At 40.7% G+C, this 115343-nt stretch carries 102 protein-coding genes and 2 tRNA genes (2 of these 104 running past the window's edge); 45 read left to right on the forward strand and 59 right to left on the reverse strand.

From position 1 onward, the window contains the following. Positions 1-1257, reverse strand: the 5' portion of a protein-coding gene (locus G3O08_RS00460; protein ID WP_204336725.1) for a DUF92 domain-containing protein. The gene continues 156 nt to the left of window position 1, outside the view; only the first 1257 of its 1413 coding nucleotides appear in the window; the start codon lies at positions 1255-1257; its stop codon lies beyond the left edge, outside the window. Between the two features lie 516 nt (positions 1258-1773). Here G3O08_RS00460 and G3O08_RS00465 point away from each other — a divergent pair. From G3O08_RS00465 to G3O08_RS00475, 3 genes are all read left to right on the forward strand, one after another. Next, positions 1774-1992: a hypothetical protein gene (locus G3O08_RS00465; RefSeq protein ID WP_163282697.1), complete on the forward strand. Its 219-nt coding sequence runs from the start codon at positions 1774-1776 to the stop codon at positions 1990-1992. Between the two features lie 81 nt (positions 1993-2073). Further along, a complete protein-coding gene (locus tag G3O08_RS00470; protein WP_163282698.1) occupies positions 2074-2835 on the forward strand; it encodes a hypothetical protein in 762 nt (253 codons plus the stop codon). Positions 2836-2906: 71 nt separating this feature from the next. Further along, entirely contained in the window at positions 2907-3062 is a 156-nt protein-coding gene (locus tag G3O08_RS00475) for a hypothetical protein (protein ID WP_163282699.1), read from the forward strand. 596 nt (positions 3063-3658) lie between these two features. Here G3O08_RS00475 and G3O08_RS00480 read toward each other — a convergent pair. Beyond that, positions 3659-3982: a hypothetical protein gene (locus G3O08_RS00480; protein ID WP_163282700.1), complete on the reverse strand. Its 324-nt coding sequence runs from the start codon at positions 3980-3982 to the stop codon at positions 3659-3661. A gap of 154 nt (positions 3983-4136) precedes the next feature. Beyond that, the gene (locus tag G3O08_RS00485) at positions 4137-4382 is read right to left on the reverse strand and encodes a hypothetical protein (RefSeq protein ID WP_163282701.1); all 246 of its coding nucleotides are present in this window, start codon (positions 4380-4382) and stop codon (positions 4137-4139) included. 254 nt (positions 4383-4636) lie between these two features. Here G3O08_RS00485 and G3O08_RS21395 point away from each other — a divergent pair, with 254 nt between their 5' ends. Beyond that, complete coding sequence (locus G3O08_RS21395) at positions 4637-4762, forward strand: hypothetical protein (RefSeq protein ID WP_262888920.1); 126 nt, start codon at positions 4637-4639, stop codon at positions 4760-4762. Between the two features lie 10 nt (positions 4763-4772). Here the strand turns inward: G3O08_RS21395 and G3O08_RS00495 are convergent, their stop codons facing one another. Both G3O08_RS00495 and G3O08_RS00500 read right to left on the reverse strand, forming a co-directional pair. Then, positions 4773-5507, reverse strand: a complete 735-nt coding sequence (locus tag G3O08_RS00495) for a hypothetical protein (RefSeq protein WP_163282702.1) — start codon at positions 5505-5507, stop codon at positions 4773-4775. Between the two features lie 14 nt (positions 5508-5521). Next, positions 5522-6682, reverse strand: coding sequence for a hypothetical protein (locus G3O08_RS00500; RefSeq protein ID WP_163282703.1), 1161 nt, complete (start codon positions 6680-6682; stop codon positions 5522-5524). Between the two features lie 174 nt (positions 6683-6856). Here G3O08_RS00500 and G3O08_RS00505 point away from each other — a divergent pair, with 174 nt between their 5' ends. Continuing rightward, positions 6857-7741 carry a homogentisate phytyltransferase gene (locus G3O08_RS00505; RefSeq protein WP_163282704.1) on the forward strand — a complete coding sequence of 295 codons (885 nt, stop codon included), beginning with the start codon at positions 6857-6859 and terminating at the stop codon, positions 7739-7741. Here the strand turns inward: G3O08_RS00505 and G3O08_RS00510 are convergent. From G3O08_RS00510 to G3O08_RS00520, 3 genes are all read right to left on the reverse strand, one after another. Next, a tRNA-Arg gene (locus G3O08_RS00510) sits at positions 7742-7813 on the reverse strand. A 1272-nt stretch (positions 7814-9085) separates the two neighbouring features. Next, on the reverse strand, positions 9086-9568 hold the full coding sequence (locus tag G3O08_RS00515; protein ID WP_163282705.1) for an Lrp/AsnC ligand binding domain-containing protein: 483 nt from the start codon (positions 9566-9568) through the stop codon (positions 9086-9088). A 508-nt stretch (positions 9569-10076) separates the two neighbouring features. Further along, positions 10077-11807, reverse strand: a complete 1731-nt coding sequence (locus G3O08_RS00520; RefSeq protein ID WP_163282706.1) for a hypothetical protein — start codon at positions 11805-11807, stop codon at positions 10077-10079. Positions 11808-12001: 194 nt separating this feature from the next. Between G3O08_RS00520 and recJ the strand changes: the two genes are divergently transcribed. Beyond that, complete coding sequence (gene recJ, locus G3O08_RS00525; protein WP_163282707.1) at positions 12002-13732, forward strand: single-stranded-DNA-specific exonuclease RecJ; 1731 nt, start codon at positions 12002-12004, stop codon at positions 13730-13732. A gap of 82 nt (positions 13733-13814) precedes the next feature. Here recJ and G3O08_RS00530 read toward each other — a convergent pair whose 3' ends face one another. The 3 genes from G3O08_RS00530 to G3O08_RS00540 are packed head-to-tail and all read right to left on the reverse strand — an operon-like array spanning position 13815 to position 16779. Continuing rightward, entirely contained in the window at positions 13815-14693 is an 879-nt protein-coding gene (locus G3O08_RS00530; protein WP_163282708.1) for an NAD kinase, read from the reverse strand. Continuing rightward, entirely contained in the window at positions 14693-16111 is a 1419-nt protein-coding gene (locus G3O08_RS00535) for a POTRA domain-containing protein (protein ID WP_163282709.1), read from the reverse strand. Before G3O08_RS00535 ends, G3O08_RS00530 begins: the two co-directional genes overlap by 1 nt. 5 nt (positions 16112-16116) lie before the next feature. Beyond that, complete coding sequence (locus tag G3O08_RS00540) at positions 16117-16779, reverse strand: CBS domain-containing protein (RefSeq protein ID WP_163282710.1); 663 nt, start codon at positions 16777-16779, stop codon at positions 16117-16119. A gap of 86 nt (positions 16780-16865) precedes the next feature. Here G3O08_RS00540 and G3O08_RS00545 point away from each other — a divergent pair, with 86 nt between their 5' ends. The 4 genes from G3O08_RS00545 (at position 16866) to G3O08_RS00560 (ending at position 20698) form a co-directional block, all read left to right on the forward strand. After that, positions 16866-17579 (forward strand): pyridoxine 5'-phosphate synthase, encoded by a 714-nt coding sequence (locus G3O08_RS00545; protein WP_163282711.1) that lies wholly within the window; start codon positions 16866-16868, stop codon positions 17577-17579. Beyond that, positions 17576-18349, forward strand: a complete 774-nt coding sequence (locus tag G3O08_RS00550; RefSeq protein WP_163282712.1) for an alpha/beta fold hydrolase — start codon at positions 17576-17578, stop codon at positions 18347-18349. The genes G3O08_RS00545 and G3O08_RS00550 overlap by 4 nt, the downstream gene beginning before the upstream one ends. A gap of 244 nt (positions 18350-18593) precedes the next feature. Beyond that, positions 18594-18836 (forward strand): DUF433 domain-containing protein, encoded by a 243-nt coding sequence (locus G3O08_RS00555; RefSeq protein WP_163282713.1) that lies wholly within the window; start codon positions 18594-18596, stop codon positions 18834-18836. Positions 18837-19663: 827 nt separating this feature from the next. Beyond that, positions 19664-20698: a bifunctional methionine sulfoxide reductase B/A protein gene (locus G3O08_RS00560; RefSeq protein WP_163282862.1), complete on the forward strand. Its 1035-nt coding sequence runs from the start codon at positions 19664-19666 to the stop codon at positions 20696-20698. 623 nt (positions 20699-21321) lie between these two features. Here G3O08_RS00560 and G3O08_RS00565 read toward each other — a convergent pair. Next, positions 21322-26679: a gliding motility-associated C-terminal domain-containing protein gene (locus G3O08_RS00565; protein WP_163282714.1), complete on the reverse strand. Its 5358-nt coding sequence runs from the start codon at positions 26677-26679 to the stop codon at positions 21322-21324. 224 nt (positions 26680-26903) lie between these two features. Between G3O08_RS00565 and G3O08_RS00570 the strand changes: the two genes are divergently transcribed. The 4 genes from G3O08_RS00570 (at position 26904) to G3O08_RS00585 (ending at position 33323) form a co-directional block, all read left to right on the forward strand. Continuing rightward, entirely contained in the window at positions 26904-27806 is a 903-nt protein-coding gene (locus tag G3O08_RS00570) for a T9SS type A sorting domain-containing protein (protein ID WP_163282715.1), read from the forward strand. Between the two features lie 67 nt (positions 27807-27873). Continuing rightward, the gene (locus G3O08_RS00575) at positions 27874-31047 is read left to right on the forward strand and encodes a TonB-dependent receptor plug domain-containing protein (RefSeq protein ID WP_163282716.1); all 3174 of its coding nucleotides are present in this window, start codon (positions 27874-27876) and stop codon (positions 31045-31047) included. Positions 31048-31121: 74 nt separating this feature from the next. Further along, positions 31122-32468, forward strand: coding sequence for a phospholipase D-like domain-containing protein (locus G3O08_RS00580; protein WP_163282717.1), 1347 nt, complete (start codon positions 31122-31124; stop codon positions 32466-32468). Positions 32469-32510: 42 nt separating this feature from the next. Further along, positions 32511-33323, forward strand: coding sequence for a T9SS type A sorting domain-containing protein (locus G3O08_RS00585; RefSeq protein ID WP_163282718.1), 813 nt, complete (start codon positions 32511-32513; stop codon positions 33321-33323). A 597-nt stretch (positions 33324-33920) separates the two neighbouring features. Here G3O08_RS00585 and G3O08_RS00590 read toward each other — a convergent pair. After that, positions 33921-34547 carry a uridine kinase family protein gene (locus tag G3O08_RS00590; protein WP_163282719.1) on the reverse strand — a complete coding sequence of 209 codons (627 nt, stop codon included), beginning with the start codon at positions 34545-34547 and terminating at the stop codon, positions 33921-33923. Between G3O08_RS00590 and G3O08_RS00595 the strand changes: the two genes are divergently transcribed. Continuing rightward, positions 34523-35854: a tetratricopeptide repeat protein gene (locus G3O08_RS00595; RefSeq protein ID WP_163282720.1), complete on the forward strand. Its 1332-nt coding sequence runs from the start codon at positions 34523-34525 to the stop codon at positions 35852-35854. The two genes, G3O08_RS00590 and G3O08_RS00595, sit on opposite strands and share 25 nt — an antisense overlap. A 655-nt stretch (positions 35855-36509) precedes the next feature. Here G3O08_RS00595 and purQ read toward each other — a convergent pair. Then, positions 36510-37205 (reverse strand): phosphoribosylformylglycinamidine synthase subunit PurQ, encoded by a 696-nt coding sequence (purQ, locus tag G3O08_RS00600; protein WP_163282721.1) that lies wholly within the window; start codon positions 37203-37205, stop codon positions 36510-36512. A gap of 52 nt (positions 37206-37257) precedes the next feature. Continuing rightward, the gene (locus G3O08_RS00605; protein ID WP_163282722.1) at positions 37258-38250 is read right to left on the reverse strand and encodes a DUF6427 family protein; all 993 of its coding nucleotides are present in this window, start codon (positions 38248-38250) and stop codon (positions 37258-37260) included. Positions 38251-38318: 68 nt separating this feature from the next. Here G3O08_RS00605 and G3O08_RS00610 point away from each other — a divergent pair, with 68 nt between their 5' ends. Further along, positions 38319-38516, forward strand: coding sequence for a hypothetical protein (locus G3O08_RS00610; RefSeq protein ID WP_163282723.1), 198 nt, complete (start codon positions 38319-38321; stop codon positions 38514-38516). A gap of 128 nt (positions 38517-38644) precedes the next feature. Here the strand turns inward: G3O08_RS00610 and purD are convergent, their stop codons facing one another. The 4 genes from purD to G3O08_RS00630 all read right to left on the reverse strand — a co-directional run bounded on the left by purD (position 38645) and on the right by G3O08_RS00630 (position 41741). Then, positions 38645-39922, reverse strand: a complete 1278-nt coding sequence (gene purD, locus G3O08_RS00615; RefSeq protein WP_163282724.1) for a phosphoribosylamine--glycine ligase — start codon at positions 39920-39922, stop codon at positions 38645-38647. A gap of 200 nt (positions 39923-40122) precedes the next feature. Beyond that, on the reverse strand, positions 40123-40809 hold the full coding sequence (locus tag G3O08_RS00620) for a redoxin family protein (protein WP_163282725.1): 687 nt from the start codon (positions 40807-40809) through the stop codon (positions 40123-40125). After that, on the reverse strand, positions 40793-41206 hold the full coding sequence (locus G3O08_RS00625; protein WP_163282726.1) for a BrxA/BrxB family bacilliredoxin: 414 nt from the start codon (positions 41204-41206) through the stop codon (positions 40793-40795). Before G3O08_RS00625 ends, G3O08_RS00620 begins: the two co-directional genes overlap by 17 nt. 79 nt (positions 41207-41285) lie before the next feature. After that, a complete protein-coding gene (locus tag G3O08_RS00630; RefSeq protein WP_163282727.1) occupies positions 41286-41741 on the reverse strand; it encodes a nucleoside deaminase in 456 nt (151 codons plus the stop codon). Positions 41742-41868: 127 nt separating this feature from the next. Between G3O08_RS00630 and G3O08_RS00635 the strand changes: the two genes are divergently transcribed. Then, positions 41869-42633: an Eco47II family restriction endonuclease gene (locus G3O08_RS00635; RefSeq protein ID WP_163282728.1), complete on the forward strand. Its 765-nt coding sequence runs from the start codon at positions 41869-41871 to the stop codon at positions 42631-42633. On the opposite strand, the gene dcm is transcribed toward G3O08_RS00635, so the two are convergent. Then, positions 42609-43847 (reverse strand): DNA (cytosine-5-)-methyltransferase, encoded by a 1239-nt coding sequence (gene dcm, locus G3O08_RS00640; RefSeq protein WP_163282729.1) that lies wholly within the window; start codon positions 43845-43847, stop codon positions 42609-42611. The two genes, G3O08_RS00635 and dcm, sit on opposite strands and share 25 nt — an antisense overlap. A 207-nt stretch (positions 43848-44054) precedes the next feature. On the opposite strand from dcm, the gene aspS reads away from it, so the two are divergent. Then, entirely contained in the window at positions 44055-45809 is a 1755-nt protein-coding gene (aspS, locus tag G3O08_RS00645; RefSeq protein WP_163282730.1) for an aspartate--tRNA ligase, read from the forward strand. A 57-nt stretch (positions 45810-45866) separates the two neighbouring features. Here aspS and G3O08_RS00650 read toward each other — a convergent pair whose 3' ends face one another. The 3 genes from G3O08_RS00650 to G3O08_RS00660 form a co-directional block, all read right to left on the reverse strand. Beyond that, positions 45867-46115, reverse strand: coding sequence for a DUF2442 domain-containing protein (locus tag G3O08_RS00650; RefSeq protein ID WP_163282731.1), 249 nt, complete (start codon positions 46113-46115; stop codon positions 45867-45869). A gap of 7 nt (positions 46116-46122) precedes the next feature. Continuing rightward, entirely contained in the window at positions 46123-46383 is a 261-nt protein-coding gene (locus tag G3O08_RS00655) for a DUF4160 domain-containing protein (protein WP_163282732.1), read from the reverse strand. A 248-nt stretch (positions 46384-46631) separates the two neighbouring features. After that, positions 46632-47150, reverse strand: a complete 519-nt coding sequence (locus G3O08_RS00660) for a TMEM14 family protein (RefSeq protein WP_163282733.1) — start codon at positions 47148-47150, stop codon at positions 46632-46634. Positions 47151-47433: 283 nt separating this feature from the next. Here G3O08_RS00660 and G3O08_RS00665 point away from each other — a divergent pair, with 283 nt between their 5' ends. From G3O08_RS00665 to tssD (G3O08_RS00680), 4 genes are all read left to right on the forward strand, one after another. Then, complete coding sequence (locus G3O08_RS00665) at positions 47434-47751, forward strand: helix-turn-helix domain-containing protein (protein WP_239540800.1); 318 nt, start codon at positions 47434-47436, stop codon at positions 47749-47751. Next, positions 47745-49055 (forward strand): type II toxin-antitoxin system HipA family toxin, encoded by a 1311-nt coding sequence (locus G3O08_RS00670; protein ID WP_163282734.1) that lies wholly within the window; start codon positions 47745-47747, stop codon positions 49053-49055. The genes G3O08_RS00665 and G3O08_RS00670 overlap by 7 nt, the downstream gene beginning before the upstream one ends. A gap of 911 nt (positions 49056-49966) precedes the next feature. Beyond that, positions 49967-50401 (forward strand): type VI secretion system tube protein TssD, encoded by a 435-nt coding sequence (gene tssD, locus G3O08_RS00675; protein WP_163282735.1) that lies wholly within the window; start codon positions 49967-49969, stop codon positions 50399-50401. Positions 50402-51003: 602 nt separating this feature from the next. After that, a complete protein-coding gene (tssD, locus tag G3O08_RS00680) occupies positions 51004-51393 on the forward strand; it encodes a type VI secretion system tube protein TssD (protein ID WP_163282736.1) in 390 nt (129 codons plus the stop codon). A 53-nt stretch (positions 51394-51446) separates the two neighbouring features. Here tssD (G3O08_RS00680) and G3O08_RS00685 read toward each other — a convergent pair whose 3' ends face one another. Beyond that, positions 51447-52802, reverse strand: coding sequence for an NAD-dependent succinate-semialdehyde dehydrogenase (locus G3O08_RS00685; protein ID WP_163282737.1), 1356 nt, complete (start codon positions 52800-52802; stop codon positions 51447-51449). 230 nt (positions 52803-53032) lie between these two features. After that, on the reverse strand, positions 53033-54550 hold the full coding sequence (locus tag G3O08_RS00690) for a hypothetical protein (RefSeq protein WP_163282738.1): 1518 nt from the start codon (positions 54548-54550) through the stop codon (positions 53033-53035). 221 nt (positions 54551-54771) lie between these two features. Here G3O08_RS00690 and G3O08_RS00695 point away from each other — a divergent pair, with 221 nt between their 5' ends. Both G3O08_RS00695 and G3O08_RS00700 read left to right on the forward strand, forming a co-directional pair. Beyond that, a complete protein-coding gene (locus tag G3O08_RS00695) occupies positions 54772-55515 on the forward strand; it encodes a glycosyltransferase family 2 protein (RefSeq protein ID WP_163282739.1) in 744 nt (247 codons plus the stop codon). Next, positions 55512-56657: a hypothetical protein gene (locus G3O08_RS00700; protein WP_163282740.1), complete on the forward strand. Its 1146-nt coding sequence runs from the start codon at positions 55512-55514 to the stop codon at positions 56655-56657. Before G3O08_RS00695 ends, G3O08_RS00700 begins: the two co-directional genes overlap by 4 nt. A 53-nt stretch (positions 56658-56710) precedes the next feature. On the opposite strand, the gene G3O08_RS00705 is transcribed toward G3O08_RS00700, so the two are convergent. After that, positions 56711-57412 carry a hypothetical protein gene (locus tag G3O08_RS00705; RefSeq protein ID WP_163282741.1) on the reverse strand — a complete coding sequence of 234 codons (702 nt, stop codon included), beginning with the start codon at positions 57410-57412 and terminating at the stop codon, positions 56711-56713. A gap of 493 nt (positions 57413-57905) precedes the next feature. Between G3O08_RS00705 and tssD (G3O08_RS00710) the strand changes: the two genes are divergently transcribed. Together tssD (G3O08_RS00710) and G3O08_RS00715 are read left to right on the forward strand one after the other, a co-directional pair. After that, a complete protein-coding gene (gene tssD, locus G3O08_RS00710; protein WP_163282742.1) occupies positions 57906-58295 on the forward strand; it encodes a type VI secretion system tube protein TssD in 390 nt (129 codons plus the stop codon). A gap of 74 nt (positions 58296-58369) precedes the next feature. Beyond that, a complete protein-coding gene (locus tag G3O08_RS00715; protein WP_163282743.1) occupies positions 58370-59011 on the forward strand; it encodes a hypothetical protein in 642 nt (213 codons plus the stop codon). 844 nt (positions 59012-59855) lie between these two features. Here G3O08_RS00715 and G3O08_RS00720 read toward each other — a convergent pair. The 5 genes from G3O08_RS00720 to G3O08_RS00740 all read right to left on the reverse strand — a co-directional run bounded on the left by G3O08_RS00720 (position 59856) and on the right by G3O08_RS00740 (position 65742). Next, entirely contained in the window at positions 59856-63200 is a 3345-nt protein-coding gene (locus G3O08_RS00720) for a T9SS type A sorting domain-containing protein (RefSeq protein ID WP_163282744.1), read from the reverse strand. Between the two features lie 69 nt (positions 63201-63269). After that, on the reverse strand, positions 63270-63833 hold the full coding sequence (gene pth / locus G3O08_RS00725) for an aminoacyl-tRNA hydrolase (protein ID WP_163282745.1): 564 nt from the start codon (positions 63831-63833) through the stop codon (positions 63270-63272). A gap of 20 nt (positions 63834-63853) precedes the next feature. Continuing rightward, the gene (locus G3O08_RS00730; RefSeq protein WP_163282746.1) at positions 63854-64501 is read right to left on the reverse strand and encodes a 50S ribosomal protein L25/general stress protein Ctc; all 648 of its coding nucleotides are present in this window, start codon (positions 64499-64501) and stop codon (positions 63854-63856) included. 16 nt (positions 64502-64517) lie between these two features. Beyond that, complete coding sequence (locus G3O08_RS00735; protein WP_163282747.1) at positions 64518-65453, reverse strand: ribose-phosphate pyrophosphokinase; 936 nt, start codon at positions 65451-65453, stop codon at positions 64518-64520. Positions 65454-65660: 207 nt separating this feature from the next. After that, positions 65661-65742 (reverse strand) — tRNA-Leu (locus G3O08_RS00740). Between the two features lie 286 nt (positions 65743-66028). Here G3O08_RS00740 and G3O08_RS00745 point away from each other — a divergent pair. After that, positions 66029-66484 carry a deoxycytidylate deaminase gene (locus G3O08_RS00745; RefSeq protein ID WP_239540801.1) on the forward strand — a complete coding sequence of 152 codons (456 nt, stop codon included), beginning with the start codon at positions 66029-66031 and terminating at the stop codon, positions 66482-66484. Continuing rightward, positions 66484-68109 (forward strand): S41 family peptidase, encoded by a 1626-nt coding sequence (locus G3O08_RS00750; RefSeq protein ID WP_163282748.1) that lies wholly within the window; start codon positions 66484-66486, stop codon positions 68107-68109. The genes G3O08_RS00745 and G3O08_RS00750 overlap by 1 nt, the downstream gene beginning before the upstream one ends. On the opposite strand, the gene cysQ is transcribed toward G3O08_RS00750, so the two are convergent. Beyond that, the gene (gene cysQ, locus G3O08_RS00755) at positions 68110-68922 is read right to left on the reverse strand and encodes a 3'(2'),5'-bisphosphate nucleotidase CysQ (RefSeq protein WP_163282749.1); all 813 of its coding nucleotides are present in this window, start codon (positions 68920-68922) and stop codon (positions 68110-68112) included. Positions 68923-68999: 77 nt separating this feature from the next. Here cysQ and cysC point away from each other — a divergent pair, with 77 nt between their 5' ends. The 3 genes from cysC to cysN are packed head-to-tail and all read left to right on the forward strand — an operon-like array spanning position 69000 to position 71788. Next, entirely contained in the window at positions 69000-69608 is a 609-nt protein-coding gene (gene cysC, locus G3O08_RS00760) for an adenylyl-sulfate kinase (RefSeq protein WP_163282750.1), read from the forward strand. Further along, on the forward strand, positions 69608-70513 hold the full coding sequence (cysD, locus tag G3O08_RS00765) for a sulfate adenylyltransferase subunit CysD (protein ID WP_163282751.1): 906 nt from the start codon (positions 69608-69610) through the stop codon (positions 70511-70513). Before cysC ends, cysD begins: the two co-directional genes overlap by 1 nt. A gap of 3 nt (positions 70514-70516) precedes the next feature. Continuing rightward, positions 70517-71788, forward strand: a complete 1272-nt coding sequence (gene cysN, locus G3O08_RS00770; RefSeq protein WP_163282752.1) for a sulfate adenylyltransferase subunit CysN — start codon at positions 70517-70519, stop codon at positions 71786-71788. A 99-nt stretch (positions 71789-71887) separates the two neighbouring features. Here cysN and G3O08_RS00775 read toward each other — a convergent pair whose 3' ends face one another. From G3O08_RS00775 to G3O08_RS00790, 4 genes are all read right to left on the reverse strand, one after another. Then, a complete protein-coding gene (locus G3O08_RS00775; protein ID WP_163282753.1) occupies positions 71888-72124 on the reverse strand; it encodes a hypothetical protein in 237 nt (78 codons plus the stop codon). Positions 72125-72200: 76 nt separating this feature from the next. After that, positions 72201-74045: a glutamine--fructose-6-phosphate transaminase (isomerizing) gene (gene glmS / locus G3O08_RS00780; RefSeq protein ID WP_163282754.1), complete on the reverse strand. Its 1845-nt coding sequence runs from the start codon at positions 74043-74045 to the stop codon at positions 72201-72203. Between the two features lie 7 nt (positions 74046-74052). Then, positions 74053-75441, reverse strand: coding sequence for a DUF4270 family protein (locus tag G3O08_RS00785; protein WP_163282755.1), 1389 nt, complete (start codon positions 75439-75441; stop codon positions 74053-74055). 13 nt (positions 75442-75454) lie between these two features. Then, positions 75455-76282: a glycogen/starch synthase gene (locus tag G3O08_RS00790; protein ID WP_163282756.1), complete on the reverse strand. Its 828-nt coding sequence runs from the start codon at positions 76280-76282 to the stop codon at positions 75455-75457. A gap of 103 nt (positions 76283-76385) precedes the next feature. On the opposite strand from G3O08_RS00790, the gene panC reads away from it, so the two are divergent. From panC to radA, 4 genes are all read left to right on the forward strand, one after another. Then, positions 76386-77249, forward strand: a complete 864-nt coding sequence (panC, locus tag G3O08_RS00795) for a pantoate--beta-alanine ligase (protein ID WP_163282757.1) — start codon at positions 76386-76388, stop codon at positions 77247-77249. A gap of 148 nt (positions 77250-77397) precedes the next feature. Continuing rightward, positions 77398-78402 carry a lysylphosphatidylglycerol synthase transmembrane domain-containing protein gene (locus tag G3O08_RS00800; protein ID WP_163282758.1) on the forward strand — a complete coding sequence of 335 codons (1005 nt, stop codon included), beginning with the start codon at positions 77398-77400 and terminating at the stop codon, positions 78400-78402. Further along, positions 78389-78913 carry an adenylyltransferase/cytidyltransferase family protein gene (locus G3O08_RS00805; RefSeq protein ID WP_163282759.1) on the forward strand — a complete coding sequence of 175 codons (525 nt, stop codon included), beginning with the start codon at positions 78389-78391 and terminating at the stop codon, positions 78911-78913. Before G3O08_RS00800 ends, G3O08_RS00805 begins: the two co-directional genes overlap by 14 nt. Then, a complete protein-coding gene (gene radA, locus G3O08_RS00810) occupies positions 78900-80258 on the forward strand; it encodes a DNA repair protein RadA (protein WP_163282760.1) in 1359 nt (452 codons plus the stop codon). Before G3O08_RS00805 ends, radA begins: the two co-directional genes overlap by 14 nt. A 15-nt stretch (positions 80259-80273) precedes the next feature. Here radA and G3O08_RS00815 read toward each other — a convergent pair whose 3' ends face one another. Next, positions 80274-81275 carry an OmpA/MotB family protein gene (locus G3O08_RS00815; protein ID WP_163282761.1) on the reverse strand — a complete coding sequence of 334 codons (1002 nt, stop codon included), beginning with the start codon at positions 81273-81275 and terminating at the stop codon, positions 80274-80276. A 103-nt stretch (positions 81276-81378) separates the two neighbouring features. Here G3O08_RS00815 and G3O08_RS00820 point away from each other — a divergent pair, with 103 nt between their 5' ends. Next, positions 81379-82086: a hypothetical protein gene (locus tag G3O08_RS00820; RefSeq protein WP_163282762.1), complete on the forward strand. Its 708-nt coding sequence runs from the start codon at positions 81379-81381 to the stop codon at positions 82084-82086. On the opposite strand, the gene G3O08_RS00825 is transcribed toward G3O08_RS00820, so the two are convergent. Next, entirely contained in the window at positions 82067-83824 is a 1758-nt protein-coding gene (locus G3O08_RS00825) for an ABC transporter substrate-binding protein (protein ID WP_163282763.1), read from the reverse strand. The genes G3O08_RS00820 and G3O08_RS00825 overlap by 20 nt on opposite strands. A gap of 1 nt (position 83825) precedes the next feature. After that, positions 83826-84596 carry an exodeoxyribonuclease III gene (locus G3O08_RS00830; protein ID WP_163282764.1) on the reverse strand — a complete coding sequence of 257 codons (771 nt, stop codon included), beginning with the start codon at positions 84594-84596 and terminating at the stop codon, positions 83826-83828. Between the two features lie 121 nt (positions 84597-84717). Here G3O08_RS00830 and G3O08_RS00835 point away from each other — a divergent pair, with 121 nt between their 5' ends. Continuing rightward, positions 84718-88209 carry a DUF2460 domain-containing protein gene (locus G3O08_RS00835; protein ID WP_163282765.1) on the forward strand — a complete coding sequence of 1164 codons (3492 nt, stop codon included), beginning with the start codon at positions 84718-84720 and terminating at the stop codon, positions 88207-88209. 1 nt (position 88210) lies between these two features. Here G3O08_RS00835 and G3O08_RS00840 read toward each other — a convergent pair whose 3' ends face one another. Continuing rightward, the gene (locus G3O08_RS00840; protein ID WP_163282766.1) at positions 88211-89137 is read right to left on the reverse strand and encodes a coiled-coil domain-containing protein; all 927 of its coding nucleotides are present in this window, start codon (positions 89135-89137) and stop codon (positions 88211-88213) included. A 66-nt stretch (positions 89138-89203) separates the two neighbouring features. Here G3O08_RS00840 and G3O08_RS00845 point away from each other — a divergent pair, with 66 nt between their 5' ends. The 3 genes from G3O08_RS00845 to G3O08_RS00855 are packed head-to-tail and all read left to right on the forward strand — an operon-like array spanning position 89204 to position 92023. Beyond that, complete coding sequence (locus tag G3O08_RS00845) at positions 89204-89911, forward strand: ComF family protein (protein WP_163282767.1); 708 nt, start codon at positions 89204-89206, stop codon at positions 89909-89911. Positions 89912-89930: 19 nt separating this feature from the next. Beyond that, entirely contained in the window at positions 89931-90392 is a 462-nt protein-coding gene (locus G3O08_RS00850) for a GAF domain-containing protein (protein ID WP_163282768.1), read from the forward strand. Positions 90393-90421: 29 nt separating this feature from the next. Continuing rightward, positions 90422-92023 carry an Ig-like domain-containing domain gene (locus tag G3O08_RS00855; protein WP_239540805.1) on the forward strand — a complete coding sequence of 534 codons (1602 nt, stop codon included), beginning with the start codon at positions 90422-90424 and terminating at the stop codon, positions 92021-92023. Here the strand turns inward: G3O08_RS00855 and G3O08_RS00860 are convergent. From G3O08_RS00860 to G3O08_RS00870, 3 genes are read right to left on the reverse strand one after another with little or no spacing between them, the layout of a single operon-like run. Continuing rightward, entirely contained in the window at positions 92020-92799 is a 780-nt protein-coding gene (locus tag G3O08_RS00860; protein ID WP_163282770.1) for an amidohydrolase, read from the reverse strand. The genes G3O08_RS00855 and G3O08_RS00860 overlap by 4 nt on opposite strands. Beyond that, entirely contained in the window at positions 92796-93953 is a 1158-nt protein-coding gene (locus tag G3O08_RS00865) for a methionine aminotransferase (protein ID WP_163282771.1), read from the reverse strand. The genes G3O08_RS00860 and G3O08_RS00865 overlap by 4 nt, the downstream gene beginning before the upstream one ends. Positions 93954-94006: 53 nt before the next feature. Further along, entirely contained in the window at positions 94007-97393 is a 3387-nt protein-coding gene (locus G3O08_RS00870) for a lamin tail domain-containing protein (RefSeq protein WP_163282772.1), read from the reverse strand. 68 nt (positions 97394-97461) lie between these two features. Between G3O08_RS00870 and G3O08_RS00875 the strand changes: the two genes are divergently transcribed. After that, positions 97462-98442, forward strand: a complete 981-nt coding sequence (locus G3O08_RS00875; RefSeq protein ID WP_163282773.1) for an aspartate-semialdehyde dehydrogenase — start codon at positions 97462-97464, stop codon at positions 98440-98442. A 57-nt stretch (positions 98443-98499) separates the two neighbouring features. On the opposite strand, the gene G3O08_RS00880 is transcribed toward G3O08_RS00875, so the two are convergent. From G3O08_RS00880 to G3O08_RS00890, 3 genes are all read right to left on the reverse strand, one after another. Then, on the reverse strand, positions 98500-98859 hold the full coding sequence (locus G3O08_RS00880; RefSeq protein ID WP_163282774.1) for a nucleotidyltransferase family protein: 360 nt from the start codon (positions 98857-98859) through the stop codon (positions 98500-98502). Then, entirely contained in the window at positions 98843-99253 is a 411-nt protein-coding gene (locus G3O08_RS00885; RefSeq protein WP_204336727.1) for a nucleotidyltransferase substrate binding protein, read from the reverse strand. The genes G3O08_RS00880 and G3O08_RS00885 overlap by 17 nt, the downstream gene beginning before the upstream one ends. A 168-nt stretch (positions 99254-99421) precedes the next feature. After that, on the reverse strand, positions 99422-99583 hold the full coding sequence (locus G3O08_RS00890; protein ID WP_163282775.1) for a hypothetical protein: 162 nt from the start codon (positions 99581-99583) through the stop codon (positions 99422-99424). A 30-nt stretch (positions 99584-99613) separates the two neighbouring features. Here G3O08_RS00890 and G3O08_RS00895 point away from each other — a divergent pair, with 30 nt between their 5' ends. Together G3O08_RS00895 and G3O08_RS00900 are read left to right on the forward strand one after the other, a co-directional pair. Next, the gene (locus G3O08_RS00895; protein WP_163282776.1) at positions 99614-100102 is read left to right on the forward strand and encodes a hypothetical protein; all 489 of its coding nucleotides are present in this window, start codon (positions 99614-99616) and stop codon (positions 100100-100102) included. Positions 100103-100291: 189 nt separating this feature from the next. After that, positions 100292-100510, forward strand: coding sequence for a UPF0175 family protein (locus tag G3O08_RS00900; RefSeq protein WP_163282777.1), 219 nt, complete (start codon positions 100292-100294; stop codon positions 100508-100510). Between the two features lie 173 nt (positions 100511-100683). Here the strand turns inward: G3O08_RS00900 and G3O08_RS00905 are convergent, their stop codons facing one another. The 4 genes from G3O08_RS00905 to G3O08_RS00920 form a co-directional block, all read right to left on the reverse strand. Then, entirely contained in the window at positions 100684-101394 is a 711-nt protein-coding gene (locus tag G3O08_RS00905) for a lipoprotein signal peptidase (protein WP_239540807.1), read from the reverse strand. Continuing rightward, positions 101363-101749, reverse strand: a complete 387-nt coding sequence (locus G3O08_RS00910) for a TraR/DksA family transcriptional regulator (RefSeq protein ID WP_163282778.1) — start codon at positions 101747-101749, stop codon at positions 101363-101365. The genes G3O08_RS00905 and G3O08_RS00910 overlap by 32 nt, the downstream gene beginning before the upstream one ends. 13 nt (positions 101750-101762) lie before the next feature. After that, positions 101763-105182 (reverse strand): isoleucine--tRNA ligase, encoded by a 3420-nt coding sequence (gene ileS, locus G3O08_RS00915; protein WP_163282779.1) that lies wholly within the window; start codon positions 105180-105182, stop codon positions 101763-101765. A 104-nt stretch (positions 105183-105286) separates the two neighbouring features. Next, positions 105287-106009 (reverse strand): hypothetical protein, encoded by a 723-nt coding sequence (locus tag G3O08_RS00920; protein WP_163282780.1) that lies wholly within the window; start codon positions 106007-106009, stop codon positions 105287-105289. A 121-nt stretch (positions 106010-106130) separates the two neighbouring features. Here G3O08_RS00920 and G3O08_RS00925 point away from each other — a divergent pair, with 121 nt between their 5' ends. Further along, positions 106131-106523 (forward strand): glyoxalase, encoded by a 393-nt coding sequence (locus G3O08_RS00925; protein ID WP_163282781.1) that lies wholly within the window; start codon positions 106131-106133, stop codon positions 106521-106523. A gap of 268 nt (positions 106524-106791) precedes the next feature. On the opposite strand, the gene G3O08_RS00930 is transcribed toward G3O08_RS00925, so the two are convergent. The 8 genes from G3O08_RS00930 to G3O08_RS00965 all read right to left on the reverse strand — a co-directional run bounded on the left by G3O08_RS00930 (position 106792) and on the right by G3O08_RS00965 (position 113497). Next, a complete protein-coding gene (locus G3O08_RS00930) occupies positions 106792-108330 on the reverse strand; it encodes a cryptochrome/photolyase family protein (protein WP_163282782.1) in 1539 nt (512 codons plus the stop codon). Positions 108331-108691: 361 nt separating this feature from the next. Then, complete coding sequence (locus G3O08_RS00935) at positions 108692-110032, reverse strand: ABC1 kinase family protein (RefSeq protein WP_239540808.1); 1341 nt, start codon at positions 110030-110032, stop codon at positions 108692-108694. Continuing rightward, entirely contained in the window at positions 110017-110682 is a 666-nt protein-coding gene (locus G3O08_RS00940) for a TetR family transcriptional regulator C-terminal domain-containing protein (RefSeq protein ID WP_163282783.1), read from the reverse strand. The genes G3O08_RS00935 and G3O08_RS00940 overlap by 16 nt, the downstream gene beginning before the upstream one ends. After that, the gene (locus G3O08_RS00945) at positions 110666-111502 is read right to left on the reverse strand and encodes an alpha/beta fold hydrolase (RefSeq protein WP_163282784.1); all 837 of its coding nucleotides are present in this window, start codon (positions 111500-111502) and stop codon (positions 110666-110668) included. The genes G3O08_RS00940 and G3O08_RS00945 overlap by 17 nt, the downstream gene beginning before the upstream one ends. Next, the gene (locus tag G3O08_RS00950; protein ID WP_163282785.1) at positions 111499-111792 is read right to left on the reverse strand and encodes a TIGR03643 family protein; all 294 of its coding nucleotides are present in this window, start codon (positions 111790-111792) and stop codon (positions 111499-111501) included. The genes G3O08_RS00945 and G3O08_RS00950 overlap by 4 nt, the downstream gene beginning before the upstream one ends. A gap of 12 nt (positions 111793-111804) precedes the next feature. Beyond that, positions 111805-112515, reverse strand: a complete 711-nt coding sequence (locus tag G3O08_RS00955) for a lycopene cyclase domain-containing protein (protein WP_163282786.1) — start codon at positions 112513-112515, stop codon at positions 111805-111807. A 26-nt stretch (positions 112516-112541) separates the two neighbouring features. Continuing rightward, on the reverse strand, positions 112542-113003 hold the full coding sequence (locus G3O08_RS00960; RefSeq protein ID WP_163282787.1) for a sterol desaturase family protein: 462 nt from the start codon (positions 113001-113003) through the stop codon (positions 112542-112544). After that, positions 113003-113497 (reverse strand): peroxiredoxin-like family protein, encoded by a 495-nt coding sequence (locus G3O08_RS00965; RefSeq protein WP_163282788.1) that lies wholly within the window; start codon positions 113495-113497, stop codon positions 113003-113005. The genes G3O08_RS00960 and G3O08_RS00965 overlap by 1 nt, the downstream gene beginning before the upstream one ends. Before the next feature lie 35 nt (positions 113498-113532). Here G3O08_RS00965 and G3O08_RS00970 point away from each other — a divergent pair, with 35 nt between their 5' ends. Further along, a complete protein-coding gene (locus tag G3O08_RS00970) occupies positions 113533-114108 on the forward strand; it encodes a hypothetical protein (protein ID WP_163282789.1) in 576 nt (191 codons plus the stop codon). On the opposite strand, the gene G3O08_RS00975 is transcribed toward G3O08_RS00970, so the two are convergent. Then, positions 114109-115343, reverse strand: the 3' portion of a protein-coding gene (locus G3O08_RS00975; RefSeq protein WP_163282790.1) for a DASH family cryptochrome. It continues 172 nt past the right edge of the window; the window shows 1235 of its 1407 coding nt (coding positions 173-1407); its start codon lies off the right edge, out of view — the gene reads right to left on this strand; it ends in the stop codon at positions 114109-114111. It abuts the gene before it with no gap.

Genomic DNA, 115343 nt, shown 5'->3' on the forward strand with positions numbered 1-115343 from the left:
TTTTACTTGCAAGAGAGCACCCAGCAAGCTATCCATAATATTTCCGGCCATGCCTGAAATAAGTAGAATTAGAAAAAGCTTCCAGCTAGAACTATCCATAAGCCCAATAGAAATAAGGCTAAATAGTGCTGTAAATACAAAACCTGCACCCATCCCAACGAGTGAAACGCCACCACTTAGACCAGAGATTACTTTTTTGCCGGTGAGAATATTATAGGTTTTACGACCATATCGGCTTCCTATTTCAGAAGAAGAAGTATCGCTCATAGCCGCAGATAGTGCCGACAAACCACCGATCAGAAACATGAATTGGTTAGTCAGAAAATAAACGCTAATAAACACAGTGGCTATCCCTCCATTGTAAAACACCTGATTAGCCGTTCGCCCACCTAGCGATTCTTCCTTATTTGATTTTGGAAGGAATGAGATTAAACTCCCTGCAACGAAGAAAAAAAGTGCCGGAATAATCCATTTTGGTTCTGGTGAAATGAGCAATAAACAACCCAGTAAAAAAGTGGCAACCGCTCCTGCCGATGTTAGCCAGCGCTTTTTGTAAGTAAAAAATACGATTGCAGTGATTACAACGATCAGTGCCAGTGAAAATAGATTTATAAACGTAGTGTCCAACAATATCCAATACGCAACAGCCAGTGGAACCCAGATATTATCTCGACCTTTTATTGACAATGCTTCTAAAAGTGTGAGAAACACAGAAACAATAATCAGGGCCGAGAATGAATCAAAGGGTGACCTGATAAAAGGCAAAAACTTCGGGATAATTTCAAAACTTAAAATCGTAAAAAAGAGAAAAGCAGTAGAGCCTTCCCATGACTTTGTTTCTTCACCAAACGAAAAAGTCCGCTTTCCGAATAGATTTCCAACTATTGTAGCAAACCCATCAGCCAAAGCCAGCACCAGCATCGGAAAAAACACCAGCTCGTTATTCTTGGGGAAAAGCAATAATAGAGTCAGTAAAACGGCGGCAAAATAAACAATGCCCCAGCTTTTTCGGCCTTGGTCAGCATCGATAAAGAAACCGTATTTAACCAGGAAAAAAAGTACTGGAACCGCCACCCCAACAACAATAACGAGAATGTGATGTGGAATAAAATAAGGCGATACTGCGCTTATAGAAATAGCTACAATATGCAGAATTTTTCTCGCAATGGTTTCGCTCACTATACCGCGGCTATAGAGCACACGCGATAAGAAAACAAAAAAGAGTATGATGCATAAAAATAGACCTGCAACTTCCAAATAGAAATGGTTTTACGGGCTAAAATATGATTTAATCTCTTTGCCTGTAGCCATAGGTTTGTAAAATTTATTGGATTTTCGGTTTAGGTCTAAATAAAGCAACCAGATCATTCCAAAACCTAAATATCATAAAATCTTCAGTTCTTTTCTTTCGAGCTATCCTTTTTTCTTTGCCATCATACTAATCTCTAAACACATTGGGTGTGTGTGAAAAGTGACTGCGGAAAGCTCGGTCTTCTAAATCTCTTCTAATCAACGCCTTCTCGCACCCCATCCCTAAACTAATCTCTATAGACAGCGTAGTTGATAATTATATTCGTAAATTTAAAACCAATTATAAAGCTGTATATCAACACCTTCCCGCACCCCATCCCTAAAGGGAGTCCACCGCACGAATTATTGTTTCAAAAGCTAATTTGAATTCTCAAAACAAAAGCCCTCTTGCAGGTTGAAGCTTCAGGCTAACGGCTAAGAAACTCTCTGCCGCACCCGTTCGAGAAGGAGATTGCTCTTGGCATGATACAAATGACACTTGACATCAATGCGAAATATTTCCAACCTCATTTTCCGGATCCCAAACCAGAACAGGTCTTTGTAGCAAACTGCGTAATGTGCCACAGGGGATCAGTCAATCCTGAAAAGTATTTATCCAAAATGGGGACCATGTACAAAACATACGATCCGGATAGAGACAATAGAAAAGAGAAGATTCTTGAGGAAATGGATAAGAAATAGGATCTTGGTAACCCCATTACTCGTCAAGTGATATAATTTAATCTCCTGTAAACAATCACCGGGAAGATTACTTTTATAACCATGCAAAATAATATTGCAAAAAAAAGAAGTCTATCATTGGAATTGGAAGATCAATCGTGGTTTCCAACAAGCTTGCGCGCATATCAGACCGATTTTTTGGGCGCCATTGCCAAACTACTGGGCATTTATAAACCCGCTAAGGCATTCCTTAAACAAAGAATTAATACCAATGACCAGTTGGTCGATTTGGCATCGGGCAGTGGAATACCTGCATTAATCACTGCACCTAACACGGATGTTTCGTTAACCCTTTGTGATAAATTTCCCAATCCGAAAAATATTGGTTTTGTCAATAGCGAATCTAAGGGAACCTATTTATCGAAATCGGTTGACATCATAAATGACCAACTCCCAAAAGCCGATATTTACCTCATGTTTAATGGTTTGCATCATTTTGATCAGACCGAAATTATCTCAATTCTCAAAAAAATTAAGTCGACTCATTCGCGGGCTTATTTCTTTGAACCAATTACGCCCCATTTTTTCACATTCCTAAAAGTTGGCATTGCCACGCTCCTCCTTCCATTTTGTACTGCTCCTTTTACAAAGCCTTTTAGGTGGGATCGGTTACTATTCACTTACTTAATTCCGGTTGGTGTGCTCGCTACTTTTTGGGATGGGATGGTATCTGTACAAAAATCTTATTCGGTTGAAAAGCTGGAAGGTTTAAAGGAAGCTTGCGCGGAAAATGGATTGGATATTTCTGTTGGAATTCTTCGTGGTCGGTTTACTTCTGTTACTTATCTTGAATATTTATCATGAAAGTAGCATTCTTAAAGTGGTCGATTCTTTCCTAAAAGAAGCGCAACTAAATTCTACTCAATTTGTGAAATATGAAGGCTAAAAAAGAAAAATCCTTTGACACCGTGAAGTTTTTCCGTCAAGTGAAAACGTTATTAGCTGAAAAAATGGAAGGTATGAATTTGGCAGAACAAAAGGAATTTATACGGAAAGTCAGGGAAGGAGAAATTAAACTGTCAGTAAGGTAAAGTATAAACCATAGTAGCATTTGAGTAGTAGCCAATTAGCTCCGCAATACCCTTCTCCGCGATAAATGAAGAATCCGCTCCGCAGCATTCCCCTTATCGCGGAAAACCGATTGATTTCTATAGGTGACGTCTGTTGGCTTCGCTGCATTTATTCCCTTCGGTCATGAGATCGTTGCACTAAGTTGCAATGCTGCGGTTTAATTCGACCAAGTTCTCAATTCTATCCCTTGCTCGAAAGGCTAAACAATACATGGATTTTCCGAAAGACGAGCAGGACGATATTGTTCATCCGATAATTAAAGATTAATGCGTTGTGAAGATGTAAATATACTTTGTTCTAAATCATTACAACTTAGCAACGCGATCTCATGATTGAAATGACTCCGTACGGACGCAGCGAAGCAGGTAAATGCTAAAATCAATTTCGATATTGAAAGAAGGGATTCGGACTTATATTAATCGCGATAAAGTTTAGAGACGTGATTTCGCAGCATCTCAGATGCTGCGGATCGGGAAAATTGCCTTTGCAAAGAACCCTCTCTTCTTGCGTTTAGCAGGAGATGATTGCGGGCCAGACTGCAAGTTCTAAAACCGCCTTAGCCTCTCAGCTGTATTTTAGAAGGATGCATTTCCGTTGCGAAGAAGTCGGTTACATAAACCGTTTTCTTTGACTCATCAACAAAATAAATAATTTTTACCGTCCTTCTTCTTGTAATGGCGTAAACCAAAAAGCGGTGACGTTTATTCAAGTAACTTAAATTATCTTCTAACCTTCCCCTATTCGGTTTACTTGATAAAGACAGGGCTTTTTCCAGAATCTCAACGAACTTTTTATTTGCGCTCTTTTCGCTGTGACTTTCATACAAAATATACATTAAGTCTAAGTAGAGTCTGTCAATACACTCAAGTGGCTGAATCATAAAGTTCAATAGCAAGGCGCATGCAGAATTGAAAATCAAGGAGTTGACATTTGTCAATAACTGTTTTCAATTCAAGTGCAACGCCGATAGTGGACTTTATGGACAGGCACTAAGTAGTACTGTTCTGCTTCAGGAGTAATCTCTACTTGGTTTGCTATTTTACTTTCCAATTTGCTATTTCTTCTTTAAAAGAACCCAAAGATCTCGTTTTTCCTTTCTCAACTGATTGTAAAGATGCTTCTGCTCTTTTCTTTAAATCGGCTGTTGTAGTTGAAAAAAACATGGTTCTTGTTTTGGCTTTTCGGTAAGCCAGCAAACGTTTAAAAGCTTCTATCAAATCAGGATCTTCTACAAAATCTAACTCTGATTTTATCCATTGAATATCGGTCTTTAAACTCATATCGTCGCTTCTATACAAAGTCAAGCCTTTAAAATGGCAATTCATTGTTTTCGTGGCGGTATCGGCTCTGATCGGATTTACTATAAGTTATATTTCCATCTGTGATTCTTTAAACAAGTAAAATGACTAAGCATTTAGCTCACACTACGGACCTGTTCAAGCCTTAGTGCCTCAATATTGCACATGCAGGGTAAAAACTGGCTGCAGTACTGGATACCACAGTAGGCTATCTGCTCGGCGAAACGGCCGACCAAGTGCTCAAAGATCCGTCTATGCTCAAAAGGCTAAACGATATTATGGCTTTCCCGAAGGATGAGCAAGACCATATTATTTATACGATTGATGCGATGATTAAAGCGGCGAAGATTAATGCGTTGTGAGGGCTGTAAATTAAAACCCTATAAAACTCGCCCTTGGTGAATTTGTATTAGCTAAAGTGTCATAATCAACAATTATCCTTCCCAAATATTCATCTTTAGAAAAGATGAGCTTCCCAAAATAAGTACTTGCTTCACTTCCACCGTAGAAATACAAATAGTAATATTCCCCGTTTATTGATTCGTATAACTCGATAGGTCGCTCAAATTCATTTTCAGGTATTGATCTAACTAAGTTATATAAATTCGAATAAGCATGGAAAGGGATTGAAATAATTGCACTATCAATGTTAACACATAATGTATCTACTTGAAAACTTGGCAAGATGTATTCCGCGCCATAGGGGAACATTCCATCAATTAAACTACAGCAATATCCATTTTTGGTTAACGTTATTTCATGCTTAACGGAATCAAATTTCGCAAAATCCATTTGTAGGTAAATATCTTCACCTTTCGAAGTAGTATCCCGAAACTCTATCTTTAAATTATTGTAAACTCCTTTTAACTTTCTTAAAAGCCTTCTATCTGCGATAAATTTATACTGCCCGGGATATTCAAGATTATTAGCAATTACAGTTTGTGCCAATGCGAGATTGGCATTAGTAGTATGATATCTCTCTTCATTACCGAGCAATGGATACCAAGTCTTATCAATTGACTTTAAATGAGTTTTATATTCACTTTGGTTCTGTCCAAAAAGAAAAAGTGTCTGAAATATAAATAATATAATAAATAATAGCTTCATGGGAACAATTTCTTTTAATTAGTTCGAACATTTCGATTTTCTTGACTTCTTTCAATTGATTTTCCCTTTATTGGCTCAATTTTATTCAATCCTTTTGTTCTTGCCGTAGACTCTGTCTTTAATAAGAATTTCTTTCCACTTAGTAAGTCACCATTTTCACCACCATTAGCGTTCACATACATATCTCTAATTTTATTCAAGGCTGTGCCAGTATCATTAAAATATAAATCTATGTATGTTTCGTCTTCATCAGAATTGTCAACTGACCATGGTTCAGTTTCGCTACAAGCAATACATCCAATATTGCGAATTGGATAATTCGTAGGGTGGATAAATATATTATCTCCTTGAGTTCCATCATTTCTCGTGTAAGTGTACTCTACATGAATTGCTTGATTCTTCCATTCTCCTTCGTGTCTGCTCATTTCTCTATCATAGGATAAGGGTATAGTTATACCTTTTGGGAGTGAAACCCTATCATCACGACTTCCCATGTACATTGTTTGATCCATGCTGTATTCTACATTGTTGCGTATTACAGAAAATGTGACTAAAAATGTTTCTATGTTATTCTTAGTATACAAGAATTTCCGATGTACCATTAAGGTGTCAAGTCCGTCGCTATCAGTAAACCAAATTGGGTTGTTCGCGAAAGCGGCGTAAGAACTCTCGTGATGTTTTACAACGGGATCAATGTTCCATCTTCGCATTAAACGTGAATCGTATCCAAAGTCACCAAAAGAATAATGATTCCCAACCCCCTTGACTTCATCGTCTTTCTCCATTCCATTAAAGCCGTATCTCGTTGCGCTACTGTTGAATGAGCGCCCTGGCATGATAGACCCGCCGGGATAATAATTATTCCCTGCAACCATATCAGGCTCAAAATCAACGGGCACAGTTGCTGTGAGCGTAGCGTATTTTTCGTCTGATACCACCGCCCTTACATTGCCCAAATGGTCGGCAAGCTCATATACCTTATCATTTAAGATACGGGTGTACACATTCGGTTCGGGGTCACCGGGTGGGGGCGATATTATTATCTTTTGCATGGGCATGTAATACTTTAAGCCATAAGATGTGCTTGGAAATACGGTTTTATTGCTAAAGGTATAATTTCCATCTGGATTATTTATTACCCGCAAGTAAGGAGCAGTATAGCCGACGATATACATATTGATTCACTATACCCATATCAATATCGTGGTAAAATAAAGCCCCATTTTCGTCGCTTCGGGAACAAAATAAACATAAAAACTATGAATACGTTAATCTCAAAAAGCGTTTAGTGATATCTACAGGAATTCTTGGCGGCCGGTTTACAAATCTCACTTATATTGCCCATTGAAATGAATAGCATTATCAGTCTTTGGAAATTTGCCCGCCCACACACCATTATTGGGACTATCACCAGCGTATCAGCACTTTTTATTATTGCCACATCGCAATACGTGTCGTGGCCGCGTGCTTTCTGGATATCGCTTATCAGCGCAGTTACCTGCAATGTTTTTATTACCGGCTACAATCAGTTGGTAGATGTGAAATTAGATGAAATCAACAAACCCTATTTACCCTTGGCGTCGGGCGAGATGACCATTCTTACCGGTAAAAAAATCGTTTGGTCCGCTCTGATTATTTCTCTATCCACAGCCTATTTTTTGTCTACGTTTTTCTTCGCGCTCGTTTTGCTTATTGCAGCTATTGGATTTCTCTATTCCTGGAAAGCTGTTTATCTAAAAAGGCAGCACCGGTTGGCTGCCATTGCTATCACCCTTGTTCGTGGGTTTTTAATCAATGCCGGGTTTTATCTCTACTATTCAGGGCACAATGCTGATATTGGCGCCATCACAAACCCGCTTTGGCTGCTCATTATTTTTGTTGCCCTTTTTAGTTTGGGCATTTCATGGTTTAAAGATATTCCCGATGTAGTTGGCGATAAAACAGAAAAAGTGGCCAGCCTGGCGATCACTATTGGCAGCAAACGCGCCTTTAACTACGGTGTATTGGTGGTGGCTCTTGGGTATACACTCGCCGCTTTTGCTCCAATTTTTGTGAATATGAATGGCTTAAACCTCGGTATATTGACTATTGGAAATGCAATCGCCGGATTTATTTTTCTGGGAATGGCTTCTCGTGTTAAACCTGAAAATCAAGAATCGATCAAAAGATTCTACCTTACTTTTTGGGGACTTTTTGTGGTAGAGTATCTCATTTTTGCCATTGCGGCAATTTAGTGACCCCGCCAGGAATCGAACCTGGATCAAAAGTTTAGGAAACTTCTATTCTATCCATTGAACTACGGGGCCGAAAACTTGTCGGCGAAATTAAATATTTTTAGGGGATGATATTTTTCTTTCTAGAATCACGTGATTGGTTTTTTAAGTAACGGGGTTAACGGTTTGCACTTATTCTGCCTTATTGTAGATCATTCTACATGATGTGTGCGGTTGTGCCCTTTCGACTTAGCTAATCTGTATAAACAAATCTGATTGTTCCTTCAATTACATGTTCTAAACCCTCAGAAGATATCACCATAATTAGACAATATATCTGGGCTCCAAGTAGAGAAATGAATCCATCTTGTTGATTTTCAAGGCTCGTGCGCGCCCCTCCCCTAAAGGGTGCCACCGCACAGGTTATTCATGCGAGCGATACTATTTATTTATTTGCTGTTCTTTAACATAATTAAATTAAGCTTCTACAGGAACGATATGTGTGCGGCGGACGCTCCCCTTTAGTGGCCTAATCTCTTTACACATTTCGACGCCGCTCAATGCATCGCATCTATTGAGAAAATTCAGATGATTGCAGTTACCTTCATTAAGTATCCCCATGTAATGCCCTCACGCGCCCAGTACCCGGAAGGTTCAGCCGCACAGATCATATAAGCCAATAATCTTAATCATTATTATGCCACCTCACTGAATACTGAAGTTTCACAAAATGAAATTCCTAACGAAACAATAATGCGTGCGGTAGACTATCTTTAGGGGTGGGGCGCGCGAAGGAATTGATTTACAATTCTCTGGCTAACGATTTCTACAGCATTTCAGAAAATAATAAATTTGTGTAAAGAGATTAGTTTAGTGGCTGGGGGCGAGAGATTACATTGATAGACAGTAAGTTGTATTGATCTGCAAATAGATTTATTGACATGATGAGTATAACAATTATATCTATTCGCTGTTACCCTATACGAAGTAAGTTAGATCACAAAAAATGTGTAAAGAGATTAGGGCCCTAAAAAGAGACCACCGCACACAACATTCTAAGGACAAATATTTATCATTAAAATTCTATAGCATAGCTACCATGAGATTCACCAAACCATGCCTTCTCCCGGAACGATAAGATGTGCGGAGGGCTCGCCCCTTTAGGGGTTGGGGGCGCGCGAGGGCATTGATATGCATTCAATTAAATTGATTTCTTTTAAAACCATAATTGGCATGTCGAAAAAAGAAAAATATCATTTTCAATCGTAAAAATGATGTCTGTAGAGATTAGTTTGGCCAAAGGGAATCCGTATGGACAGGACTTTTTTAGTTGGAGCGCAGCTTAGGGAAAATGATATAGTAATTTTACCTCCCAATCTCCAAAGCCGAAAGCGGCATTTTCCGACGAATACTCTGCTCAAGCGAAATCATAGTCTCCGTCCGTTGAATCCCGGCAACCGCCTGAATCTTTTCATTGAGCACAGTGCGCAGATGATTTGTATTTGAACAAACAATCTTAGCAAAAATGCTGTAGCCACCTGTTGTATAGTAGGCTTCCATTATCTCCTCAATCTTTTCCAGTTCGGGAATGACTTCTTTGTAATTCACACTTTTCTCAAGATAAATCCCAATGAAGGCTGTAAGATCATAGCCAAGTTTTGCCGGATCGATTACCAGTTCAGTGCCGATTACGATTCCCATTTTTTCGAGCTTTCGCATGCGCACATGTATTGTACCGGGCGACACAATGAGTTTTTGGGCTATTTCTGTATAAGGCGTTCGGGCATTTTCAAGCAGTATTTGCATGATCTGCCGGTCTATATTGTCAATCTGATAATCTGAATCCATAAAAAAAGTCTTAAAATACTGATTAAACAATGAAAGCGCATTTCAAATATCAATAATACAAAAATATTGGCAAATATTTATATTATTATGAATTTATGATTGTCTGCTTTATCTTTGACATAGTTCATTACACAAAAAAGGTAAAACAGTTAACTGGCAACGGCCAAATTAATTTTGTACATACACTCGAGTGTCTCGGTCAGAAAGTCTGAGAACAAGGCACGCGCTGTTTAGAAAACCAAGGAGTTTACAATTGTAAATGACTGTTTTCTAAACAAGCGTAACGCAGTTATCGGGCTTTATGGACAGACACTTATTATACTGTGGGGTGATGAAACAGGCAGACATGCCCCCCTGTCTCGGGGGTGGAGAAAATGGGATAAATCACTGCTATGAAATGGCACACCGGCTAACCTCTCCTTGAAGGTTCGAATCCTTCCCCTACAGCTCAAAAAAAAACCCTGATCACAAATGTGATCAGGGCTTATTGATTTCAATTCTTTTCTGATTAATAATAAGAATACTGTATGGCAAACTTGATGTTCTCATAGTCGCCTTCGAGCATAGTTCCATCCAGTTTTTTAGAGTGTAACGAACCCGCATCGATATTTCCTATGGTATAGTATTGTGATGCTTGTGGCAAACCATAAAGGTAATCGATGGTAAGGGTTGAACTCTCTGTTATGAGCGGGAACATCGGATCAAGAGGTGCCTCGTAGGAAGTCATACATATATTTAGCAAGTTTGGTGAATCAACCAGTTTCTCTTTATAAACTACGAAAGGTAGTTTTGTAATTGGAAGAGGTTCACAAATACCAAATGAAGGGTTACCGAGATCAGCAATACTGTCTGTGCCGTTGATTAAATTTTCGGGGAAGCGCTGATAAATCACAACCGTTCTCACGTATAAACCATTTGAGGCGGTCATGAATCCCTGATTGGCCGTAATTTTGAGATACGGGTCGCCAAGCCCAAAATTCTGAACTTTTTCAGCTTTTAATCCTGGGTATTGGTTGTGGTCGAGTTCCAATGTATCTGTATTGCCACCTTGAGCCAACAGACGATTGTAAGTATATTGATCCATAAAATTACTTGGACTCGCAGTTCCGATAAGGTCGATAATTACATACTGATTACATGGCTCACAATTCGGACCACCACAATCAATATCCAACTCGTAAAGAAGGTCTTCAATAGGATTTTGAATTCCGTCATGGCAGGAAGGACAAATGGCACATGCTTCAAATCCGGCGATTGGGTAATCCAAACAATCCACGTCAAATTCAGGACCGTTTTTAATTAAATCATCGCAAGCTGCACATGGCGGACAAGCTGTTGCGTCATCGCCGTCGCAGTCAATACCCGTTTCATCACCATCCATAATACCATTGTTGCAGTTTGGCTCCGGATCGCAAAGCGTTCCGCACGAACCACCACAGTCGATACCAGTCTCACCTCCGTTTTGAACTCCGTCAAAACAAGTAGGAATCGGACAATCAGGACAAGAAGTCATAGCTTGAGTATCGCAATCAATACCCGTTTCTACTACCACCGTATATCCTGCAGGAAGCTCTGAATTAAGTTCAATATGTGTATTTTGAATTCCATCATCGCAGGTAGGATCCGGACACGGCCCACAATTAGAAGGCTCAATCATATCTCCACAATCAATACCTGTTTCAGTACCATTTTGAATACCGTCGTTACAATTGGGAGAAGGACAAGGAGTATCGGTAGAGCCACCGCAATCAACACCTTCTTCATCGCCGTTCATAATTCCATCGTCATTCGTTTGAGGCGCAACACAAACCAGCGGACACGGAAAACCGCAGTCAATATTAGTTTCCATAATAAGGCTGTATAAAACTCCGGTGCTTGACTGTGCAACATCTTGGCTGCCAAGATCAGCATCGGTGAGGTTTGGGTTTATTACCCAATGAGCGTTCTGAATTCCATCTTCACAAGAAGAACAGGGTTCACAATTAGCTCCACCACAGTCAATACCAAGCACTTTTCCATTTGGTACCGGACTCTGCTCATCCTGGTTTGCTATAAAGTCATCGCAGGCAGGTTGACATTCGGGGCAGTTAGGTCCGCCACAATCTGTGCGCAACTCACCTTGGTTTTTCACCTCGTCAAAACAGGTGGGTTGAATTTCATTATCTGGATTTCTACACGCTGAAAATGCGAGCAATGCAAGAAAGAATATACCGAGATTTCGTAATTGGGATGACTTCATTTCTAAAACGATTATTGCAACAGCTATCTGTTTCCGCAGACTGTTAGATTGTGTTAATTAAGATCAATACAAAGACGATCAAAAATACACAAAGTTGTTTTTAATGCAAGTTAAGCCTGTTAAATGCTAAATTTAGGCTGAATTTAAGTAGATCTTAGAGCGGAATTATTCCCGCTTTAATAAGTATAAACAAAATGAGTAACTTGATAGCCAGCAAATTGAAATGGGTTGTAGCCCCAAAGCCTGAGCAGAATACCATTAATAAATTAATTGAAGAAATAGAAAATCTTCATCCGGTTGTTGCCCAATTGCTCGTGCAGCGGGGGCTCAATTCCTTCAATATTGTGCGCGATTTCTTCAAATCTGACCTCAAAACGATCAATTCTTTTGGTGAATTAAAAGATTGTGAAAAAGGTGCAGACAGACTTCATAATGCAATTAAATCAGATCAGAAAATTCTGATTTATGGTGACTATGATGTTGATGGCTCAACATCTGTAAGCATGATGGTGCTGTTCTTAAAATCTATTGGAGCTGATGTTTCCTACTACATACCAGATAGATACGCCGAGGGTTATGGCGTGAGCAGTCAGGGAATCGATTATGCCCTTTCGGGGAATTACGATTTAATGATAACGGTAGATTGCGGAATTAATGCCGTAACCCATCTGGAAAGAGCGACAGCAGGCGGGATTGATGTTATCATCTGCGACCACCACATTCCCGGAAGGGCAATGCCCAAAGTGTTTGCCATTGTAAATCCCCAACAAAGCGACTGCACTTTCCAGGGCAAGGAACTTTGCGGTTGTGGTGTAGCGCTCATGTTGTTGCGTTCGCTTTCGCGGAAGCTGAATAAACCCGATGAATGGAAAAAATATCTTGATCTTGCCGCCATTGCTACCTGTTGCGATATTGTGCCACTTACCGGAATTAACCGACTGATAGTGAGCGCGGGAGTGATACAAATAAACAACAATAGGTCTCTTGGCATTAGGGCACTCTTAAAAACCGCCGGTTATGAAGGCGATCTAAATGTTGGCGATGTGGTTTTTAAAATCGGGCCGCGGATTAATGCTGCGGGAAGGTTAGATCATGCCAAGCTCGCGGTAGAATTGCTTACCGCAACAGAGCTGGATCGCGCCCTCGAACTGGCTTCGGAAATTGAATCTCTGAATTTGAAGCGGCGAAAACTGGACACCGAAATTACAGAATCGGCTTTGGCCCAAATGCATGAAGCAGACCCTGACCTGGAGCGAAAAGCAACTATTGTACACAGCCGCGATTGGCACAAGGGGGTTATTGGCATTGTGGCATCAAGGCTTATTGAGCAATGCTACAGACCTACAATTGTACTTACCAATGTGGAAGGAATGCTTACCGGAAGTGCGCGAAGCATTGAAGGAATTCACCTCTACGATGCCCTGGCAACGTGCAAAGAGCATCTCGAAAAGTTTGGAGGACATTCAGCCGCTGCCGGGCTTACGCTAAAAGCAGAATCACTCGAAGCTTTTGCAGAAGCTTTTGAAAATGCAATTGCCATTCATGTGCCGGGCGAAAGAAGCGAACCCCAGCTGAATATTGATTGTGAGTTCGATTTTTCAGATTGGTATAATGATAAGTTCACCGGATTCTTTACACAGCTAAACCGCTGCCGCCCATATGGCCCATTCAATATGCCGCCCATATTTGCTACCGGCCAATGTAAAGCCCGCTTTCCAAAAATTGTGGGCAAGGAACATTTAAAATTTGAGGTGTATCAAGAACATGATCCCGAGCGGAAAATTCCAGTAATAGCCTTTAGAATGGCGAGACTTTTTGACGATCTGGCTTCCGGGAAAACCTTTAAACTGGCATACAATATTGAAGAGCAAGTTTGGAAAGGCCGCCACTCTATTCAGCTTGTGGCGAAAGATTTAATTATTTGAGGAATCAAAGAGTGAAATTGGCTCAAATAAACTGAATTTCAGGCAAGGTCACTCCAAACACCAAGAACCAAGAACCAAAAAACTAATTCCTCTTATCCAACCCCCATGCAAGTTTATTCCGCATAGCACTAATAAAACCATGCCCCACCGGCTGAATAAGCCTAAAATAAAACGGCGCCCGAGAAACATAAATTTCTTCGTCGGGATAAATCACGTCAGATCGGCTATCGAGGGTAATCAAAAAATTATCGCCCCGGCCACTAACCCGCAATCTCAATTTTGAATGATTGGACACTACTACCGGACGCACCGTAAGATTGTGCGGGGCAATGGGTGTAACCACCACATTTTCTGATCCGGGAACAATTATGGGGCCGCCACAGCTTAAATTATAAGCGGTACTTCCCGTAGGGGTGCTGATAATCAATCCATCTGCCCAATACGTATTCAGAATCTCCTCATCGAGAAAAGCCTCGATCTTTATCATCGATGAAGTATCTTTTTTGTGGATCGTAAGCTCATTGAGTGCAAAATTGGTGTCGCCAAAAATATTTCTCGCAGTTTCTACCTGTAGCAGAGACCGGTTATCGCATTCAAAATTTCCGGTTTTCAGCGTTTCTAAAACATCTTCAAATTCATCTATAGAAATACTGGAAATAAAACCCAGCCTTCCGGCATTGATACCAATTACCGGAACACCCGAATCGTCGATTATAGTAACCGTATCGAGCAGTGTTCCGTCGCCGCCAATACTCACCAGGCAGGTATAATCCTGAATATTTACATCGCTGCGACTAAAGGTGGCATATTCGCCACTTAAAATATTTTTCTCTCTTAGAAATTCAGAGTAGCGTTCGTAAATCGCCATTTTAAAACCCGCCTTTTCGATGAGCTCAACGATGTGAGGCACGCTTTCGTTTAGACGATTTTTATAAGGCTTTCCGTAAATGGCTATCTTCATCAAAATGATTGTTTAAAAGCTACATAAACTCCGTATTGTCCTTCGCCGTTGAGGGAGCCTTCCACACGCATTACTTTGTCGTAATAGGTTACCAGATCCAGCCCGAGACCAAAGCTGTAAATATACTGATTTACAAGAGAATTATTCTGTTCAAATTCTTTTCCATAGACGTAACCTGAGTCAAAAAATGCATTCGCGTAAAGCGCCACAAATGTTTTATTAAACTTTTCGTTGGGTATAAAAGGAATGGTAATAGACTTGGGTTTTAAGATTTCAAATTTCAAATTGGTCTGCAAAAGCCCCCAGCGGGTACCATCAATGATGTAAAATTCATAACCCCTTACCAAATCGCCGTAGCCCAAGCCCTGGGTGAGATAATAGGGAGGCGTGCTCCAATTCACTTTTCCCGAAAGGGCGTGTGCAAAATAAAACCTGTCGGAGAGTTTGTGGTGATGATTATAGCCTACCTGGGTTGTAAAAAGGTTTAGGCCCTCTCTGTTAACAAGCCCAAGCCCATTTTGCTGAAAAGTGCCGTAAACCAAAACGCCGTTTAGCGGGTATCGCTTATAATCTCTTGTATCATAGTCTATTACGTATGTCGCTCGCAAAAATTTCGTATGCGTTAAGCCGCCAGAAAAATAATCAGGTTGAAGAATCAATACGCTGTCGCGAACGGTTGCATCAAAATATGACAGCTCGGCATAATGCTTTACAAAAATATTCTCACGGTAGCCCAGCCCCACCTTAAACTGATAGTACTTGCGGGCCTTATCTTCTGAATTGTCGAAAAACAGCCGCTCATTGCTGAAAGTATTGTAAGTTATCTCTTCGTTTTCTAAATATCCGGCACTCGTGTACAGGCTTAGCGTTTGCTTCTGATTGAGATTTGGGATGCTGTAGCTTGCGCTGAATTTTTTGGTATATCCAAACCGGGCAGTAAATTTTATCTTTTCATTTCGACCCCTAAAATTCTGGTGTGAAACGTAAACACCGTAATTGAGCCAGCGCAGCTCCTTGGTTTCCCACCAGGTATTAAAGTTCGTTTGGGCAATTTCAAGAATGGGAACGGGATAAATGTACCACCGCTCCTGCAGCGAAATCAATAATATAATATGCTCATTATCTGTTTGAACGGGCTCGATTTTCACAAAGTTGAAAAGCCCGAGATTCATCACATTATTCTGCGATTGCTCAATTCCGGCCTTTAGATTTCCCCAGTAAAGCGAGTCGCCCAAATTGAGCGTAACCTCCCGAAGAATAATGCGCGGCTTGGTGAGTTTATTTCCTTCAATAAGAATATCGGTAATCACTTTTTTTCCGAGGGTATCTAGCTGCACGGCACTTACACTCTGACCGTGCAAAAGCACAGCACAACACACCCAAACCGCGGTGAGGAACGTAAGAAAAAAGTGTTTCAAATAGATTAGATTTTAAGGTATCGCATCAATTCATCATACCGGTCGTGGAGAGTATCATCCATCTTTGACTGGTGAAAAGAGGCGCTGATGGTGTAGTCGTAACGCGAAAAAGTCTGAAGTATACCGTCCATATTTGTACGGTTTACTTTTAGCGTCACTTCCATCTTTGTTGAATTGGGAATAGAGGTAACATTTGCACTCAAAACAAGCGCATCATTGCTTTCTACAATCTGGGCTATTTCGCTAAGCGAATAATCGTGCTGATTCATTTCCAGCACAATAATCCCGCCCGGTTCTTTCATTGCAGCTACTTTTGAAAGCTCGCGAATGAGGTTATAAATGCTCACCACCCCGTCAAAATTCTGATCGATATCGAGAATGGGAATGGCGCTCAACTGAAATTCAGCGGCAAGGTTTACCACATCATATACATGCTGATCGTTTTGGATATACACTTTTTGAAGCAGGTCTACGCTTTCGAGAAGGGGCGCTTCGTAATTTATTATTTCCAAAACAGATGAATCTGAAAGCAATCCCAGAAAGCGCTTGCCCTCTACCACTGCCAGGTGCTTCATTTTGTATTCATCGAGCAACTGCATGGCAAACAATGCATTATCATCGCCATTTAGGGTGGGTATTTCATCGCTTATTAAATCTCCTGCGCGCATTTATTCACTTAGTTTTATTCTATTTCTTGTCTTTTTTTAAACACTTAACTTTGCCGTGCCTTTGGGGCGAAATATACAACGATCAGATGACAAAGCTAAGCGTGAATATCAACAAGTTTGCCACACTGCGAAATGCCCGTGGCGGCAACAATCCCGATTTACTAAAAATAGCCCGCGATTGTCAGCGTTTCGGAGCTGAGGGAATAACCATTCATCCGCGTCCAGACGAGCGACATATCACCACGCTTGATGTTTACAATCTCAAGCCACTTATCACTACCGAATACAATATTGAGGGCTATCCCGACGAGCGATTTATCAAGCTGGTGGCCGATACCAAGCCCGAGCAGGCTACCCTGGTGCCCGACGGGCCTGACGTGCTAACGAGCAATGCCGGCTGGGACACAAAAAAGTATAAATCACTTTTGCAGGATGTAATAGGTAAGCTAAAAGAAACCGGTACCCGCGTCAGCATTTTTGTCAATCCCGATGAAGAGTTGGCTGCCGCTGCTGCGGATACAGGTGCAGATAGAATTGAGCTCTACACCGAAAACTATGCGGTAGAATTCAAAAATAATCAGGAAGAAGCTATTGCTCCATACATAAGAGCTACGAATGCCGCACTTCAGAGAGGCCTGGAGATAAATGCTGGCCACGATCTCGATCTTGAAAACCTGCGGTACTTCCACCTCAACATTCCCCAACTCGCCGAGGTATCTATTGGCCACGCCCTGGTTTGCGATGCCCTCTACATGGGATTGGAAAACACAATAAGACTTTATTTAAAAGAATTGAGATGAAATTAGCATTTAAAAAAATGGGCGAAGGCGAACCTTTGGTCATCCTTCACGGACTTTTTGGATCATCGGATAATTGGCAAACTCTCGGGCGTCAATTTGCCGAAGATTTTACGGTTTATCTGGTCGATCAGCGTAACCACGGACACTCGCCGCATAGCGAAGCCTTTTCTTATGAAATAATGGCCAACGACCTTAAAGAATTTTTTGTTGACCATGAAATTTCACAAGCCACCGTAATAGGCCATTCAATGGGCGGAAAAACAGCCATGCGCTTTGCCCAGCTCCATCCCGAAAAAGTGGAAAAGCTGATTGTGGTTGATATGGGAATAAAAACATACACATCAGATCATGAAGATGTTTTAGCAGCTTTCCACGCCCTCGATCTACCAAACTTAGAATCGCGAAAAGATGCTGAAGTAGAGATGGAGGCAATTATTCCCAATTTTACAGTGCGTCAGTTTTTGCTCAAGAACCTCTATCGAAAAACAAAAACCGAATTTGCCTGGCGGGTTAACTTTCCGGTTTTGGAAGAAAAGATGGATGAGATTCTGGCCGCCCTTCCGGGAAATGTCGTTGAGAAACCATCCTTGTTTATCTACGGCGAAAAGTCGAACTATATAAAAGAGGAAGATTTTGATGCCCTCCGAAAGATTTTTCCAAAGGCAAAATTCGCAGCTCTTCCCACCGGCCACTGGGTTCACGCCGAAGACGCCGAAGGATTTTACAAAATTGTAATGGAAAGTGTAACTCCCGGAAAGCAACCTGCGTAAACATCCATGGATTTCATTAATAAGGTTAAATTGGTGATTAAGAGAAGAGGTCGGCGCAAGCCGACCTTTTTCTGTATGTAGCCTCGCGATTCATCACGAGGTGTACCGCGTCCATAGCTACTTCGGAACATTATTTACTTTGAAAGACACAAACCAACACTGTTCAATTTAGGAATTGTTTCATTGATCAAAATATCTTATCTTTATTAAGTTACAAATTTCAATCTACCAAAATTATAAGCAATTGGTAAGCAGTGACTTATTATCAAGAATCACCATTGACCCAAATATTTGTCATGGAAAACCATGCATCAGAGGGTTAAGGTATCCGGTACAAAACATTTTGGAATTTTTGGCATCAGGAATGTCTCATATTGAAGTTCTTGCAGATTATGAAGATTTAGAAGAAGAAGAAGATCTTTTAGCAAGTTTACAATACGCTGTTGAGCTATCGAAAGTAAAGCGTATTAGCAAATTAGTGGCATGAAATTCCTAAGTGATACACCGCCAAAAAGAATTAAAATTGGCAACAAAACGATCATCGAAACTTTAACCCACTTTGCCTTACCTTCATACTTCTCTTTTAACTTTGAATAGTCTTGAGTGAAATATGCAAAGTAGTTGAAAGTCAAAATACACAAACTAAATATCGAAAAAAACCAAATTGAATATTTTAAAGAAATACGAATGATTAAATTATCATTCCCAAAGACTGTTTTGATGAAAAGTATTCCCAGCATGAACTTCAAAATATACATATATAGGATTGTATTGAATATTGGCAAATCCCTCTTTTTACTGTAGGCAGTTTACATTTTGTGGTACAGAAAATTAAATATATTCACATGTTTTATTTTGAAATTTCACTTCGCTCCGCCGCATCATGCCTTAGGCTTGAGCCGAGATTTGCAATGCTGCGGGTTCTTGTTTGCAATTTAAATCAAATCCGTCAACTTTCAGTTAAGCCATCGGGAAATAATAGAATTTCCTCCAATTCCCTTAGGTACAAGGCAACTTAATCCTCTTTCGCATTCCTGATCTGTAACAAATTTTCCAATCAGCACACTTTAAAAGGCTCAGGGCAACGCATCAGCACATCAGCACATCAGACAATCAACAAATCCTCCAAAACCATTCCCCACAAAAATTGTTATACCTCAACAATCCCATGAGGGAAAACCCACAAAAATCTGTTTAGTCATAGAAACAGTATTTAATTCAACAGGCGAATAAATACATTCCCTATACAGAAAAAACAAAATCATGAAATTTTCAATATTTAAGAAAACCTTATTAAACACCGGCTTTTTAATCATGCTGGGCATTTTGAGTTTCAGCTGCACCAATGCACAGGAAAAAGCAGACTCTAAAACCACCGAATTTCCAGAGGCAAAACCAAAGGACGAATGGAAAAGCATGTTAACTGCTGAGCAGTATAATGTGATGGTAGAAAAAGGCACTGAAAGACCCTTTCAAAATGCCTATTACGACAATCACGAAAAAGGAATTTACGTAAGCGCCGCCACCGGAAAACCGCTTTTTAGCTCCGAGACAAAGTTCGATTCGGGAACGGGATGGCCAAGTTTTACTGCTCCGCTCAATGAAGAAGATGTGTATGTGGTAACCGATAATAGTCACGGTATGGTACGCGACGAAGTGGTAGAAAAAGCAACAGGACTTCACCTTGGTCACCTTTTTAAAGACGGCCCAGCTCCTACCAACAATAGATATTGCCTGAATTCGGCAGCATTAAAATTTATTCCCGCAAGCGAAGTTTCATCAATGGACTTAAATGTTTCCGGAGACAGTGATAAAATGGCTAGGGCCTACTTTGCCAGCGGATGTTTTTGGTGTGTCGAAGCGGTTTATGAAAGTCTAAAAGGAGTAAGTGAGGTAGTAAACGGCTATGCAGGCGGCCACACAAAAAACCCGACTTACGAATCAAGCAATACCGGAAAAACCGGTCATGCCGAGGCGGTAGAAGTGATTTACGACCCGTCGGTAATTGACTTTGCAACTTTGATAGATGTTTATTTTGGATCGCAAGACCCAACTCAGGTAAATGGTCAGGGTCCCGACAGAGGATCGCAGTATCGTTCGATTCTTTTCTATCAAAACGATGCCGAGAAAAAGATTATTGACCAAAAGAAAGAAGCGCTTTCTGCAAAATTAAGCGAGCCCGTTGCAGCAGAGGTTATGCCTTTTGAAAAATTCTGGGAAGCAGAAGATTACCACCAGAATTACGAGAAGAACAATCCGGATAGTCGATATATCCAATCCGTTTCTATTCCGCGATTGAACAGGTTTAAAGAGAAATTTCCAGAGCTTTTAAAGAAAGATGCGCATTAAAAGGGTCGGCCGGAGCAACATTAAATGATCGGTATAACAAGTCTCATCTTTTTTTGGACGAAAAGCCTTATACTATTCATGCATTGCGTTGTAAATAATGACCCTGGAGGGGTCAAATGTTTGTAGAATCCTAAAGGTGAATGTCCAACGCGACCCTGTAAGGCGTCGCACTGTTCGCACCATGAGATTTTAAATATTGATGCAAAGATATTGTTCGACGCCTTACAGGGTCGGTATCTCACACTCATCACTGTCAATACTACAAACATGCGACACCTTACAGGGTCGCATGTTCAAAATGAATTGTTTCGAATTTTTTAAGCTGAGACAATTATTTTGTATTACTCAAAATCATAAGCCACTAAACAGTCGAACTTAGTGAAATTTTAATTTTCTAATTATTCTAAATAGTTTGATTGAATATCTGACTATTTATTAATTGACATTCCATACTTAACCCGTCAATACGGACGCCTTCCGGTTGTAGAGGTCAAATTTATGAAGAAATAACAAAATAAGCTTAAAGCACGACTCTGTAAGGTGTCGCACTATGAGATTTTAAATATGGGTGCAAAATATTGTACGACGCCTTAAAACCAGAGAAAAACGAAGATTAGTATCGGTTACCGCAACAACATTACATGCCCCGTAAAGTATTTGGTCTCCACATTGTACTCCGGCTTGGCGATAACATGCCAATTGTAAATCTTGTTTTCACCAAAATATTCGGAACCGTTTGAGCTGCCATCCCACTTACCGTTTATATCGGTGGTAGAAAAAACAACCCTTCCGCGGGGATCAGTAATCCAGAATTTATATTCAGTAACGCCGATATTGGAAAGTACGGGATAGAATAAATCGTTAATTCCGTCGCCATCTGGCGTAAAAGCGGTGGGAACGTAAATCTCAAAATCGTTTTTCAGCTTTATGATTTCGCAATAATCTGCCGTGCATGCATTGGTATCGGTCACTTTCAGGCATACGGTATAGCTTCCGCCAATAAGTTCGGGGAAAGTGTAGCTTGCATTTCTGGTTTCGCTAAAAACGAGGGAATCAATCGTCCATTCAGAGCTAACTTCATTGGGCGATAGATTTAAAAAGAAGACTTCAGGATTGGTTATATTCGGCTTTTCGGGTGTGTATTTAAAAGCTGCCGATGTTGAAAATACCTGAATGGTTTGTGGCCATTGTTCCATTTTGGAGCATCCATTAGGTGAAGTCACTGTTAGCGAAACGGTATAAGTTCCGGCTTCGGCCAATGTGGGTATTACTGAAGCATTATTGGGAATGTTATTGATCCCTGGAAGATTCCAGGCATAGCTATTTTCGTTATTTTCCGAAAGGGCAACCAGCTCCAGATCAAGCGGAGCACAACCACTCATTTCCGAAACTCCAAAAATTGCAGAAGGCGTTTCAAGAACTCCCAATTCGGCGAATATCTGAGCCTCGCAGCCTGCTTCTGTTATTGCAGTGAGTTCAATTTCGGTATTGGCGGAAGCCGAAAACTTCGTCGCCAATGCAAATGGATTGGCAAAATACTGGGCTGGACTCCATTCGTAACTCGCGCCACCATAACCAATTAACATAATAGAATCGCCGCTACAAACAGTGGTTGGGCCTACAATTTGCGGTATAGGAAGCGGAAAAACCGTAATTACTGCAGAATCTGTCTCAAAACATCCATTTAGTTCTGCCAAAACCACCACCTGCGATGTTTGCGGAAAAGGAGAATTGCTCTGGGCTGCAAACTCCACCTGCGCCAAATTTGTGGCGAGGAGAAAGGTGTTTGGCTGCCAGGAATACTGCTGGCCGGGAATGGAATTGTCACCAATTAAAATGGTATCTCCATTGCAAACATCCAAATTCTCGCCCGCCGAGACAACAGGTAAAGGATTGACTATGAGAAAAGTGTTAACGGTATCAAAAGATGAACAATTTTGGTCGGAGAATTCTAGAACAGAAAAATTACCGCCAGTTGTGGTGAGATAATTCAGTGAATCAGCCGTTGTATTGATAGATTGAATCACAGCACCATCCTGAAGAATATTTCCCGAAAAGGGAGCTTCACCATCAAAAGCTACTTCTATTAATGCTGTATCGCCCGCACAAAAAATCGGTGGCCCCGAAATACTCGCTTCCGGAATCCTGAAATAAGACAGAGATACCGCTCCATTTACTTCGCCGGTGCAGAATTGCGAATTGGTAGAAATCAGGTTTACTGCGCCGGAATCGACAATCGCAATCGAGAAATCGGACGAATCGGCAAAAACCGAATAGATTTGACCAGCCACTGAATACGTGATTTCCTGGGGCATAGCACCGCCGAGATCTACCGGAATAAAAACAGTATCGTAAGGGCAAGCATTAAAACTACCCGAAATTTCGCCGTAAGGCAAGGCATAAAATTCCACAGGCGTGCCGGCTGATACTGACAATAAAGGGTCGTTTAAATCTACTTCCCCGTCAAGCTCATTTCCGGCCACAGCCGAAATAAAATAGGTTTCATTGAAATCTAAAACCGCAGAAAAGAGAAACTCAGGGCTATTGTTCCAATCGTAAACTGTGCCGAGCGCATTTGCCGACCCATCGTGAAAAGCGTAAAGGAGGGTGTCGTTTCCATCAAGCACAGAACCCAAAGTCGGCAAGGCTTCCACAAGTTCATTTCCGCAAAGCCGCATGGTATCGGGATCCATCAATCCGGCATTGGTAAGAATGGGGCAAAATAGTGTACCGGTAAGTGTGTCGCCTCCACAATATCCAAAATCTTCGAGAATAACAGCAATGGGCGTATCGGAAGCGAGAGGATTTGAAGTAAAGTGAAAATTGGTAAGCGTGCCCGGAAGCCCCTGCACTTCGTAATTGGCAGTATCGCCAAGCGAAACATCGAAGTCGAGCACAAATTCAGCATCGGTACCGGTGCATTCCCATTGCGGATTAAGAATTTCTGGCGTGCTAATAAATTGAATTTCAACGGTATCGCTATCGGCACAAATACCATTGGTTTCGGTAAGCGAAATGGAATAGTTGCCATACCAATCGGCGGCAAGGAGGGAATTCTGGCTTAGGGGATTTGTAAAAGTAAGTCCGGGTTGATCTTCCCACAACAGAACCCCTGCCGAGGAAGTGGCATCGAGTGTAGTTGACAATCCGCAAATCATTAAGTTTTCGCCGGCATTGCTTACAGGCTGATTATAGAAAGTAACCGCAACATCAGAGGTATCAAGACAAAATCCACCATTTTCGGCTACCCATTGAAAAATATAATCGCCTTGAACATTGGCTGTAACCAGCGAGTTGGGATTTGCCAGATCTGAAATTGTAGCATTATTTGGCGGAAGCCAATACGCTGTTTCGGCTATAGTTTCGGCGTTAAATACATACTCCAAACCGCATACTGTATCGGCAAGAACCGCCTGTAGCGCAGGCTGAACCACAAAATTAAGATTGAGGGTATCGCTATGGATGCATCCGTAACCATTATCGGCGTGGAGAATGGCCTGATGGATTCCATAGTCGCCGCTCAATTCTTGGGGAACAGCAACGGAAGCAATGGCAGTGAGGTTTGGCGAAAGCTCCCAATTCAAATCTCCGATGGGAAGGGTGAAATTGACGAGTGTAAGGCTATCGCAAACGTTTTGGTCACCGCCGAGTGCTACAACCGGAATTTCTGTAAAGATTACGGTGGCAGTATCGGAATCAGAACAAAAAAGCTGATTTACAAGTGTGCGTATAATGTCGAAACTGCCGTAAGAGCCGCCTGTAATTGTGATAGAAAGATCTGTGAGATCTTGGGTTGATGATATTCCTGCGGGCAATGACCATTCGCCATTTCCAATAGCATCAATCCCTGATATTTCGGCTTCATTTCCGCAGACTTCCACATCTGTGCCGGCATAGGCAACGGGTTGTTCTATAAACAAAATCTCGGCCGTATCTGCCGTAAGGCAAAGCCCGTTTTCAACCTGTATGTAAAGCGTTGAAATTCCATAAGAGTCGGCCTGTATTTCGGTATTTTGCAAAAGTGGATCATCAATATTAATCCCCGACGTAGCCGACCATTGCGGCGCGCCATTTGAAATAACAGCATCGATGCCTACTTGCAACCCACAGACCGAATCGGCATTGAGAATTTGGGCAGAAGGTTGGGCATAGAAAGTTACTTCTACGGTATCAGATTCAAAACAGCCAACCCCCGCATCTTCATTCCATACAAAGGCATAAGTCCCTTCAGTAGTAACGGTTACAGAAGTGTTTTCATCGGCGTTATTAATAAAACTCGCTCCGGAAATATTGCTCCATGATGGAATACCATAACTGGGAATAGCTGCCAGATTTGCCGAAAGGCCACAGATCTCAAAATCGATTCCGGCATCGGTGATGGGCGGAGAAAGCTGTATTAGATTAAAGGTGTCGATTCTACTGCAGCTGTTGGCATTATCGAAAATAAGCACATAATATGTTCCTGCAACGAGGTCGTTTCGCAGTAGCGGCCCATCGCCGATATCGTCCCAAATTACATCGTAATCTCCAGATCCGGTGAGCACATTTATTTCAATAATCCCATCGTTTCCGGTGCACGTTTCGTCAAAAACGGTAGCGTCAATTCTCAGCGGAATATCGATCAAAATGGTATCGCGATTGGCGCAATTGCTATTGGCATATTGCCCTTCTACTACGTAATAGGTAGAAGTGTCGGGAGAGACCGAAGCCTGCTGACAGGGATTGCATGAAATAGCGTCGGGTGCAGAGATCAGTTCTCCCGAAAGGGAATACCAGGTATAACTCGTATCGTTTATAGCAGAGATTTGCACAGACTCGCCGAGGCAAATAGTCGTATCGCTGAAGGCCTGAATGGGTTGCCGGAAGGCAAAATCGATGGTGTAAAAATTCTGCCCGTACACGGGGCAAGCGTCGTCAATGGCGGTAATGATAAACGAACCTCCGTTAAAATCGGGTGGAAGGGTTCCACAAAATTGAATCGTTGCCGGATTTGTTCCTGTAACCGTTTCGGTCGCTCCGGGAATGAGCAAACCTATGTTAGAATTTAGATCGACATTGATGGAGGGATCAATAGATGTAAAATCAATTTCGAAACAGAAATCATCTTCGGGACAAATGCTCACCGTATTTTCATCGATTGGATATCCGCCTCCGCTCACATTTGCAAAGGTGGTTAGGTCTGGCTCCGGTGGCGGAATGGCGCAAACATTAACCAGAAAGAGAAAGTCGTAATGTACAATGCCAATAAGGTTGCCGTTTCGATATTCGCGCACTTCTACTACAGCGTTAAACTTCCCCAGCTGAGTTGGAGTGACTACAATCTGCCCGGTAATTGGATCAATGGTCATCCCTGTAATGGGCTCTGCACCAGAGTAGCTTCCGGTGTAATCCATTTCTACGGGAAGATTTGGGGTTGGTGAGGAGAGCGCAGGCACAAGCGAATAGGCGAGGCTGTCACCATCGGCATCTATAAATCCAAGATTGTAAAAAAGCGGAGTACCTACACATATATAGGGTAGGTTTAGCAGAGACAACTCGGGCGATGAGTTACATATATTTGAAGAATTATTGAGAAAAGCCTCGGCATGCACACTGAAGAGCTCGGGGTCAACAAGGTTTACAATTGCACCATCGCGATTTTGTTCAGATACTATAATTCGCCAATCGATACAAGGCTCGAGCTCCACTATTGCTTGATAAACACCCATTTGCACTCCCGGTTGAAATCCGCCATTGCAGGTACTGTTGGGCAGTTCTGCCGCACAGAGCTGAGATACTTCTATCAAATCTATTTGCGGAAACGCTTGATAGCCAATATTTAAACAGGTGGAGCCAATATAAACATTGAGATTTGCCGGCAGGTTGTTTAAATCCTGACAATCTCTAAAAAGATTTACAGTAATAAGATAATCATCGTCACCCAGACATTCATAGCTGATATTCACTCCGGAAATATGACTCGCAGAAATGCTTAAACTCAAAGACAGCGCGATGAATAGAAGAAAAATTGGGCGCAAAATATTTGAATAGGGCATTGAAATTAAAACCTGATTCGGAGATTAAAAAGTACACAAAGATAAGAAAGTTGCACCGGCCATATTTGACTTTCTCATTTGTAATATTAACTTTAGGTGAAATTTACAAACAGGTGGTCTTTTGCACTACCTTAAATATTACTTTTGCATCACAAACAAATCTAAATAGCATGAAAAAACTTTTACTTTCAATTTCGGCAATGGCAGTGGTTGTTGCTACATCTGCCCAGTGTACAGAGCTATTCATATCGGAATATGTGGTAGGAACGGGAAACAATAAGGCTTACGAGCTTTACAACCCAACTGCAAATGATATAAACCTGAATGGTTATGAGTTGCAGCGTTGGTCAAATGGAGACACCAACCCGGTAAACGGTGGGGTAACTATTCTGGCGGGTATCATTCCAGCCTATGGCACTTGGGTTGTAGCTAATGGTCAGACAGAGGATATTGATTTGGGAGGTTTCATTTCTCCAAAATGCGATCCTGAATTGCAGGCATTGGCAGACCAGTTAGACAATCCGTACCCTGCTCCAACTTTCATGAATGGAAATGACGCGCTTATGCTATTGAACAGCGGAAGTTTGATTGACATTTTTGGAAAACCGGGAGAAGATCCTGGTCAAGCCTGGACTGCCCCTGATGGAACATACATAACTGATAGCCAAACGATGGTGAGAAAACCATCTATAACCAGCGGAATAACTCAACCCCCCGTTACTTTTATGCCTCTGTTACAATACGACACACTTGGTGTAAATAATTGGTCTAACCTCGGTATCCACGCCTGTGCATGCGATCCGACTCTTAGTATCGCTGACAGAAATCCACTTGACGTATCGGTTTACCCGACACTTGTAGGACAAGAGGGTTTTGTAACAATCAAAACGAGCGAAGTTATTCGCAATGTGGAAGTATATGACATTACAGGAAAAATAGTTAAAACTTCTTTGAGCCTGTCAAATAAAAACTCAGGTATGGTAAATGTATCGGCCCTTTCAAGAGGTGCGTATATTTTAAATATTTACATGGAGAATAACGTTACGTATTCAACGCGTTTCATCAAAGAATAGAACTCATTTTTGTTTAATAAAAGCCCATCGCGCTTCGATGGGCTTTTTAGTTTTTAAAAATACTTTCATGTTGAAAAATATAGCCGGATTATTCATTGTACTATTTGGTAGCATGAATGTCCTTTTTGCTCAGGAGGGGACCCTGAGTGGGACTGTAAAAGACCAGGGAACGGGAGAAACATTAATTGGAGCCACATTGGTTTACGAACCTGGTAAAGGTGTAGCCACCAATATTGATGGTAAGTACAGCCTTGTATTGCCTTATGGCGAATACGAAATTGAGGTATCTTATGTTGGTTATACGGGAGTTACAGAAAAAATAACCATCAATTCAACATTCAAAAATTTAGACTTTTCACTACAATCGGCTACCCTCAGAGAAGTAGAAGTTGTGGCCGATCTCGCTATTTCGAGAGAAACACCTGTAGCGTTTTCCAATATTACTCCACTGCAGATTAAAGAAGAGCTGGGTGCTTCAGATTTACCTCTTCTGCTCAATACCACGCCCGGTGTGTACGTATCGCCCACAGGTGGCGATGACGGTGGTGCACGAGTTTCCATACGTGGGTTTCAGGATAGAAACGTTACTGTAATGATTGATGGAATACCTATCAATAATATGGACGATGGAAATGTATTTTGGGCAAGTACCTTTGGTATTGACGCAGTACTGGCAAATATGCAGGTGCAACGGGGAATGACCTCTTCGCGGCTCGCCATTCCCGCTATTGGAGGAACCATTAACTTCATCACAAAAAGTATTGAAAATAAGCCCAGCCTGAGTATTAAGCAGGATTACGGTTCATTTAATACGCTTCGAACTTCGTTGGGATACAATTCAGGAAGGCTTAAAAACGGATGGGGCTACTCTGTAGCCGGATCTTACAGAACTTCTGACGGATATTCTGATCAGCAGTACAAAAAAGAATATTTCTACTACGGTAAAGTTCAGAAAGAAATCGGAAATCATATTGTGTCTGTTTCAGCAATGGGTTCACCGGTAGAATACGGCCTGCGAAGAACCAAACAAAAAATTGCAACTTACAGCAAAGATCTGGCGCTGGAGCAATTTAACGGCAATGACGAGTTATACAATGATTTATCGCGCTATAATGTGGCAATAAATAATATGCGTTTTAATAATCCGAATAGCACCATTTATCAGGAGTCTTTGCAAATAAAGAATGGGATTGCTCAAGCAAACGGATGGGGAACTTATGATGGTGAAAATTTTGTGATAGATGATTCCTACTTCAAATCGGTATCGTCAGAAAATGACTTTATAGATACCGCCGGCGTAATCACGAAAGGCCCGCGATATAACAATCACTGGGGTTATTTGAATGGAGAAAAGAAAAACGAATCTATTCGAAAGTATAATAAACCAATTTTTTCATTGCGTGATTTCTGGGCTATTTCAGATAAAGTTTATCTCTCAAATGTTTTCTACTATTCATACGGAAAAGGCGGTTCCTCATCACGGGTTCCGAGACTGGGCTTCGGCGATTATGATGAGAACTTACAGGTAAATTTTGACGGTGTATACCTTAACAATACCGAAGGAACACTCTTCCCGCCCATTGATGTGAGAATAGATTCAACTGCGAAGAAAAGTACAGTAGTTCTCAATAAGAGTTTTGACAATCATTACTGGTTTGGGTGGCTCTCAACGGTTGATTATGAAATCAATGAAAACTTCAAATTTGCTGGTGGACTGGATTTTAGAACCTATCAATCTGAACAGTATCAGGAAGTACATGACTTAATAGGTGGCGATTATTTTGTGCCTCCAACTTTTGACCTTCCTGAAACAATTTCTTCAAATGCTCCATTCAACGCTTACCGCGAAGGTGATAAGTACAATTATTACAATGATAACCTTATGAGATGGGGTGCTTTTTTTAGTGAACTTAAATATTCTAAAGAAAATTGGAGAGCTTTCGTGAATGTCTCGGGAGTAATAACCGGATACAAGCGAAAAGATTATTTTAAGAACAGAGATTTCGTGGTAGATGGAACCGGCGAAAGATTCCAAAATGCGATAGGCTACGGAGACGTTTTATTTTATAATGGAACAGATCTCCTTGTGGCGGCAAGTAAGCCAAATGGAACAAGAGAAGGAATTCAACCAACGATTACTCAATCAGGTGATACCACTTTCGTGAACAATCCGTCAAACACATTAAATCCATATGCACCCGCCGGTAATTCGTACATAGTTGGAGCCAGAAGGGTTGGATTTGATGATGGAGAATCTAAAACTTCGGAAACGCCATGGAAAAATATTCCCGGCTATACCGTAAAGGGTGGAGCAAGCTATCTGATAAATGAGTTTAATACGGTTTTCATGAATATCGGTTATATAAGCAGAACTCCTCGTTTTAGAAACGTTGTAGGATTTGGGACTTTTAATGAGTTTACACGAGATGTCGAAAATGAAAACATCTCTTCAGTAGAATTAGGATATTCATATTCTTCCGGTCGTGTGGCAGGTACTTTCAATGCCTATTATACGTATTGGCAAAACCGCCCTACCGATAATCCACCTTCGGTATTTCTACCGGACAGAGGTATTTCAGTACAGGCCAACCTTAATGCAATGAATGCTATCCACAAAGGTATAGAGGCCAGCGTGAGTTATTTGATAAACAAAAAACTTACTTTCGAAGCTTTCTTATCATTGGGAGACTGGGAATGGGACAGCGCAAAGCGTGTGAACTTTTACGATGACCAAGGGAATCTTATATACAACTACGATTCAAATCTTCAGCCTACCGATTCGCTAGTCACTATTGATTTTGATGCGAAAGGAGTTGCAGTAGGTGATGCTCCTCAAACTCAAATAGGAGGGTCACTCAACTACGCGATTTTGAAAAATGCCTATATCAAAGCGCGTTACACATACTTCGACCGTCACTATTCCAGCTTCGACCCCTTATCCTTGTCAGGTGAAAATGAAGGCCGTCAATCTTGGGAACTTCCAAGTTTTGGTCTGACCAGCTTTTATGTGGGTTATAGATTTGATTTTGATAAAGTTAAGCTCGGTCTAAATTTTATTGTAGACAATGCTTTTAATGTACTCTATATTGCTGATGGCCAAAACAACGGGGGTAGCTCTCTGGTAACTGTAGATTATGTAAGTGGTCAGCCTGAAGCAACTCAATCTTTTGATGCAAATTCAGCATCTGTTTATATCGGACTTCCCAGAACGTTTTCAATCTCGGCTGTAATAACGCTTTAGAATTTAAAACTGGAGTTGTACGATCTAAAAAAGGTCGTAAAACTTCATTCATTTCACTTTAGAATTCAATAAAAATGAAATTTCCAATAGTAGCCCTTCTCCTATTATTTAGTCCGGTACTTCTCCATGCTCAAGACAATATTGCCGACGCCAAGGCAAATTACGGAGTAGATGACGAAGTAACCGTTTCCGGAATAATTACAAATGGTGCAGAACTCGGCAGTATACGCTACCTGCAAGACGAAACCGGTGGAATAGCTTTATATCCAGGAACAAACTGGAATAATCTTGATTTTACACCGCAACCTGGCGACGAGGTTTCCATTACAGGTACTCTGAGTATGTTTGCCAACCTGCTTGAAGTGGGCCCTGTAATTGAAGGAATAACCCTACTAAGCAGTTCAAATCCTCTCCCTGAGCCGGTGGTGCTTACGCCAAATGAGTTGAACGAATCTTTTGAAGGCCAGATTATTCAGATTAATGGTGTTAACTTTTCTGATGGCGGCAACGTTTTTGGAAGCTCTACCTATGCATTTACCGACATAAACGGCGAGGAAGGATTAATTTATGCAAACGCTAATTCAGATTTAATCGGTGAGCTAGTGCCTTTGGGAACTATAGACGTAGTTGGAATACTTTCCCAATTCAGCTTTGCCAATCCGTTTGACGGCTACCAGCTATTGCCTCGCTCGATGGCTGATTTTATTTCTGAATTTCCAATCAATTTTGCTTCTGTAATTACTCAAACAAACCTTTCTACTTCAAGCATTACACTTGACTGGAATACCGACGTAGCCTCTTCTACCGGAATTTTTTACGGAATTATGCCCAGTTTAGGAGCAGAAGCGTATCTGGATGAGAGTACAGCCAATCATGAAATTACAATTACAGCACTTCAATCAGGAATGCCATACTATTGCCAGGTATATTCTGTAGCCGGCGCTGATACCGCTTTTAGCAATATTGGTGTTTATTCAACCGTTTCAGAATCGTCAGGCAAAATAAGTGTGTACTTTAATCGAGATGTCGACAATGGCTTTTCGACCGGCGTGGATGCAATTAGCCTGTTTCAAGCTACAGACGATACCATTGTTGCGCAAATAAATCGCTCACAAACAACCCTTGATATAGCGGCTTACAATAATAATAACGGACCTATAGTGATGGCCATAAACGATGCCTTCGACCGCGGAGTTACAGTGCGCTACATCGCCGAAGGGCAAAATGCAAATACTGGTTTGAGTAGCCTCAATGCCGCCATTCCGGTGCTTTATCGTCAGAATGCCACTTCGAGTGGAATGCACAACAAATTTATAATTGTGGATGCTGAGAATGTAGATAGCGCAATTGTTCTTACCGGCTCTACAAATTTCACTTCAAACAATCTCTTTTCAGATCCCAACAATATGGTTATCATATAAGATCAAGCTCTTGCAAGGGCTTATACGCTTGAGTTTAACGAAATGTGGGGAAGCGACCTGCCCGAACCCAATTTCACAGAATCGCGTTTTGGCGAATTGAAAATCAATAATACCCCCGAAAAATTCTTAATCGGAGGAAAATCTGTTGAGCTTTATTTTTCTCCATCAGATAATACTACAGCCGCAATTGCAAAAGCCATTGAAACTGCGGAATACGATCTTGATTTTGCCTTGCTCACCATTACCAATAATACTTTGGCCAATGCTGTGGCCGACAGAGTTAGCATATTTTTGACTCCGCGAGGAATAGTAGAAACACCCGGAGGATCGGGCAGTGATTTCGACTTTTTAATAGATGAAGGTGTTCTAATGCTTTCGCACCAAGGCATTCCCGGTCAATTGCATCATAAGTACGCCACAATAGATCATTCAGAGCCTCTTTCAGATCCCATGGTTGTAACCGGATCGCACAATTGGAGCGGTGCAGCAGAATCTGAAAATGATGAAAACACTTTAATCATTCACGATGCCACCATCGCCAATCTTTTTTATCAAGAGTTTATGGCGCTTTACGGAGTAGTATCGGGAGTAGAAGAGCTAACAGTAGATCACGTTTCCTTATATCCAAATCCGGCAAGCGAAGTTTTTACTTTGGTTTTTGATTCTCAAACTTCCGTTGATGGCGTTTTACGCATATCCAATATTCAGGGAAAAACAGTTTTTGAAAAGAATTTTAACTCTTATAGCGGTCAGAATAAAATGGACATCTATATTGGAAGTTTGAACAAGGGAGTTTACCTGGTTACCCTTTCGGGAAAATGGGGAAGCTTGACGCAGAAACTTGTGAAAATGTAGATGCAATTGGCAATTGGCAATTGGCAATTGGCAAAAATAACGATCACGAAATTCAATTAGCAAGCTAGACCTTAAGGGTTGGGGAACTTAGCTAAGCGAACACACGAAACGAAGATTGAATTCGGAATAGAAGCAAAAAAGAAAGTAAGAAAGAAAGAAAGAAAATGTGGGGTAGCAAGTCGGGCATTTAACTTGATAGATACAAATCATTTTTACCTTCAGAAACCTGGCAAGTTGCCGATAGGACCTTCGCCCCTAACATCATTTTTTATGGGCAAGGCAAGTTGTCGCGCTAAGGAGCGTGGTAAACTGTTCGCCTGCCAACGACTGCCAACGAAGCAATAGCAAGATCGCCTAGATCAAAACACAAAAAGGTCGGCTTACGCCGACCTTTTCTCTTAATCACCAATTTTAACCTTATTAATGAAATCCATGGATATTTACGGTAGTTGATGAGTGAAGGTTACAAATTAAATTAAGCCTTTGATTTTTAGATGGTTTGGGGGCTTAAACTGAAGTAGATTGGCCCCGCGAGCCCCCGATAGCACCGCAAAAGCCCCGCGATGAATCGCGGAGAAACAATTGCGGAAATCCGTTTTAAACGAGGGTCTTTAAATGATTCACCAATACATTGAGGCCTTTGATGTAATGCACGTTGTTTGTTAACACCACATCGCAATGATCTCGGTAAGGTCTAAGATAACTTTTGTAACAGGGCTTCACGTGATTTTCCCAACGGTAACGCACATCGCTTTCGGAGTAACCGCGCTCAAGAGCATCGCGCTTTAGTCGACGCAAAAGCTTTACATCGTCACGCGCATCGATATATACGCGAAGATCCAGGCGTTGCGCCAATTCACTGAAGTGAAAAACAAAAAGTCCTTCTACAATCAATATTTTTGCAGGCTTTACCTCAACATATTCGGGAATTACCTTGGGGTTATTAAATGTATATTCCTTGCGGATTACAGTTTCACCCTTTAGCAATGCTTCCACATCATTTACCAGCGCCTCGCGATCAATAGCAGTTGGCAAATCAAAGTTCACCTCTCCCTTTTCATCCACAGCTTGTTTTAAACGATCAAGATAATAGTTATCTTGCGTCACAAAAGAAATGTCTTCAGGGTGAAAATGGTTTAGAAGTTCTTTAAGAATCGAGCTTTTGCCCGATGCACTTCCGCCAGCTATACCTACAAGATATGTCGAATTTGATTTTTTCGGCATTTGGAGCGCAAAATTATGTATTTTCAAGCCATAATACGACTAAAATGCAAAGTGGATTAAAATATTTTTTGATAGTCTTTTTAATTATCGTCCTACAACCCACGGTAAAAGGTCAAAACATATACACTCAAAGCAGGGAGCAGGCTATGCAATACATGCAGACAGCCGAGCTGAACAAGCGCCGTGGGATGCTTAATGAAGCATTTCTGGATTATACCAACGCTATCGCCATTGATCCAAATTATGCCGAAGCCTACATGAAGCGAGCCCTTCTCTTACAGCAAATGGGACGCTACACAGAGAGCATGAAGGATCATAACAAGGCCATAGACCTGAACCCATATAGCGAAGTGTATTATGACAAACGCGCGAGATTAAAAATTTATCAAACTGATTATCAAGAAGCCATAAGCGATCTTAACAAAGCCTTAGAGCTTAGTCCATATGATCAATATCTGGTAGACATACGATCTATTGCCCTCATGGAAGATAACCAGTATGAAAAAGTTTTGGATGACCTGAATTTTCTTCTCGAACTCAATCCTTTAGATACTATTTCACTGCTAAAGCGAGCTATCATTTACAGCAAGCAAAATGCTTATGATTTGGCTAAAGCCGATCTTGATTCAGCGCTTGTTCTGGCGCCAAATTCTGAACTGGTTTATGACGTACAAGGGCTTTTCTACCTCACCATCAACGAGGTAGAAAATGCGATTGCATCTTTCGAAAGAGCGATCGATCTAAACCCTGCATTTCCCATGGCCTACTACAATCTAAGCGTGGCGCAGAAAAAACTTGGAAGAATAGATGAATCACTTAGCAATCTGAATATCGCGATTTCATTAAATCAGGATTTTCCGAATGCTTATTTTAACCGTGCAGTTACGCACAAAATGTTTGGAAACGAAGAAAGTGCACTTGCAGACTACAATAAAGCAATCGCCATAAAAAGTGATTTTACAGAGGCACTTCTCAACCGCGGTTTTACAAAGAGTATGCTGGGCCGATACGCCGAGAGCATCACAGATTATGATCGTGCGGTGGAGTCAAATCCGGATAATCCAAACGTTTACAATCTTCGTGGAAATGTGAATGCCTTCTTCGGCAAATATCAGGACGCTCTGGAAGATTATAATAAGGCGCTTGAGCTAAATCCCAACTTTGCTGAAGCTCTTTATAACCGTGGTATAACTAAAATATTGGGCTACCAGGGAATTGACGGTTGCAAGGATTTGGAAAAGAGCCTGTCTATGGGTAATGAGCGCGCGCGTGAAAAGATTCTCTATTTCTGCAGTGGAGCTAAATAAGTTAAGCGCTTTTTTACGGTCTCTACTATTGAACAGAACTGAAATCTGAATTCATCTTTAAAATTTTTTCAAGCTTTCTGAAAAGTCATCTGCGCAAAATAAAATTGTTTATTGGTGAAAACGGATGCCAATGTTTAGGCTTGAGGACTTATTGATCCGGCGTTCCGTCAGGTTTATTCGAAGTTGTGTTCATTAACTGCACTAAACTTAATTTCGCAGGTCTTAGATACCGCTTTGCGGTGGTGGATACCACTTACGCACTCCCGTTGGTCTACGGGGCGTCTAAGAAGTTTTGGTTCCATTCCACCAAAATCATCATAAAAAAAGCCTTCCCGACGAATCGAGAAGGCCTTAAGTATTATTTCCGCTGGTTATTGGATTGCGTCCAACCCTTCGGAAAGGGCTTCGTTTCAGAAGCAGCCTCTTGTGGAGACTGGTGAAACATAAGACTCAATAACCAGGATGGATTTATCAGACATTACACACCTCCTTTAAATTAGTTAAACATTACACCGAAATGTAGTCAAGCAAATTATGACCCTTGCTTCGTTGCAACCGACTACCTGTCGGATTTGACATTACCAAGTAACGAATAATATCTTGTTAAACGAAAATAAAATCAGAATGTTTTACCAACAGGTTTGTGCTGATAAAATTACGCTACCATCATTGAATTTAATATTGATTCGAATATCAATCGACCATCGGTATTACCCAAAGCAATGTCTGAAGCACGCTCGGGATGTGGCATCATTCCAAATACATTCTTGGACGCATTACACACGCCGGCGATGTTTTCGAGAGATCCGTTTGGATTGGCATCCGAATTAAATAGTCCGTCTTTATCGCAATATCTAAAGACTACCTGCTGATTTTCATTTAGCTTTTTGAGCTCTTGTGTACTTGCATAATAGCGCCCTTCGCCATGCGCAATAGGTATTTTAAGCACTTTGTCGGGCTCAAGACCAGATGAAAGAATGGTAGAGCTGGTTGCTGCTTTCATAAAAACATTCTTGCAAACAAACTTCTGCGAATCATTGTGTAAAAGTGCTCCTGGAAGCAATCCGGCTTCGCATAAAATTTGAAATCCATTACAGATTCCCAATGCAAAACCACCTTTATTGCAGTGGTCAATAACACTTGTCATAATAGGAGAAAAACGAGCAATGGCACCCGATCTTAAATAATCGCCATACGAAAAGCCGCCAGGAATAAGGATAAACTCTGCCCCTTGAAGGTCAGTATCTTTATGCCAAAGTCTTGCGACCTCTTGCCCAAGAATGGATTCGAAGGTATATATCAGATCTTCATCACAATTGGATCCCGGGAATACCACTACGCCAAATTTCATTTTAAAGCCTTTAAAATTGAGGAGCAAAGATAGCAAATATGCCGAAAGTCAGCTATATCAGTGTAGCTAAAATGGGGTAGAAAAACAATAGAAGTACCCATACATAAAACAAGAAGATAACCAACTTCTTGCGGCGGGTACGCGAAAAATAAACCGATGCAAATACCGAAACCGGTATGGCAAGGGTTGCAAACATTCCTGCCTGCACACTTGTGAGTGAAAGCCCATAAATACATACCGCAAGCATTAGGATGCTCACGGTGACAAAAACCTTTTTGGTATTCTTTTTATGGACAGTAGATGTGCTCATATCCTTTAAAAAAGTTATTAATCCGATAAAAAGGATAAGAAGCGAGAGAATCAAAATAGGCAGATACCAAAATCCGTGATCGGCAAAAATCTCGCCCAGGGGCAGCCCATTAAAAGCCATATATTCTGAAACATCTAGCGTATAGTCCTGCCACCAAAAAAATACAAGGGTAAATACTACTGGGGTAAGAAGACCGATTATTGGTACAATCCACTCACGGAAATTGAATGTACGCAGCTGAATCAGACCAATCCATAAAAGTGGAAACACGAAAATCAATAAGGGAAAAAAGAGAGCTCCAAGGGCAAGGAAAAAGCTCGCGTCGTAAATCATTGAAGTGATTTCCTGAACTCTGTACATCCGTAAAATTCGCCGTAAGGCAAGCAATACAAATACATTTCCGATTAAAACAGGGTTTAAATATATCCAGGAAAGCTGTAAAGAGGCCAGTAAAAAATAGAAAAAAGCCGGAAAATAATTTTCTCGCACCGAATAATCGTGCGTATTGTAGAGAAGATTGACCAAAAAAGCACCGATTAAATTTACAATCAAACCGAGAATAACCGATAAATACGGAAGGCGAACAAAAGTGATAAGTAGATCAAACAGTGGCCCACCAAGCACATGCACAGGCATTTGCGCGTGGTTAAGCGCTAAAACACCATAAATGATAGCCGGTATCAGTAAAACACCAAACACCATAGGCCGATTAGAACCGAAAGCAGAATGAATCATGAGCGACGAATATATGCTTTTACCCTGTGAATTTTATACTTACTTTTGACCTGCCAAATTATAAAAACATGCAATACATAACAGGACCCATAGCTTTTATTATCAAATGGACATTTGACCACATTCTTATACCAATTGGCGAATTGCCAACTATTATTAATCCAAACTATATTTTCCTATTTATTGGCTTTATCGGTTTATTCTTCTGGTTAAACCTGCAGCACAAATACAATAAGAAAGCTGATCGCGAAGGTACTCTTCAATAAGAATATTTAATTCATTGTACGATCTAAATAACTGACTATTAGCTGGTTATTTTAATTTTATTGACTATCACTCTCATAAATTGGTTTACAATTTTCAAGGCATTCCTAAAATAAAGGACTGCCTTTTTTTATTGCATCAAATCTTTTCCGATATCCTTTCTGTAGGTTTTGCCGTCAAAACCAATTTGGTCGACCATCGCATACGCATTCCTCAATGCTTCATTTAGGGTTTTCGCCATGCCAGTGGCGGCCAGTACACGCCCACCATTTGTTAGAATTTGCCCCTCAGCTTCTCGAGTTCCAGCGTGAAATAGTGTGTTTTCTACAATTTTCTCCAGGCCCAATATCGGTTTTCCCTTTTCGTAGTTTTCAGGATAGCCTTTTGAAACCATCATTACAGTAGCCGCAAAATCAGACGACATTTCCAGCGATTTGCCAGCCAGCTTCTTTTCTCCGGCAGCTTTGAGCAATTGCAGGAAGTCGGATTTTATTCGCGGCATTACAACTTCTGTTTCTGGATCGCCCATGCGGACATTGTACTCAATTACAAAGGGCTCGTCGCCCACTTTTATTAATCCGATAAATACAAAGCCGACATAATCCATTTTCTCGCTGTGTAAACCATTGATCGTTGGCTTTACCACGCGCTCTTCAACTTTTTTCATAAATGCCTTATCGGCAAATGGGACAGGACTTACAGCTCCCATTCCACCAGTATTTAGGCCGGTATCGCCTTCGCCAATGCGTTTATAATCTTTCGCGCTAGGTAGCATCACGTAGTCCTTTCCATCGGTAAGCACAAATACCGAAAGTTCGATTCCATCCAGAAAGTTTTCTATAACCACGCGCGCCGATGCCTCGCCAAACTTGGCATTGCCCAGCATCTCATCAAGTTCTTTTTTAGCTTCCGCCAATTCGTTTAAAATAACAACACCTTTTCCGGCAGCGAGCCCATCGGCTTTCAAAACATAAGGTGGATTAATGGTTTCGAGATAGGCTTTTGCTTCAGAGAGTGTGTCCTTGGTAAAAGTAGCGTAGGCCGCAGTAGGAATATTGTATTTCGCCATGAAAGTCTTTGCAAAATCCTTACTTCCTTCCAGTTTTGCGCCTTCCTTGCCTGGGCCGATCAGGAGAACTTGGCTCAAATCTTTGTAGCTTTTAAAATAATCGCTTATCCCTTTTACCAGCGGAGCTTCGGGGCCAACTACCACCAGATTGATTTGAAGTTCGAGAACCTTTACAGCCACCGCATCAAAATCTTCTGGATTGAGATCAATATTCTCTCCAACCAGCGCTGTGCCGGGATTTCCGGGAGCGGTGTAGAGTTTTTCGCAATCTTTACTTTGCGCAATCTTCCATGCCAGGGCATGTTCTCTTCCGCCAGATCCAAGGATTAGAACTTTCATAAGGGTACTTTTTTGCAAAGGTAAGTTTGCTAAAAGAATACACGTTGCAAAATTGGAGTTTTTAGGAAATGTTTTAGATACTGTCTGGTTATTAGAGCGCTTTGAGTTTTCGGCTCTCCAGAGGTTGTGATTGGTAATGTCAGAAAACAAAAAAGGGAGCAAATTGCTCCCCTTAGAATTCTACAATATTTAAAAAGTCACTAAACTTTTACCCGTTTAATGCTGCATCCTAGCTGGCGTGTACTATTCGGTTCAATTTCATTTCCCGAAAGGTGAGCCTGAATGGCATTTTTAAGATATGCCTCTTTTACATCTTTGGTGCTATCAACTGAATCGTCTATTGCACCGCGGTAAATCAATTTCATATTTTCATCAAATAAAAATACGTGTGGTGTGGTCAATGCGCCAAAGGCATCGGCCAGAACGTGGTTGTCATCAAGGGCATAATAACCCTTAAATCCTCGCTTTTCATAGCCGGCCTTCATATCGTCCATGCTCTCGCCTTTTTCTCGATGCGCCTCATTTGAATTTACCAATACCATACCGATATCAGATTGCGAAGCTAAATCGTAAAGTTCTGGATAGCGACCATCCCAACCTTCAGATTTTGAGCCGTTGCCAACAACAAAAGGGCAATTATTCGAATTAAAAATAACGAGCAAGCCCTTCTTTTTAGCCACTGTATTCAGAGACACCTTGCTTCCCGAAACATCAGTCATTTTAAGACTTTGCTCTGGGGCGATAGTACCGATATTGAGAATTTCGTTAGAAGCTTTTTCTGAATATGAGAAAGCCAAAACGCTCAAAAACGCCGCAACTGAAAGCACTCCTGCCAGGAGTACTTTATTTATATTCTCAAAAGAAAGATTCTTAACAGTATTCTTCATATGCCATTTTTAAATTTTCAGCAATCATCTCTGCCGGGCGCCCTTCTATATGATGACGCTCAATAAAGTGCACCAACTTACCATCTTTAAACAAGCCGATGGCTGGTGATGATGGAGGGTAAGGCAAAAAGTACTGACGCGCACGCTCAGTTGCCGGACCATCTACACCTGCAAAAACAGTAGTAAGATTGTCTGGTTTTTTATTTCCCGAAAGGGACATTTTAATTCCCGGACGCGCCGCTCCTGCTGCACAACCGCATACAGAGTTGACCACTACGAGGGTGGTTCCTTCTTTTTTAGAAAGCATTTGATCTACATCGTCTGGTGTATGTAATTCGGTAAATCCAACTTCTGTCAGATCTTCCTTCATAGGTGCTACTAATTCTGGTGGATACATAGTTTTATAATTTTATACAAAGGTATGAAAGGCTAACGATGTAAAAGCCTAAAAAGTGTAAAGACCAGATAGGTTTTGTCTATTTATCTTTTCGCTTTTCAGCAAAAAAACGCTGTAGCAATTCTGCCGACTCATTGCCCATCAGGCCGCCCTCCCAGATTGTTTTGGGATGTAAAATGGGTTGCTCAATTAGAGAAAACCCTTTTTTCTTATCATATGCGCCAAAAACAATTTTGCTTATTTGCGACCAGGCCAGTGCTCCGGCGCACATCACACAAGGTTCAAGGGTAACATAAAGCGTGCATTTCGAGAGATATTTGCCTCCCAAAAAATCGGCCGCCGCTGTAATAGCCTGCATTTCTGCATGAGCCGTTACATCATTGAGGCGCTCAGTGAGGTTGTGAGCGCGCGCAATAACCTGACCTTTGCAAACTACCACCGCTCCTACCGGAATCTCGTCCATTTCAAAAGCTACTTTAGCTTCGCGAAAAGCCTGCTTCATGAAATATTCGTCGCTTTGTACCTGTAATGTCATGAGGCAAAGATAGGGGTTGATTTTTGGAATTTGGGGTTAGCGAATTATTATCCGCAATTCTAAATACCGAATTAAAGTGATTATAATGGGTTTTTTTATATGTTTGAGAATTGTACGATGAATTCTTATGAAGAATAAATACGTTGATTTTATCTCAGACGAGCATTTTCTTAAATGTGTCGAAAACTTGCATACGTCTTATGTTAGAGCCAAGGCAAATATTACTAAAAGAAAATTCTATAGTAACAAGATTGACTCTATTAAACTGATTTTCGATTCCAGATTTAATAAAATTGACGAAGAAAGCATTATTGAAACTGAAATATTACGGCAAATAGATAAATCCATAAATAATTCGATTGGCACTTTTCACGAACAAATACTCGGTGGTATTAATGGTTTTGAAATTGGTATGAATAGTGGCTTTGATATAAAAGCTAAAGATGATACGTTATTTGCGGACATTAAAAATAAGCACAACACAATGAATAGCAGCTCTGCGGAAAGCTTGTTTCAAAAATTGGCGCGCTATGCAGATACATATAAAGATGCCAAATGTTATTGGGTTCAGATTTTGGCAAAAAGCAGTTTTAACGAAAAATGGACTGGAGATATCAACGGAAAAGAATACAGTCACAGCAGAGTTTATAAAATTTCAGGCGACCAGTTTTACGCGATAGTTGCAAATAAAGAAACAGCATTTTTCGACATGTACAATGCTTTGCCGAACGCAATTTCTGATTTTATGGAGGCATTGAAAAAAAAGAAATCAACGACAGAAAACTCGGCTCTCTCGGAAATTAAGAAAGAAACAAACTCAAGTGGTCGAAGCATTATCGACCAAATCACTTTTGAAAATTACAGCTATTATTTGGGCTTAGACGAGTTGTAATAAGCGTTTAAAAATTTCACAATGGAATATCCAACTTCCTGACCGAGGTTAACGGGAACTGCATTTCCAATTTGCTTGTATTGTTGGGCTATTGAGCCAATAAAATTCCAATCATCAGAAAACGTTTGAATACGTGCATATTCTCGAATTGTAAACGGACGAGTCTCTTCAGGATGACACCTTTCAGTTTGCTTTTGAGCAGGGCTGCAAGTAAGCGTTAAAGAAGGTTCATCCCAGCCAATTCTACGTGCCATGCCGGTTTTTCCGCCCCCAAGATAAAAGCTTCCACCCATATATTCTTTTTGGATGTCTAATGGCAAATCACGCCAATAACCTTTTGGAGGAACCATGTCTAAAACACGTTTCTTGTACTCAGGATATTTCGCGCCTTCAGATTTTGGCACTTTACAATCAAATAGCACTCCCTTTTTCAAGGCATCTTTTAAATTGAATATTTTTTTATGTGGCTTTGGATATTCGTAAGTTATCTCAATATCCTTTCGAACCCCAACCAAGATTAATCTTTCTCTTTTTTGCGGCACTCTATAATGAATGGCTTTGAGCACTTGAACAGGAACAATATTATACCCTATTTCGTCAAGGATTGAAATCATTCCTTGTAGTGTTTTTCCGTTTTCGTGGCTTAAAAGTCCTCTCACATTTTCACCAATACAAATGGGTGGATTTACTTCTTTTACGACTCTGGCAAATTCATAAAACAGCGTACCACGGGCATCATCCAACCCTAACTTTTTTCCGGCATAACTAAAGGCCTGGCAGGGAAATCCACCGGTAACAACATCAACTTTATTATGATACTTAGTAAAATCGAAATCTTTCACATCGCCTTCTAAAACATTCCAGTTAGGTCTGTTTCTACGCAACGTCTCACAAGCCCATTTATCAATTTCATTTAATGCGACACACTTAAGCCCGGCTTTTTCCATTCCAACAGCTAAGCCTCCAGCACCGGCAAAAAGCTCTAATGCAGAATACTCATTTTCTGGCTCAACAAAATTAGAAATTTCATCGTCAATAGATTCATCATATAAATCTCCTAATAGCAATTGTACATCAGCCTTTCTATAAACTCTATAATTCGAAACTGGCTCTCTCACCGCATTTAAAATGCCTTCCTTATCCCATCTTCTCAAAGTTTCTTTACTTTTACCGACTATCTCAGCCGTTTCGGAAAGCGTAAAATAATCTTTCATATAACCAAGTTATTCAACCTTATACATTGGTTACAAATATAAAACATATCTCCAAGCGATTGATGCGAAATATTGAAAAAATATAAACATCAATCAAAAGATTATGACTTTCCAAATATGCGTATTGAAAATTTTCGGTTAAACTGCAAAGAATAGGCACTTTGCATACAGTCAAAATTTTAACTTTGCGGCATTAAATAAAAAACCATGCACAGAACACATACTTGCGGCGAGCTAAGAATAGAAGATTCAGGAAAAACGGTAATCCTTTCGGGGTGGGTACAACGCTCACGCGACCTGGGTGGAATGACCTTTATTGACCTTCGGGACCGCTACGGCATTACACAGATTTTGTTTAACATGGAAGTAAACGCCGGCCTTTGCGAAAAAGCGCGAAAGCTGGGCCGCGAATTTGTGGTGAAAATTACCGGAAAGGTAAACGAACGCAGCAATAAAAACCCGAAAATGCATACGGGCGATATTGAAATCGAAGCAGAGAATCTCGAGATTCTCAACGTGAGTAAAACCCCACCTTTCACCATTGAAGATGAGACAGATGGCGGCGAAGAATTGCGCATGCAATACCGCTACCTCGACTTGCGTAGAAATACCGTGCAGCAGAAATTAATCTTGCGCCACAAACTGGCTATTGCTACGCGGGCTTATCTCGACAAAGCCGGATTTTTAGAGATTGAAACACCATATCTCATTAAATCAACTCCTGAAGGAGCGCGCGATTTTGTGGTGCCAAGCCGCATGAATCCGGGAGAGTTTTACGCCCTTCCGCAATCGCCGCAAACATTTAAGCAATTGCTGATGGTATCGGGTTTTGATCGCTATTTTCAAATTGTGCGCTGCTTTCGCGATGAAGATTTACGCGCCGACCGCCAGCCTGAGTTTACACAAATTGACTGCGAGATGGCTTTTGTAGAACAGGAAGATATTCTCAACACCTTTGAGGGGTTGACAAAACACCTTTTTAAAGAAATTTTAAATACAGAATTGCCCGCGTTTCCGCGCATGGATTACGCTGTTGCGATGGCAAAATACGGCTCTGACAAACCAGATATCCGCTTTGGAATGGAGATTAACGACATTTCAAATCTGGCAAAAGGAAAAGGATTTCAGGTTTTTGACAATTCAGAAGCTGTGTTGGCCATTGTAGCCGAAGGTTGCGCAGAATATAGCCGCAAGCAGGTTGATGCATTGACAGATTGGGTGAAGCGTCCGCAAATTGGTGCAAAAGGATTGGTTTACGTAAAGTATCAAGGAGATGGGATCGTAAAATCTTCGATTGATAAGTTTTTTGAAGTTGAGCAGCTTGAAGAATGGTGTAAAGCTTGTGGAGCCAAGCCGGGCGACATGCTTTTGGCACTGAGCGGCGACTTAGCTACCACACAAAAACAAATTGGCGAGTTGCGTTTGCACATGGGCAAGGAGCTTAATATACGCAATACCAGCCATTTTGCTCCGCTTTGGGTAGTCGATTTTCCACTTATGGAATATGACGCCGAGGAGGGAAGACATTTTGCGATGCACCACCCTTTTACATCACCAAAGCCGGAAGATATTCACAAACTGGAAACGGCTACAAGCGAAGTTCGCGCCAATGCTTACGATTTGGTAATTAATGGGGTTGAGATTGGAGGTGGATCTATACGTATTCACGACAAAGAATTGCAAGCCAAGATATTTGATTTGCTGGCGTTTACCCGCGAAGAAGCTCAGCAGCAGTTTGGCTTTTTGATGAATGCTTTTGAATATGGCGCGCCTCCCCACGGTGGAATTGCCTTTGGGTTTGACCGTTTGTCGTCTCTTTTTGGTGGCTCGGAATCTATTCGCGATTACATTGCCTTCCCGAAAAACAATTCGGGTAGAGATGTGATGATAGATGCTCCTGCACCAATTGATGCTAAACAACTTGATGAGTTGGGGCTTACGCTGAAAAAGGTAGAGAAGTAATGTTGTCTGTTCGGATAGCGAGATTAATGGATAGAAACCAAACCATAACGACCGATTTCAACTCACTTGTGTTTCCACACCTGTCAACTCTTTCAAAAAATTAGGGCAGAAGTCGTAACCATTTGACCAAGCAATGCCGCCCCCCGGTTCAATAAATACGCTTTTAAATTTATCTGGATCAAGCAATTCTTCTGCAATTCCTTTTCCTATATAAGGTCGAATATTGATGACTTTTTCTTCATCGTCTTGAAATTTTAACCAAATCTGATAGTCTTCTAACACCTTTATTTCTACCACTTCATTCATGATCGACTTATTTTAAGGGTTCAATTGGATTCATTGATTCAGGAATAATGGCTTTATGCCAATTGTTCATTAATTCCACTCTGTTTTTAGATGCCCATTCCAGAATTAGTGCATTTGCCCGACGAGGCATTTTTCCTACTAAAATATCTAATGTGCCAATCGCATACTCAGCTTTCATTCCTTGATATTCTGCATGGAAGTGTGGTGGATTATAATCTTGAAAATACATTCTTATAATAATCCCATAAAATCTGGAAATCTCTGGCATTTTTATTCAAAGTTGCGAAATAACTTGTCTTTTTGAGCGGATTATGATAGGTGTTTTTATAAACATAACAGCCTTCTTATCACATATCAAAAATTTACGAATAGAATAAAAAATACGTTCAATCAATCGCAAATCTTCCGTTGCAATCTCTGCCGTGCCAGTCATATCAGGCTTGTAAACACAGAAGCACAAACTCAAATTGACTATTTTATAAATTTTCAAGTATATAAAAACGTCTCAGCTAATAGTTATAGCTTCGCTTGTACATTCATTTCCTTTTGAGTTTTCCACTCAGCTTGGTAAATAAACTTCTTCATGCTTCGCATTTCTTCTTTAGAGATGCTTTTGCCAAATTGGGCTATTCCGAAAAGAATTATGGCCACGATAAACGCACCCAGTGCCATCCAGAATCCCCATGGGTTTTTGCCGAGATTGTATTGGGAGCTTCCTATCAATAATCCGAATAAAACACCGAAGCCGGCAAAGCTGTATATGAACATAAACAAGGTCCAGACATTTGGTGCGGGCGCAAGAAGACAACGCACCTGGGTTGTTTCCGTATAATCGTCGTAATAAACTGACACATCCATTTGTGGCGACCAATAGTGGCGCACCTGTTCAGGCATTTTTACAATAAAGTGTCCTTTTACATAGGCTGTTTCAAATTCGTGGGGCGTTTTAAATAAGGTCTTTATCTTTTCCTGAGCCTTGTCAGTAGTTAGCTCGGTTTCAATCTTAAAACGGGGGCGGAATTTTAAATCGGACATGGAGTGGTTGAAGACGGTTGAAAGATATGGAAAAAATTAATTGTTGTGAATACGTGAATTAATAAGACTGCTTTCGCGGAAGCGGGTATTGACATCAAAAGATAACTGAATCATTATGTCGATATTTACTAACATTATACCTTTAAATTTAACTTAAGACTAGTATTTACCAACATAGCTAAATCATTAAATCAAATATTCAATTATATTTGTCTATATTTACTCACATTATCTACATTTATACATATTAATGATGGTAAATCCTAACAATAATTGGTCTTCAATGAGTGACGGAGGACTTATTGCGACCATTGGTAAATTTATAAAACACGAGCGACTAAAACAGAATAAAACTCAAGCTACCGTCGCAGAAAATGCTGGAATTAATCGTTGGACACTTGCCAAAATTGAAAGTGGCAAACCTATTTCACTAATCTCCTTAATTCAAATTCTACGTGTACTAAATCTTTTACACATTCTCGATAGTTTCAAAATAGAATCAGAACTAAGTCCAATAGAATTAGCAAAGTTAGAACGAAAGAAAAGACAAAGAGCTACTAAAGCTGCGACAAAAATCGGAAAAACTAAAAGCGGATGGTAGAGACGAAAACTGCTTTTGTAAAAATTTGGGGTAGAACTGCTGGCGCCGTTGCTTGGAATGACAAAACAAGGTTAGCCAGTTTTGAATATGACCCAGATTTTAAATCTACCGGTTGGGATTTGGCTCCAATTAAAATGCCCTTTCTATCGAATCAAATATTCTCATTTCCCGAATTACGCCCTTCAAAATCAAGCGAGTACGATACCTTTAAAGGTTTGCCGGGATTACTGGCCGACACTTTGCCTGATAAATTTGGAAATCAAATAATCAACAGCTGGTTATCTCAAAACGGCCGTTCAGAAAACAGTCTTAATCCTGTTGAGCAACTCTGCTTTATAGGGACTAGAGGCATGGGCGCATTGGAGTTTGAGCCGACCCAACCTAAACCCAATAAAAATTCCTTTCAGGTTGAAATAGACAGCTTAGTAAAGATTTCGCAACGCATTCTAAATAAGCGCACGGAGTTTGCCACCAATTTACAAGAAAATGAACAACAGGCCATGATGCAGATCCTTAAATTAGGAACATCGGCCGGAGGAGCCAGACCAAAAGCAATTATTGCCTTTAATAAAAAGACTAGGGAAGTGCGTTCGGGACAAACTAATGTACCGAAAGGATTTGAACATTGGTTAATAAAACTAGATGGCGTAAGCGATATTCAATTTGGAGAAAGTTCGGGTTATGGAAGGGTTGAAATGGCATATTACAATATGGCAAAGGATTGCCAAATAGATATTATGGAATCTGAATTGCTCGAAGAAAATGGGAGAGCCCACTTCTTGACAAAAAGATTTGATAGAGATGACGATTCGCAAAAGCATCACATTCAAACATTCTGCGCCATGCAGCATTATGATTTTAATGATTTGAGAAGCTACAGCTACGAGCAATTATTTCAAACAATGAGGGTTCTGCGATTGCCTTATCCCGCGGCAGAACAAATGTATAGACGTATGGTATTTAATGTAGTGGCTCGAAATTGCGACGATCATACTAAAAATTTTGCGTTTCGACTTAAGCAAGATGGAGAATGGGAACTCACCCCTGCTTATGACATTTGCCATGCTTATAGACCTGATAGTTTTTGGGTAAGCCAGCACGCCTTGAGTGTAAACGGAAAAAGAGAAGCTATTCAAAAAAGCGATCTGATTTCTTTCGCAAAATCTATGAATATCAAAAAGCCGGAAAGCATTATATCTGAAATAAATACCAAAGTGCAGATATGGAATGATTATGCCGACGCTGTTGGAGTAAATATTATTCTACGAGATTCGATTAAAGAGACTTTACTGGATTTAAAGTGATGGAGTACACCGCCATACTGAAAAACCAATTTGAATAAAAATGAATCAATCCCTAAATAAAAAACTAATCAAGTGGAAGGGGATTTCTTGACTTTTCTATCAGCAAACATTGCGCATCTCCCCGTCACCAATCCAATGACCTGTAGTATTTGAACACTGGACTATGCCTTTAAAAAGCCGCCCCCATGAGCGCAGGACAAATTTCCATTTTTCTAAAACTTGTGGTTATTGCAAAAGAAGCCTAAGGTTTTACTAAATTTATTTTTGACGCTAGTAAAATAATAGTTCGTTTTGCTTCCCCGTTTGATCAAAATAGACATCAAATTCATTTAACAAACAAAGATGTTGTAGTTCCAACACTTGCACAAAAATTTTATCTTTATGAAAAGGTTAAACCAAAAAAAATTGCAGAGGCGATAATCGAGAAAACAAGGAAATTATTATTCATAAATGGAACGAATATCATAGAGACTAAAAAAATAATTGTTGAAAAGGTATGGTTGGCATTGTTTCCGCGTCTTCTAAGCGCTTCGGAAAAGGAACTAAACCAGTTTGATCTTTCTCCGTTTGGCATCCATTGGCCCTTGCTCGACGGAAGATCTTAGCTTCGAAGGGTTTTTTCATTATACCCCACCAGTTGTTAAAGCAAAAGAGGGTTAGTCTTATGGATATTATCGCCTCCGGCGCAACGCGCGTAAACCCCTATTGCAATACAAAGATTTAAAATGCAGTTAATGACTTTTAATGAACTGTTAATGACTTTTTACTAGCTGTTAATGAATTCAAAACAGTCGTTTATGCCATAAAATCATAAGGTTGTGTATTTTAGTTAAGTCACCATTAAACCAAACGATACCTTTAATTCTCTAACCAATAAACCAAAACAATTACTAACCAACACCGAAATTATTATGTTAAATGGAGCTGAACTTGAGATCGATGGTTATAATTTCCATTACAAGGAACCCGCATTCCCATTAATAAGTTGTAGTTATTCATTTAACAGAACTGTAGACCACAATGTACGAGCAGCATCTCATGTAGTGTTTGGATTAATAAAATGTGAAATGTATGCAACAAAAAAACTTTTCTTACTGGACGCGATGCTCACTTCATTTAACTATATCGATGGAACCATTACTTTTAGGGATTCCCTTGAATCTGGCGAAAGCTACACCGCAATCTCGCTGAAATTTAAAGGTGGCAGTGTTATTGATTTTGCTGACAGTTACAATACAGTTGGATACGATACAAAAATGATAAGGCGCTTCAGTCTTGCGGTAAAGGAGATTACAGTGGTTGGGGCTGAAGAATTATTTTTCACAAATGATGGTACAGATTCATAGACCCCAGCAATTATATCGAAATTCAACTTTTAATAACTGCCTTCATACCTTATTATAATAGCCGTTATAATTCAAATGAAATGGGTTTAACGCTTAGATGAACGGTATGATGAGTCATTGTAAGTTCTCCTTCATCCATTTTATAAAAGGCAACAAGGATGTTTTTAATCTCTGTATCCTGACCTATTTTTTAAAGTGATTTTTATGAATAAAATTCTCACTAAAAGCACGAGCTATTCTTTCTTTTAAGAATGAATACTTAGGCTTCACAAATATTTGCGAATTCACGCATTTGAGAAACCATAAATTGTATTCTACGCTTTGAAAAAGCGCCTTGTATTCCAAATCCCTTTTATCCAAAATATTGGCGAAATATCCATTATAATGGTGAATTATTCCTCCGGAATAAAAGGCTACAGACAGCAAAACTTCAGATTTATCAAGCCTTTTAGATGGAAAATGCACTTAATGACTTCAAAACGGTCGTTAATCCCTTGAAATACCTAACTGATGAATTGATCCACTTTTAAGGCATTTGATTGACATAGATTTGCTTCATCAAATAATTAAAACAATTAATAACTAACTAAAAACAAATCATTATGGCATTCAGAGCTGACCTTACCCTTGACGGAAAAACTTACAGACTTTTACATTGCAGTTATTCTCTGCACAGAGATGTAGATCCTACCGGCCGTCCTTCATCAGAAGTAAAAGGTGGAACGATTAATTTTGAACTTGAATCTACAGAAGATACCACGCTGTGGGACTTGATGATCGCACAATTTAAAAATGTAGACGGAAACATCATCTTTAAGAAACGCGATGAAGACGCTAAAATGAAAGAAATGACTTTCAAAACAGCGTATGTAATTGACTATGCCGAGAGCTTTGACTCAGTAGGCGGAAACCCAATGACATTGCGTTTTACCCTTTCGGCAAAAGAAATACAACTGGGTGCTGAAGTTCATGAAAATGAATGGCCCGTATAAAACAACTGAATAAACATTAGAAAAGGCTGCGCAAGAAATTGCGGAGTCTTTTTTTATTTCACATAAACCGTTTTTCGATTGATAAATTCCATCATCCCATCTCGGGAAAGTTCGCGTCCAAATCCAGAATTTTTCTGACCGCCAAAAGGCAAACGGGGATCTGATTTTACAAGCTCGTTTACAAAGTATGCGCCATCGTCCACTCTATCAACATATTCCAAAGCTTTTTTGACGTTTTTAGTGCAAACAGAAATACCCAGTGCATAATTAGACATCTGCGAAAGCTCAAAAGCTTCATCTATATTTTTAGCTTTAATCATTGCAGCTACCGGCCCAAAAGTTTCTTCGTCAAAGGCTGGCATTCCCGGTTTCACATTTCCTAAAACAGTTGGTTCGTGGTAAGCGTCTTTTTGTTTGCCCCCAAGAAGCAATTTCGCACCCTTTTTAACTGATTCTTTCACTTGCTTTTGCACTCCTTCGGCCAGATCTATTCGCGCAAGCGTGCCTATCTGGGTATTTTCTTCCATCGGGTCGCCCGATTTTAATTCAATTACCGCCTTTACAAATTTATCTACGAATTCATCATACACTTTCTCCTCAATTATAAAGCGTTTTGCTGCAATACAACTCTGTCCTGCGTTCATCATTCGGGCATTTACGGCGGTTGCCACCGTTTTGTCCATATCGGCGTCTGCCAAAACTAGAAAGGCATTGCTTCCGCCGAGTTCCAAAAGTGATTTTTTAAGGTACTTTCCGGCAAGTTGTGCTACTGCAGATCCGGCGCGCTCGCTACCTGTGAGTGTTATGGCCTTAACTGCATTATGAGAAATAATCATCTCTGTTTTGTCATGGCCAACAAATGCATTTTGGAAAACACCTTTGGGGTAACCGGCCTTATCAAAAACTTCCTCAATCATAGCTGCGCAGCCAAATACGTTTTGTGCGTGTTTTAAAATTCCGGTATTTCCGGCTGTGAGCGTGGGTGCAGCAAATCTAAAAACTTGCCAAAACGGATAATTCCAGGGCATTACTGCAAATACGCAGCCTATTGGGTTGTGGCGTACAAAACTTTGGCTGGCATCAGTTTTAATAATCTCATCGGCTAGAAAATCAGCAGCATTCTCTGCATAATAATCACACACCAAGGCGCATTTTTTCACTTCTGCCCGGGCTTCTACAATGGGTTTTCCCATTTCGAGGGCCATAACTTTGGCATAGCGCTCTACGTTGTCACGTAGCACCTGACCCGCCTTTGCGATAAGCCTTGTTCGCTCGCCAAGCGGTACTTTGCGCCATTCTTCAAATGTTTTTTCGGCAGTGTCTAAAATTTTGGTCAGTTCTACTTTGGTAGTTTCTTTATGGCTTCCAACCACTTCGCCATTGTATGGATTTATGCTGTCAAATTTCATAATAATGTTTTACTTGATTCGCGTAAGCGGCCGATTTGAGATTCTTTTACTACTCACAATTCGTGTTTTTCGCGGTATGAATATACAACAAGATAAATTGCGTCTTGTTTGTCTGCCTATTCACTCCAATCTTTATGTGCGTGTTTTCCGCTTCCGCGAATGTGAAATCAGAAACAGGCTATGGCTTCCGACCCTTAGGTTTGACCAAATACCTTTTTGAAAGGAATTTCCTATTCTTTCCTTTCCCAAACTTGATACTTTTCGCCTTGGGCGGTTTTTACAAATCGACTGTTTAGCAATTCGTTGGTTTTTACTGTAGTGCTATCTGAAGTCATACTTTCTTCGTATCCAATGCGCAATACAATGTCAATTCGTTCACCGGTTTCGCTCTCATAGGGCTCGAGCGCGAATGGAGGCCGGCGAGATGAGCCAAACAATCCGAGCCTATGATCCGGAGCCAAATTTACTTTCCAGCGCACCGGAAATTCGGTTTCAGAGGCTTCATAATTATCCATATTAGCACCTGAAACAAAAGCGGAGGGATACAATCCCAAATTATAATGTATCCAATGCGAAGAATATACAAGCGGCACCATTGTCATATTCGGTGGGATATGTTGCGTGCTATCCAATACTTTTTCGGCATAAGCTGAAAGGTAATTTATCTCTTCTTTATTTTGATAAATCTGCGCAATGTTGATGGCGATTAGCAAAGGGGCTAATACCAAAGTAAATTTAAGGCTAAGATTGAAGGCTATAAAAACAGCGAGAAATACGAAGACCCCCAGCAACAGACGAATAGACAGATAGCCGCCCTGCGAAAAATTATTTGGCAGGATAAAATAAAGAGCTAGAAGAAATAGAGCCGTTAAAAGAGTAGCTCGATTTTGATATTCATTGGTGTAAATAAAAACGAATATCAGTCCAATCAGGATTAGAGCTGTATAAAATAAAACGGCCAATCGCTGATCTATAAGATTATATGGAATAAGCGCCTGAAAAGACAGAAGTAGCTTCCAAGGTTCCAAGAAATCGAGAGTCTCAAAAGAATTTTGACCCGAATTTTGAAGGATAAAAGTTCCAGAAAAGATTATGGCTGGAAATATTGAAATAAGACTCTTAACCCGGAAGACATATTTCTTTTTCAGAAGAGAATCTAGTTGAAATGAAAACCATGCGATAAGCACAAAAATGGCCGGAACGATATGACACCATGCCGTAAATAACAAAAGGAGTGAGAACGCAAGAGTAATTCTGTTTGACTTGCCAAAACGGGTATCAAACAAAAGCCGACAAACAAACAAAGCCAAACCCAAAGCGAGGCAAAAACTCTGAAAACCAATGTAAAAGCAGAAATTATTAAGCAAAGGTAGAATTAGAAATAAGGGCCATACATTGCCGTCTTCTCTCAAACCCAGCACCGATTTAAAGCCTACTGCTAAAAGCAAAATCTCAAGCGCATAGACCATTTTTTCGGCTATAGCCGGATCAAGAAATTGAAGAAAAAAACACAGCAAGGCGTGCCCGCCCATATTAGGAATAAAAAGACTTCTAATCTCAAAAAAATGATTGCTAAAAGGGTTTTCTGAAAAAAGTAGATCATTTAAAAGCGTAGCGTTGTAAAGATGCGCCGGCCCATCGCCGGTATAAAAGTACGCCACTGAAAAGATGGGATAGATATTGACTGCAAGCAGAATCCAAAACAGCAGGTGCCCAAAGTTATTACGCTGTGTGAAGAATGCCTTCAAATTAGATTAAGTATAAGACGCATTGCGAAATTCAATATAAATAGAGCGATAAATATAAGACTATCGCAATTTGTTTCCAGTCAAAACTGCGTTGGATAGTCTGAACGATTCACTTATCTTTGAGAATTTTGGATTTGAACCCAGTTCAAAATGCTCCAAAACAAGAAATTTACACCGGAAAATACAGATTGCACAGGCGTTAGTAATTGAAAGATATCTGAATGATTTACGATAAAAAAATTGTTGTTGTACTTCCCGCTTACAACGCCGAAAAAACACTTCAAAAAACCTTTGAGGAAATACCTTTTGACATTGTAGATGAGATAATATTGGTTGATGATTCAAGCCTCGATAAAACTTTCGAGAAATCACAAGAATTAGGAATAAAATATGTGATACGGCATGAGCAGAATAAGGGCTATGGCGGCAACCAAAAAACCTGTTACAATAAAGCGCTCCAACTAAACGCCGATATCGTGGTAATGCTACACCCTGATTATCAATACACTCCCAAGCTTATTCACTCCATGTGTTATTTAATTGCAAACGACGTTTATCCCGTTGTTTTAGGATCACGCATTTTGGGAAGAGGTGCAATAAAAGGCGGAATGCCGGTTTATAAATACATTGCCAATCGCATGCTCACCTTATTTCAAAATATTTTAATGGGTCAAAAACTCTCGGAATATCATACCGGATTCCGGGCTTTTTCTGCTCAGGTATTGAGAGACATTAAGTACAATTCAAATTCAGATGATTTCGTTTTTGACAATCAAATGCTGGCTCAGATATGTTTTCAAGATTATGAAATTGCAGAAATCACGTGTCCTACAAAGTACTTTGAAGAAGCTTCTTCCATAAATTTTAAACGCAGTTCCATTTATGGCCTTGGCGTACTAAAAACTTCGATTCAATATTTTCTTGCGAAGAACTTTAATAGCACTTTTAAAATATTTGGTAAGTGAAAAGTCTAAAAGGGAATATTGCGGTCTCAATTTTAGTTTTCATCAATTTTATATTTTTATACAAGTACGTATCGCGTTATACTGAATTCGGCATATACATTTCGCTACTAATTCTGGTCGCTCAAGTGGGAGTATATCGATTCCGAAATAGCATAACTATATCGATTAAATCAAAACAGATTATCTGCTTTGCAGTTTTGATCGGAATCATTTCACTGGTATTAATTAGCCATTTCGCTATTCCTGTAGAGTCATTAAATGTTGATCGGGCAACGGTTATTTCATCCTTTTTAACCGAATTATTCCAGGGTGATTATCCCTATTTTGCCAGGTCGCATATGGGTAATTTTCCCGGGCCAATGCCGGTATATTTTTTAATTGCAGCACCATTTTACCTTCTTGGCGAATTGAGCATTTTAAGTGCACTGGGCTACTTGGTTTTTGTACTTTTAATCCGGAAAAAAATCAATTCTGCCCAAAATCTGAATTTCATTTTTTTCTACTTTCTTACTTCGGCGTACTTAATTTGGGAAATCGCGACGAGAAGCAATGTGTTCTCCTTCACCACCCTTTTGTTATTTGTGCTTATGGCTTTTTTAAACCTTGAGCGTTCGCAGACAACCCGCTTTTATATTCTGGCAATATTAACGGGGATTTTGCTATCAACAAGAAGTGTATATATTTTGGCCTATTTTATATTTTTTATCTCAAGCCTTACCAACCGGGAAATTACATTTAAGCGTTTATTTCTTTTTCTTTCCATCGCTGTTTTGGCGTTTGGTGCTTCCTTTCTTCCATTTATTATTTTCTTCAAAGACGAATTCGCAATGATGAATCCATTTATCATTCAATCGTCATTTTTAGTTCCCACATTTTATACAGCGATTTTTATGTTGATATCAATCGTTCTGGCGTTTTTCGTTAAAAACAAGATTGACAAATTATTCTACAGTGGTTTAAGTCTGTTTATTGCCATTTTTATTTATTCCGTTTATCATATAGTCAATTTCGGATACGAGAAATCTTACATGAACAGCAATGTAGACATATCATATTTTATATTTTGCATGCCGTTTTTAATCATGTATTTATTGAATGAGGAAACCCTAAATACGCCTAAAATAGAATTGCTAAAAACCTGATTTTCCATTCCATTCTCAATCTCATTTTTATTTCATCCCATTACAAATTAATATTACTCCGGTTCTTCATCATTATAAGCTGCAGATTCAAATTCTTCTACGCCCTTTAGTTCATCGACCCAATTCCATGAGGTATAAACAACAAGCGTATTTGTCTGTTCTTTATCGTCATAATTTGTCGAATCAAATCGCCAAATAATATCTTCAGCATCTACAAATTGCTCTCCTTCCACACTATCCTGATAGAGTCGATAAATAGTGTTGTGTTCATCCATCCCTTTGGCCAGCATACGCGCTATAAATCCACTATCCGGGTTTTTTAATGCCTCGGCAGAATCGTGGTTCAAAGCTTTAACTTCAAGCTTAATACGCGCTACACCTGGCTGACGAAACTTCATTGGAAAAGCCAGATGGAGCATGTAGCCTACATTAAACATTTCTTGATGAAACTTCACATCCGGATACCGCTCCCAAAGTGCCAGGCGCCGCGCGTCCACAGCAATATTTTCACGCTGACCGGCATTAAATGCATCGCCGAAGCGAAATTCCAATACCTTTTCTGCCGCTTCTTCCGGTTCAAAATCTATCAATGACATAGCAGCCATATCTCTGATCTCATCTTTGGGAATCTCTTCCGGGTTATCGGCCTCCAAAAATTTTAATAATTCCAAATACTTCTCGTTCGTCCAGCCATTGGGCATTTCGTGGATCTCTTCCAACTCCAAAACTTGTACTTTATATTTCCATTTTGACATAATCTTATTCTATTTTTTGGTACGTAATTCTACGTGAATTTAAACAGATAGCCGGTCACTATAAAATCTATCACTCCGAATTGAGAAAATTGCATGATTCTTAATTTCGCTTAAAGCGAATGCTGCTTGAATTAAAAACAGTTCAAATTTGTGATTGTTTATTCCCGGAAGTGCTACAGTTATACTCCTTCCATTCGTGAGATTGCCCCGAGAATACGGGCAAGAATTCAATAAGGTGGTTTACTTTGATTCTCAATACATTATGAGTTTTGAAATTCAATATCACTCCACCCTGTGGGCTTAACTTATTGTCTTATAAATGTAGAGAATCTTTTGCAGAAAGAGCACATTGCAGTTAATGAGTTCATAACGGTCGTTAATCGATTAAAAAGACAGACTCGTGAATCGGACACCATTTAAGGCATTGACTTGCCATACATTTGTTTCATCAAATAATCAAAACAAATAAATCACTAACTAAAAACAAACAATTATGGCATTTAGAGCTGACCTTACCATTGACGGAAAAACACACAGACTTTTACATTGCAGTTATTCTCTGCACAGAGATGTAGATCCTACCGGCCGTCCTTCATCAGAAGTGAAAGGTGGAACAATTAATTTTGAAATTGAATCTACTGAAGACACTTCTTTGTGGGATTTAATGATCGCCCAATTTAAAAACGTAGATGGAAACATCATTTTTAAGAAGCGCGACGAAGACGCCAAAATGAAAGAAATGACTTTCAAAACAGCGTACGTTATTGACTATGCTGAGAGCTTTGACTCAGTAGGTGGCAACCCAATGACAATGCGCTTTACCCTTTCGGCAAAAGAAATACAACTGGGTGCTGAAACTCATGAAAATGAGTGGCCCGTATAAACAACCATTTAAATTTAAAGGTCGCGTACGAAAGTGCGCGGCCTTCATTATTCTAACCAAATTCTCCCTAAATCATGAATAACCTATCGTATTCTAATCAAAATAATTACCATCTACTCTTTCGCTCATTTAATTCCTTTAATGATCAGCTGTCGAAGCTACAGATGTCATTTTCCCAATTAAGGTCAAAAACGAAAGAGCTTGAAAAGCAGGCGAAGTCATCCACAAATAGTAAGGATGCAAAGGAGCAGATAATGCAATTGAGAAACAAAACAATCTATGATTTAAAAGGCATCAAAACTTCTTTGGACTCCTTACATAATCAAAGTCATTCTGTTCTTCAAAAATCACCCAGAAAAGGGAACACACAAGTGCGGACAAGTTTGCAAGGTTGGTATGGAAATATTTCAGGTCAATGCGCTAAACTACAAGGTCAAATAGATAGTTTAATTGGAAGCTTAGAAGCAAGCAACCTTACGCTAGGACACACTGAGGGCGACAAAACCGTTGAGGCCTTAGCGGAATTGCTAGATGCCTACCAAGAAGTTGGTAAAAAAATAAAAGATTACAAGAAAATCACTTTACAGGATGGTTCACCATCTCTGGGTGAAACCATACCAAAAGACACCATGATAGATCCTCTCTGTGTAATAATTGCATTTCACCTCAGTATGACATTAGCAATTATGTTGAAAAAGAACAGAATTGTGAGCTAAAGTCATCAAATCAATAATGTTTTGGGACCACTTCGCTTTATTGCAACGATTCCGAGCGCTTATGGCAAATGATGTAGATGTGAGGAGTCATTTTGAATTTCAATTGAAACTTTTCGGTAATTGAAATTGAACAAACCAAATTCCCTCGGGGTCGATACTCCGTAGACCTCGCTTGAGAGGTGCTAATCTCATACTCCGACCCGGTACGGTGTCGCATGTTTGTAGTAAATTATGATACCGAAAGTCCTTTCGACCCTGTAAGCGGTCGTACAAGGCACCAAGCAAATAATATTTTGGGACCACTTCGCTTTATTGCAACGATTCCGAGCGCTTATGGCAAATGATGTAGATGTGAGGAGTCATTTTGAATTTCAATTGAAACTTTTCGGTAATTGAAATTGAACAAACCAAATTCCCTCGGGGTCGATACTCCGTAGAGCTCGCTTGAGAGGTGCTAATCTCATACTCCGACCCGGTACGGTGTCGCACGTTTGTAGTAAATTATGATACCGAAAGTCCTTTCGACCCTGTAAGCGGTCGTACAAGGCACCAAGCAAATAATATTTTGGAACCTCTTCGCTTTATTGCAACGATTCCGAGCGCTTATGGCAAATGATGTAGATGTGAGGAGTCATTTTGAATTTCAATTGAAACTTTTCGGCAATTGAAATTGAACAAACCAAATTCCCTCGGGGTCGATACTCCGTAGAGCGGTGCAAAGGATTTAGATCAAAAATCATTCGTGGGTTCGTAGCCTACAAACGACCGCAATCCAGATTTCCCAAAATAAAATACCCGTCAAACTTTCGCTTGACGGGTATTTAAATTTTAACTTAAAAATGAATTACTCAACAACAACTTTAGCAGTAGAGATTTCATTTTCGGCAGTTCTTAATTGAAGAATATAAATTCCGGCATCAAGACCGTTTACATTCAATTCAACTCTTTGTGAAGCTGCAAATTCGAAAGCTTTAACTTCCTGACCGATCACATTGGTCAGAGTTGCAGCAACTATTGTTTTTGGTGCATCAACTACAAATCTATCGTGAGCCGGATTTGGGAACACGTCAAATTTGAATGTATTGATATCACTCAATCCATCAGGATCAACAGCAGTTGCCTGCATACAGAATTCACCTTCGGCACCTTCGTAACCATCTATCATTACTAAATACTCAACATCCATTTCTGTGGTAAATTGAATACCTGCAGGGTACTCAGTACCTGTTGAACTTGGACCATCTTCATTACATTCAATCTGAGTGTAATCGCCACAAGCTCCTGTAAATATTGCCATTTGAGTATCACCATCTGTGATGTAATCTGTAGCACCATCACAATTCGTAGTTTCAAGCAAATATGTTCCGCCATCACCTGTAAAGGTAAACCACACTGTATGAGACAAAGTAGGAGTTCCAAACCAGCAGTTTGCCGTAACATCGTTTGGATCCAGATCAGTATCAGAAACTGTAGCTCCAGCATTTGAGTAAACTCCAGATGTAACCGGTGTATTAATTGCACCGCCAAGAATAGCATTTAGGTTTTCAGCGCCTTCACACTCATCATTGGCAAGTGGCATGCGTGTAAACGAAAGACAAAATTCGCCTTGAGCCCCAACATAACCATCTATCATGATAAAGTAAGTCTCACCCATTACGGTTTGAAAATCGAGACCTGCAAAATAGTTTCCAACAGTTGAGTTTTCGCTATCCTCGTTACAAGCTTGCGGAGTGGCAAAAGCACAAAGTCCTGAATAGATCGCCATTTGAGTGTCGCCTTCAGGAATATAGTTTGTAGCCGTACCATTACAATCGTTCGTTTCTATGGTATAAGCTGCTCCATCGCCTGTAAAGGTAAACCATACAGTGCTTTCAAGACTTGCCTCAGATTCGCCAAAACATGCATAACCATTAGCAGGATCGCCAGAAGTACCAGCATCTACATTTGTAAAAATAGTAGAAACCTGAGGCTCTCCAACGGGACCACCCAATAAAGCATCAACCTCTAAGCTGGCTCCACAATCATCATTAACCGGTGGTAAAGTAAATCCACAATCTGCAGATACTATATCGGCAGCATATCGTGGAAAAATCTGATAGCCACTCAAGAAAGGTGAGCTATTGTCAAACTGACCAACAATACCTGTCACATTAAATCCTCCTGTAGGAACCGGTGCGGAGTAAAGATCAACATCATTATCTATTCGCAAGGCAAATTGAATCCCATCGGCATTTTCAACAGTTACGTTAAAACCAGATCCATTACCCGTCCACTGGCTTGGGTCTGGTATAAAAACACATTCCAATTTAACCACATTAGATTCAATATTTTCATCTAGAGCTGTAACGACAATAGGAGTCATGGTATTATTGCCTTGTGAAACCAAAACAATAGAAGTTGGCGAAATCTGTGTAAGACCATTAAATTGGTTAACCGAGCCTTCAACTACAACGCTGTCGCCTTCAGTAACTGTATAATCACTTAATGGAGTACCTGAATACAAGCCTATTCCTCCCGTTTGATCGATAATTGTAAAGGAAAGACCTGCGGCATTCATATTTACGCCGTGTACAATTCCCGCTATGGTAAAATCTGCGCCATTATTAACAGCTACACCATCAACATCAACAGCTGCTACAATAGCAATATCTGTAATTACAACTTGCGTATCGTCATCATCAATGGTAACTTCAAGTTCGCTTGTTCCTAGCAGTGCCCCGTTATTCGCATTTTGCAATGCAAACATAATTGTGCGGTCTTCATTGGCATCAGCATCATCAATTACATCAAATGCAAAAGACTGAGATTCTGAAGAACTTGCCGGGAAAGTAATTGTAGTTGGATCAGTAAAAGTGTAATGTGTACCGTTTACCGCAGTTCCACCTGTTACAACAACATCTACCGTAGTGGCAACGTCTGTAGGGTTAGTGATCGTTACATTTACTGTTACAGTTCCATCCGTTTCAGAAACCATTAAATCTGCAGTTGCAAGAGAAACTCCTATTTCTGCATCACCAACAGTTACGTCATCTGCATCTCGCGGAAGCAATTTATAATTACCAAAACTATATGTGGCAATACCCGTTACAGAATAGTTAACAAAGTTTTGCGGCGCTGCATCATACATTACGTCATCTACTCTGTAATCTCCAGAACCATCGTTAATTAGCCATTCGCCAAAACCAAGATCATCATTAAGACACGTAGCGTCTGCGATACTGATTAAAACCGATTCGTAATCTTCTACGCCCGCAGTACCGGTGGTAAGAGCCACGGGAGCCGGAAGTGCATTACCAACAGAATTTTCAGTGATATCAGTAACACTATTAAGCCTTGTAAGGCCATTGCTTTCTTGAACAGTAGCAGTTACTGTTACATCATCTCCGATAGCAACTGTAGGAGCACCATCTGTTCTTACAAAAATACCAGTCCATGCTCCAGAACCATCCTGAATCCAGAAACCGCTGTTGTAGAAACCAGTAACGATACCAGAAGTAATAACCATTTGATTAACCAATGGTGAGTTTCCGTCTTCATCTGTAGTTTCCTGAATTTCTGCAACAGTTGCATCTACGGGAGGTGGAAGATCAACAGAATAGGTTCCCAAAGGCCATGGAGTAGAGGCTGTTGCGTTTGTTGCCGCCCCATTAAGCGCACCAACTCCTGAGTAAGTCCAGTCAGTAACCATAAAAGTAGTAGAAGCGACAGAACCACTATTGCGGTATGCCCAGCCATCTTTATATTCCCAAGGTTCATCAGTACCATCTACCTGAAGCACGCCGATATAATCAACAACTTCGTTATTTTGATAAAGTGCAATAACGTCGTCACCATTTACTGATAATGCGGCAACATTTATAGTATCAGGTTCGAATTCGAAAAAAGTTAAAAACTCGTCACCAGCATTAGCAGTTAAGTAAATGTAGTCTCCGGCAGTTGCTGAATTTGCAGGGAAAGTGAAATTTTGACCAGTGTCTGGCAAAGAGTCACCATTGTTTGCGTTAGCAAGGCCGTAAATACTTAAATCAGCAATGTCATTTATGACATAAATTTCAAGAGCCTTGGGAGTTCCGCCAGGAAGCGTTCCATCAAGCACTCCGGTAAGAATCAAGTCGCTTTGTGCAAAACCGACTGATGTACATAATGTTAAAGCCACTATGAGTAACCTTGAGTAGAATTTTTTCATCATATTAATTTTGGTTTTTATTTGGCCCAAAAATAGGCATAATTAAGCGTGTAAAGTACGCATTTACTTTAACTATTTGTTATTAAACTGTGTCATTGTTTGGCTTCCGCCAATGGAGGCGAATGATTTAACAGTATCGGCAGCAATCGTTATACGCTCATTTAGAGAGAGTAACTCTTCATTATTCCATTCGCCAAGCACGTAATCTACCTGTCTGCCTTTTTCAAAATCGGCTCCCACACCAATTCGAAGACGCGCATAGTCAGTACGCCCTAAAATATGGGTAATGCTTTTCAGGCCGTTGTGCCCCCCATCGCTTCCTTTCATTCGCAAGCGCTGTTTGCCGAAAGGCAGAGCCAAATCATCTGTTACTACCAGCAATCTTTCCATCGGAATTTTCTCTTGCTGTAGCCAATAGTTAACTGCCTTGCCGCTCAAATTCATATATGTAGAGGGCTTGAGAAGTACCAGGGTTCTGCCGCGTACTTTTATATGCGCCACATCTCCATACCTCTCGGTTTTGGGCAAAATGTCGGACGCCCTCGAAAGGGCGTCCATTACTTTAAACCCGATATTGTGTCTTGTTTCAGCATACTCGCTGCCTACATTTCCCAAACCGGCTATCAAATATTTCATGTACCTGTGTACAGATTTATTTATTCCTTTCCTTCTTCGGCTGTCGGTGCATCTTCACCTTCGGCTGCTCCTTCTTCACCTTCTTCGCCTTCTTCACCTTCTTCAGTTTCTTCATCTTCCATTGCTCCACGTGCAGTTCTTACACCTACTACAACCGATTCTGGGTTGTGAAGAAGTGTAACATCCGGCAAGTTGATGTCTTTAATACGAAGCGACTGACCAATACGAAGTTTTGTAATATCCATTTCTATGGCTTCCGGAAAATCTTTTGGCAATCCCTGTACAGCAATTCTACGGAAGTTTGTAGCCAAACGACCACCATTCTTTACCCCGATAGCGTTACCTGAAATGTGAACCGGAAGTTCCATTTTAACCGGCTTACCATCAATAATTTGAAGGAAGTCGGCGTGGATAATACGATCTGATACCGGATCAAATTGAAGATCTTTCAAGATTGCTTCCACTTTTTTACCACCCATGTCTAATTCAAATTTAAATACATCGGGGGTATAAACAAATTTAGAGAAAGCCATAAGCTCTACAGAAAAGTGCGTTTGATCTTCGCCACCATATACCACACATGGTACAAGGCCTTGGGCACGCACTGCCTTAGCATCTTTTTTCCCTACGTTCTCTCTTAGAGAACCGCTCAACGATACTGTTTTCATTTACTTAGTTATTAATTTATGAAACGATAAAATATTTACTGATTGACTGGTAATTAATAGCGCTGTGTATAACATCTGCAAAGAGATCAGCCACTGTTAATACCTTTATTTTTGAACTTTCCCTTTGAATAGGAATAGTATCTGTAACAATTAATTCTTTGATGGCAGATTTTTCAAGACGGTCATATGCCGGTCCCGAAAGTACAGCGTGGGTGCATATTGCACGTACACTTTTAGCGCCTTTATCCATCATCATATCAGATGCTGTAGTAAGCGTGCCCGCAGTGTCAATAATATCATCTACCAAAATGACGTCACGCCCTTCCACATCACCAATTACGGTCATGTTTTCTATTTCATTAGCCACTTTCCGTTGTTTGTAGCAAATGGCCAGGTCAACATTTAAGTATTTTGCATAGGCATTTGCTCTTTTGGTTCCACCGGTATCCGGAGCGGCCATAATTACATTTCTCACATCGAGTGTTTCGATATAAGGCAAAAAGATAGACGATGCAAAAAGGTGATCTACAGGCACTTCAAAAAATCCCTGTATTTGATCAGCGTGCAAATCCATGGTCATTACGCGGTCTACACCAGCTGCTGTAAGCAAATTTGCCACCAGCTTAGCGCCAATAGCTACGCGTGGCTTGTCTTTTCTGTCTTGACGGGCAAAACCAAAATAAGGAATTACGGCAATAATTTTTCTGGCAGAGGCTCTTTTAGCAGCATCAATCATCAAGAGAAGCTCCATAAGATTGTCTGCTGGGGGCATCGTTGACTGGATGATAAACACATCGTTTCCGCGGATACTTTCTTCGTATGAAACCTGGAACTCGCCGTCGCTAAACTTGGAGTGCTTCACATTGCCAAGCTCTTGCCCGTAGGCGCGTGCTATTCTGCTTCCGAGATCATCGGTTACGCTACCTGCGAAAATTTTTACTGAGCTACTCATTGTGGCCGTTTAAAAAGGGGTGCAAATGTATGGAAATGGTTGGGTTAAAACAAGGAAATAAGCAAGGATGATTCTATAATTGAAATTGGTCGAAAAATAATACAATTATGTTAAGATTCTATTTTCAATCACATTCACCCATCGGGTTGACTACCATAACCAAAAAGCGAATCATCCAGCTCTCACCTTCTCATTCGCTTTCTTTTGTACCCGGGGCGGGAATCGAACCCGCACATCCGAAAATACTGGATTTTGAATCCAGCGCGTCTACCAGTTCCGCCACCCGGGCATTATTCTTACTAAATACCCGGTGGTGGAGTTTATCCCGCTCATTAGCGGGACCACCCGGGCATTAATTGGACTGCAAAAATAGTGTTTCTACTGATTTGAACAAGCAAAAAGAAAAACGAATGTAAAATACATACCAATTTGCTGCTATAAACATTCTGACTCCACCAAAAACTCATATAATCCTTCAGTTTAATTCTTTTGAAACATCCCCAAAACCTCTCCTTCACTTTAATTAACAAGCCACCCGGCAACTTTAGTAAAAGAATACGTTTTACCTTTGCTCTATGATTGCAGAAGGTATATTGACATACACTGATAAGGAAAAACAACTTCGCTACGACTTGGCTTACCTGCGTATGGCGCACGAATGGAGCAAACTTTCTCATTGTAAACGCAAACAAGTTGGTTCGATTATCGTTAAGAATGGCATGATCATTTCGGATGGCTACAACGGTGCCCCGGCAGGATTTGACAACTGTTGCGAAGATGATGATGGCAAAACGCATTGGTTTGTGCTTCATGCAGAAGCAAATGCCATTTCAAAAGTTGCACGATCAACCAATAACGCGCAAGACTCTACACTTTATCTTACCATGTCGCCCTGCAAGGACTGTTGCAAAATGATACTGCAAGTTGGCATAAAACGTGTAGTTTACAGTACACAATACAGAGATAATTTAGGCTTGGAACTCTTGAAATCTGCCCACATAGAAGTAGAGTATATACCCGTACCAGAATAATGAATCAAAATCAAAATAGTAATAAACTCCTTATATACTATCCATTGCTGCTGGCAGGAATGCTTGTGCTGGGTATCTATCTCGGGTCTTATTTTTCATCGGGAACGATAGAAACGACTTCATTTTTTCCAAAGAAAAGTGTAAACAGCGCAGATAAAATTGGGCAAATTATCAATTTTATCGATAAGGAATACGTGGATACCATTGCCAAAAATAACTTGATAAACAAGGCGATAGGGGCCATTTTGGAAGATCTTGATCCCCACTCTTACTATATATCAGCCGAAGAGTTGGCTTCATACACCGAACCATTAGAAGGAAATTTCGACGGAATTGGTGTTGAGTTTTTGATTCAGGCAGATACTGTTAGAGTTGTTTCTGCTATAGAAGGAGGGCCAAGTGAAGAGTTGGGAATTATGGCCGGCGATAAAATTATTGCGGTAGATGGCGAGAATATAGCCGGGGTGGAGATTAATAACGAAGACGTAATAAAACATCTTAAGGGTCCGAGAGGAACCAAAGTAAATGTGGATATTCTGCGTAGCAATAAAGTAATACCCTTCAATATTACGCGTGGTACCATTCCAATAAATAGCGTTGTAACCTCTCAACTTCTTGACAAGACCACAGGATACATCAAAATAAGCCGTTTTGCACGTACGACTTACGACGAATTTATGTCTCACATGGGTCGGTTAAGAGCCGAAGGAATGGAAGACATTATTTTGGATCTTCGCGGTAATGGAGGCGGATACCTCAATGCTGCAGTTCAAATTTCTGAAGAATTTCTCCAAAAAGGTCAACTCGTAGTTTATACAGAGGGTAAAGCGAGCCCCAAGCGCTCGTATTATGCGAGTAAAATTGGGGAATACAGCGAAATGCCTCTGGCGGTTTTAATTAATCAGGGTTCAGCATCTGCATCTGAAATTCTTGCAGGAGCCATTCAGGATAACGACCGGGGTTTGATTATTGGACGCCGTTCTTTTGGAAAAGGATTGGTGCAGGAGCATCTAAGCCTTCCCGATCAATCGGCGTTGAGGCTCACTGTAGCTCGCTATTACACCCCAACGGGTCGCAGTATTCAAAAACCTTACGGGAAAGGAGTGCATTACGAAGACGACTATGAAATAAGATTTGAGCATGGTGAAATGATGTATCAGGACAGTATTGTATTTCCAGATTCGCTGAAATACACTACTCCCGGCGGGCGAACAGTGTATGGTGGTGGCGGAATTATGCCCGATATTTTTGTAGGAGTAGATACCGTTGGCGCTTCCCAATACCTCAGCATCGTGAGCTACCAAGGTTTGCTAAATCAATTTGGTTTCGATTATGCCGATGGCCACAGAATTGATTTAAAAAACTATACATCCTACAAGGATTTCAAGCAGAGGTTTGAAATAACCGATGACTTGCTGAAAGATTTTGTGAGCTACTCTTCCGAGAAAGGAATAGAAGCAGATGATAAAGGAATTAAGGCTTCAAAAGAGGTTTTAAAGATTCGGATTAAGGCGTATATCGCACGAAATATTTGGGGCAATGATGGATATTATGCCATCATGAATCAGGATGACAATGTGCTCAAAGAAGCACAAATTGCTCTCTCTTCTACCGCGAGTCTATAATTATTTAACTATAAACCAGTTGTTCAGCAAATTCTCCTTGTTGTAAACCATCGGTTTTCCTGTTGAATGGTCGTATATTTCTTTTCCTGCGCCTTTCGCAATAGCGTGACCGGCGGCAGTGTCCCACTCCATTGTTGGTGCAAACCGTGGGTAGATATCGGCCACTCCTTCGGCTACGAGGCAAATCTTTAGCGAGCTACCCATACTCACGATATTTATTTCGCCATGTTCTGCGCTCAGCTCGTCCATAAAGTCGGCAGTTTCTAAAGATTTATGAGATCGGCTGCCAACAACCGTATAGACACGACTCTGATTTGAACTAGGCAGTTTTTTTGCGGAAGCAATCCATTTTTCAAGTCCTGCGCCCTGATTATTAAATTTGGAAATTTTAAAAGCTCCCTTTTCGGGAATACCGAAATACATAACACCGGTTACAGGCACATAAATAACACCGGCCACCGAAATCCCGTTCTCAATCAGTGCAATATTTACCGTAAACTCCCCATTTCTCTTCACAAATTCTTTTGTTCCGTCAAGCGGATCGACCATCCAAAAACGTGTCCATTCCTTTCTTTCAGCAAAAGGAATTTTTCTTCCCTCTTCACTCAAAATGGGGATTTGGGTTTGGCTTAAGCCGGCTGCAATTTCCTCGTGTGCATTCCGATCAGCCAGCGTAAGCGGACTAGTATCTTCTTTTTGCTCTACATCAAAGGGGGTATCGTAAACTTTTAGGATTTCAAGCCCCGCTCTATAAGCTGTTGCAATGGCTGTTTCCATTACTTCATTGATGCATATTTCCGGTTGAATTCTCATTTTGGTCAAGTAATTTTGAACTATGTTGAATTAAAAGGTGGTAAAAGTCGCACAATTATTAAATTTGTGGGCACTTCATGAAAGAAAAGAAAGGAAACATATTTACATTTCACGATAAAGTGATACAGCGGGTGGAAAAAGAAGACCTTTTAAACCAAAATGCGTACACAATTTGGCTTACCGGTTTATCAGGATCGGGCAAGACGACTATTGCCCAGATTCTGGAGCTGGAACTTCATGAAATGGGATTTACTACCATGCTGCTTGATGGAGACAATGTACGCGACGGTTTGAACAACAACCTCGATTTTACCGAAAGTGGAAGAAGAGAAAACATTCGCAGAATAGCGGAGGTAAACAAACTCTTTAACGACTGCGGAGTAGTTACGATTAATTGCTTCGTGAGTCCAACAAACGACTTGCGCGAAATGGCCAAATCTATTGTTGGAGAGAAATCATTCCTTGAAGTTTTTATCGATACGCCGCTGGAAGAATGCGAAAAGCGAGATGTAAAAGGACTTTACGCCAAGGCTCGCGCCGGAAAAATTCCTAATTTTACCGGAATTAGCGCCCCTTTTGATATTCCCGTTAATGCCAATTTGGTGCTCAATACATTAAACATTTCACCGGAAGAATCTGCAAAAGAACTTCTGGAATTTATAAAACCTAAAATTTCTAAAGGCTAATGCAATCATATAGCTTAACACATTTGCGCGAGCTCGAATCTGAATCTATTTACGTTTTGCGCGAGGTGGCATCACAATTTGATAATCCTGTGATGCTTTTTTCCGGGGGAAAAGATTCTATCGTTATGTTTCACCTCGCTCGTAAGGCCTTTTGGCCTGCTAAAGTTCCTTTTCCCTTATTGCACATCGATACCGGTCATAATTTTCCGGAAACCATTGCCTTTCGCGATGAACTTGTTGAGAAAACAGGTGCCAACTTGCTTGTTGGTTCTGTGCAAACATCGATTGATGAAGGCAAGGTAACCGAAGAAAAAGGAGTAAATGCGAGCAGAAATTCATTGCAAACCGCGACACTTCTTGAGGCTATTGAGCAGGGCAAATTTGACGCAGCAATGGGTGGTGGGCGCCGAGATGAGGAGAAAGCCAGAGCGAAAGAACGCTTTTTTAGCCATAGAGATGAGTTTGGGCAATGGGATCCGAAAAATCAGCGCCCCGAGCTTTGGAATCTGTTTAATGGTCTAAAAAACTTTGGAGAACATTTTAGGGTATTCCCAATTTCCAACTGGACAGAAATGGACGTTTGGCAGTACATCCTTCAAGAAAATATTGAAATTCCATCACTCTACTTGTCTCATCAAAGACCTGTTTTAGAGCGCGATGGATCACTACTGGCTGATACCGGTGTAATAGAAAAAAAGCCCGGAGAGAAAAGTGAAACGCGTACAGTACGTTTTAGAACCATCGGCGATATGACTTGTACGGGTGCCGTGGAGTCTGAAGCAGATACAATTGCAAAAATAATTGAAGAAGTCTCCGCAACGCGCGTTACCGAGAGAGGTGGAAGAAGCGATGATAAACGCAGCGAAGCAGCAATGGAGGACAGAAAAAAACAAGGATACTTTTAAAGAATGAAGAAAAAAGACGCTTATCTCGATATGGATATGCTGCGGTTTACCACTGCCGGCAGTGTTGATGATGGAAAATCTACGCTTATAGGCAGAATGCTATACGACAGCAAAAGCATTTTTCAAGATCAGATTGAAGCCATAGAGCGTGCCAGTGCCAAAATGGGTGGCGAAGAGGGAATAAACCTCGCCTTGCTTACCGATGGATTGCGTGCTGAGCGCGAGCAAGGAATTACTATCGACGTGGCTTATAGATATTTCGCTACGCCAAAACGGAAGTTTATCATAGCCGATACACCGGGCCATATTCAATATACACGGAATATGGTGACAGGTGCTTCTACAGCAAACCTGGCAATAATACTGGTCGATGCCCGCCACGGCCTCGTGGAGCAGACTTCCAGACACGCATTTATTGCATCGCTTCTTAAAATTCCACATATTGTTTTCTGCATTAACAAGATGGACTTGGTGGACTATAAAGAAGACCGGTTTGAAGAAATTCGTGCCCAGCTTCAGGCATTTTGTTCTAAGCTCGAGGTAAATGATGTTCGTTTTATTCCAATATCAGCTCTTAAAGGCGATAATGTGGTAAATAAATCGAAGAAAATGAACTGGTATCAGGGAGGTACGCTGATGTACACCCTTGAGAACGTGCATATTTCGGGTGATTACAATCATGTGGATTGCCGCTTTCCCGTACAATATGTTGTAAGACCTCAAACTGATGAGTTTCATGATTTTAGAGGTTATGCCGGTCGAATTGCCAGTGGGGTTTATAAAAAGGGTGATGAAGTAATGTTGCTTCCATCCGGGTTTACGAGTAAAATATCGGCTATCCATACTTTCGATGGTGAAATTGAAGAAGCTTTTGCTCCAATGAGCGTTACAATTGAAATTGAAGACGATTTGGATTTGAGCCGGGGCGATATGATGGTACGTTCAAACAACGCGCCTACTGTTAGTCAAGATTTAGACTTAATGGTATGCTGGATGAGCGAAAAGCCCCTGCAGCCTAATGGCAAATACTATGTAAAGCATACCACCAGAGATGTACGTTGTGTTGTGAAAGACATCAAGTATAAGGTGAATATTAACAACTTACACCGATTGGAGGACGATAAGGAAATTAAGCTCAATGATATTGCACGGATCTCTATACGCACTACCAAACCTTTGTTTTATGATAGATATTCGCGAAACAGAATAACTGGAAGCCTTATTTTAATAGATGAGGGCACGAATGAGACGGTAGGTGCCGGAATGATTATCTAACCGGGTGTCATATTTACCTGACTAACAGGATCCATCAAAATACTATAAAAAAAAGCACTCCCGAAAGAGTGCTTTTTTTTATTTTTCACAATGAAGAAATTAATTTTCTTCCATGTTTTCTTTCATGTCCTCAGTACCTTCTTCGATGTCATTTTGAAGCGTGTCTGCTCCGTATTCAATTGCGTCTCCGGTATCTTCCAAATCTTCCATCATGTCGTCAGTCATCTCATCTGCTTTTTCCTGAGCATTTTCGGTGTTCTCTTCCATTTTGGATTCATTACCACAAGATGCCAATGCCAATGCTACTACTGCGAATGCTACAAACGTTTTTTTCATGTAATTTAGTTGTTATGTGTTGAAATTAAGGGCGCAAAGCTAATAAATTCTTTGTCATATACAAGATTTTTTCGTGTCATTCTACAGTTACAGATTTCGCTAGATTTCTAGGTTGATCTACATTACAACCGCGCATAACAGCAATATGGTAACTCAATAACTGCAAGGGAATTACAGAAATCAGAGGCATTAAGCATTCTTCTGTATCAGGAATTTCAATTGTGTGATCTGCCATTTCTTTTATTAGCTTTTCACCTTCTGTTACAATCGCAATAATTTTTCCTTTGCGGGCTTTTACTTCTTGAATATTGCTTACAATTTTATCGTACGCACCAGCACGTGGAGCAATAACAAAACAAGGCATCTCCTCATCTATCAACGCAATAGGTCCGTGCTTCATTTCTGCAGCAGGATAACCCTCGGCGTGGATGTACGATATTTCTTTCAGCTTTAATGCACCCTCGAGGGCAACCGGAAAATTATACCCTCTGCCCAGATAGAGGGCATTATGCACATCTTTATATATTTCGGCGATATACTTAATTTTCTCATTTTGATCGAGCACTTTTTGTACTTTATCTGGTATAGAGTCAAGCTCGATGAGCAACCTGTGTAAACGCTGGTTGGTAATTGAACCTTTTTGATGCGCCACATGAAGTGCCATTAAGGTAAGTACTGTAACCTGAGCCGTAAACGCTTTGGTACTCGCTACACCTATTTCAGGGCCGGCGTGTGTGTATGAACCCGCATGGGTAGCACGTGGAATGGATGAGCCAATAACGTTACAAATACCGATAATGGTTGCTCCTTTTGACTTGGCAAGCTCAATAGCCGCAAGTGTATCAGCCGTTTCTCCAGATTGTGAAATGGCTATCACCACATCATCTTCATAAATTACCGGATTGCGGTATCTGAATTCTGATGCATACTCCACTTCTACCGGTATTCTGGCAATATCTTCAAAAAGGTATTCGCCTACAAGACCCGCGTGCCAACTTGTACCACATCCAAGAATGATGATGCGCTTGGCATTTACAAATTTCTTTATATAATCTCTTATTCCTCCCAGTTCTACCTGATCGCTATTTGGTCTAAGACGACCGCGCATACTGTCGCGTATAGATCTGGGCTGTTCGTATATTTCCTTGAGCATAAAATGCTCATAACCCCCTTTTTCGAGGGCTTCAAGTTTCATTTCCAATTCTTGAACATAAGGGGTTTTCTCTTGATTCTTTATGTTCATCAGCTTAAACCCATCTTCGCGGTCTATTATGGCTATCTCCTCATCATCAAGATAAACTACATTCTTGGTGTATTCAATAATTGGAGTAGCATCTGACGCGATGTAAAATTCACCTTCGCCAATTCCCACAACTAGCGGACTGCCTTTTTTTGCAGCAATCAACTGATTGGGGTTGTCTTTTTCCATCACCACAATGGCGTACGCTCCAATAACCTCATTTAGGGCAATTCTTACTGCTTCAAAAAGTGTTACATCTTCATTCTGACGGATATCACCAATTAAATGAATGAGTACTTCTGTATCAGTTTCGCTCTTAAAGTGATGACCTCGCTTAATAAGTTCCTCTCTCAATGGACTATAATTTTCAATTATTCCATTGTGGATTATAACCATGTTGCCATCCTCAGAGCTATGCGGGTGTGCGTTCTCATCATTTGGTGGGCCATGAGTTGCCCATCGGGTATGGCCAATACCTATTGTGCCGATGAGCGGTTCAGATTTGGCAACCAAATTTTCAAGATTTGCCACCTTTCCCTGGCATTTATAAACTACGATATTTTCATTTTGCAAAACTGCCACCCCGGCACTATCGTAGCCACGATATTCAAGTCGTTTAAGGCCTTTAATTAAAACCGGATAGGCTTCTTTTGGGCCAATATATCCTACAATACCACACATATTATGATCAGAATTTAGTGAATGTTATTGCCAATTTAAGATTATTAGAGGGGCTTGCGGCGTTGGGATACTCTGCTCCGTTTAAAACCACCCTGTTCGGGCTGTTTCCAGCGGCGATACTTACTATTTCAAATCCGTAATGCTCGCGCTCACCAAGTAAAACCTGCTGTAAATAACGGGTAATATAAAATTCATAAACCCCATCTTCTTCGTTGTACTTTCCATAATCGAAAGGATTGTCAAACTGAAGGGTGTAAATCTTTCCCTCTTCATTTCGCGGAAAGATAAGCAGTTGCGTTGGAGGGGCAAAAGCTTCCAGATCTCCACCTCTAATAGGTAAAGTTATTTTAGCCTGATTAATGGCTATGCCCGACGAATCGCGCAGACTCTCAATATAAGGTAAGTCCAAAAATATTTTTGTTCCTGCCAGTGATTGTACATATACATCTTGCTGACCAAGTAGCGTATCGCCGCTTAGCTGTTGCAAAAGACTCGGAGCCGCCATAGAGTAATCGTGCTCTATACGCTCATATTTGGGAGTCTGCCCCCTTAAGGCAAAGCTGTAAGCATACGACTCGGTAGTATCCGGAAGCTCATTTCGGTAATAGAGTCTAATGCGACTATTTCCCGTAAAGGTGTCAAACGATATCAATCCCGACTGGCTGGTATTGAATTTCGTTTCATCTACAGTAATGTAGATTCCTTTAAGAAGAGATACAAAAGTTTGATTATCAAGACCTCCACCATCACTTGCCTGAAAAAATCGGTCTGCAAAACTCTCATTCAACGGTATACGCATTTGTGGAGCCAGTATGAGGTCGCCCACTACTACAGAATCAGTAGTATTAGGCGTTTGGTAATTGAAACCAGACTTTATCAAATCTTGAGCGATATAGTTTACAGGGGTATTCTCGTAGTAAAACGTGTCGGCTTGTAAGCTGTCTGTAATTTCAAACACTTCGAAATACTGCTCTCCCATATCACCATATACCGGACTTATAGGTTGATTTTGCACATCTGTATTAATGTATTCCAAAATCAACACAACTGAATCTACAACAATATTATCGATTGAAGATCCTTCGGGAATAAGACTTGGGTTGTTGCTTGTAAGGCGTAATTCGCTAATATGGCCTGCCTTTGTAAACCCAAAAACAGGATCGTCAAAAGCGCCTATTATTGCCGGATTAAGCTTATCAGTTCGCACTGAATCGTCAATAACGGTATAAGCATTTATCGAAAATGTATCAACCATGTTGGCTTGCAAAAGATCGCTCCCGGGTTGTAGCTCAAGCCCAATTTCTTCTTCCGGTTTTTTACAACTTGTAGCAACCAATGCTATAGTTATAAAAAAGAGAGCGGCGCGCAATAGCGGCCGCTTCAATTTTTTATTCATAAGTGATTCATTCTTAATCGGCAAGAACTGAATTCTCTTCCAAAATTTCATCATAAAATTCGCCATACGTTTTAACGCAGTTAGCAGGATCGCAGTATGATAATTTTGCTTTATCAAAAGAATTAACAGCCTTTGTGATTTCCTCAGGCAATTCTTTACTTCCCTCTACAACTGCATCAGAATATTTTAATGCAAGTTTAGTGAGATTCTCAAAATTAGGGTCAGTTAATTCAGAAAGATCTTTATCAGTAAAACCATCAAATTTTAATTTCTCGATAATTCCTGAATTCAAACTTCCCGTAAAGCCTTTATTATAAGCAGAGAACACGACTTTTGAATCGGCGAAGTGCGGATCATCGTTGTAAAACTTCTTAACATATAATGGCAGTAAAGATGTAAACCATCCATGGCAATGGATAATATCCGGTGCCCAGCCCAACTTTCTTACAGTTTCCAGAACGCCACGACAAAAGAAAATGGAACGTTCATCATTGTCTTTAAAGTATTTTCCAGACTTATCGCTAAGCACTGCTTTACGCTGAAAATAGTTTTCATTATCAATAAAGTACACTTGCATTCTGGCTGTAGGGATAGATGCAACCTTAATAATTAAAGGATGATCTGTATCGTTTACTACCAGATTCATTCCTGAAAGTCTGATAACTTCGTGGAGCTGATGTCTTCTCTCGTTTATAGACCCATATTTAGGCATAAACACCCTAATCTCTTTTCCTTTTTCGTGGATTCCTTGCGGAAGATTGCGCGACACTTCAGACAATTCGCTTTTTGGCAGGAAAGGTGTAATTTCCTGCGATACGTACAAAACTCTCGGTTTCTTCATAAAATTTGGGAATTGTTATAATACAGGTGCAAAATTACAACCTTTTTCCCATATTTTCAACTTAAAGTTTTAGCTTTGGCGACTTTTGACATGTTCCAGCCTCATGTCAACACCATCGCATTACACTGATATGCAAGTACTTAAAACCGCGAGTGAGATACAGGAATACACGTCTAAACAGCGGTTAAATTCGTTGATAATTGGGTTTATTCCTACCATGGGAGCGCTTCACGCCGGACATGTCAGCTTAATAAACGCTTCAAAACGCGAAAATGATCTTACTATTTGTTCGGTATTTGTAAACCCTACTCAGTTTAATGAACCAGTAGATTTTCAAAAATATCCCAGGCAGGTAGAAACTGATTTAAAAAAGCTTGAAGATGCCGGTTGTGATCTGGCATTTGTTCCTTCAGTAAAAGATATATATCCGGTGCCCGACACAACGAACTATGACCTCGGTTTAGTTGCATCCTTAATCGAAGGTGCTCATCGACCCGGACATTTTAACGGTGTTGCTTCTGTTGTAAAACGTTTACTTGAACTAGTGCGTCCTCACAACGCATATTTTGGCCTAAAAGACTATCAACAATACCTAATTATTAAAAAACTTACAGAAGTATACAAGCTGGACGTGAATATTGTTGGCTGCCCTATTTTGCGTGAAGAATCTGGTTTGGCAATGAGTTCGCGCAACCAGTTGCTTTCAGAAAAAGGAAAAGAAACAGCGGGCAACTTGCACAAAAGCCTTGCTTTGGTGAAAAATGTAGCTAAACAATATCCTGTAGTTGAGCTTGAGAGGATTGGCATGGCCTACCTGGAGAGCAAAGAAGGAATTGAGCCGGAGTATTTTGTAGTAGTAGATAAGAACAATCTCAACCCCGCTCAAAATCAAGATTCAAATGATTTGGTTGCTCTGCTCGCCGCACGTGTAGAAGGAGTTAGGCTAATTGATAATATGTTTTTGTAATGGATTATTTGCAGTTTAGTAGCAAATGTTTCTAGTCTTTAGTCGTGGCATGAAATGAACTAAAGCCTCTTGAGAAGGGAATTAATCCGTATTGGTTTACTCCAAACCAATTCAAGTTCTTAGATTTGACCCTCGAATAAAACCCCGCTTGAAGAAGAAAATCATCGGTCTGCTAAAAATACTTATTCCCATATCTTTGGGACTATTTTTGGTATATCACATTTACAACCAGCTAGATACGGGCCAGCGCATGGCCATGTTTGAATCTTTTAAAGAAGCCAATTATTTTTGGATTGTAGTTTCTTTAGCCATGGGTCTTACTAGTCATTACATACGCGGATACCGCTGGCGATTTCAAATGGAGGCAATGGGCTACCATACACGCACTGCAAATAATTTTATGGCCGTAATGATTGGCTATATTGTTAATATGGTTTTACCGAGGGTGGGCGAAGTGAGCCGGGCTGCCGCCATTACCAAGTACGAAAAAGTACCTTTTCAGAAAAGCTTTGGTACCATACTCGCCGAGCGCGCAATAGATTTGATTGTGCTAATGATGATAGGAATAGCAACTGTAATACTTCAATATGAATTGCTGGAAGAGTTTGCCGACCAAATTTTTGCGGAAATAACGAAAGCGGCAAGTTCTCCAACATTATGGATTGGACTGGTCGTAGCTGTAATCCTTGTGTTTGTTTTGTTCTTCGTATTCAGAAAGCTGCGTCACAATTCATTTTTTTCAAAGATAAATGCCTTGGTTGACGGACTCATTGAGGGACTGCGAAGTATTTTCAGAATGAAGAGACGCGTTGAATACGTGCTAGCCACCGTCGCCATTTGGGTACTTTACATTGGTATGTTTTGGGTTTGCTTTTTCTCGCTTGAGGCCACTTCGCATCTGGGGGCAAATGCCATTTTTGCGGCTTTTGTACTCGGTAGTTTCGCCATTGTGCTTATCCCAGGTGGTATTGGCGCTTATCCCGTAGGAATTATGCAATGCCTGCTGTTGTATGGAATTGCCCAGGAAACCGGATTTGCCCTTGGCTGGATTATTTGGCTTTCGCAGACCATTATGATTGTCCTCTTCGGAGGATTGAGTATGCTTTATATCCCTATTTACAATAAAAAACACCCTACCCATGTTGAGAGTTGAATCTATTGAAAGAAAAATTATTCCCATTGAAGAGCTGGATAAAGCTATTGGAAGATGGGAACTGAAAGGTCAGCGTGTCGTTTTCACAAATGGCGTTTTTGATATTCTGCACCGCGGTCATGTCACTCTATTGGCGGAAGCCAAAGCAATGGGGCATTTGCTCGTGCTGGGTTTAAATTCTGACGCATCGGTGCGCACGTTGGGCAAAGGCTCCGACCGACCTATAAACAAAGAGCAAGACAGAGCTTTCGTTCTCGGAGGACTTTCATCAGTAGATGCGATTGTGATTTTTGACGACTCAACTCCTTACAAAATAATAAGACAAATAGAGCCTGCTGTGCTTATAAAAGGTGGCGATTACGACCCGAACCAAACAAATAGTCAAGCAAAGAACTATGTGGTAGGATCTGACTTGCAGCGGGAAGGCGGCAGAGATACGGTATGTGTTGATTTAGTAAATGGATATTCTACCACATCTATGGTAAAAAAGATGAGCGATGGCGAAGCTTAAAAGTGCCTTTTTTTGCAGCAATTGCGGATTTGAATCTGCAAAGTGGCAAGGAAAATGCCCTTCATGCAATGAATGGAATACTTTTGTAGAAGAAACAGTTAGAAAATCGACTGGCAGCAAAACCGTGCTCAGCAAACGGACGCAGCAAAAGCCGGTACGGATTACAGATGTAGAAGCAAAAACACACGAGCGCGGTGCCATAAGCGACTCAGAACTCAATCGCGTACTTGGTGGTGGCCTTGTTCCAGGATCAATGATTCTTGTTGCAGGAGAACCCGGAATTGGTAAATCAACCCTTATGCTACAAGTCGCAATGCGCCACCAGGGCGGCAAGGTTCTTTATGTATCTGGAGAGGAGAGCAGCGAACAAATTACCCACCGCGCGAGAAGACTTGGCGGACTAAATGAAGAGTGTTTCATTATGACCGTTACCGATCCTGAGGCGATTATCAACGAAGCAAATAATCTGCAACCCGAGTTTATTGTTGTTGACTCGGCTCAAACACTCAATGCTGAATGGCTTGAATCTTCGCCTGGATCTATCAGCCAAATTAAAGAAAGTACAGCTTCATTGATGCGTTTTGCAAAAGAATCAGGAACGAGTATTTTTCTGATTGGTCACATTACTAAAGATGGCGCCATTGCGGGGCCTAAAGTTTTGGAGCACATGGTTGATACCGTTATTATTTTCGAAGGCGACCAGCAACACCTTTTTAGATTATTGCGCTGCACCAAAAACAGGTTTGGCTCTACCAACGAATTGGGTATTTACCGCATGGAAAGCTCGGGACTAACTGTGGTTGACAATCCTTCAGAACTTCTTTTAAGCGGTCAAACTGGAAATCTTAGCGGCTCTGCAACTGCAGCTATTGTAGAAGGAATAAGACCCTTAATGATTGAAGTGCAGGCGCTTGTAAGCTCCGCTGTATATGGCACTCCGCAGCGATCGGCTACTGGTTTTGATGTGCGCAGGCTTCACATGTTGCTTGCCGTTCTAGAAAAGAGGTGCGGTTTTAGACTAGGCGCCAAGGACGTATTTCTCAATATAGCCGGTGGCCTTAAAGTAAACGATCCCTCAATAGATTTGGCCGTTGTTGCCGCTGTACTTTCATCAAGCGAAGACCTAACTATTCCCGGCGATGTATGCTTTTCAGCAGAAGTAGGTCTTTCGGGTGAAATAAGGCCTGTAACCCGTATTGAACAACGAATAAATGAGGCATCCAAGCTCGGTATTAAGCGTATTTTTATTTCGGAGCATCACCGCGATATCAAAAAAAACCTTACCGACATTGAAATTATTCAAGTAGGTAAGGTTCAAGATGTATTAAGAAATATGTTTGGCTAAGCCAAAACCGGTTTATTACTTATTCTCTTCCGGTGCCACTTCATCGGCTTGAATTGCATCAAAAAGCTCATCAAGTTTCGGTGATAAAATAACTTCTATTCGTCGATTCTTAGCCTTATTTGCAGGATCTACTGGTTGGTACTGGCTTCGACCGGCTGCGGTGAGCAAACGCGGGTCGATATCTGAGTTTTCAGTCATTAGTTTTATAACCGAAGTAGCTCTAAGCACACTTAAATCCCAGTTATTTCGCGGATATGTAGTTCGGCTAAATTCATCTGTATCGGTATGACCTTCTACCATGATATGCAAATCATCATTGCCTTGGATGGCTCTTGCCAAATCTATTACCGCCTGCTTCCCTTTTTGGTCTATTTCAGTACTTCCTGTTGCAAAAAGCAGCTGTGCTTCCATACTCACGTACACGCGGCCATTTCGTTTTTCTACAGTAATCCCTTTCCCTTCAAATCCAAGAAGCGCTTTTGACACACTCGCACGCAACGCCTGCATTGCAGAATCTTTACGCTGAATCATCTGTCGTAACTGAGTGAGTTTCTGCTCTCTGTCCTGCAGTTCTTCTTCTTTAGAATTTAAAGTACTTTCAAGTTCATTCAAGGCATCTTCCTTAGCCAGCAACCTCACTCTTAATTCTTCAAGTTCAGCCATCAGCGTGTTTTTTTCGCGCTCGGAACCTGCATTGAGACTTGCTGATTTACTCAAAAGTTCGTCATTTAAAGCATTAATTTTGTCGTACTGCTTCCGCAAAATGCGCAGTGAATTACCCATTACGGCAGTATCGCTTTTCAAGGCTTCGATCTTTTTTTCGGCAACAGTATATTTCGAATCAAATTCGTTGAGCCTGGTCTCAAAGACCTCTGCATTAGCTCTTAATTGTTTATTCTCAGCTTCACACGCTTCCTGCTTGTTTTTAACATCAGTAAATTGACGATTGGGAACGCACGAATAAAGAACCGTTGCAACACAAGCCGCTGAGAGGAGAACTGTTATATTATTTTTCATAATCTTTCAAATCATTTCATTTCTAACTACAAATTTGATACCTTTTGTCTTTAATACAATGAGTTAAGGTAACAATTTGTTCACATAATAAGTATCATAACATATGGCAACACTAAATGACAATTGGTTTCTTGAGCCGGTGTTTGACTTTGAATACAAGTCTTACGAGGTGTTGGGGTACACTCAGTTCTTAAACAATCACTTCTCTCAGTGGGAGTTTTATCCCTATATAGATAAGCTAATGAAGCGAATAGCCGAATTAAGCACATACAGCAAAGCAAAAGTTTCGCTGGAAGAAAAGCTTGAGAGAGATATCGATTCTATCGATCTAAAAAATCAGAAAATTGTAAAGCGCCCGGTAGAAGATAGAAAAGGTGTAATAGCAGAACTGCAGGAGATTATTCAATTTGCCGATATTCATCTCAACAAATGCTTTACACAAGCTCATAGTGAACTTGAAACAGCTATAAAAGAAATTGAAATTACCCAACTTGGAATAAGCGATTCGCACGAGGATCATGGATTGCTTCTTTTTAGAAATTGCAATCAAACCAGAATATACTCATATGATTTACGTATGATCATGCGTCCCGGAAATACAGATGTCTATAAAGATGTAAAAACAATTTTTTTAGATGAAGTCAATACCGGAATACTCACAAACTTCAATGATTTAAAGTGGAATATAATAAGAAACTCCACGAGAGATCTAGGCACCAATGCCTTTTTAGTGGAGAGCAATACGGCTGTTCCTCATTTTGAAATGTTACTGCCAATAGTAAAAAACTACCTTATTGCGCGAGTCCGCTAGTTATATTTTTCGCAAAATAAACTTTGCTTAAGTCGAGCACTCCGATACCGCTATAATCCAAATTGCGCACCCTATTATTTACCAGCCACACCCATTTTTCATAATAGAGAGGTGCTACCACCGCCTGATTCATAAGCTCCTGATCAGCATGCCAATAGTCTGAATACCTCACTTTTTCATCACGTTCACGTAGAGAAGCTTCAAAATATTTATCAAACTCGGGATCCTTAAAACGTACGGTATTCAAAAACGAAGCCTTTACAGAATCTTCAGGCACCAACTTACCGTGAAATAGACGAAGAAAATTTTCAGGATCTGCATAATCACCAATCCATCCATCACGCCAAAATCCTACTTGCCCGCTTTCTATCTGCTCATAGTGCAGGCTTCTAGGCAATACAGCAATCTCTACCGTTATATTAAGCACCCTAGTAAGCATTCGCTGTACAGCGTCTGCAACTTCTATTACAGTGCTGCTCCCATCGTTTATTTGTAGCGTCAACACCGGGAAGTCTTTGCCCCCTTCATATCCGGCTTCCGCAAAAAGAGATCGTGCCAAGTCGGGGTTATAAGAAAATCCCACTACACTATCTGAAGGATACGCCGGCATAGCCACTGGAATAAAACCATGCGTAGCAGGCTCTCCGTAACCGTGCAGAATGCTGTCAACCAAAAATTCGCGGTCAATGGCGTAATTGATTGCTTTTCGCACCTTTACATCTTCAAAAATATCACTTCTATGTTGAAACCCATAATACTCTACCCGAAGACCAGGAATGGTAATAATGTGATAGTTTACATCCTTGTTACTTTCTTCCATCCTGTTTTTAAGTCCCGCAATGCTTCTAAATGGAACTTCTAAAATCAGATCAAGGTTTCCTTCAAGCAATAAATTCAGCTGCTTTATTTCGTTTTCAATAAAATTACACCTGATAGCATCCAGATATGGAAGGGTATTGCCGCTTTCATCTTTTCGCCAGTACTTTTTATTGCGTTCCAGAATAACCACTTCGTTTATTTTAATGGAACGCGCCTTAAAAGGCCCGGTGCCAATGCACCACATGTCAATATCATCTTTGTATTCATAAAACTCTTTTGGAAAAATCCAACCGCAAGGGTGAGTAAGAATAGATGAGAAAATAGGCGCAGGATATTCCAGTTCTATCTGTAGCGTGTAATCGTCTATAACTCTAAGACCTTCCACACTTCCAGGCTGCCCGGAATCATAATGGCTTCGTGCTCCTTTAATTAGGTCGACCACAAAGGCGTACAATTGATTTCTAGGCGACGGCTCACAGAGCTTCGTAAAACAATAAATTACATCGGCAGCTAAAACCTCACGCCCTTTTCCCCCTTTAAATACTTCGTCGTCATGAAAATATATCCCTTTGCGCAATTTAAAAGTATAAATTAGTCCATCAGGGCTTACTGTATAACTCTCTGCGAGTGCCGGTTCAATTTTTTTTGTCTCCGGGTCAAGGCACAGCAATCCCTCATACACCTGATTCATGAGATTTGTGGCAGATGCATCGACAATATTATGCGGAAAAATACTCCGCATATTATTTGTAATATTCATTCTGAACAAGCCGCCAATCTCCATATCTGCACTGCTTGTGCGGACAGTCTTTTCGGGACGAGAGGTTCCGGTACAACCAGTTATGATTGTGCCAAAATAAGAAACGACAATAAAGATTGAGAATAAGCGAATATGTTTCAGAGTGAGATTGTGTTTCATTTTAAATATTAAGCTCAAGTAATACGGGACAGTGATCGCTATGAAATGCATCAGATAAAATAGATGCATTGGATAGAGACGATTTAAGGTCTTCACTAATTAAGTGGTAATCTATTCGCCATCCCAAATTCTTTTTTCTGGCACTAAAACGATAAGTCCACCATGTATATTTATGCGGCTCTTCATGCGAAACGCGGAACGAATCTACAAAACCCTTTTCAAGAAATTGCGATACCCACGCTCTTTCTTCAGGTAAAAATCCGCTTGAGTTTTTATTAGACACAGGATTGTGAATATCTATTGCTTTATGACAAATATTGTAGTCGCCCGAAATAACCAACTTAGGACGCTCACGGATTAATTCGTCGGCAAAAGTGTTGAAATCATTTAAAAATTCCATTTTAAATTCCTGACGGTGATCGCCGCTGCTACCGGAAGGAAAATACGTGCTTATTACCGTAAGGTTTCCAAAATCTGCTCTTAAAACCCGACCTTCGCTGTCATATTTTTCGATTCCGCAGCCCGCTTTGAGAAAATCTGCTTTCTGTTTTGAGAAAATAGCTACACCCGAATATCCCGGTTTTTCGGCACTGTGAAAATAACTATTGTAGCCCAAGGCCTCAAAAGCTGCCGAATCTATTTGCTCTGGCTTGGCTTTGGTTTCCTGAACAAGAAATATATCTGGATTTTCTGCTTCTAGCCACTCCAAAAGACCCTTTTTAATGGCTGCTCTGATGCCATTTACATTGTATGATATAATTTTAAGCTTCAAATTACGTATTGTTACAGCGGCATTTCTATGTTACAGTTTATTTAAAGTGCATTGAAAGTAAAACGCCACATGATTTAACAGTTTGAAAAGCTTCAAATTTAAAAGAATCTTTGCACCTCTCATGCATATTCCCTCAAAAGGATGCGCAACCATAATTACATTGCTTATAGTGAGCGGTTTTGGTGCTGGAAAAACCGCTGCACAGGATTTGAGCTCGCTGAGAACCAAAACGTTTACGCTCGGTTCAGATACCGTCGTGCTCGACTCAATGATAATCGCAGAGGAGTCGTTTAGCTTGTACTATACAGATTCAACCATTGTGCATGCCGATGATTATTTTCTTGATCCCGTTTATGCACTCTTTTTCTGGAAAGGAGCCAATACGGATAAACCCGTAACTGCCACCTATCGCGTATTGGCCATAGACCTACTGAAACCTTACCGAAGGCGAACTGCTGATATTATTCAGCCGGAATCTGACTACCTAATCAATCCACAAACCTATCGACCGCAAATTGGTCAGGAATCTGTTTTTGGCTCAACTAAACTCAATAAAACCGGAAGCATTTCGCGTGGTATCGGTTTTGGAAACAATCAGGACTTAACAGTAAACAGTACCTTAAGCTTGCAGCTAAATGGCCAGCTAACCGATAATATAAGTGTATTGGCTTCCGTAACGGACGATAATATTCCAATTCAACCCGAAGGAAACACAGCGCAACTACAGGAATTTGATCAGGTATTTATACAGCTGTATACTGATAAGGCAAAATTGATTGTCGGTGATTTCATTCTTCAGAAACCACGCGGATATTTTACCAATTACTTCAAGAGAGCGCAGGGAGCCAGTTTTTCAACTGAATTCCCGGTTCAAGAAAATGCTGATCTTAAAGTTTTTACGCAAACCAGCGCAGCGCTGTCAAAAGGGAAGTTTGCACGATATATTAAACAGGGTGAAGAGGGAAATCAAGGGCCATATCGCTTGCGCGGAAATAACGGCGAGAACTTTATTATCGTTCTGGCGGGTACAGAAAAGGTATATATAGATGGCCGCGAGATGCAACGGGGTCAGGAAAATGATTATACGATAGACTATAATACAGCCGAGGTAACATTTACAGCCAATCAATTTATCAATAAAGACAAACGAATAGTGGTTGAGTTTCAGTATTCTGATGCGAATTACGTGCGCAGTATGATTCAAACCTCTTCGGGAGTAGAAACTGAAAAATATACAGCTTACGTGAATTTTTATTCAGAACAAGATGCTAAAAATCAATCGCTTCAACAAGATTTAGATGAAGACGACAAGCGAATTCTCGATGCTGTAGGCGATAATATTAATGAAGCAGTGGCACCAAATTATTTTGGCATCGATCAATTTAATAATGACCAGGTGTTGTATCAACTCCGTGACAGTCTTGGATACGACACGGTATTTGTTCGTGTAACCGAATCTGTGCCGAACATTTATCGTGTAAACTATAGCGAAGTAGGCGATGGAAACGGCGACTATATTCAAAATGGATTTGATGCTACCGGGCGTATTTTTTTGTGGGTTGCACCCGATACGCTTAGCGGAGAAATTATCAGGCAGGGAAATTACGCACCCGTTCGTTTGCTCGCTGCACCGCAAAAGAGCCAAATACTAATGGCCGGTGGAACGTATAAGTTTTCTGAACGGACAGATGCCATGGTAGAACTTGGATTTACTAACAATGACCTAAATACATTTTCTGAAAAAGGAAACGCCGATAATTACAGTCATGGAATAACAGCTAGCGCAAGGCATGTGCAACCACTTTCAGAAAAGGAAAATCCGCTTTCACTCGTAGGAAGGGTCATGTTTGAATCGATCGGAAACAATTTTCAACCTATTGAGCCCTATCGCTCAGTTGAGTTTAATAGAAATTGGAATCTCAATCCAATTCTGGCGGGCGAAGATCAAAATTTGGTTAGTGGTGGAATAGGGCTGGAAAAACCAACCCTTTACAAGGTAAACTACACCCTAAATCGTTTTGACGCGGGAAATACGTATACCGGAATAAAAAATGAACTGAATGCCAATGCAGAATTAGAAGGTTTTAAAGTGCTTTTCGACGGAAGTATTCTAGAAACCTCCGGAATTGAAAAAACCAGATTTAGCAGACATAAAGCCTTGGTTGAAAAACGTGTTTGGATTACAAAAGTTGGATTTACAGATGAACGCGAAGACAATCAAAGATTTGTGGCAGAAACGGATAGCCTTTCGGTGAATTCGTATAAATTTTACGACTGGCAATTTTACCTTACCAATCCGGATACTTCGAAAGTAGGATACCGGATTTATTACCGCGAAAGAGATGACTTTGCTTCTCAGAATAATGACTTAAATCAAAGTACCCATGCCACTCAATACGGAGTGGATCTTTCACTTGTGCAAAATCCTAAAAATCAATTTAAGGCCACGGTATCAAACAGAGAGTTGACAATTGTTGATTCGGAACTAACTGCAGAGACGCCCGAAAGCACGCTACTAGGCAGACTGGAGCACAACCTTCGTATCTTTAAAAATACAATCGTTTCGAATATATACTACGAAATTGGTTCGGGACTTGAACGGCGTCAAGAATTTATTTACTTGCAAGACCCTACCGGGCAGGGGCCATACACATGGATTGATTACAATGCCGATAATATAAAAGATCTCAACGAATTTGAATTGGCTAGACCCGAAGATGGCGATCGCTACATTCGCGTTTTTACACCTACAGACACCTATGTGCGCGCTTACTCCAATCAGTTTTCACAATCGCTCAACCTCAACCCGGTGGGGCTCTGGATTAATAAGGACGGCATTTTAAAAGTACTTGCACGATTTAGCAACCAAACGGCTTTTCGAATTCAGCGCAAAACCCGTTTGGAAGAAAGTGCAGATCGGTTTAATCCTTTTCTAAGCTCTTTTGGAGACTCCACACTAATATCGCAATCTTCGAGTATTCGAAATACTTTTTTCTATAACCGCAGCAGCAGTAAGTTTGGTGTAGACTACACGTACAGCGATCAATTCAGCAAAAATCCGCTCACCTCCGGATTTGAAGAGCGCAAAAGTTTGGCGCATATTCTTCGTTTAAGGTATAATTTCAGTTCAAAATATGGAATAATTCTGGAGCAGGAAGTAGGCGATAAAGAAAGTGCAAGCGACATTATAGATGGAAGAAATTATGCTATAGACTATTTCAGTCTAAAGCAAACACTTACTTATCAGCCCGGTACAGCTTTTCGCGTAAGCCTTACCAATACGTTTTCACAAAAAAACAACAGTGTTGCTCTGGGTGGAGAAGAAGCAGAATTGCTAGACCTCGGGCTTGATTTCAGGCTTAGTAAAGTTGAATCTGGAACCATGTTTGCCCAAATAAATGTGATCTCGATAAATTATACGGGCGATGTAAACAACAGTATTTCTTACCAAATGCTCGACGGATTGCAAGACGGCACAAACATAACCTGGGGTGCAGGCGTGCAGCGCAATCTGGGCAAAAATCTTCAGCTAAGCATCAGTTACAACGGCAGAAAGTCTGAAGAGGTGAAATCAATTCACACCGGCAATATGCAGGTGCGCGCATTTTTCTAACCTATTTCAGGTCAAAATCTGCTTTCCCGATAAGGGTTCCAGCCTCGTACATTTCTACAATATACTTTCCTGGTTGTAATTCGGCCTCCGCACTAACTGTGTAAAAAATGCAGAGCTCCATCGCCGCATTCTCATAATCAATTTGTCGTTTTACGCTGTATTTTCCACTTACACCGTTAAAGTCAAAGCGACTATCTTCTCCATCGTTGCTATCAAGCACAACGCCATCGGGAGATATAATCCGAAGAAAAATGTTCTTTTTGCCTTTCGGCGAAATGCGGTTCTCGCCTATTTCTGTACACGTTTTTATCAGTTCAGTTTTATTGGCACGGTTCACTTCAGTCTGGTTGCCATTATTTCGCACTCTTATACCCACACTGGTCATTCCATTGGCCTGAAGAATAGATCCTGTGGCAACAATTTGCTCCAAATCTTTCTTAGTTGTCTCAAGACTTTGAGCGCGCGTTTTGGTTTCAGAGAGCTCTTCGGCGAGAAACTGATTGTCTTTTTTAAGGTCGATATTCATCGTGTTTAGCGAATCTATCGTAACCAGATAACCTTTCATGATATCACGTAAAGTACCAGCTTCCTTCTTCAATTTCGAAATAATGTAGGCATCGTCTTTATGCTTCTCCATTTGCTTAAGCAATTCCTTAATCTGCTCTTGCTGACCCATAATCTCTGCGCTAAGGCGGTCGTTATTTACCGTTATCGTATCGTACTGAATCAGCATTTCCTGCAGATCGTTTTTAAGCTGCAACTGCTCTATTTCCAGACTGCTGATAGATTCTGTTTTTTCAACAACTTCGGTATGGCTGGTAAAATAAAGTATGCCAAACACTATGGTCAACACAGCCAACACGGCAATAATTATAAGGTATTTCTTATTTGAATCTTTCTTTTCAGGAGTTACAGGCTTCTCAATCATGCTAATTTTGTTTTATTAAAATGGTTTCTTTCAACTAAAAGGGTAAATTTATGTAAATGCAATCAAATGGCTAACTCTTGGCAAAAATACTATTTTGGATGGTTGTCTGCTATAGAAACACTTTTGTTTCCAATAAATTGCGCTGCCTGCGGCAATAGCCTTAATAACCAAGAAGATACCGTGTGTATTGCCTGTCTTTATAAGCTCCCTCGAACCAATTTCCACCGGGTAAAAGACAACCCGGTAGCTCAAAAATTCGACGGTAGAATGCCAATAAACGCCGGTTTTTCATTTTTGTTTTTTCATAAGGGAAATTTGGCTCAAATTCTACTTCACCAATTAAAATACAAAGATCGGGAAGATTTAGGCGAGCGATTGGGCGCTATGTTTGCAAAAGATTTAAAAGCTGATAATTACGACCTTCCCGATTTACTGATACCATTACCGCTTCACCCAGCCAAACTCGCTTTGCGTGGTTACAATCAATGCCACTCTATAGCCCTAGGCATGACAAAACATTTAGATATTGAAGTAGGCTATAATACCGTGGCGCGTGTAGTTGCCAACCCTACCCAAACACGAAAAGCGCGTTTTGACCGGTGGCTCAATGTGGCTCATATTTTTGAAGTCGCCGAACCTGAGAAGGTTCTTGGGCGACATATTTTATTGCTTGACGATGTGATTACTACAGGCTCTACACTCGAAGCTTGCGGACGATGCCTGCTGGAAGCCGGAGCCAGAGAAATAAGCATTGCTACGATTGCATCGGCTTAAAACCGCTATCTTTGCACCTATGAATCGCAATTACGAAGACGTATTAAAACACGTAAAAGGTGTATTAGAAGGTGAGACTGACCTTACAGCCAATCTGGCCAATGTGGCGGCTATTCTAAAAATCCTTCCGGGATATTTCTGGGTGGGGTTTTACATAGTAAAGAATGGTGTGCTGGTTCTCGGTCCGTTTCAAGGCCCGGTAGCCTGTACCCGTATTGCTTTTGGAAAAGGTGTTTGCGGCACTGCATGGAAAGAGAAACAATCAATTTTGGTGCCCGATGTAAATGAGTTTCCTGGCCATATCGCCTGCAATGCTTCTTCGCAATCTGAGCTGGTTGTACCCATATTTGATGCAGATGGAAACGTGTTTATAATTCTCGATGCCGACAGTGATTCGCTGAATGCGTTTAACGAAAACGACCGTGATGCGCTTGAGCAGATAGCCTCATTAATTACTGATTCAATAAAAATAGCAGTCTGAGAGCGGTCATTTTCATATTCCTGATCTTTTTGGGTATTGGTTGCGCCCGGCAATCATCTCCTTCGGGTGGCGATAAGGATGAACAACCCCCACAGATTGTGTACTATCAACCGCCCCTTTTTACTACAGAGTTTGACAGCTATGGCTTCGAAATGGAATTTGATGAATATATAAGGGTGAACGGTTATAGCTCGCAACTAATAGTGTCGCCCCCACTAAAAAAATTGCCGGAGTACTCGCTGCGCGGAAAGAAACTGATTATTACTTGGACAGACACCCTTTTACCAAATACCACTTATCAGTTTAACTTCGGACAGTCAGTTGTAGATGTTAACGAAGGAAATGTAAATACCGATTTAATTTACGTTTTTTCTACAGGCGATTATATCGATTCCCTTTCTATTTCGGGAAAGGTAGTGAGCGCAAAAACCAATGTACCATTGCCAGCGGCGGCTGTACTCATTTATCGTGCTGAAGCCGATAGCCTTCCAACCACTAGCCCTCCCGATTATTTTACCCTCACAGATGCAAGTGGCAATTTCAAAATCAAGTATTTGCCGGAAGGTGATTTTAAAATCTTTGCACTGAAAGAAGAAAACAGCAACTATATTTACAATGGCCCTCCTGAACAAATCGGGTTTTACGACGGAAGGGTTTTTAGCTCGCTAAACGATTCTACTGATATAATCTTGCTACCGGCATTTATTGAAAAAGATACAACGCAATATATTGCTTCTCAAAAATCAACAGATTACGGGTACTATGAAATTGCTTTTAATACCTCTACCATAAATCCCGACGTACAATTTTACGACGTAGAAACCGATAAAAAACTGGAAGCGGTGAGCCAAATCAACATTGCCAAAGACACTATAAAAAGTTGGGTCAGCCTTCCCGATCGCGACAATTTTGAAGAGGCTGTAGTTTATATTCGCGACGATACAACCTTTGCAGATACGGCATTTTGGTATTTCGAAACCAACCCGAAATACAAGGAAAAAGCCGAATTGAAAATTAGCTCAAATACTACTGCCAATAAGCTTGATCTCGAAAAATCGCTTACACTTGACTTTAGCAATCCGATTGTAGATTTAGATACATCGCTCGTTTACTTTATGGAAGATAGCGTTCAGATTTTTCCGACTGAATTTAAACGGTTGAACTTAAACCGACAAATTTCTGTTTCTTACCCTTATAAAGCTTCCTCCAAATATATTTTCAATGCCAAGCCGGGTGCTTTTGTAGATGTGTTTGGTATCTATAGCGATACCGTTTCTATTTCGTTTAACCTCCGCGATTCGGAATTTTACGGAAGCTTATCAATAGCTATTTCGGCTGCGGAAAAAAACGATGAAAATGAAAATAAAATCCTTCAGGTTCTGGATGATCAAGGCAAAATTATTGCCGAAAGGACTTATACAAAAAATCTAGAAACTACCTTTCTGCGCATGATTCCCGGAAAATATAAACTACAAGTGATTTTTGATGAAAATGACAACGGGAAATGGGATACAGGAGTTTACCGTAACAAAATACAGCCGGAGCGTTTGAGTTTTTATCCTGAAGAAATTGAAGTGCGCAGTAACTGGGAATTTGAAGTAGAGTGGACTCCCACTACACCGTTTGACTAAATCTCGAGGTCGAAACGGTCTGAATCCATGAACACCGGAAATTTCTTTCGGAAATCTTCTAGCGATTCCAGATTTAAGATTGCAGTAATCCATCCGTCACTCTCATCATTTTCCGCGGTAAGCGCATCCCCCTTAGGGTCTATTACTATTGAATGACCATTATAGGAAATTCCTTTTCCGTCACTTCCTATTCTGTTTACACCTATTACGTAGCACTGATTTTCAATAGCTCGGGCACGCAAAAGTTTATCCCATGCAGAAACGCGCGCTTCGGGCCAATTGGCCACATATATTTGCAAATCAAATTTATTGCTCCTACTCCATACCGGAAAACGCAGATCGTAGCATACACGCGGCATAATGCGCCAGCCTTTAAAATTAATTTCGGGGCGTTTTGTTCCGGGCGAAAAAGTATGGTGTTCCTCGGCCATTCTAAAAAGGTGCCGCTTGTCGTAATAGATTAAAACCTCTCCATTTTCAGCCCAGATAAACCGGTTGTAAAACCGATCTTTTTCTGTAATTATCAAGCTCGCACAAATTGCAGATTCTATTTCAATTGATTTATTTTTCAGCCATTTTACGGATTCACCGCCCATCTCTTCGGCTACTTCTACAGCATTCATTGTAAAACCGGTATTAAACATTTCGGGAAGCACTACAATATCAACCGGCATCGCTAACTTGGAAAACGCATTATCATAATTCTCCAAATTCTTCTGCGCGTTTTCCCACGCAATTTCGGTTTGCAATACAGCAACTTTCAGCTCTGTAGTCATATTTTATTGAGTAATTCCGCAGCCTTTAGCAGGGTATCATCGCTCTTAGCGAAACAAAAACGCAACACTTGCTGGTCAAGCGGTTGGTGATAAAAAACCGATACAGGAATTGAGGCTACTCCATGCTTTTTGGTAACCAGCTCTGCAAATTGAACCTCTTTCTTTTTAGAAATTGCGGTATAGCTCAAAAGCTGAAAATATGTGCCCTGCGCTTTTGGAATTGCCGAAAACCGTGAAGGTGCAATCGCCTCTAGAAACAAATCACGCTTTTGCTGATATATTGCCGCCAGATTCTGATAACGCGTCGGATTTTCGAGATAATCTGCCAGCGCATATTGTATTGGCGTATTCACAGAAAACACCAGATATTGATGAACTTTTCTAAACTCAGTCATTAAGTTTTCAGGGCCGTATATATAGCCCATTTTCCAACCCGTAGCGTGAAATGTCTTTCCAAAACTCGCAACAATAAGCGACCTTTTGGCAAGCTCGTTATATCGCGCTGCACTGTAATGAGTGGCGTCATCAAAAACAATATGTTCGTACACCTCATCGCTTAATACCAGCGCATCACTGTCCACTGCAAGCTTTTCCAGTTCGCGCATATCTGAGTCGCTCCAAATTGTACCCGATGGGTTATGCGGTGTATTTATGATTATCAACTTCGTTTTACGCGTTACTAGCTTTCTTACTTCCTCCCAGTTTACTTTGTAATTAGGTCCCTTCATTTGTACATAAACCGGCTTTCCGTGGTTTAGCAAAATAGGTGGCACATAGCAATCATAAGCTGGTGTAAACACGATTACTTCATCTTCATCTTTAACAAGGGCGGTAATTGCTGTATAAATGGCCTGTGTGGCTCCTGCCGTAACCGTAATTTCTGTATCGGGATTGTATTTGCGCCCGTAAGTATTTTCAATTTTTTGAGCAATAGCATTTCTCAAAGCCGGCACACCCTGCATAGGTGCATACTGGTTATTACCCGCCTGCATATGTTTCGTAACCAACCTAATTATCTCAGGATCAATAGCAAAATCAGGAAAACCCTGCGCCAGATTAATGGCATTAAAGTCGGTCGCCATTTTACTCATAATGGTGAAAATGGTCGTACCGACTTGCGGTAATTTAGAAGATATAGCTACAGGAGAAATCATTTATAAAGATTAAAGCTCGGCAAAAATAGAAAAGACCGATTGAATAGCGCAGTTTAATTTGATAATCTGCCAGCCACTATGCATGGTAATTTGATAGTTTCGGTGTTGCCTTCCAAATTGAACAGCGTGATGACATAAATATGTGGCCCAATTCGGGCTTTCATGCCATCGTCTGTTACCCCGTTCCATGAGATAGTGCCCGAGGTAGCGAGCAGCAGATTGTTTTCTAATGTTTTTAAAAGCCGTCCCCTGCGATCGTAAATTTCTATTGTAGCCACGTATCCGGGAGCTTCCAGCTTATAATTCAAATTCAGGATGTCCTGATAGCCATCATTATCGGGTGAAAATATTTCGTTATCAAATTCAAAATTGGTTCGTGCCGTCCCTTCGACGCTATACTGAGAATTGAGATACCCTGGCGTCGCAAAACCCACTGTTTCAGCCGCTGATGTCCAGTTACCTGAATCGTTCGTTGGACTGGAAAAATTCATCCGCTCAAGCGACACGCCTTTAAATGTGTTGAGTAACGAAAAATGATACGATTCCAGATAGTCGAATTGGTCTATCACATTTTCATCAGCGTCAAGAAGAATTACCGATCCCGAGCCGTTGTTGTAGGATGGCACATCCATTTTGAAGTAATTTTCCGGTTTCCCGAAAGGGTATTCCTGAGCAATATTTGAAGGGCTCGCGGTAAAGACAATGTATTCGTCAGGGAATATTAGCACAGGATTTGGGGTGATCTCGCGGGTTGTGGCGCTTTGATTTTGAAGTGCCCAGTTTTGCAAACTGATAATTTTATCGCTCACATTTACAACTTCCACAAAGTCAGAACCGCCTGTTTGCGGATAAAAAAGAACTTCATTAATCAAGAGATCTCCCGGGGTGGCTTCTTGCGGAAGTCCGAAATACAAAGTTTCCGTTTCCATGCTTTCATTGCTCACACAATCTGCAATACCCGATAGGGAAACAGAGTAGGTAATAGCGGCTTGTATATTTTCGGCCAGTTGAATGTTTATTGCATTATAGTCGGGAGCTATCGCCTCGACCGATAAAATTGACAATTCGGGAATTATTGAAATTGCAGCCATAATTACACTCAACTCGTCGATGGTTTCTGAAAAGCGTATTTGAATTTGGGTAGAATCCTGCACAAAAATCGTGATTGCCTTGGGTGGTGATGTATCTGGCGTATTGTCGATAACTGAATTTTCTGCTTCCGGAGTTCCGCCCTGCGGGTCGATCGATGCCTTCCAATTAGCGCCAGCTCTGCACGGTTCCTCTAAGTTTATTCGCTCTAAGCTATAACCGCCGTCTTGCTTATCTGTATCTCGATACCAATCCATGCGGTAGTTTGCGCGGTCTATTTCTTCATTATTTGCATTATAAAGCGACAAATCCCTTCCTCCATTAGTGAAATAAGTTGTTCCCAAATCAGTCAATATATACGCATCGGGATAGTTAATAAAGTCGAGAGCCAAATCTTCGTCAATACAGAGCAAATACGCACCCGGCAAGAGAATACGCGATTCAGAAAAGACTTTATCATTCAACCTAATACCTGCAATTTCAAGTATTTTGTCGCTGGCGTTGTAAAGCTCAAAATATTCGCCTTCCGGCAAACCGACAGAGGGACTTGGATCTGCCATTATTTCTGAAATCAGCAGGTCATATTCTTCGGGCTGCTGGCCAAGGAAAATTTCAATGGTGGTGTTTTGAGCAATTAAGTTTCCGCTGCAATCAGTGATGTTACTAATCGACAAAATGTAAGAAACGCCTGTTTCAAGAGGCATATTCAATTCAACTTGAACCGCTTCAAAATTTGGCAAAACGGTAATTCCGGCATTTTCAATTCCTTCATTCCATGAGTAAGAACCATTTACAAGACTTGTGGCGTCCATGCTTTCGCTGAAATTGATCTGAAGCACCTGATTTGTAATAAGTTGAAACGATGAAATTGATGGAGAGCTTGTATCGGGCGTTTCGTCAAAAATAGAGTTTTGGGCCCCGGGTGTACCTCCGGTTTCATTATTAGAACCGCTCCAATTGTTTTTTCCCGAGCACTCTGTATATGGATTAATCAATTCGATGGAATAGCCGCCATCTTTTTTAACCGGATCGTTATACCACGAATCGGTGTAAGACACAATGTCGATTATCACGCCCTGTGGATTGAGCAAAGTCAGGCTGTCTGCAGCATTTGATAAAGCAGTAAAAGAAGGAATTCCAATAACTGTTCCGTACTGTTCAAACAGTTCTGCATTTGCGGCATCGCAAAGAATTACAAATTCGCCTGGAAATAATACTGCAGAAGTAAGAGTTTTAGCTGTTGTGGAGTTGACTAAAGTCCAATTGGCAAGATCAAAAATACCATCGCTGGCATTAAAAATTTCTAGATATTCCCCATCCGGCAAGCCGATAACCGGAGTTGGATCTGCAAATAATTCATTGAAAACAACATCTTTATAATTTGAAGCATCGGGAGTGAAATAAAGAATGTCGATGGTTTGGGTGCCCATGGGATTGCCCGCGAGATCTTCTACATTGGTAACATGTACAGGGACAACAGTTCCGTTTGGAATGGGATTATCGATCGTAAGGGTAACAATTGTGGGATCGGTGCCGCTCAGCTCCGCAGCAGAAACAGTAGAAAAAACACCGTTAAGCTGATAATTCCCGGCGTCTTCGGCTGTGGTTTGATCTAGCGCTTCGCTAAAAGAGAGTTCAAATTCTGTAGAAGAATTTGCTACTCCCCCGATTATTACAGGTGGAGTTTCGTCTACCGGAATAGGTGCGACGCTGAAATTATCGAAAAAATGTTTGTTCACAAAGGTGGGAGAGCTCGCCTGCTCGATAAAAACACCAAAATCCGTTGTTGAAGTAATCTCATTGTCAACAACAGTTCCGCCAGAAACAAAAGTTCCGGTTTGATTCTTATCATAAAAAACACTCCATTCCCCATCGGATGTGCGCGTAACCCGTAAATCGAAAATATTGTTTGAGCTGCTATTCACAATTCCATCTTCACCATCAATTATAATTGTGTTAGCCCCAGCACTTCTCTTAAAAAGTGAAATTTCATCAGGTGTTCCACCAATGCGAATAAAATAACCATTTTGTACCGCAGTTAAATCGCTATTGTCGGCTACAAGATAGACATCTGCGTAATTTGACCCTGATGTGGAAAAAGCCAGTTTGATATAAAACTCCCACTGCACATCATCCATAAAGGCATTGGGCGTACTTAAATAATAATCTGCAGCTCCAGGGCTATTGCTCCTTAAAACTTCATCTTCGATAACAAAAACTGCTACATTGCCAGTCCAGGTAGGACTATTTGTAAAATCGCCATCTGAGAAATCATCAAATACCTGACTGTATCCGGCTAAATGAGCTAAAATTATAGTGGCAAATAGAAAAATAAACTTACTTGACTTCATTCATTTATTAAGCTTGGTTCGAAATATAGTATTTTTGCCCCGAACTGATTTATTTCAAAATAAAAATTATGCGCGTAGCGGTAATCGGCGCCACCGGAATGGTTGGCAATATAATGCTAAAAGTATTAAAAGAACGCAAATTTCCGGCAGATGAAATCATTGCGGTCGCTTCCGAGCGATCGGCTGGGCTGGAAAAAGAGATAAACGGCAAGGTTTATAAGATTATGGGAATGGCAGAAGCTATCGCTCAAAAGCCGGATATTGCTCTTTTTTCGGCAGGTGGTGCGACCAGTTTGGAATTCGCTCCACAATTTGCCGCGGTGGGCACCACGGTTATAGACAACTCTTCCGCTTGGCGCATGTCGCCTGACCACAAACTAATCGTTCCCGAAATTAACGGCAATACGCTTACCAAGGACGATAAGATTATTGCCAATCCAAATTGCTCAACCATTCAGCTGGTAGTGACATTGGCACCACTTCACCGCAAATATGGAATTAAAAGGGTGGTTGTTTCCACATACCAATCTGTATCAGGAACCGGAGTAAATGCTGTAAGACAAATGCTTGCAGAGCGAAGAGGCGAGCAAGCCGAGATGGTTTATCCCTACCCGATTGATCTAAACTGCATTCCGCATTGCGATGTATTTGAAGAAAACGGGTATACCAAAGAAGAAATGAAACTTACCAACGAGACAAAGAAAATTCTTGATAGGGCGATTGATGTTACCGCAACTGCAGTGCGTGTACCGGTGGTTGGTGGCCATTCTGAATCGGTTAATATTTCCTTCGAAAACGATTTTGATTTGGGAGAGTTGCGCAAGCTATTGCACGATACACCGGGCATTGTACTTCAAGATAATCCAGATGTAAACAGCTACCCCATGCCGCGCTATGCACATGAGCGAGATGAGGTTTTTGTGGGTAGAATCAGACGTGACTTTTCGCAACCCAAGAGTGTGAATTTGTGGATTGTTGCGGATAATTTGAGAAAAGGAGCTGCTACAAATGCAGTGCAGATTGCTGAGATTGTGGCGGGGTTGAAGTGATGATCACAAATACATTTTAAAATCCGATCACTCTATAATTTCAAGCTCTTCAATTCTTTACTTTTTATCCCGACCCTTCTTATACACATCGAGTGGTTCATTTGCAATGATCTCCAGATTACTGAAAAGTACCTCATGTAAAGCTTCAATATTTCGGTGAAAACTGTCAGGCAGCCTTGCCCAGTCAAACAGTTCAACTACAATAGGGATATTGCTAAACTGAATTTTTTCTTTCAAATCCATAAAGTCCTCTACAGGCAATTTTTCGAGTTGCGGAGTTCGGATTACTAAATCTAAATCGCTTCCCTCATGGGCGGTACCGTTTACACGACTCCCATGCGCCCACACTTCAATGGGGATATTAATCGATGAAAATATCTCTATTAAGGCTTGTCTATCTTTATCTCTTAGAAGCATCGTTTTGATGATTAATAATTTCTGACAATTCAGTGGCATCTGCAATAAATTGTTGAAGCAAGATGAGCGTTTCTTCGGCGAAGTTAACACCGTAGTCGTGAGCTGTGTTGTTTCGATTGTCCCTGTATTGCAGCCAACGATCACAGCTTTCGACAGAGATGATGCTTCGCAAAACTGCCTGTCTGAATATATCCTTAAAATAAAGCTTATCTGCCTCTCTGGAGGAGTGAAAATATGGCTTTAATACTTTGCGCAGCAGCTTACCACTTTGTTCTAAAATAATTTCAAATTCTTTGATGCACGCAGATCGATACATGTCATGTGCAATATCATGTGTATCACTTTTTTTGCAACAGACCATAAGCCATTTCCAGCGTACGAATGCACCTGTCAAAGTATGTGGTCTCGATTTTCATATTTCAATATCGTTTCAATCAAATTAAAAAATTTCTATACTGGTGTTTTGAAGCCTTAAGTGACATGTTATAGTCTCTGTCTTTATTTACTAAAGATATGAATTATTATGAAAAGGTAGGGTTGTAGTACACTTTACAAGAAGATTTTAGATAATCGCATATCCCAAATACCTCACATCAGATAATTTGAGAAATGCAGCGGCTACCATTGCTGTGGAAATTGCCGAGATTGTGGCGGGATTTAAAAACTGATTTCTATGAACTCTTTCACCTATTAGGCCGTTGTACATTACCAAAGCACAATTCATTTGTATCCGAATTTACCTTAAATTTATCCTGTGAAAAAAATTACACTTATATTCTCCCTCATCCTTCTTGGGCTTCTTGCGTCACAAACTTCCAATGCCCAATGGGCGGTCTACCGAGGTGACGGACACATCCTTTCTGAGCAGGTACTGCATTTTGCTAATAACAGAGTTTATCCAGGCTACAGTTTTAATTTTAACGATGTATTATATACCGTAATCGGCAATGAAATCATGACCGGAGGTACCGGCTCTGAATTTGATTTACTCTACACATACAGAGACGGTAAGCTATTTAAAGACACGGCGATGTACACCTCTCAAATAGCTTATACCTTTAGGGATGGAAAAATCTATAAAGGCGATTCAAGCTTTCTGTTAGACATTCTATACACCATTAAAAACGGTGTTATTTATGAAGGCGACCAGGCTTTTGCAATGGATGCTTTATACGCAATAGATGGAAAGTATGGCGATACCGATATTTTTGCGATTTTATTGAGCTTGGGGTTGATTACTTAGACAATTCAAAAGGGGAAATGTATTTGACGAATCATTGCTAATGTTGCCGAGTAGAGTTTTCAAGTATAAGAATGATACCTGTCTCAGAAATTCCCATAATAGGCTATTGTTTGCATGAAAATCAACAAATGAGTAATTGAGTTAATACGTTTTTTAGGTAACTTTAGTAACAATACAAACTTTTAAAATATGAAAACGCTGACTATAAAAATACCTAATTCGGTTGATGAGAAGGATATTAAAATGCAACTCGCAGCCTACCTATACGATAAAGGAATCTTGACGTCAGGACAGGCGGCAGAGATGGTGGGAATTTCTAAAAGAGAATTTATAGAAACTGTAGGGCAATACGGCGTATCAATATTTGGAGAAACTCCTGACGATTTAGAAAAAATAATTAATGGATAGGGTAATTATTTCTGATACCCGTTGCTAATCGCGTTGTCTAAAATTAATAAGCTTAGTTTCTTAGGTGACTGTATTGCATTAGAAAGCGGCTGCCTTTTGCCATTTTCTTCCTAAAAAACCCGGCGGGACGCCGGACAGTAAGTCCCTCGCGAAACGCGAAGCGACGGCAGCATCTAAACTTTTACCCCTTCTTCTGATTCTGATTCTGCAACCTCTCCTATTTTCTCTTCAGATGCAAAAAACCGCTTCTGATTGAACAAAATAAGAATCATCCCAACAGAAATAGCCGAATCAGCAATATTGAAAATAGGTCGGAAAAACTGAAGTCGGTCTCCCCCAACCAGTGGCAACCAGCTTGGCCAGTAGGTATCAATAATGGGAAAATAGAGCATGTCAACAACATGGCCGTGTAGAAATGATGAATAACCACCGTCGGGTGGAAACATAAGCGCGGTTTGGGGCGAAAATGGAGGACTCTCACTAAAAATCACCCCGTAAAAAGCGCTGTCGATTATGTTGCCGGCAGCACCGGCGAGTACAAGCGAAACGCATATTATTAATCCACGGTTGGCCTCCTGCTTTATCAGCTTCCGTAGATAAATAGCAATAAATACGATGGCAACAATGCGAAACAAACTCAAAGCGAGCTTGCCCATTTCGCCACCAAATTCAAATCCGAAAGCCATGCCCGGATTTTCGATAAAATGGATAAAAAACCAATCACCAAATACAGAGATAGACTCGTCGAGATACATTTGAGTCTTTACCCAGATTTTTGAAGCCTGGTCAATAAACAACACGCCCGCAACTGTGAAAATTGCAAGGCGTGCCAGTTTTTTTCTAATTTCGATATTAGCGTCGATCTTGCTGCTGTTTTGCTTCAATACTCAATGTAGCATGCGGAACAAGTCTTAGGCGTTCTTTTTTAATCAACTTACCCGTTTCGCGGCAAATACCGTAGGTTTTGTTCTCAATACGGCGCATAGCGCTTTCTAAGTGGCCTATAAACTTCTCTTGACGTGAAGCAAGCTGCGCAGTTTCCTCGCGCGACATGGTTTCTGAACCATCTTCCATCATTTTAAAGCTTGATGCAGTATCGTTTGTACTGTTATCATCCGCATACGAAAGCGATTGCTTTAGCTGGCGCAAATCTTCGCGCGCATCAGTTAATTTCTTGTCAATCAACTCTCTAAATTCCTTCAGATCTTCGTCTGTAAATCTATTTTTCTCTTCTGCCATAATGCAATGTTTTTTAAATCTTTTCTAATGCAATTCGCGTTTCGATGCCGGTTTCAACTTCTACCTCCAGCGAATTGCCTCCATTTACTTTGGAGACCAACTCCAAAGAATCTGCTAGCGTTTCGGCGCAAATATAATCCAAATTATTCTTAATTGCTTGTTCTATCGAAGCACGAGATTCTATTTTCACAGCTATCTTATCTGTAACGTCAAGACCACTGTCTTTTCTCAAATTTTGAATGCGATTTACGAACTCACGCGCTATTCCCTCTTCTCTCAGTTGTTCAGAAATTGTGATGTCCATAGCAACGGTGAGTTCACCTTCAGATGCTACTAACCAGCCGGGAATATCTTTTGTTGTAATCAAAACTTCATCGCGAATAATTTCTTCTCGCGATGCGTCTCCCATCTCTATCTCAATTTTGCCATTACGCTCCAAATCTGCTATTTCGGCTTGACCGAAAGCATTAATCCGCGCAGCAACATCTTTCATTTGCTTTCCAAAGCGAGGGCCGAGCTTTTTAAAATCGGCTTTTATCTCTTTAACGAGAATACCCTCTGTTTCGTTCAAAAACTCAATTTCCTTTACATTAACTTCCCGTAGTATCATGTCTGAAACTTCGGTAACCTGACGAACAAAATCTTTATCGATTACCGGAATCATCAGTTTTTGCAATGGCTGTCGCACACGAATTTTCTCAAGCTTGCGCAACCCAAGCGTCATAGAAGTAATACGTTGTGCAAGGCTCATTCTGCGCTCCAGGTCGAGATCAATTTTAGAGCTATCCGATTCGGGAAACTCGGCCAAGTGAACCGATTCTGCCGTATTTTTGTCAGCTACCACATTCAAATCGCGGAAGAGCTGATCCATATAAAACGGCGCAATGGGTGCCGATAGAATAGAAACAGTCTCAAGGCAAGTATAAAGCGTTTGGTATGCCGCAACCTTATCTGTTTCGTAATCTCCTTTCCAGAAGCGGCGGCGGCAAAGGCGTACATACCAGTTACTCAACTCTTCGGTTACAAAATTCTGAATCAATCTACCCGCTTTTGTTGGCTCATAATCTGCATAAGCCGCATCAACATCGATAATCAATGAATTTAACCGACTGATAACCCAACGGTCTATTTCAGGTTTTTCAGAAAGTGGAACATCATTTTCAGAATAGTCAAATCCATCAACATTCGCGTAAAGCGCAAAGAAGGAGTAGGTATTGTAAAGCGTTCCGAAAAATTTACGTTGAACCTCGACAATGCCAGATTCGTCAAAACGCAGATTGTCCCATGGTTGTGCATTGGTAATCATATACCAACGGGTAGCATCGGCGCCGTATTTATTGAGCATCAAAAACGGATCGACAGCATTGCCGAGACGTTTACTCATTTTCTGGCCGTTTTTATCAAGCACCAGCCCGTTTGAAATTACGCTTTTGTACGCTATGCTATCAAAGGCCATAGTGGCAATAGCGTGAAGGGTAAAAAACCAACCTCGGGTTTGATCCACCCCTTCGGCTATAAAATCGGCCGGAAAAGCCTTGCCATCATCAATTTTATCTTTGTTTTCAAAAGGGTAATGCCATTGTGCATAAGGCATTGAGCCCGAGTCGAACCACACATCAATCAAATCTTGCTCGCGGTGCATGGGTTTGCCTTTCGGCGAAACGAGCACCACATTGTCCATGTAATTTTTGTGCAGATCAAACGTATTGTAATTTGCCTCAGACATATCGCCTGGCACAAAATCAGCAAGCGGATTTTCTTTCATTATTCCCGCATTTAAAGAGGCTACAATTGCAGATTTAAGCTCTTCTACGCTTCCAATACAAAGTTCTTCAGTTCCGTCTTCTGTGCGCCAGATCGGGATGGGTACTCCCCAAAAACGCGAGCGTGAAAGGTTCCAATCGTTCAAGTTTTCCAGCCAGTTTCCAAAACGACCTGTTCCGGTGCTTTCCGGTTTCCAGTTTATGGTTTTATTGAGCGCTATAAGGCGGTCTTTGGCAGCGGTACTTTTTATAAACCAGCTATCAAGCGGGTAGTAAAGTATAGGCTTATCTGTTCGCCAGCAATGCGGATAGCTATGCTCGTATTTCTCAATTTTAAAGGCTTTGTTTTCTTCTTTCAGTTTTATTGAAATAAGAACATCTACCGATTTATCAGGCTCATTTTCTGTGTAATACTCGTTCTTCACATACATGCCGCCAAGCTCATCGCCCATGGCATCTACAAATCTTCCCTGCAAATCTACAAGTGGAATCGGATTGCCCTGCGCGTCTGCTATTAACATAGGCGGCACACCGGCTGCTTTTGCCACCTGGGCATCATCTGCACCAAAAGTTGGCGCAATGTGTACCACACCCGTACCATCTTCGGTGGTTACAAAATCGCCCGCTATTATGCAAAAAGCTTTCTCCGGAGTTTCCATTGGCAATACATAAGGCAGCAATTGCTCGTAGTAATATCCTACGAGGTCAGTGCCTTTCAAAGTTCCAATTATTCTGTAGGGAATTTTCTTATCGCCGAGATTGAATTCGTGGTATGCAGAATCATCTTCATTGGTTTCGTACTTTCCGGAAAACTGGTAGCTCACCAAATCTTTAGCAAGCACCACAGCCATTGGGCTGCCAGTGTATTGATTAAACGACTCAACCACCACATAATCCACTTTCTTATTTACTGCCAGAGCCGTATTCGATGGTAGCGTCCAAGGTGTAGTAGTCCATGCCACCATGGTGTATGTCAGGTCATTATTTCCCGTAAGGGTGGCCAACATTTTTTGACCATCTTCTTTAAGTTTAAACAGCGCAGTTGCCGAAGTGTCTTTAACCATGCGATAGCTGCCCGGCTGATTAATTTCGTGAGAGCTAAGCCCCGTACCTGCGGCGGGAGAATACGGCTGAATGGTGTAGCCCTTGTACATCAGGCCCTTGTCGTAAAGTCTGCGCAATATCCACCACACCGACTCCATGTACTTGTTTTCATAAGTTACATACGGGTCGTCCATATCTACCCAGTAACCCATTTTTTCGGTCAGGTCGTTCCACACATCGGTGTATTTCATTACCGCTTTTCGGCAGGCTTCGTTATACGCCTCAACGCTTATTGTTTTGCCAATATCTTCTTTGGTAATGCCCAGTTCTTTTTCTACTCCAAGCTCTACCGGCAGTCCATGCGTATCCCAGCCGGCCTTGCGCTCTACGCGATAGCCTTTATTGGTTTTATAGCGGCAAAAAATATCTTTTATGGCGCGGCCCATTACGTGGTGAATACCGGGAAGACCATTGGCAGAAGGCGGGCCTTCGTAAAACACAAACGGCTTGTTTTCAGGGCGCGATGAAACACTTTTTTCAAAGGTATTTTCGCGCTTCCAGCGTTCAAGCATTTCGTTGGCCACGACGGGAAGGTCAAGACCTTTATACTCACGATATTTAGACATAGGGCAGTCTTTTTTTAAGACGTGCAAAGGTATAAAAACCGAGGGCTATTTACAACGTCAATATTTTGGGGAGCCCTTACGGGAAATGAGGTCAGCGAATCGGCTTAATTTGCGGGCACGGCAGTTGCCACGTAGCTTTGCGAATCAATCGCGTAGTCGTCATCAACATTAACCTGATTTACAGCGACTTTCGTCAACTCTCCAGAATTAAGTTCCTTTGCTTCCATCAGAAGAATGTAGCCTGTTTGGGTTTCGTCAATCAAAACAGAAAGTCCCAGCCCTGAAAACAGTTTTTCAAGGCTGCTGTCAACGGTGGCCGCAATCCAAACTGTGCCTTTAGCAGATTCGTTTTCAAAACGATACGCGGTGCAATTGTAGCCGAGAATTAATTTTGATTTTTCTGTTGGCCTAAGCCCGCTGCAATCAGTTTTCAAAATTCTCACGTCTTTTTTTGATTCGGTGAGTGTGTGAATCAACGCCATTTTGGTATGCGAAAAACACATGAAGTTTATAATTCTTTCGGTTTCAAAGTCAACGACAATTTCGGGATTTTTCTCTCTACTTTCTTCCGCCTGGCCGGTAATAGTCATAGCCATATAAGCTTGGTTTTCAGGATATCTGAACTTGTATTGAAGAACAGAAAGGTTTGACTTGGTACCCGACGAAAAAGTAATGTCTAAAGATTTATCAAAAACAAAACTTTCGGGTAAACTTATCCGTTCGCTGCCGGTTATATCTGCCAGAAGATTTGCGGAATCTTTAGTTTGCGCTTTGCCGGGAAATTGAAAAATCAGTAAAAAGAGGACAGTAGAAATTGCAATTTTCATAGAATTAAGGTTTCCGTTAAAACATCTTAAAGCATGGTTTTTGGCTATAATGCTACTTCAAATAATTGATGTAAGCCCATAAATGTAATTGTTTTAATGACACTAACTAATTTTTTCAAGAATGATTAGAGATGAAAGAGACAGAGCCGTGAAAGGCATCAGACCTGTACTATCTATAAACAGTGCTGATAGCACTTTGCCCGAGCAGTTTCAAACCGAGACGCTGCGCCCAATTTTAAAGCTACAAAACAGCATACTTCTCGCACAATTTACCAAATACGTTCAAAAATTTAAGCCAGCATTTAATGCGTACAATCAAAATACCCAGCGAAACTATATTGACGAAGTTCTAAAACGCGATCCGCGGATTAAAAACTCGCTGATCGCCTCGGTGGTAAGTATGATGACTCTCGAAGAATACGATTATTATTGTGAAAATAAGATAGAGGCAAATAAGCGGATTGTAACTATGCTGGTGGGTAGATTGCAATCGCATTTGGAGATGCTTTATTGAATTTATAGTGTTGAATGTCTTGTTTTAAGGACGTTTCTAAGTAAAAAATATTAAGCCTTCATTTTCTGAATTCCTTCATGGTTCAAAAAATTAAACCATTAAGAGATTAAGGGTTAAAAATTACTGGTGCTGATGGTGGAAGTATTCCGTAGAATTTTTTCAATGAGTGAGATAAATAGAAAATTATTATCGTGTAAAGACCTCAAAGGTTTTGGAAACCTTTGAGGTCTCAATCACCTTAAGCTTAAATACTTAATCGATATTAAAACTAAAGTTCATCTATATTTTCTAAGTACGCATGAGCTTGTAACAAGATTTCTTCTACTTTCCCTTTATCCATCTTGTCAAGCGTAGGATATACAAAACCTAACCTGGGGTTGTTCTGGAGTTTTTGTCTGTGACGGTGGTAAAAGTCCCAGTACAAACTATTAAACGGACAAGCTTTTTCTCCTACCTTTTTCTTTTTATCGTAATGGCAGCCCGAGCAGTAATCGCTCATCTTGTCAATATAATTTGCTGATGATACATAAGGCTTGGTTCCCACAATTCCACCATCGGCAAACTGGCTCATGCCGCGTGTATTTGTTATCTCCACCCATTCTATTGCATCTATGTAGATACCTAAATACCAAGCATCCACTTCGTCAGGATTTATGCCGGCGAGGAGAGCAAAGTTTCCGGTTATCATCAGGCGTTGTATATGGTGTGCGTATGAATAATCAAGCGATTGACCAACAGCTTGCGACAGGCAATTCATTTTGGTTTTCCCATCCCAAAACCACGAAGGCAACTTACGCTTATGATCAAAATAATTGAGGCCGGCATAGTCTGGCATTTTGGCCCAGTAAATTCCGCGCATGTATTCGCGCCAACCGAGAATCTGTCTTATAAATCCTTCCACGGCTGGCAAGTTGTATTTCTTTTTATCATTGTGGTAGGCCTCTTCTACTCTATTTATTACCTCCTTGGGATTGAGAAGTTTAGCATTCATGCAAAAGCTCAAGCGCGAGTGGTACATGCTCCATTCATCGCGCTTCATAGCGTCCTGATAATCGCCAAAATTGCTCAGGCATTCATCAATGAAAAAGCGAAGCATCGCCAATCCCTCGCTTCGGGTTACAGGCCACAGAAAGTTTTTTGGATCAATTCTGCCTATCGTTTCAATTTTTTCTGCCTTCAGCAAATCTACCAGCTCTGAAACATCTCGCTTAAAACGCTTAGCATCAACAACTTTATGCTCTTTGGGCAAGCTTTTTCTATTTTGCTTGTCGTAATTCCATTTTCCGCCTTCCGGCGAATCGCCATCCATGAGAATTCCATGTTTCTTTCGCATCTTTTGGTAAAAAGATTCCATCAGGAAAGTCTTCTTGCCTTCAAACATTTCAGCTACATCAGTTCTCGAAGTATAAAAATGCTCTGTATCAAATGTTTCTACCGGCAATTCAATAGAATCAGCTAATTTTTTCAAACTCTCGTCAAGTCTGTATTCATCTGGTAGCAGATAGTGAAATGCAGTATAGCGATCTGTTTTTAGCTCTGCTCGCACATTATCTGCAATGCTGCCAGCGTTTTTCTTATCGTTAAGTGCAACGTATTTTACATCAAAATCTTTTGATTCCAACCATTCGGCAAAGTTGCGCATCGCTAAGAAAAATGCTATTACTTTTTGAATATGATGTGTTACGTAAGTCGCTTCGTCTTTTGATTCTACGATTAACACTGTAAACGATTTTGGATCTTCTTTCCACCACGAATGAAAGTGATTTAGCTGATCTCCAAGAATTAGTCTTAAGGCAGGTTTTGACATAGGAGTCAAACGTATGAGGAAAAGAATGGTTTAGGAGAACGTATTTGGGTTTGTGGAGAAAAGGACAATATATTTCGTGTCAATCATTTTGATCTTCTAACCATTACGATTGTGATGTTTCAAAAGTAGAATTTTGCAAAGGTTTAGTTGATAATGTGAATTTCTGCTAAGGAAAAGTCTAAACTTCCTATTTCACACTTATGCCGAAGCATTGTAAATACAGGGGAGGGCATAGAGATGAATCTCTTACGGTAATCCAACTATAGGTTCCGGGCGAGACGCCCAAGTAACAAGTCCCTCGCGAGACGCGAGCGACTGCGGCGGCAAATTACACAAAAATTTATTCGTGTATTAGTGGCTATTATTTTTTCAAATCCAATTCCGAAAAATCAATACGCGAGTTAACTACAGCCCCAATTTGGTGCAAAATATTGTAGAGCCCAAAATAGGTTCTGTTCACGTAAATTGCATGGCGCGAACCGCGTGCGGCATTGCTTTTACGAAATTGTTTGTCGTTAGCAATTTCATCAGCAAGTCCATAAACCTGCTCAAAGTATTTTTTATCGCTAAAGTCGAATGATGCTGAATCAAACGGCTTGCCGAGTAAATCGACCATGCGGGTAAATATGCCGGTAAAATAGGTTTTCTCTTTTTCAGAATCGCCGGGAAGGAAAAACTCCAGCTCGGCGAGAAGGTTTAGAAAATATTCTTTTCGGGCGGTAATTCCCGGCTCCATTAATCGAAAATATTCTTTGTAAAAATCTTCAGGAATTTCTTTTACACAGCCAAAATCAATGATTCCAAGAAGATTATCATCGGTAATAATAAAGTTTCCGGGGTGCGGATCAGCGTGTACAGCTCGGAGCGTGTGGATTTGAAAATCGTAAAAATCCCAGAGCGCCTGCCCAATTTTGTTTCGGGTTTCCTGATCGGGATTGGTGTTAACCCATTCCATCAAATGCTTCCCTTCTATCCAATCCATTGTAATGATGCGTGGCGTTGAAAATTCGGGGTAATATTTCGGGAACTTGACGTTTTTCAGTCCATTGCACTTTTCAGTGATCTCAATAGAACGTTTTAATTCCAGTTCATAATCTGTTTCTTCAAGCAGCCTCGCTTCCACCTCTTCGAGGTATTTCTCCAAATCTTTGGCCTTGATATTCATCAGGCTCAAAGCAATAGGTCGCGCTAAACGCAAATCGCTCGATACGCTATCTGCCACACCGGGATACTGCACTTTTACTGCGAGCGTTTTTCCGTTTAGCTCTGCTTTGTGAACCTGGCCTATTGAAGCGGCATTAACAGCACGTTGAGAAAAGGTATCAAAAACTTGATCGGGCGTTTTTCCCAATTGCTTTCTAAACGTATTCACCACAAGTGGATAAGAAAGTGGAGGAGCATTGTACTGCGCCATCTGAAATTTTTGGGCATACGCTTTCGGAAGCAAATTCTCGTCCATAGAAATCATCTGCGCCACTTTTAGTGCGCTGCCCTTAAGCTGGCTCAGCGAATTGTATATGTCTTCGGCATTTGCCTCATCGAGTTCATCGCGACCGGTATCGCCCTCTACAAGACGCTTTGCGTAATACTTCAAATAATTTTTTCCCATCTTGGCACCCGTACCCACAAACTTTGAGGCACGCTGCATTTTAGATGTTGGTATGGAATCTTGCTCTTTGGTATGGCTCATTTTGATTGCCATAAAAATTTTGCAAAGTCGATTATACTATCAATCGTAGTATCGCCAAGCAGTTGAAATGAAAGATTAACCGCTTTTTCGATGGCCGCATCTGTTCTTTCAAAATCGGCGCTGGTATCTTTTGTCCAATAATCGACTACAAACATAAGCTGAAGCCAAAATGCCTTATCGTATTTATCAGAGATGAATGGTCGTTCCTTAATCTCATCGCCTTGAATGGCATCGCCTACTACAGAACGAGCGTAATTGAGAAAAGCTTCTTTATAGCCTTTCAACCAATCTGGCGTAGTAGCACGTTTTTTAAGCTCAGGCCACTTAATGGTTACAAAACTTCTTTTCGCCAAAAGCACTTGCAAATGTGCGTAGTAGAAAGTAAGCAGTTTTTCCTGGGCTGAAAATTCGGCGTAAGCCTTATCGCTCTGTACAGATTTGATGGTCTCTGCCATCATCTCTTTAAAAACATCATTTTCTATGGCATCAAATGAACTGTAAAAAGTGTAAAATTCACTTTCGGGCATTCCCAAATCATCAGTAAATTTGAATACAGAATTGGGTTGTTTGCCTTCCAGCAAAAGGGTTTTAATATACGCGTCGCGCACTTTCTCTTTTGTCCACTTTGCTGATGTTGTTTTTGCTTTAGTTTTTGCCGGCATAACTATGTGTTTTTTGGGAGCCTTGCTCCAATAAATTAATGAAGTTGAGGCATTTATTATTAAACTCTCCGGCTCTTTCAATATTGCATACATGGCCGCATCTTTCTATCACTTCCAGAAATACTTCGCCATATTTTGCCACGTACTCTTTTGCCGGTTCGAGAAATACGTGATCTTGCGCTCCCATTACAACTAAGCAGGGTGCGTGTATCTTTTCTTTAAACATCTCAGTGAGCGTTCTGTTCAGCTTTCCGATCAATCCAAGCCACTTTCTGGCTTCTTTATTTTTAAGTTTTTGTGCTTCGCGAATAAAGACTCTGCGCGATGCTGCATGATTGTTTCTCGGAAGCAAAACGAAGGCAAATAATTGATAGAGCAATTGAAAAGGCAATATCCGCGTAAGCGTTGTAGCCACAGTAGTTAACACCTTTATTTTCTTACTCATTTTAAATATTCCTCCGGCAAGTACGACTGATGCCACACGGCTTTGTTGTACTTTCTCAATATGACGAATAATGATACTCCCCATTGAAACGCCAATAAAATGTGCTTCCGGAATTTGCAATTCGTCCATTACGTGAATCACATCATCAGAAATGGTGTCAAACCCAAATCCGTGAATGCCTTCAGCAATATCTTTTGACTCGCCGTGGTCGCGTAAATCTACAAGCAGAAGATTAAATTTATCCTTAAAAAAGGCAACTTGTTTTTGCCAGGTTTTTACGCTTCCGCCTGCCCCGTGCACAAAAACCATCCATGGCTTTTCCGGACTTAACCGATATACATCGTAATGCAATAAATCACGCAATACAGCATTCATCGTTTCGAAATTTTATTCATTGTAATATCCCTTTGTCTTGTACATTTAAAACGGTCATTACCCTCCGAAAGAGACTCGTGTTTTGTAGCCCTATTTTGCACGCGTTTACGCCAGCGTCTAAAAGCACCCGGTGAAATATTGCGACGCATTAGATCAATAACCGTTTGCTCGGCAATACCAAACTGTCTAAAAATTGCATCAAAGGAGGTTCTGTCTTCCCATGCCATCTCTACCACTCTATCCAGATCGCGATCTGAAAGATTTGATTCAACTTCTCTTATTTTCTTCATGATTTTTTAAAGCTATGTAACTTTAAGTGCTCCGGTAAGGATGCGCACTTTAAACATTTCAAGCACCGTAATAACAATCAAAAGCATTAACATGTTGTAGCCCACATCATCTACCGGAATGGTAATTAAACGTATGCCCATATTCTCTGCATTGTTATACCATACAATGGGCTCGTCAGTAAACATCCCCGTAAGGGCGCCATTAACAAAGAAAAACGGAATCTGGACAAACACGAACAATAGATAGAACTGACCTAAAAAATTGCTGCGATTGATGAGCAGATGCCAGATTAAAAAAAGGCTTAAAAGTGAAAAGGTGGTAAACGTATAAATTCGATCTACAAAAACGATGGAAAGGACGAAACTCACGAAAATAAGGATAGCCGTAATCTTATCTTGTATGCCGGCAAGCGGCGATTTTGGAAGGTAATAATTCAGTGTTTCATACAGAAATGTGCAGGCGTAAGGAACTGTAATAAAGAATAGCCACTCTTCTATAGGCAGGTTGGCAATTTTTATTCCCGTAATGTACCGCTCATTAAAGCCCCATACTTGCATAGATGTAAACCACACATCCCAGGGAACAAAAACAAGAATCATTACGGCAATTCCCAAAAACAGACCCCGCCAATATCTAACAAAGAAAATTTTTTTCTCAAAGCTCCAAAAAAACGGAAGTGCAATGGTCAATATATTGAGAAGCAAATAGGTATATTTCTCCACTCAGCCTGTTTAAAAATTATTTTCTTTCAGGCAATTGCCTTTTTTGCTGCACGGAAATATTCTATAGGTACAAGCAGCATTCCAAAGCATTCGCCCTCTTCTTTGCCCAGGTGTTTATGGTGCACTTTGTGGGCTTTTCTAATCGCCCTCAAATATACATTATCCGTTCGTTTAAGCCATGGCAATCGCTGATGAATAAATACATCGTGAATCAGAAAATAGGATGCCCCGTAAAGTGCGATGCCTATGCCCATGAAGAGTCGCCAGTCGTTTCCGGCCAATACCCCAAAGAGGATAAGCAGCATGGAAGGGATAGCAAAAATGAGAAAGAAAACATCGTTTTTTTCAAAGAAGCCCGGTTTGTGCTGATGGTGATCTTTGTGAAAATACCACCCAATGCCATGCATCACATATTTATGTGTAAACCAAGCCATGAACTCCATAAAGAAGAAGGTGCTAAAGATTAAAAGTACATATATCCAATCCATTATGCTAAGGTAGTTAATTTCAGAAAGTCGGGCATATCTGAAACATATTTGTAGGTGAATTTATTTAAAATTTGCTTTTTGTGAAACAGGAAAACACCCGGCATTTGAAATACATCGCCGGCAGGTTTTCCTATCAAATGACCTTTTAAAACGCCGTGGGTGAACGCCCGCCACCAGTTTTTTGGATTAAAATATTGATTCATTTCGGCGTTTTTCAATCCAAAATAATGATAGAGCTCTTTTTCAGGGTCTGATATATGGCTCACTCCCTTAAGATCGTATAAATTTAAAAGCCGATCAGCAATTTTTGATGAGACCATGTGTACGACTACAATTTTGGTGTTTTGAGATTCTAGCTCGTCTTTTGCTTCAGCCAATCTCGTCATCGTTTCGCGACAGAAAGTGCAGCCAAAGTGACGCAGGAAAACCAAAAGAACTTTCTTGTTCTCGGCCAGTCTAATTAAATCTTCATGTTTGTTAGTGCTTGCGGTCATTTCGATATACTCTGATTAATAAACAAGGTGTTTTATTGATTGTTTATTACGCAATGGGTAAAAATAAGTTGATAGTTTGGTTTTCAGCATGGCTTGCATTCATGATTTTAGTTGTTTTTCTTACCCAGCCGGATTCTCGGCCGTCTAAATTTGACGAGGTAAGTTTCCAAACAACCGAGTCTGCAGAACTCTACTTTCGAAACGTACGGTCTTTTTATTACAACTTTCGTGAGGAGGGTGGGGGCGCTTTTGATGCCTATCGCTTCTCTGCGCTTTATGAAGATACGCTGTCATTCGGCGTTCGATTTGTAATCTATAACAGCTGGCGGCAAAATATGGCCTTTGTGCGGGTTGATACGAATTATACAAAGTTTGCTGCCACTGATTATTTGGTTTCCGCTTCCGCGAATGGGGACATAGATTCAATTCGCCCACCAGATCAATACAACGAATCTCATTACGATTTTGCAAAAAATGTTTTTCTCGCTGCCCGAGCGAAAAATCGGATTGGGATTCCCCAAAAAACGGATACCTTGTGGGTGTCGGAATCTGATATGGCAAATATTCGACAAACATTACGCGATTATTTTAAATTGATTGGGAAAATCTGATTACCAAGTAGGGGAAATAAAGATGGGATGCGTGTATATGGAATTTTCCAACTTATTGATTATCCTTTTATCAGCACTCAATTTCCAAGGTTCGTGAACATCCTCCTCGATAAGGCCTTTCAGTTCTGGAAGCCAGCGCTTTACAAACTCACCAATTGGGTCGTATCTTTTCGCCTGACTTATCACATTAAAATGTCTGTTTGGCCTCGGGTCATTGCCCACACCAGCCAGGTAAGCCCAGTTTCCCCAATTACTCGCCATATCGTAATCAATTAAGCGCTGCTCAAAGTAGGCAGCACCTTCACGCCAATCTTGCTTTAAATCGTCCACAAAAAATCCGGCAACATTTTGTCGTCCCCTATTGCTCATAAAACCTGTCTCGTTTAGCTCGCGCATATTTGCATCAATAAATGGAATCCCGGTCTTTCCCTGTTTCCAAGCTTCCGCTTTTGCAGTATCTGGTTTTACATCGGGCTTTCTTTCATTTGTTCCTGCTTTCGCAAATAGCTTTTTACCGTATTTAAAGGCTACAAACTTGAAGAAATCACGCCACAGCAATTCAAATATAAGCCAGTATGTCGCGTCATTTGCTTCTATTTCATTTTCAAATTTTTTGATTTCGCAATAAATCTTTCGTGGTGACACACAACCTTGTGCGAGGTATGGAGAAAATTTAGATGAGTAATTCTCTCCCAATAACTGATTTCGGGTTTGCTTGTAATCCAAAATATGATGTGATTCCCAAAGATAATTCTCAATGCGTTTTGAACCGGCTGATTCACCTCCTTCAAAGGTAAAAGTGGTGAATTCTGATTGTGGAACTTCCTCAAACCCAAGTTGAGCCAAAGTGGGAATTTCGCCATTAAGCCCTTCACAAAGTACAATATCTTCTGGTGTCTTAATTACATCGCGGACATACCATTGCTTCTCAATTATTTTACGAAAATCAGTAAAAACATGGGGTAGATCATTTAGCTTGAATGGCAAATCGTTTATATGAACCAGTGTTTGATTCCACGAGTATATTATTTTGACCTCTACGGGCAAATTATGCTCCAAGGACTCTTCAAATTTGATCTCTTCGGGCCCTATTTCCTTATGAAGATAAATGGATGAAGGGTGATAATCGTCAATTATTTTTAAAAGTTCGTCAAGTGGTTTTCCAATTAAGACATGCAGCTTTCCACCTGCATTTACAAACGATTGATTTAAATCACTCAATGCTTCTAAAATGA

This window comes from Cryomorpha ignava, assembly GCF_010686655.1.
Classification (GTDB): Bacteria; Bacteroidota; Bacteroidia; order Flavobacteriales_D; family Cryomorphaceae; genus Cryomorpha; species Cryomorpha ignava.

What these genes read in the sequence shown, in the direction of transcription:
- G3O08_RS00465 (WP_163282697.1), top strand. Translation starts at nt 1,774, where the DNA reads ATGATACAAATGACACTTGACATCAATGCGAAATATTTCCAACCTCAT.
- G3O08_RS00470 (WP_163282698.1), top strand. Translation starts at nt 2,074, where the DNA reads ATGCAAAATAATATTGCAAAAAAAAGAAGTCTATCATTGGAATTGGAA.
- G3O08_RS00475 (WP_163282699.1), top strand. Translation starts at nt 2,907, where the DNA reads ATGAAGGCTAAAAAAGAAAAATCCTTTGACACCGTGAAGTTTTTCCGT.
- G3O08_RS00480 (WP_163282700.1), bottom strand. Translation starts at nt 3,982, where the DNA reads ATGATTCAGCCACTTGAGTGTATTGACAGACTCTACTTAGACTTAATG.
- G3O08_RS00485 (WP_163282701.1), bottom strand. Translation starts at nt 4,382, where the DNA reads ATGAGTTTAAAGACCGATATTCAATGGATAAAATCAGAGTTAGATTTT.
- G3O08_RS00495 (WP_163282702.1), bottom strand. Translation starts at nt 5,507, where the DNA reads ATGAAGCTATTATTTATTATATTATTTATATTTCAGACACTTTTTCTT.
- G3O08_RS00500 (WP_163282703.1), bottom strand. Translation starts at nt 6,682, where the DNA reads ATGTATATCGTCGGCTATACTGCTCCTTACTTGCGGGTAATAAATAAT.
- G3O08_RS00505 (WP_163282704.1), top strand. Translation starts at nt 6,857, where the DNA reads ATGAATAGCATTATCAGTCTTTGGAAATTTGCCCGCCCACACACCATT.
- G3O08_RS00515 (WP_163282705.1), bottom strand. Translation starts at nt 9,568, where the DNA reads ATGGATTCAGATTATCAGATTGACAATATAGACCGGCAGATCATGCAA.
- G3O08_RS00520 (WP_163282706.1), bottom strand. Translation starts at nt 11,807, where the DNA reads ATGAAGTCATCCCAATTACGAAATCTCGGTATATTCTTTCTTGCATTG.
- recJ (WP_163282707.1), top strand. Translation starts at nt 12,002, where the DNA reads ATGAGTAACTTGATAGCCAGCAAATTGAAATGGGTTGTAGCCCCAAAG.
- G3O08_RS00530 (WP_163282708.1), bottom strand. Translation starts at nt 14,693, where the DNA reads ATGAAGATAGCCATTTACGGAAAGCCTTATAAAAATCGTCTAAACGAA.
- G3O08_RS00540 (WP_163282710.1), bottom strand. Translation starts at nt 16,779, where the DNA reads ATGCGCGCAGGAGATTTAATAAGCGATGAAATACCCACCCTAAATGGC.
- G3O08_RS00545 (WP_163282711.1), top strand. Translation starts at nt 16,866, where the DNA reads ATGACAAAGCTAAGCGTGAATATCAACAAGTTTGCCACACTGCGAAAT.
- G3O08_RS00550 (WP_163282712.1), top strand. Translation starts at nt 17,576, where the DNA reads ATGAAATTAGCATTTAAAAAAATGGGCGAAGGCGAACCTTTGGTCATC.
- G3O08_RS00560 (WP_163282862.1), top strand. Translation starts at nt 19,664, where the DNA reads ATGCTGGGCATTTTGAGTTTCAGCTGCACCAATGCACAGGAAAAAGCA.
- G3O08_RS00570 (WP_163282715.1), top strand. Translation starts at nt 26,904, where the DNA reads ATGAAAAAACTTTTACTTTCAATTTCGGCAATGGCAGTGGTTGTTGCT.
- G3O08_RS00575 (WP_163282716.1), top strand. Translation starts at nt 27,874, where the DNA reads ATGTTGAAAAATATAGCCGGATTATTCATTGTACTATTTGGTAGCATG.
- G3O08_RS00580 (WP_163282717.1), top strand. Translation starts at nt 31,122, where the DNA reads ATGAAATTTCCAATAGTAGCCCTTCTCCTATTATTTAGTCCGGTACTT.
- G3O08_RS00585 (WP_163282718.1), top strand. Translation starts at nt 32,511, where the DNA reads ATGTGGGGAAGCGACCTGCCCGAACCCAATTTCACAGAATCGCGTTTT.
- G3O08_RS00595 (WP_163282720.1), top strand. Translation starts at nt 34,523, where the DNA reads ATGTCGAATTTGATTTTTTCGGCATTTGGAGCGCAAAATTATGTATTT.
- G3O08_RS00590 (WP_163282719.1), bottom strand. Translation starts at nt 34,547, where the DNA reads ATGCCGAAAAAATCAAATTCGACATATCTTGTAGGTATAGCTGGCGGA.
- purQ (WP_163282721.1), bottom strand. Translation starts at nt 37,205, where the DNA reads ATGAAATTTGGCGTAGTGGTATTCCCGGGATCCAATTGTGATGAAGAT.
- G3O08_RS00605 (WP_163282722.1), bottom strand. Translation starts at nt 38,250, where the DNA reads ATGATTCATTCTGCTTTCGGTTCTAATCGGCCTATGGTGTTTGGTGTT.
- G3O08_RS00610 (WP_163282723.1), top strand. Translation starts at nt 38,319, where the DNA reads ATGCAATACATAACAGGACCCATAGCTTTTATTATCAAATGGACATTT.
- purD (WP_163282724.1), bottom strand. Translation starts at nt 39,922, where the DNA reads ATGAAAGTTCTAATCCTTGGATCTGGCGGAAGAGAACATGCCCTGGCA.
- G3O08_RS00620 (WP_163282725.1), bottom strand. Translation starts at nt 40,809, where the DNA reads ATGAAGAATACTGTTAAGAATCTTTCTTTTGAGAATATAAATAAAGTA.
- G3O08_RS00625 (WP_163282726.1), bottom strand. Translation starts at nt 41,206, where the DNA reads ATGTATCCACCAGAATTAGTAGCACCTATGAAGGAAGATCTGACAGAA.
- G3O08_RS00630 (WP_163282727.1), bottom strand. Translation starts at nt 41,741, where the DNA reads ATGACATTACAGGTACAAAGCGACGAATATTTCATGAAGCAGGCTTTT.
- G3O08_RS00635 (WP_163282728.1), top strand. Translation starts at nt 41,869, where the DNA reads ATGAAGAATAAATACGTTGATTTTATCTCAGACGAGCATTTTCTTAAA.
- dcm (WP_163282729.1), bottom strand. Translation starts at nt 43,847, where the DNA reads ATGAAAGATTATTTTACGCTTTCCGAAACGGCTGAGATAGTCGGTAAA.
- aspS (WP_163282730.1), top strand. Translation starts at nt 44,055, where the DNA reads ATGCACAGAACACATACTTGCGGCGAGCTAAGAATAGAAGATTCAGGA.
- G3O08_RS00650 (WP_163282731.1), bottom strand. Translation starts at nt 46,115, where the DNA reads ATGAATGAAGTGGTAGAAATAAAGGTGTTAGAAGACTATCAGATTTGG.
- G3O08_RS00655 (WP_163282732.1), bottom strand. Translation starts at nt 46,383, where the DNA reads ATGCCAGAGATTTCCAGATTTTATGGGATTATTATAAGAATGTATTTT.
- G3O08_RS00660 (WP_163282733.1), bottom strand. Translation starts at nt 47,150, where the DNA reads ATGTCCGATTTAAAATTCCGCCCCCGTTTTAAGATTGAAACCGAGCTA.
- G3O08_RS00665 (WP_239540800.1), top strand. Translation starts at nt 47,434, where the DNA reads ATGAGTGACGGAGGACTTATTGCGACCATTGGTAAATTTATAAAACAC.
- G3O08_RS00670 (WP_163282734.1), top strand. Translation starts at nt 47,745, where the DNA reads ATGGTAGAGACGAAAACTGCTTTTGTAAAAATTTGGGGTAGAACTGCT.
- tssD (WP_163282735.1), top strand. Translation starts at nt 49,967, where the DNA reads ATGTTAAATGGAGCTGAACTTGAGATCGATGGTTATAATTTCCATTAC.
- tssD (WP_163282736.1), top strand. Translation starts at nt 51,004, where the DNA reads ATGGCATTCAGAGCTGACCTTACCCTTGACGGAAAAACTTACAGACTT.
- G3O08_RS00685 (WP_163282737.1), bottom strand. Translation starts at nt 52,802, where the DNA reads ATGAAATTTGACAGCATAAATCCATACAATGGCGAAGTGGTTGGAAGC.
- G3O08_RS00695 (WP_163282739.1), top strand. Translation starts at nt 54,772, where the DNA reads ATGATTTACGATAAAAAAATTGTTGTTGTACTTCCCGCTTACAACGCC.
- G3O08_RS00705 (WP_163282741.1), bottom strand. Translation starts at nt 57,412, where the DNA reads ATGTCAAAATGGAAATATAAAGTACAAGTTTTGGAGTTGGAAGAGATC.
- tssD (WP_163282742.1), top strand. Translation starts at nt 57,906, where the DNA reads ATGGCATTTAGAGCTGACCTTACCATTGACGGAAAAACACACAGACTT.
- G3O08_RS00715 (WP_163282743.1), top strand. Translation starts at nt 58,370, where the DNA reads ATGAATAACCTATCGTATTCTAATCAAAATAATTACCATCTACTCTTT.
- G3O08_RS00720 (WP_163282744.1), bottom strand. Translation starts at nt 63,200, where the DNA reads ATGATGAAAAAATTCTACTCAAGGTTACTCATAGTGGCTTTAACATTA.
- pth (WP_163282745.1), bottom strand. Translation starts at nt 63,833, where the DNA reads ATGAAATATTTGATAGCCGGTTTGGGAAATGTAGGCAGCGAGTATGCT.
- G3O08_RS00730 (WP_163282746.1), bottom strand. Translation starts at nt 64,501, where the DNA reads ATGAAAACAGTATCGTTGAGCGGTTCTCTAAGAGAGAACGTAGGGAAA.
- G3O08_RS00735 (WP_163282747.1), bottom strand. Translation starts at nt 65,453, where the DNA reads ATGAGTAGCTCAGTAAAAATTTTCGCAGGTAGCGTAACCGATGATCTC.
- G3O08_RS00745 (WP_239540801.1), top strand. Translation starts at nt 66,029, where the DNA reads ATGATTGCAGAAGGTATATTGACATACACTGATAAGGAAAAACAACTT.
- G3O08_RS00750 (WP_163282748.1), top strand. Translation starts at nt 66,484, where the DNA reads ATGAATCAAAATCAAAATAGTAATAAACTCCTTATATACTATCCATTG.
- cysQ (WP_163282749.1), bottom strand. Translation starts at nt 68,922, where the DNA reads ATGAGAATTCAACCGGAAATATGCATCAATGAAGTAATGGAAACAGCC.
- cysC (WP_163282750.1), top strand. Translation starts at nt 69,000, where the DNA reads ATGAAAGAAAAGAAAGGAAACATATTTACATTTCACGATAAAGTGATA.
- cysD (WP_163282751.1), top strand. Translation starts at nt 69,608, where the DNA reads ATGCAATCATATAGCTTAACACATTTGCGCGAGCTCGAATCTGAATCT.
- cysN (WP_163282752.1), top strand. Translation starts at nt 70,517, where the DNA reads ATGAAGAAAAAAGACGCTTATCTCGATATGGATATGCTGCGGTTTACC.
- G3O08_RS00775 (WP_163282753.1), bottom strand. Translation starts at nt 72,124, where the DNA reads ATGAAAAAAACGTTTGTAGCATTCGCAGTAGTAGCATTGGCATTGGCA.
- glmS (WP_163282754.1), bottom strand. Translation starts at nt 74,045, where the DNA reads ATGTGTGGTATTGTAGGATATATTGGCCCAAAAGAAGCCTATCCGGTT.
- G3O08_RS00785 (WP_163282755.1), bottom strand. Translation starts at nt 75,441, where the DNA reads ATGAATAAAAAATTGAAGCGGCCGCTATTGCGCGCCGCTCTCTTTTTT.
- G3O08_RS00790 (WP_163282756.1), bottom strand. Translation starts at nt 76,282, where the DNA reads ATGAAGAAACCGAGAGTTTTGTACGTATCGCAGGAAATTACACCTTTC.
- panC (WP_163282757.1), top strand. Translation starts at nt 76,386, where the DNA reads ATGTCAACACCATCGCATTACACTGATATGCAAGTACTTAAAACCGCG.
- G3O08_RS00805 (WP_163282759.1), top strand. Translation starts at nt 78,389, where the DNA reads ATGTTGAGAGTTGAATCTATTGAAAGAAAAATTATTCCCATTGAAGAG.
- radA (WP_163282760.1), top strand. Translation starts at nt 78,900, where the DNA reads ATGGCGAAGCTTAAAAGTGCCTTTTTTTGCAGCAATTGCGGATTTGAA.
- G3O08_RS00815 (WP_163282761.1), bottom strand. Translation starts at nt 81,275, where the DNA reads ATGAAAAATAATATAACAGTTCTCCTCTCAGCGGCTTGTGTTGCAACG.
- G3O08_RS00820 (WP_163282762.1), top strand. Translation starts at nt 81,379, where the DNA reads ATGGCAACACTAAATGACAATTGGTTTCTTGAGCCGGTGTTTGACTTT.
- G3O08_RS00825 (WP_163282763.1), bottom strand. Translation starts at nt 83,824, where the DNA reads ATGAAACACAATCTCACTCTGAAACATATTCGCTTATTCTCAATCTTT.
- G3O08_RS00835 (WP_163282765.1), top strand. Translation starts at nt 84,718, where the DNA reads ATGCATATTCCCTCAAAAGGATGCGCAACCATAATTACATTGCTTATA.
- G3O08_RS00840 (WP_163282766.1), bottom strand. Translation starts at nt 89,137, where the DNA reads ATGATTGAGAAGCCTGTAACTCCTGAAAAGAAAGATTCAAATAAGAAA.
- G3O08_RS00845 (WP_163282767.1), top strand. Translation starts at nt 89,204, where the DNA reads ATGGCTAACTCTTGGCAAAAATACTATTTTGGATGGTTGTCTGCTATA.
- G3O08_RS00850 (WP_163282768.1), top strand. Translation starts at nt 89,931, where the DNA reads ATGAATCGCAATTACGAAGACGTATTAAAACACGTAAAAGGTGTATTA.
- G3O08_RS00860 (WP_163282770.1), bottom strand. Translation starts at nt 92,799, where the DNA reads ATGACTACAGAGCTGAAAGTTGCTGTATTGCAAACCGAAATTGCGTGG.
- G3O08_RS00865 (WP_163282771.1), bottom strand. Translation starts at nt 93,953, where the DNA reads ATGATTTCTCCTGTAGCTATATCTTCTAAATTACCGCAAGTCGGTACG.
- G3O08_RS00870 (WP_163282772.1), bottom strand. Translation starts at nt 97,393, where the DNA reads ATGAAGTCAAGTAAGTTTATTTTTCTATTTGCCACTATAATTTTAGCT.
- G3O08_RS00875 (WP_163282773.1), top strand. Translation starts at nt 97,462, where the DNA reads ATGCGCGTAGCGGTAATCGGCGCCACCGGAATGGTTGGCAATATAATG.
- G3O08_RS00880 (WP_163282774.1), bottom strand. Translation starts at nt 98,859, where the DNA reads ATGCTTCTAAGAGATAAAGATAGACAAGCCTTAATAGAGATATTTTCA.
- G3O08_RS00890 (WP_163282775.1), bottom strand. Translation starts at nt 99,583, where the DNA reads ATGAATTGTGCTTTGGTAATGTACAACGGCCTAATAGGTGAAAGAGTT.
- G3O08_RS00900 (WP_163282777.1), top strand. Translation starts at nt 100,292, where the DNA reads ATGAAAACGCTGACTATAAAAATACCTAATTCGGTTGATGAGAAGGAT.
- G3O08_RS00910 (WP_163282778.1), bottom strand. Translation starts at nt 101,749, where the DNA reads ATGGCAGAAGAGAAAAATAGATTTACAGACGAAGATCTGAAGGAATTT.
- ileS (WP_163282779.1), bottom strand. Translation starts at nt 105,182, where the DNA reads ATGTCTAAATATCGTGAGTATAAAGGTCTTGACCTTCCCGTCGTGGCC.
- G3O08_RS00920 (WP_163282780.1), bottom strand. Translation starts at nt 106,009, where the DNA reads ATGAAAATTGCAATTTCTACTGTCCTCTTTTTACTGATTTTTCAATTT.
- G3O08_RS00925 (WP_163282781.1), top strand. Translation starts at nt 106,131, where the DNA reads ATGATTAGAGATGAAAGAGACAGAGCCGTGAAAGGCATCAGACCTGTA.
- G3O08_RS00930 (WP_163282782.1), bottom strand. Translation starts at nt 108,330, where the DNA reads ATGTCAAAACCTGCCTTAAGACTAATTCTTGGAGATCAGCTAAATCAC.
- G3O08_RS00935 (WP_239540808.1), bottom strand. Translation starts at nt 110,032, where the DNA reads ATGGCAATCAAAATGAGCCATACCAAAGAGCAAGATTCCATACCAACA.
- G3O08_RS00940 (WP_163282783.1), bottom strand. Translation starts at nt 110,682, where the DNA reads ATGCCGGCAAAAACTAAAGCAAAAACAACATCAGCAAAGTGGACAAAA.
- G3O08_RS00945 (WP_163282784.1), bottom strand. Translation starts at nt 111,502, where the DNA reads ATGAATGCTGTATTGCGTGATTTATTGCATTACGATGTATATCGGTTA.
- G3O08_RS00950 (WP_163282785.1), bottom strand. Translation starts at nt 111,792, where the DNA reads ATGAAGAAAATAAGAGAAGTTGAATCAAATCTTTCAGATCGCGATCTG.
- G3O08_RS00960 (WP_163282787.1), bottom strand. Translation starts at nt 113,003, where the DNA reads ATGGATTGGATATATGTACTTTTAATCTTTAGCACCTTCTTCTTTATG.
- G3O08_RS00965 (WP_163282788.1), bottom strand. Translation starts at nt 113,497, where the DNA reads ATGACCGCAAGCACTAACAAACATGAAGATTTAATTAGACTGGCCGAG.